Raw genomic sequence first — 115,343 nt, 5'->3', positions numbered from 1 at the left:
ATCTAAATTACCCGTTGGTTCATCTGCAAGCAAAAATGAAGGAGAGCCTGCAAGTGCTCTGGCGATCGCAACTCGCTGTTGCTGACCACCAGAGAGTTGTGATGGAAAATGAGATTGGCGTTTGGCAAGTCCAACTTGCTCTAGCGCTTGTTCAACTCGCTCTTTACGCTGTGCAGCAGATAATTTTCTGTAGCGTAGTGGCATCTCCACATTATCGTAAATATTTAGTTCTGGGATCAGGTTAAAACTCTGAAATACAAATCCTATTTTCTCATTTCTAAGACGTGATTTATCTTTATCACCCAATGTCGATACCTCGACACCATCAAGCCAATACTGGCCTTCACTGGCCTGCTCGAGTAAACCTGTAATGTTAAGAAAAGTTGTTTTACCAGAGCCTGAAGGCCCTACGACAGCGACAAACTCACCTTGTTTTACCTCTAAATCAAACGGACAGAGCGCGCTCGTTTTAATTTCATCTGTGCGATAAGTCTTCGCTAACTTACTCATCCTTAACATACTTCCCCCTATTTATTGTACGATTCTTACACTTCCTGCTTCTTTAAATATACTCAGGTCAGAAATTACTACTTTGTCGCCCATTGCTAGACCAGAAATAACTTCCACTTGACCTAAACTCTTTGAACCCAATTTAATCGATTTTTTAACGGCTGTGCCATCTTCAACAACGTAGACAAACCGGCCCCCTCCAGACTCTGTAAATTGACCTCGAGGTAGAAAGTAAACGTCGCTTTTTTCTTCTAAAACAACACGGCTAGTTAGTCTTTGGTTTTGTCTCAACCCTTTTATATTCTTATCTTTAAAGCGAATTTTCCCTTCTACTTGACCGCTGACTATTTCAGGTGATATTGCAGTGAGTTCACCTCTATATTTATTGCCATTAAGCATTAAGTCTGCCCCCATACCCAGCGCTAAATCATCCGCATAGTTTTCAGGGATCTTCACCTCAACTTCATATTGAGACAAATCAACAACACTCAATAAAGGTTGGTTTTTAGTAACCGTATTTTTTTGTTCAACAGTTAAATTACCAACAATTCCTGCAACAGGTGAGACTATAGAAAGAGATGAAACCTGTCTCTGTAATTCATTAACAACAACTTGCTGCGCTTCTAATTCAAGCGCACGTGTTTTAATTTCAAACTTTTGACTTTCTTTTAATAATGCAACTTCTTTCACAGCCAATCGATACTCGCGTTCAGCATTTTGAAGATCATCCTTAGCCTTTTGAAAATCAATATCACTGACAACTTGATTCTTTTGGCCTTCTTCATTTCGGCGCATTTCGCGCTTTGCTGCATTGAGTGCTACTTGCGCTTTGCCAATATAATTCTCTTGTTCCAAGTCTTGCTTTTTGACCTGTATTTTCTCTCGCTCTAGCTGCGTTTTAAGTCGCGTTAGTTCTGAACTTTCTTGTGCAAACAAGCTCGTTAATTCTGGACTGTCAATTACCGCAAGTGCCTCGCCCATCGCGACGGTATCACCAGGAGTCACTAAGTATGTCACAGTGCCTTGAGCAGGACTGTATACTGTCGGCCGTTTCGCTGCAATAACGCGCCCTTGCACCGAAATATCTCGAACAAATTGTCCTTTTTGTACCTCAGCAATACGAATTTTCTCTAAACGAACTGCGCTTGTACCACTCAGCCAAACTGAAATTTGAGGTACAATTAAACTAAGAAAAATAGCGATACCGACGATGATCGAAATGTAGAGTTTATAGTTCCTTTTTTTCTCTATCTGCGTGTCTTGTGCGCTGGTATCAGATATATACGTCATATTACTTCCTTGAGCATTATGTAACTGCTTTTCATTGATTAAAATACACAACAAGCCCCAAAATGTCACTTAAAATAAACATTTCATTAAAGATGTGGTGATATTGAGACTGTCCAAAAACCAGTAATCCTTACAACTAGTTATATTTTGGGGATAATTTATAAGTCATTACTGAAGTTTTTATATTAACATGAACGTCAACATAGTTTAATCAACATTAAATTTTTTATAGGTAAGATTAACAATGAGTAGAGAGCAGGTAACAGAAAAATGTGCAGCTTCCATGCTGCAGCAAGTGCTTAGGAATTTATTTTATTCCATTAATTCAATTCGAAGGGTGATAAGTTATCTTTAAAAGACCTAAAAACCACAAACAAAATATTAACAAAGCTTTTGAGTTAATACTGTTTCACTGTTGCTCACAGCGCGACTTATTGCTTGTGCTAAATTTTTACCTTTTGCTTTAACACAAATACTAGGTAAACCTGGTAAAAGTACCTCAATACTGCATTGAGTTAGCGTGCCATGTAATTTTGAAGGTACATCATCAATATGAACTTTCACCTTACGAATATTGGTAACGTATTTAATTAACTGCTCACTGATCATCTTGGTCACTTTAGCCTTTGCTGAACTGCCTATCGCTTTACCAGTCATTCTTAAGTTAAGTTTCATATTTTTGACCTCGCTCATAAATGTGCGCCAATTAATCGTCTTGATAAAATAAATGATTGCGCCGATAAGTTAAATCTACTAAGGTGGAATCAAAGATAAAAGCTGATTAAATCTTATTTAGACATCGAATTTTACGAAGTATGATGAATATTAACTACAACCACCTCTACTATTTCTGGCAGGTGAGTAAACTGGGCAGTATTGCAGCCGCAAGCAAGGTGCTACACCTAACACCACAGACCATTAGCGCTCAAATAACAAGCTTAGAACAAAGGTTAGGAAAACCCTTATTTGTTCGAGAAGGCAGGGGCTTGAGACTGACAGAATATGGTCAATTGACCCAACAATATGCCAATGACATGTTTAGCGTAGCGGAAGAGTGGCTGGAAACAACTCGCGGCGATCTCGATAATATCAATCGTACCCTAAAAGTTGGGATTTCAGATGCTTTGCCAAAATCTCTCGTTTCAAAGTGGTTATCTCCACTGATCAAACATGAGCGAATCACAAATTTACATTGTATTGATGGCCAACAATCTGAGTTATTGGCTCAAATGGCCACTCATAAAATTGATTTAGTTCTCGCTGATAAACCATTAGATAGCTCAACACCATTTAAAGCCTTTTGTCATGAAATAGGTAAGAGCCAATTAGGTCTGTATGGAAATTCAGCCTATTACGCCAAACTAAGTAAAAACTTCCCGAGTACCTTGAAAGATATGCCCATCATTTTACCCGCCAAAGCAAGCCCGGTAACAAATGCAATCCAATATTGGTTAGAAGACCTAGGGATCAATATGTCAGTTGCTGGACATGTAGACGACAGTGCGCTAATGAAATCTCTTGGGCAACAAGGATTTGGTATTTTCCCAGCTCCTTTATCCATTAAAGAGGAAATAGAGCGCCACTATGACGTGACTTTTATTGGTAGCATCGAAAACGTCTATCAACATTATTACGCTTTCACTCCAGATCGACTAATTAAAGACACGATTTATTCTGAATTCGTACAAAATGCGCAGCGCGAAGGTGAATAAAGCCACCTTCGTTCTCAATATGAATTAACATGATAGAGGCTGTGTGACTAACATGCACAAACCCAAAATTACCATACATTATTGCGTACTATGCCAATGGTTACTTAGGAGCGGCTGGTTAGCCCAAGAACTGTTATCAACCTTTAGCGATGATCTCAAAGAAGTGTCACTTTCACCGGCAAGTAAAGGCGTATTCCAGATTTATTATAATGACGAACTGATTTGGTGCAGATTAGTAGATGGCGGCTTTCCAGAAGCAAAAGAATTAAAGAGGCGCGTACGAGACAAGTTAGATCCCGGTCGCGATCTAGGCCATATCGATAAACACCAAAGTTAAGACAGCTTCACCACCATATATGAAGTCAAACTAGACAGCTATTACTTATATACTCAATTTAGAAGCATCAGGCACTATACTATCATCAAGATAACAAATGTAAGCCGAGCTAAATATGGAATGATGGTAAAGCAGACACTTACACATACGTCTGCTTTGCCTTTATTAGTTATCAGTGACTCTATAAACCACCACACTCTCTACAAATACGATTATCAAACGTAATAAAGATGGTATAAATGAGTCATTAACACACTCAGTGCCTATCCGACGAATTAAGAACCGTCGCAACTTTTATGTTAAATCCTGAATTTTTATTGGCGCAACTTCATATTAAATTGACCATTTTGCAAGCTACAAAATTAATTTAGATACGACAAGGTAAAGCAAGAATGACGTAATGGCGTGGCATGCCAGTGGCAGCAACATTATGTAAAACTTTGCAATAAAAAAATTCCCTTCTGCGCCGTTCGTAAATCCACTTTCTTTTTTAATGCCAGATGAAAACTCTGCATCCATATTTTTTACAACCGAATACATTTTTTTGTAAAAGGGCAATAACATAAAAAGGCACACAACTGCGCAAGAAAAAACCAAAAAATAATTCATTCACATCTCCTTATTGTGCTACTTCACAGAGCCAAATAGCACAATAATGAAGTAGTAAATATATAAAGCTGGTGTTAACTAGGGATCAACAATAAGTCATCTACCAGCATCTCTACGTATTTGTTGCAGCAATTCATCATCTCTGATCAACCGCTTCATCACAGCCTGAACTTCTGAGCTACTTGCATTGTCGTACATGGCCAAAATATCATTTGCTAACTGCTGCTTTACTTCAGGATCACTTTCACCGGCTTGATAATACTGACCCATCAGGCCTTCCGCAGCCATGGTTTTCATATATTTATTAGGCTCTTTTTCAATAATATCTTGTAAAGATTTAGCGATACGACTATCCACAACAGGTGAGTGAGCAACAACTTCAAGGGCTTGTACCTTAAGTTTATCGTCTGAGCTATTTCTACTAATTTCCAGCACCGCATCAACCGTTTCATAATCAAACATTTCATCCTGTGTTCGATTAAGAATATACATGTTCATTTGTAACTGCCCCATCGCAGAAAGGCGTTCTTGTGGTGTTAAGGTCTGATCCAGTACTTTTCCTCTCAAGTCTTGACTAACCCGAGTCGCATACTCTGGATCTGTCTTTAATTTCAAATCATAGTCTTTCGGCAAATCTTCATAAAAGCCATAAACAGGATTGTCTTCACTGCGTTTCTGTTTGTCTTTACGTTCTTTCTCTTCTAGTACTGCAAGAATCGCTTCTTCCATAACACCATTGGATACACCATTACCAAACGCTTGATTTTCAATATCTAAAAGACGCTCTTCCAAATATTCTACACGCGCTATCAACGCGCTATTTTCCATGCCTTCATAAGATTGACGTTCGTTCGGCTCAACAAGAGAGTCGTGTTTTTGCGACTGAGTATATTGCTGTTGTGATTTTGACTGTTCAGCAAGCACAGGTTGATTATTAGGTTTAATTGAGAAATGAGAATACAACGCCATCGCAAATGCAGCTGTTGCAATGCCTAATGCAATATTATTTTTTGTTTGAGACATCTTATACCTATACCTCTAATTCATGCCTTAAATAAATACGCTTCCTTGATCCAACAGTTAACGTCACACTCTAAACCAGTTAGACACTATAAACTGTTAAAAGTTGTACACTAAATTTAGCCATACATTTAGGTCAAATTGCAATCTTTGAACAACATAAAAACAGTAATGAATTATTTTATATTAATGGTATTTCAGCTCACTCAAAAAAATAAAAAATAACCTACTGATATTAAAGAAAAATAAAGAACAAAAATCAATTACCCCCTCTTCAAAGGATGTAGCAAGCATAACGTTAACGTAAAGAAACTTTATTCATTACGATTCGGTTTTTATTGAACATTCTTCAAATTTCGCTTTTAGCCACTGCAGTAAACATCTGACAGCTTCACTTTGCACCGCTTGCTTGGATGTGACAAAAAAATAAGAAAATGGCATTAGCATAGGCTCATAAGGTAATTTAACCAGTGTACCTTGCGCCAACATTTCACTGGCAATGTGGTGCCAACCCAGTGCGATACCTTGGCTATATTTAGCTGCAGTTAAAGTATGACCAAGATGGCTAAATGTTCTAATGTTTCGATTCGGTATGCCGTTAACAAAATGCTGTTCAAGCCAATCTTGCCAATTAATACAACCAGGCGCATCTTCCATTCCACCTTGATAACTTAGCAAAGGAGCACCTTCGTCCAGCGCTTCTAAATAATTTGGCGCACAAACAGGATAAACCCACTCAGATGCAAGGCGTGTACAACTAAGCCCTTGATATTGCCCATGACCAAAGTGTAAATGCGCATCGACATGGTGACAATTAAAGTCAATGAGCTGATCTTGTGCGATTAGGATTAGCTCGATATGGGGATAACATTGGTAGAACTCTCCCAATTTTGGAATTAACCAATGCTCAAGTAACGACGGGATCACAGCCAACACAACTCTCTCAATTTGAGTCGAACGACGGGCTGCAACGACCCCATACTCTAGTACGTTGAACCCTTTACTCACATGCTCATAAAGGCGCACCGCTTCTGGCGTTAAGGTCACGCCTTTTGATTTACGATGAAACAGGCTCATACCTAACTGAGATTCTAGCAACTTCATTTGATGGCTAACTGCACTGGGGGAAATGTGCAGAATGCCAGCCGCCACCGTAAAATTTTGCTCTTTAGCAACCACAGAAAAAGTATGCAGCGCGGTCAATGAGAGGTTTAAATTACCCATGATGTGAAAATACCTCAAGTCACTTTGAGTTATTATCGCTTCTATATATCAGCTGTCAATTTCATAATAATCAGCAAGTATTTTGTAATCGCACTGCACTAAGCCTAGGTGCAATTTAAATTTAGAGGATACCTATGTCTATTCACACAGCGGTTATTTCTTGGCATCGTCAACCAAATGAAGCATTTATCGACGCGAAATATAATCGAGCACATACTTGGCGTTTTGATGGTGGCATTGAAATCGCTGCATCATCTTCTCCCTCGGTTGTGCCTTTGCCATACTCAGAACCAAATAATGTGGACCCAGAAGAAGCATATGTTGCATCACTATCCAGTTGCCATATGCTATTTTTTCTTCATTTCGCAGCACAATCAGGGTTAATCATTGAGTCCTATATTGATAATGCTTCTGGGATAATGGGTAAAAATGGACACGGCAAAACAGCAATCACAGACGTGATACTCAAGCCGCAGATCACTTGGCACCACACAAGCCAAATTGATGAACACATTATCTCTGAACTGCATCATCAAGCCCATGATTCGTGCTTCATTGCAAACTCAGTAAATACACGTATTAGGGTGGAATAAACAGCCGATTACAATGCATTTACCCCTGTTATTAACATACTCTTAGAAGTGAGCTGAGGGTATCAACCAAGCTCGGTGTTAGTTGGTTTCCAATTAATGCTGAGCGTGTATTTACTATCAATCTGCACGTTTAGTTTCCATCCGAAACAATCACAAACCTGCGACAGTATTTGACTACCAAGGCCGTGTCCTGAGTGCGTCGGCTTTGCTTTAATGGTATTGTCAAACACTAGTCCATCTTCATCACACCTTAATCGCAGCGCGCCATCACCATGTTGCAATGCATTTTTCGCCACTTGTATTAACAGCAGCTCAAACAGTTTAGGCTCAATAGCCTGCTTTCCCACTTTGTACTCATTAACAAGCTCTATACTCAGACCATGTTCACGCCATTTTGTTTGCCACCTCATTAACCAAGGCAGCAAAGCATGGCGTCCAAGCTTTGCTTTATTAGGGTGACTCAATAGCAAGACTGCTTCAGCAATATCAGTCAGTGCCTGTTGCCCTCTTTCAAGCTCATCAAGCACGTCTAACGCTGCCAAAGGGATTTCATCAATTTGCTGTAACCGGCTCATACTGTGATGAATGTGAGTCAATGGTGTTCTCACTTCATGGCTCAAAAATGCTGAAAACAAACGCTCTTGTTTTTGCGCATGTTGCTGTGCAAAACGTGCCATTTTTACCATAGACTGTAGTTCGGACATTTCAATAAAACGCGCACTTGGCACTTCATCTGTCTCTAAGCTGCGCGTAACTCTATTTAGATCGCGACTCATAGCTCGCCAAATTCGCCAGACTAATAACCCTAAAGGAATTAACATAAAACTACTCAAGACGATAAAGATCGGCACTAAACTTGGTGAGTCTTGGTGAGAAAAAAAGTGAATGACAAATAATGAGCGACCCTCACCATCTTCACTTTTGAGGACATACATATCACCATTAACGGATGGTAATAAAAACGTATGTTCAAATTCAATATCGTCAATATTCAAAACAGCTTGGTATTCGAGGGGCATATCATCTAAAAAACCGATGAACTTCTCTTGTGTCATCAGAGGCAGTGTAAGCTGTCCACTGTGTGCCAATGCTAAATCTTGATAGAGATAATGCTCTGTTGTGTCATCCCAAGCAAAATGATAGACCCAAGTCGCCACTTGGATCCAAATTGCAATAAAAACCAGAAAGAATGCACCTACCCTAAGGATAAAATAACGCCCAAGGCTTTGAGGCTTATTCATCATTGCACCTCAAGACCACACCTTGACTTTTAATGGTATGAATAAGCTCTAATTCAGTGGCTTTCGATATATTACGACGCAACCGAGTGAGCAGTGATTTATACATATTATTGTTGACGTCTTGATCTGGCCATATATGAGCTAAGATCTGATCTTTGCTCACAGGCTTTGGACTATGCTTAGCAAGCAAAGATACTAGTTGCCATTGCTGAGGAGAAAGCACCAAAGCTCGCTCTCCTCGCTTTGCTATTTTCAATGAAAAATCAATAAACAAACTATCTAGTTCAAATATCGAGGCTGTTTGCGAGGCCTGCTTTTGAGCCAAGATTTTAAGCCTAATTGCCAGCTCTGGTAGCGCAAATGGTTTGGTAATGTAATCAAGTGCGCCTGCTGAAAAAGCAGCCAGCTTATCTTCGAGTGATGTCGCCGCGGTGCAAAATAACACAGGTACACCTTGACCAAGAATATGCTCAGACAGCAAATTAAGCCCACTCCCGTCTGGCAGGTCCATATCTAAAATCACCGCATCATAGTGGGTATATGTTTGCGTTTGTGCTGCAATTTCTTTTGCACTTGAGACTGAAGTGGCATAATCCACTTCAATGCCTTCAAATTGCAAAAAGTCGATTAACTGTGCAGCTAAAGATCTATCATCTTCAACCAGCAAAACAAGCATAAAACCTCTACACTGTTACCTTGTGGTTACCATGCCATTGATATTGTAGCGCCAACTAACAGGAGTCAACCATGAGAGTCACAAATATGTCTTTAATTCCTTTAATTGTAGCTGCCCTTTGTATGTCTGGCTGTAACTCAGATTCAAGCCCTACGGCTAATAATTCCGTTAAGAGCAATACGGCAGAGACAACACCTAGTCAAACTCAACAAGACAAATCAACCATGGTGTTTGTAAATGGTGACATATATACAGTGAATGAGGACAAGCCTTGGGCGCAAGCGGTTGCAATCAAAGACAATAAAATTATATTTGTCGGCACCACAGAGCAAGTGCAGCAACATATTGGTGAAAACACCCAAGTTATTGACCTTAAAGGCAAGATGATGATGCCAGGCTTTCATGATGTACACATGCATCCATTAGAGTCTGGATCTGATGCCACTCAATTTACCATTCCTGAAGCCGAGTCTACCGATACTTATATCGACCTTGTTGCAGATGCCGCATTTCAAAATCCAAATGCCCAATGGTTGATTGGCTATGGGCACTCAATTAGCACTTTGCTAGAAATGCAAGACAGTCCTATTGATGTATTAGATGAGGCAGTACCCGACCGCCCACTTATCATTATGGAGCAAACATCTCATTCAATGTGGCTCAATAGTAAAGCAATGGAATTAGCGGGGATCCACAGAAATAGCCTAGACCCCATTGGCGGTGTTATTGGCAAAGACGAGCAAGGCAACCTTGATGGGATCCTTTACGATAATGCTGGTAACCAAGTTATGGAGCTGGCTATGCGCTCCCTGACCAATACACAACAAAACGATTATTTAGGACTTATAGAATATACCATGCCTGCGCTAAACAAAGCAGGGATCACCTCAATCAGTGATGCGAGAACCTACTGGCAGCGCGGACACTTGGAAACTTGGCTGAAAATTGCCAACGAAGATAAGCTAACACTCAGAGCGCATTTAGGTCTGTGGGCTTACCCGCAAATGAACGATGCCGCACAGCTAAGTAAACTAAAATCTCTTTATCAAGCAGATCCAAATAGCTTGTTAAAAGTAAATCAAGTCAAGTTTTATGTAGATGGTATATTAGTTAACACGACCGCTGCGATGCATGAACCGTATCACCAAAATTGGCTTGAACTCGATGGTAACAATGGCCTTAACTACTTTACTCAAGCACGTCTTGAAAAATACATAAAAGCGTTGGAACCAACAGGATTCGATTTTAATATTCATGCTATTGGTGATAGAGGGATCCACGAAGCGCTTAATGCCATTGAAAATGCCTCATCGGGTAAGTCTCGTCACAGATTGACCCACTTGGAAGTGGTTGACCCAGCTGACTATGCGCGCTTTGCTAAACTCGGCGTGATAGCAGATGCCCAAGTCGCAGGCGACTTTACTGACCCAGGTCACTGGCCTGAAAATATTCCTCTTTTGGGTGTAGAACGCAGTCAAGACTTGGTTCCAATCAAAAGCTTAGTTGAAAGCAATGCAACCTTAACGCTGTCCAGTGACTGGAATGTCAGCCCATTCAACCCATTTATCGGTATCAGTAATGCGATATCAAGAACACCGCAAGCTATCACGCTCGCACAAGCACTCGAAGCCTACACAATAAATAGTGCTTATGCGATGCGACAAGATCACTTGGTTGGCAGTATAGAAGTAGGCAAACTGGCTGATTTAGTCGTGCTAGATAACAACCTATTCGAAAGCACAGTCAAAGAAATCGCAAATACGCAGGTCACGATGACATTGTTGGATGGAGAAATCGTCTACCAGCGCTAAATTGAATAAAATAGGGGCCTCACGGCCCCATCGAGCACCACTTAAGTGCAACAACTCGGAGCTATCTTTAGCTTTTAATGATTTTCTATTATCAGCACATTGTTAGTATCGTTACTTTTTTACTCATCAAATACACACTAAACACTTACTCAACATAACTGGCACGTTCCATTACATTTTTTTGTTTAAATATACTGAATAAATACTAGATTATTTTAAAAAGGACAATGCTACCATTGCGCAAATTTTAAACCTGTATAATTTAGTAAGTTACCCATACCATGTTCAAAGCATCCGTAATATCAAGAATATCAGTCGGATACACGGTAGTTCTCCTGGCAATGGTTGCCATCAGCGTTTTCTCTCTCTTTAGAATGTCTGAGATTGATAGCAACTTGAAAAAAGTGACCCAAGTCGCTCAGCCTATTGATATAAAAGTAAACTCTGTAGAAAGTAAGCTTGATCAGCTTAATTTGTCTGTCTATCAACACTACTATACAGATGATATTTCTGAACAGTTAAGATTGGAAGGTTCCATCAATGCTTATCAGAAAAAGATCCAACAACAACTCGATGCGATGGCAGAGCTGTTCACGAATTTACCTAATAACGGTGAGAAAATACAAGTTGTTGAGCAATTTGAAACCAGTAAAGCACAGGTATTTAACGCTCAACAAAAATCAATGAGCGTCGCGAGCACTGCGCTAAAAAACAAAGCCACACTCAAACAGTATCAAGCACAGATCAATCAGCTTGATGAGCAACTTGCGAAGATTACTGAACGCTACAAAAAATATAGACAAAACCAATTAGTGACCGCCTCTTTAAGTCAACTCAGATATGGTATTTCTATCGCGAAGCAGTTTTTGTTGATCAATAACTTACAAGAGCTTCAAGCCCTATCACAAGAGTACAAGTTGTGGCTATCTGATTATGTTAAAAGTGGCTACCAGCTTCAGTCTATTTCATCGAGCGCAGCACTCGAGCGAAATATTCTTACTCCACTAGGCGCTGTAGCGACAGATCTTGCTTGGATCATTGGTAAGCAAGATGGCATTAAATCTCTGCAAAGTAGTTATCTTTCTAGTAAAAATGTCCTGATCAGCAACCTAGCTCAAGTAGAGTCAGGCTTACAACAGCTGAAATCAGATATGGCTCGCATCAGTCAACTCAGTCAAGATTTTAGTGCTGCGGTAGAGTCGCAAACAACTGCATCAGTTGAATCAAGCTTCACTTGGATCTCTGTAGCAACACTCGCCACACTCATTTTCGGTATTATGACAGCGCTGTATATTACACGCAGTATCAGCCGCCCACTTAAGCAAACTGTTGCAGATATCGAGAAACTCGCAACAGGTAACCTAGGTGAGCAAATCGATGTAACGGGTAAAGATGAATTTGCGCAATTACGTCAATCACTGCAAAGTTTAAGAGTTGCCTTTGCTAATATCATTACCGATATAAAGACACAATCAGAACAGATCAATCATTCTGTAGATACCCTATCAAACAGCGCACAGCACACAACCACGATTGCAAATCAGCAAAAAGATCAAACCACACAAGTGGCCAGTGCAGTCCTTGAGATGACCGCCACATCGAGCGAAATTTCTGATACTGCAGTACAGGCAACACAGCTTATGGCACAAGCTGATACCCTTGCCACTCAGTCCCAAGGCTTAGTGCAACAAAACCAAACCCTAAGTGAGCAGCTACGCTGTGATATGACATCTGCTGCCGATGTGGTGGCCTCTTTAGATAAAGAATGTCGCCAGATCGAAGAAGTGGTTAATGTTATTGATACCATCGCTGATCAAACCAATCTATTAGCACTGAATGCCGCTATCGAAGCAGCGAGAGCCGCAGAGCATGGTCGAGGCTTTGCAGTTGTTGCAGATGAAGTGCGTACGCTGGCTATGCGAACACAAGCTTCAACAGAGCAAATTCAAACTAAAATTGATCAGTTACTTAAATCGTCAGATCTAGCCGTGCAAGCACTTAGAAGCTCAGTGCAAAATACGGAGTCCTGCACCCAGATGGCTAAGGAGATTGATGTACAAATTAAAGAGTTTGCCCAAGGCGTGAGCGATGCGCACCAACTTAATGAAGTGATTGCGGAAGCCGCAAAACAGCAACATATCGCCGCTCAGGAAATAAGCACAAGCATTGAAAACATCGATGAGCTTTCGTTACAAACGCTCGACCAAATTCAACATAACAATGCAGCTGCGAATGAGCTTGATAAAGCATCTGATGCGTTAGTGACAATGAACGAGCAGTTTAAGGTGCAATAGAGATGAACATGACGAAACTTTTATACCTAGTAATCATACTATTGCTTTGGCCAACCATTGCCAGTGCCAAGCAACAACTCGACCTTTACACTTGGCGTCAACAAGAGCAGTTGTTATGGGAAAAGATCAATAATCAAAACTTGCTTGGCGATGTCCAAGTAAATGTAAAAGTCATTGACTTTGATACATATCAGTCCCATGTACAGCTGGCAATGCAAAATCAGCGTGTTGATCTTTTTCAATGGATGCCAGGCCCTGCGGCACTGGCACCACTGATTGAGCACAACCTGATCTCTGCGCAAAGCAATGAGTTAACTTCTATTAATTCCAACGCACTTCCGGCGGCGACAGGTGCCGATGGCAATATATATGGCGTCCCATTTGCAATGCAACTAGAAGGGGTATTAGTCAATAAAAAATTACTAGAAAAGCATGGTTTAAATTCACAACCACGCTCTGTTGCTCAATTGGAAAATGTGTTTGCACAATTAAAGCGTCAAAATATTACACCACTGCAAATGGCCAGTGACCAATGGTATCTATCGCAAGTAGTTGCTGAAGTCATGGCTGCGGGATTACTGAATGCATCTCGAGCACAAGCGCTTATTGCGGGCCAAGCTTGTTTTACAGATCCTGACTATGTAAATATTTTAAGCACATTGAAAAGCTGGCATGCACAAGGTTTTATTAACCAAAACGTCTTAACGCAAGACTATCATGGCATGGGCACCAGTAAAGCGCTTGGTAACTCAGCTTTAGCATTGGATGGCGGCTGGCGCGCAGGGCCAAACTCAGTGTTTTATCAAATAGATAAAAGCTACCAAGTTGGCTTTTGGCCTATCCCTGGACAAAGTGGCAAGTTCTATGGATTTGCTGACGGTACATACCAAATCAATGCCACCAGTGAGCATGCAGCTCTTGCACAAAAGGTGCTTGATTTTACAACAACCAGAACTTTCGCTAACTTATTTGCAAATACCCTGAATGAAATCCCAGCTTATGATGGACAGGTTCAAATCAGCAGTGCAAACCTTAGAGCGCAAGCCCAGCTTTTAAATGAGCAAAGCTATGATGCGAGCTTATTTACTGCTTCATCATTAAATCAGGGATCTCCAAATTACCAGCAACTTGTTGCTGAGGCCATAAGGCAAGTGTTTTCTGGCGTATCAGCGCAACAAGCCGCACAACATATTCAGCAAGGTCTAAATAGCTGGCAGTATATTGGCACTCAAATCTGCCAAAAATAAATTTTAGTGCGGGTTAAAATAAAGATTAACCCGCACTACAAATATATAAATCCAACATTTATATTAAAAATATAATCAGAAAATCATTTAGTATCGAGGCTCTTATCTATAAAAAATAAAAATGCAAAGGAGAAAGCATGAAATTCAAGAAGAGACTCTCTTTAAAACTCATATCTACAGTCTTATTTCTTTCATCAAATAGTGTGTTTGCAACATTAGATCATCAAGTTAAAGTTAGTGACAAAGAACAAAGGTTGATCAACGATATTGCTGAATTTACTGAGCTCGTACACAGAGTTCGATATTTTTATCCAAGTAAAACAAACGAATCCACTGCCTGGGAATACTTCCTGAAAAGTAGCATTCAAACGCTTTTAAATCAGCCTGAAGAAAATAGATTAGAACATGGATTAACCTTATTGAAGTCTATTACTCCTTTAATAGAAAGAGAGGCAAATAGCTTACCCAAGCTAAATGATAACTATAAACTTCATCATTGGATAAACTTTGGTCCTCGCAATTTCAATTTTTATTTCAGATCTATTTTCGAAGCTGATCCGTTATATATTCCAGCCCCAGAAACTCAAATTTATTCAGATTCGTATAACGGTAAACCTCTTTATTGGCCTTTGTTTATTCGAACAGAAGATCTCTATCTAGGTACCGCCTATGAAGCCAATGAAGGTAAAGTGTCATTAGAAGATACAGCCACATGCATGGCTGCTATCAGTTCTATATGGGGTGAAATACAGCATTTTTGGCCTTACTTCCATCAAGTTAACGTAGACTGGCAGTCCAGTCACCTGGCTTTACTTAAAGGCTGTCTTGGCGATATTGAGCAACTTGAGCAAATAATTCAAATTGAGTTCACTAAGCTCCAAGACAATCACGTGTGGGTTGGAGTCCCCAGAGAATACCGAGAATCTAATTATTACCAGCTACCATTACGGCTTGATCACATAGAAAACAAAGCTATCGTAACGAATAAAACGCCTTATTTAACCTTACAAGCTGACATTGGTGATGAACTTTTATCAATCGATAATACTTCTGTCTCAAAGTTAGTTGAGGGATATAAAAAACGCACATTCAAAAGTGCTCATAGAGAAACGATTGAAGCAACACGAATACTGCCACTACTTTATGACGGCCCAAAACTGGTCGATCTCGAGTTTAAAAAACCTGATGGAAGCACATATACGACGTCCACGGCTTCAATACATCATGAAGTTATTGGACCGTTTGAGAGACCAAAAAAAGAGCGCTCTATCATCAATCAATTAGGCGATGGTTTAACCATTTTCAGACCACAAAACCTAACGACACAGAAGGAATTGCAAACGGTAAAACAAGTCTTGGCAGACAGCAAAGGGGTGGTGCTCGATATGCGTGGTTACCCAGCAAATCTTATGTTGACAAATCAAGCTCTGGGGATGTTTACGGATAAACAGTTAATGCTTGGTGAATTCTCATTCTTTATTCAATTTTTACCTAACAGGGAACAAGCATTTAAGGCAGAACAAGTTAGGCCGACACCGGCAACACCAAAGTTGTTTGACGTACCTGTCGTTGCGATTACTGGACGAAATAACCAAAGCGCAGCAGAGCATATGATGCAATGGGTTCAATCTATAGGAATACCTATTTTAGGTGAGGTTACTTCTGGCATTAATGGAGAGCACATTCACGCTCAAATTTTTGGCGGACACGCAAATGGGGGTTTATCTTTTCGATATACAGGCGCATTAGCGAACCAACTTGATGGAAGTAAATTCATCGGCGTTGGTATTCAACCAGATGTAAACGTTCCGATTACACAAAAATCTATTCAAAATAATATAGATATACAGCTGAATGAAGCAATTGCACTCATCAAAATGATGCTTTAAGGTTTATTAATACATTACAGACTGCCTGTACTGGCAGTCTGACAATCACTGATGCTAATTATAATCGACTTTAAAAGTTCAAAAATGTCAAAAGACTTCGCTTAAAAGTGAGAAGGTAGGCGTGTAAAGATAAAATGAAGATTCTACTCTCATAAACACATAACCTGAACACACCTCGAGAGAATAGCTAAACTTTTCCACGACGAAAGCTAGCTGATACAAGCATAGTCAAAGGCTACTAAAAATCTTGGAAAATTAGAAAAAATCATGAAAAAACAGTGACAAAAAAAAGCCTACCACAATTTTATCCTTAAAAATTCAACACCCATTATTACAATATGTGAGCCTCACTTTTTGAGTGCCTCTCAACTTTTTACGCGCACTTTCACTATTTAATGAAGCAAAGTAACAAAAGCAGTACTAAAAACCCTGCCTGAACAGCTTGCTTACCCATGATTGATAAACTGGATTATCAAAAAAATTAAAAGCACTACGTCTACCAAACCCAACATTAAATTTAACAAGCCGAACAGCATTTCGAACAAATTAAATGACTAATTTAAAATTTAAAACATAGAATAAAGTATAAGGTATCAATCAAAGAACTTGATATAGATCAAAAACCATCAAATATAATAAATTAATTTACTCTAAATTATTCTCATTTTTTTGAGTTTAACTTGCCTATTTTTAAAAAATCTATTGTAAGTAACAAAACAAAAAACATAACTGACAAAAAGACAGCACATCAAAAACCACCAATGATAATAAGTATCATTACAATAAAAAGATAAATAAAAGTAGACTTTTCATAATTTTAAATTCCAATTCAAATTAAAAGGTGGAATTTTTATTCTTTGCGGCGCATCAAGACATCTAAAAAAAGCTATTAAATTATAGTTAGAATACAAAAAGAGTATTCTAGCTTCACATTTTCGACCGAAGTTAATACCAAATAAATCAACAATATAATCTGAAAAGCCATTTTTATTTGCTTACTAAACCACTACCCCGTTAAAAAAATACACATTTGACACAAATAAGTAACATCATGTACAAGAAAATGGAGGACTGTCCTCAATGAAATAAATTAAATTTAAGAAGGAATTAAAAATGATTGTTGAAGCACCAAAAGAGAAAGTATCTATCTCTGAAAAACTTGATGCGCTAAAAAGCAGCTTTTCAGATCAAACGCTAAACATTGCTAATGTTGATCAAGCACGTGTTGATAGCATTTCTGTAGCGCCTCCTATCACAGCTTGGAACTGGTCGAAGTCATTCGAAAAGTAACCTAAGACGTGATAACTATGCTGTTAAATACGTGTATTTAGCAGCTTTTTAAGGATAAAAGCATGAATACACTTACCAACGAATTACCCAAGTGTTTAGAATTTAACAGCGATCGTTTTGCTGACGTATTCAGTCAATGTAAAATTGACCTTTTGGTAGATATTTTTAAACGAGAAATTTTATCACACAAAGAACTATCAGAATTGTTTGATAAGCTTTCTAACACTTTCTCTTCTGAAGAGTTATACCACTTTTTCAAGCTCCCAAAACTATGGAAAATCATTTTTACTAGCCGTGGTAAAGATGACTATATTGACCGTATAAAAGCACTCTTTCTCAACGAATTAAAAGTAGCTGAATTAGATAATCAGACCATATTAAATAGCGCTTTAATCGAGCAGCCACAACTAATCTGGAACTTACGCTCTGATATTGCCTATAACCCATTGACACAAACAGCATATAAGAATAGTTACCTACACAAAGAAACAGGTATTCTCATTGATTACTTTAGTGACCTTGCTCGCGGCGAGCAAAGAGATATTCCTTGGGGTGACACAGGAATATCGCAACCCCTTATTGACAGCACGACGCCAAAAGTTATCTCTGCAATAGATTATATCCAGTCCGTCTCACCAGCATGCTTTAATGTTTTAAAAGCCAGTATCTACTCCATCGTTGTTCGATTTGACACCACTAAAAATAAATTCAACTGCGCATCGACCAATATATGCAACGGACTTGTGGTGTTAATAAACCCACACCTCAACGGGGTAAGTATTGAAACTCTTGCAGATGCCATTGTGCATGAAATGACACATAACCTATTTGATATTGCAGAGCTTTATGAACCTTGTTTGCCGACCAAGTTTCACCCTCAGACGATCAAATCGCCTTGGACGGGCAGAATGCTTGACCCTAATACCTATATTCAAGCTTGTTACACCTGGTATGGATTAAGAAACTTTTGGCAAAAAGCCTATGCACACTTTAATACCGACAATGCACACAAATACCTGCAACAAGCATCAAAAGGCTTTGAGCAGGCTGAGTTTGTGCGTATCGCGAAAAACTCAGACGAAATCATAAACACAAAACTCATAACAACATTAGAGCGCTTAAAATAAATAGGAATTAAAGATGTTGAAGTTTTTAAGCAGCCCAAAGGGACTTTCTTCTATTACGGGAATTTTTTCACTGTCATTAGGCACTATTTTACTCGGAGTGATCATTGCATTCGTATTTGCGGATAATAGAATCAATAATGGCATTGCTGGCAATATTTATAAAATTGAAACCCAATTTAATTTACCTAATGGAGAGCAAGTTAATAGCTCCCAAGCCCCAGCGGCACTAATACCTGCTCTATCTGCATTCAATGAAATCGAGCGCGTCGGCATAACACATAGAGAAATAATAAACGTATTACACAATACCAATGAAATAAAAGATGCGCAGGTATATGCACTTAATGAAGCGGCATTTAATATGCTGTCACTCAGTTCAAATGGTGTCTCTGCAGTTGAAAATAATCAGGTATATTTATCAAACACATTTGCCAGCAAATTCACGAATAATCCTGCCAGTCTAATCGGACAAACTTTAAAGCTAGGTCAATTGGGTAGGTTTCAAATTACACAAGTAATTGAGTTAGATGAGAGTTTATCAATTAAACCAGACCTCATGATTGCTTTTGCCTCCACCTTTGAGCCTGTTATTCAATCACATTACGGTAATTGGTATGACACACATGTTCATCTATTCGTTGAATTAAACGATAATACATCGCTAAATCTAGATCAGGTCGTGTTAGAAAATGCCCCTCAAATACCCGGTGCCCCTTTCACACCTTCTTCATTTATCCACTTATCCAAGCGCCCTATCTCCCAATTACATTATGATTTAGCGCTGCCTGATGAGCTGGGGACTACATTTGCTAAGTCAAGCTTATATCTGATATACGGTGTGTGTGGTTTTTCATTTTTGCTCGGCTGCATCGGTTTTTTTAGTGCTGTGTCTTCTGTCCAAATCTCACACTTAGAGCGCATAAAAACCTTATTAAGTATCGGCGGCAGTTATGGCCAAATTACACTGAGCGCATTACTCGACAACAAGTTATCTCTGCTTATTGCCAGTGTATTATCGTTATCTTTTTTTTATTTTGGTATGCAATTTCTCAGCGCTGAATTTTCACTTTTAACCATACTAAGCACAACACATATGTGGATAATTTCAGTCTGTATGTTGTTGTTACTTGCCTCTATGTATATTTCAATTATCTGTCTTGTCATACATAAAATTGTGACTTCACAAGAAGATCAGACAATTTCAAGATCAGCAGGCGTGAGTACCATCTGGATGACGCAATTGACCATCGTCATGCAAACGCTCATCACTGCGATGGTCATGTTTGTCGCTGTCAGTGTGACCTACGAATTGTTTTCTGCTAAACAAGCGAACTATGGATATGATATTAGCCGCACACATTACGCAAAATTAGACGGACACAATGACCATTTGCCCACGCGTACTCGAGATAACATAAATACCAACCACGGCAGGGTGTCAGAAGTGAGTAGTTGGCGCCCTTTCGATAAATCAGCGAATTACATTTCAATATCAACAGCACAACAAAAGTTGGATGAGCAGCTCACACCTGTCCACTACTTTTTTGCTGGCCCTAGTATTGCGCAAGTGCTGGCGCTTGAAGTATTAAGCAGCAACCAAACAACCTTAGCGCTAGACAAGGTGAATAATGACGATGGCAAAACTCGTGTCATTGTCACCCAAGCCTTTTCCAAACTGTTCGACAATATTCGGATAGATCAGCTCATCAACCATCAATTTTATGCCGATTTTGGCGAAGGTTTGACTAACATTGAAATTGTACAAGTCGTGAGTAACTTCTATCTAGGTAAAGTGAAAGCTGACTTTGATCCCATCATGATAGTGCTTGATGACACGAAGGCAAATACCTTACTGGTTAAGCATGACAGTCCAGCAAGTTTAGTGTCTAAATTATCCCTAATCTCTAGTGAACAAGCCCTAGACGCAGAATTTTCAGACTTGAGTAAAATCGTGTTCTACTTGCTTTTTGTCGTTATTTTAAACATCGTCTTGATTGCGATGAACACCATTGCTAACTCACTGGTGGATGCTGAAAGACATAGCGACTCGCTGCATATTATGAAACAACTTGGCGCAGACTTAACAGCCATCTTTAGCTTTGTATTTAAAAAGAATGTCTATTTATACATAGCTTCATCACTCATTGGGATACTGCTGGGTTATATCACCCTTTATCAGCAATTGATCCCTCTAGATCAGATGCAGTTTAGCTTCTACCACTATGCATTATCGCTCTTTGTTGTCTCGACACTTATCGCCTTTATCATTGCATTGAATTTTGGCGTGATAAGTAAAAAGTACTTGTCAGAATAAGGAGTCATGAGATGGATACAGTCATAGAGCAGCCAAAATATAACAAAGCTAAAATCATCTTTGCCATTGTCGTTATTATACTGTCAATTGCATTGGGGCTTTTATACAGCAATCAATCAATCTCCAGTATACCGATTAAAGACGTTAATCGCGTTAAAATTGCCAGCGTAAATCCAAACATCACTGCTGTGGGTACCATCAAACCCAAAAAATCAATTAAGCTATCTTCAGATATTGGCGGTCGCGTTAAGTATTATCTCAACAAGAAAAATTCATTCGTAGAAAAAGGCGAGATACTCCTTGAGTTAGAAAACTACGATTACATTCTCAAGCTCACAGAAAAGATTGCGCAAATATCAGAGCAAATAAGTAACCTTAAAAATATGCGCTTAAATCTGCGTCGGGAATTAAAAACCTCAAAACTTTCATTAGAGGATGCCATTTTTCAAGTCAATGTATTGGAAAGGGAGCTCGCTCAAAAACAACAGCTGTTACGAAATAACCTAACGCAAGAGTCGGAAGTACAGGACGTACAAAGTAACCTCACCCGTTGGCAAGCAAAACAACAAGTATTGGCAAGTTATTACCAATCACAGAAAGACCATATCAAACATCAACTTGGCGAAATCAATGATACGGTAGATATACTCAACACCCTCCTGCTCAAACTGCAAGAAAGCGAACAACAGCTAGTGATAAGAGCACCTATTTCAGGCAATTTATCCGGCTTTGATATTGAGTTTGGTCAGCAGATATTACCTAAGCAAGAGTTTGGTTCTTTAGATCTCATTGATGACTTTTTAATTGAAGTAGAGCTCAGTGAGTATTATTTGAGCCGTGTTCATGACGCCATGCAAGCCGAGGGAAGTATCAAGAATCGCGATGTTGCGTTGAACATTATCAAAATTTTCCCTCTGGTAAAGCAAGGTAAATTTCGTATGCACCTTGAAGTACCCTTCCAGCAGAGCATGAACACGCAAGTCAAAGTTGGCCAATCTATTGAAATATCCCTCACAGACACAGCAGACACAAAGCTACCAAGCGTACCTTTGAATGCCACATTTAGAGAAAATAACGACACGTTTATTTATTTGTTGAAAAGTAACCAATCCAAAGCAGTTAAAACACTGTTGAAAATCAAGGAGCAGATTGGCGATAAAGTGCTCGTAGATAACCCCAACATCCTTGGCAAAGAGCTCATTATTTTGGATTGGAATAAGAATTATAAAGAGGAGCTGTACATTGAGTAACATGATCAAATTAGAAAATGTATACAAGCATTTTTACACCAAGAAGTTAAAAACGACTGCACTGAACAACGTGTCTTTACAGGTCGAAAAAGGCGAATTTTTGGCTATTACAGGCAAGTCGGGCTCTGGTAAATCAACGCTACTCAATGCGATAGGTCTTTTTTCAAGTATTGATGAGGGTCTCATAGAGCTAAACGGCACAAGCGTTACCGGCATATCCCAAAAAAAGAAGCTCACATACCGTCGTGAACACTTAGGGTATGTATTCCAGTCATTCAATTTAATTCCAGATTTAAGCGTGATCGAAAACGTGATGCTGCCCCTTAAATTTAGGGGGATAGGACTAAAAGAGCGCACAGCTGTAGCGGAGCAAGAATTAGACAAGCTGTCTCTGTCATCACGGCGCGACCACTATCCAAGCCAACTCTCAGGCGGACAGCAACAACGCGTTGCCATCGCCAGAACCATGGCATGTCAGCCCAGTATCATTTTGGCCGATGAGCCAACAGGTAACTTGGATGAAAAAACAGGACAAACAGTACTCGATATTTTACACCATGCAAATACCGCCTGCGACGCCACCATCGTCATGGTAACGCACAGCGATAAAGCGGCTAGCATGGCCAATCGGCAAGTAAAAATGGTTCAAGGTGAACTGATTAGTTAGGGAGAATGCATCATGCTCGGAGATATTTCCGTCAAAGTAATAGAAGAACCCGTTAATCCCGTCAATCAGCTAGAATTAACGGATTACCAATACTCTCGTTTAGCGTCACAATTGATAGGGGAAATCCCGGATAGTGATATGCTTGATGAGGAGGAGCTTACGCTATTTAGACGTGAGAAGGACGCCTATTTCGAAGCCAAGCCACTCAACGCAAGCAAGGTGGTGGTGGTACTAAAAGCCACACGACTGTGCAATCTCAGGTGTACTTATTGCCACTCATGGGCTGAGGGACCAAACCAAACGGTCAAATTTGAAAACCTCATTTCCATTGTAAAGCGCATCTTGGCTATTCCCAATGTCTCACGAGTCGAATTTGTATGGCATGGCGGCGAAGTCACTCTGTTGCGTCCTGCGTTTTTCAAAAAGCTGATCTGGCTTCAAGAGCAGTTTAAACGCAAAGATCACTTTATCACCAACACCATGCAATCAAATGCGGTGAATATCTCAAAAGAATGGCTCACCTTTTTACAAGGTATTGGCATGGCCGTAGGGATTAGCTTTGACGGGGTACCTGAGATCAACGATACCCGTCGGCTTGATGTCCGAGGGCGCCCGACTAGCTTGAAAGTTGCAGAAGGGATCAAACGCTTGCAGCAGTATGGGATCCCCTATGGCGCGCTGATAGTCGTTGATAGAGATGTGTACAATGTAAGTCCGCAGCGGTTGCTCAGTTACCTCGCATCGATTGAGCTCAATGACATTGAGTTTTTAAACATTGTCCCCGATAACCGCGCACAGCCCGGTGATGACATTGGCGATGCTTATATTAGCTACAAAGAGTATATCGAGTTTTTAAGTCGAGTTTATACCGTTTGGCACGCCCAATATCGCGGAATTATTCAGATCCGCATGTTCGAAAACTTTATGGATGTATTAGCAGACAGAAGCAAACAACTCTCTGCCTGTTATTGGGCTGGCAACTGCTCACAAGAGATCATTACCATAGAGCCAAACGGAGATGTGTCGCCCTGTGATAAATATGTTGGCGACATTGGTAGTATTTATGGATCATTACTGGATTCAGATTTAGCCACGCTGCTAGCCAACTCGAAACATAACCAAACCTCAGTACAAGAAGAAGTCGAGTCACACTCTCGTATGCATGAATGTAAGTGGTTTTCAATTTGTAATGGCGGGTGCCCTCATGATCGCGTCATCAATGCACGGCATGTAGAAGACTACGACGATAAATGTTGTGGCACAGGCAAATTATTAAAAGTCATTGAAGAGTCGATTTAAACATATGCTATTCAATGTAGAAGGGGCCGTTTATCAAAAACTGAAGTCGTTATGTGCCAAACGCTACTGGGCAATATCGTGTATTGTTATGCTAAACGTGCTTGTCGTTTGCAGCTCATTTGGGATTGCTTATACCGTTGAGCTGCTGTTTAAACAAGAGGTCACTGCAACCACACTAAACCAATTTGTTGCCATCATTTTGCTTCTGTTACTGACCTTTGTAGCGAGCAATGCCCTGAGACAAAAACTCGTATTTGATGTCAAAGAAATGATGAGCACCAAGTTGATGAGCTTTGCCATTGGCCGGTTAATGTATAATCAACAGCAACTCTTCGACCAAACAGCACCATCTAAATTGTATTCTAATGTCGATTACGACATCAAAGCCATTAATGTTTATGTCCACTTTGTTTTGAGTATTCTAATACAAGCATCTGCCACCTTGCTGTGTGGATTTATCTATTTGCTTGTCACCAATATATATATGACCTTAATTTCCATCGTTGCCGTGCCTGTAGTGATCTTAATGATCTTTCGTATCAGCCAAAAAGTCTCACAAGCCAATAGTCATAAACGCAACATGGTCTCTATGCTCAATGCCGCCATCATTGAATCTCTCAGTGGTATCCAATCTATCAAAGTGCACAAAATGGAAGGGTTACTCTCCAGGCAAATAGAGTCAAAAGCAAGTGACGTCTACCGCGCGACAAAAAGGCTACACTTGTTAGAGTCTATTGTCTCAGGCTTGATTATATTTGGTGGATTTTCAAGTGTTATCTTGGTGCTTTGGATAGGCGGGCATAACGTCATATCGGGGACAATGGCATCAGGTGAACTGGTCGCTTTTGTCATGGTCTTGCTTTTAATGTCATATTCATTTGCCTCGATCAGCGACATTAATACCGTTACCGCCAAAGCAAAAAGTGCAATCAAAAACTTAGAAACGTTATTGCAATGTGACTACGAATTACACGCCATCAACACAAAACCAGCCAAAGATATCAAGCATATATCACTGTATGATTTGTCGTTTAGCTATCAGAATAATAAAGACAAAGCCCTCGATGGGATCAACTACACTTTTCAGCGCAATCATATTTACTCCATTGTCGGTCGCTCTGGCTCTGGGAAAAGTACCCTGATCAAACTCATTTCCGGGCTGTATTATAACTACCAAGGCAAAATCTTTTTATCTGATGCTGAAGCAAAATCACAACAAGGCAGTCCACACAAACATGTGGCGCTGATTGAGCAAGACCCATTTTTTTTCAATGGTACAATTTGGCAAAATATTACCCTTGTCGATAACGCTAATGAGATTGATGAGCTAAAGCTTAACCGTGCTCTTGCGCTCTCACAATTTGATCGCGTTATAAAAAACAACCAGATCACAATCGACAGTAGTATCACGACCAATGCCAACAATTTATCTGGTGGCGAAAAGCAACGCCTTGCCATTGCTAGAGCACTCTACAGTGACTGTGATGTACTCATACTCGACGAAGCTACTAACTCTTTGGACAGGGCCACAGAATCAATACTGCACCAGCACCTGAGAGAAATCGCAAGGAATAAAATCGTCCTTGTCATCACACACAACTTAAACAGTATCAACCTGTCTGATCAGGTGTTAGTTATCGAAAAAGGTAAAGTTGTAGCTGCTCAGCCACCCAACCAAATCATTACCAACGAACACTTTATAAAAATCAGTGAACAGACTAAGTCATTACAAAAGGAGTGTTAATAATGGAGTCAACCCACCAAGTTGTTATCATTGGCGCAGGCCCTGCCGGCATGCAGCTCAGCTACTTTTTAAACAAAGCTGGTGTGTCTCATGTTGTGCTTGAACGCGCCGATATTCCAGGTAGCTTCTTCGCTACATACCCTGTACATCGCAAACTTATTTCAATAAATAAAGTGCATACCGGATTCGACGATAAAACCAAAAACCTGCGCTGGGATTGGAATTCATTGCTCAATGATGATGATGACTTTTCATTTAAGGACTTTGACCAAAGTTACTACCCGAGTAGTGATAAGCTGGTCGAGTATATGGCTCAATTTGCCACGCGCTATGAATTACCGATCCAATTTAATACCCATGTCGATTCAATAACAAAAGCCAATTCGCAATTTGTAATTAGCTGTCGTAGCAACAAAACTTACAACGCTAATATCTTGGTCGATGCAACCGGTATTGGTGAATTAAATGTGCCTAATATTGATGGTATCGAGCATGTGATCCCTTACACTGAAATGAGCAATGATGTATCTCAATTTAAAAATAAACGCATCTTGATCCTTGGTAAAGGAAACTCTGCTTTTGAAACGGCTGACAGCCTGATGGAAGTATCAGCCAATACGCATGTAATAAGCCCTAAAGACTTTAATTTTGCATGGGTTAGCCACTACCCTGGGCACCTGCGTTCAGTCAATCAAGGCTTTTTAGATACCTTTTTCCTCAAGCAACAAAATGCCATCCTAAACGGCACCATAGCGTCAATTAAACCGACCGATCAAGGCAAATACTTAGTTGATATGATTTTCTCAGAGGATGGAGAACGAGAGATCAACACTTACGATCATATCGTCAATTGCAGTGGCTTCAAATGCAATTTTGATCACTATAGTGCTGATTTAAAGCCTGATTTATGCTTAATGAACAAATTTCCCAAGCTCAACCATCAATGGCAAAGTACCAATATTGATAATCTGTTTTTCTGTGGCGCGAATATGCAATGTAATGATTACAAAGATTCCTCCACGCCCTTTGTACATGGTATTCGACACAATGCACAAACGCTGGCCGAAATACTAGTGAACAAGCTCCAAAATCGCACATGGCAAGCTAAGAAAATAATCACCGAAAAAACAGATTTATATGACGCCATCAGTGAGCAAATTAGACGCGCAACCACCATTTGGTTTTTATTTGGTAACGTATATGATGTCTATGCACTTGATACGAAAAATAATTTTCAGTTTTACGAAAGCATCCCCAAATTAGCCTTTGAACACGATGAGCTATTTCAAAATTTCAGTGGATATACGCTTGAATTCAGTTACAAGCTACCAAAAGATGAGAATGAAAAACCCAAGTTTTCAACACATGGCTTTTTGCATCCCATCATCATGAAATATCAAGATGGTGAATGCATTAATGAAATACACATGCTGGAAGACATTTATAGTGAATGGGAGGATTTAGATAAGCTCGATAATGGCATTAAAGAGTTTATTATATCTGGCTACTTTTCCTAATATGGAAGAGATTAAGAGGGAAGTGATTACCCACTTACCTCTTGAATTTTTTATATCTATTTCTCTATTAACATCTGTTTGGCCAGTTCGTAGGCTTTTTCAAGCTGAACATCGATGTTATCAACAATCGAATCCTGCGTTACAGGTACTAGATAATCAGGTTGAACACCCACACCTATTAATTTGCTACCATCAATTTGGTCTGAACGAGCGCCAGTATACAAATAATCGATCCCTCCATGAAATGGACCACCAAAAATCCAGTTATACATATAATCGCCATTAATTCCCATTGTGACATCACCAACAATGGGGATATTCAAGTTTTGTGCAATCATCAAAAAGTGTTCTGCTGCACTCGCATTTAAGTTTGCAGAAATCGCAACTGTTGGGACGTCGAACAGCAGCTCATTTAGTGGTAGTCCAACATGCGCGTTATAAACATAGGTATCCCCCTGATTAGGGAGTCTTTGAAGGAACTGCATATACGCACCTCCCTTAGTATCTGTATCTGAAAAGTACCCCATAAATTCGCGAGTTAAAAAGAAGTTACGTGGATATCCACGCATGTCCAGTACGATTGCTTTAGCGTTACTTAGACTTTCTTTCGCTTCATTAAACTGAGCTTCAGTTGCGATATCGTATAAATTCAGCCGGACGATCCCACCACCTAAACTTTGTACAAGTGTCCGATCCTCTGAATGCCCCTTAAGCTCCCCAATAACTTCCTTGTGTATCGTCGCAGTTGTGGTTGTAAACACGTCACCATCAGGTTTCCTAAAAACCAAGTTAACCAGATCTGGAGAACTATAATGTTGAGTTATACCAAAAGCTGCGATGACTTTATCGACATGGTTACTAGATGTAAGTGTGGATGCGGTCTGCTGAATTATCTCATTAGCCATAACGCCATCGATGGAAACGAGTTCATCACCAATCTCCACTTGCAGTGACAAGTAGTCCGTTTTGCTAGTTACGATGGCTTTACCCTCAACATATTGGACTTGTAACGGAAGCTGATAGTCTCCACTTTCCGTAAACTCTTCAGAAAAACGAACTGAAAGATGATTATCTTGAAGCTTTTTGAATTCAACATTCACAATGTTCGTAAGTTCACTTGGATTACCTAAGCACCCTTTCAACAGTGCAGAGTGACTCTCTTGCCAGTTCACTGCCACTTGCTCAAAGTAAGGCCAAAAATGGTAGATTTCAGCCCATGTATAACTTAATGCCGCCATGCATGTTGCTGGGTTTTTCATGGATGACTTTTTCATCACTCGCCAAAAAGCCTGCCCTTTTTGACTATCTTGGTTGTTTAAATATAGTGGCCAATATACTGCTTGATTATCATATACGTCGTTATAAACTATCGATTTTGGTGTGCGTATATCATTAATAAGCTCGGAAAAATTACCAGACAATATATCCCGATTATACGAGCTAAAGTTGTGCGCACCTGAAGCCGCCCACGCATGTGCAACATCATTATCTTTAACAATGGGTAATTTACTTGGCTCCGTCACTATGTAAGGCGCGATCTTTTTGAGCTGTCCAAGAGCATAAGTTAATCTGGCGTGCTCCGGCAGCGCCACCATATCATGTATGACTTCCTCAAGAAAAAACTCCCACCGAGTGCCAGAAACAGCATCACTGGGATAAAAATACCGAATACGATGCGCAAACTCGCTAAACATTAAAATATCAGGCAATGCTTGCTCAAATTGAGCTTTAGCTGCGATGTTGTTTTCAATAGATTGATCAATTACAGGGTTGGCGTACAAAGTACTGCTTGTTGCAAGTAGAATACCGGTATAAATTCTACGGTAAAGACATGAAGAGAACATAGTAACTCCTTTTTATAATGTAAGGACCTATATTCGTAACAAACAATTCAATCTGTCAACCATGTAATTACTAAATTATTATTTTAATATATTGATATTATGCATTTTTTAATATTTAAAAGTGATATCGAAAAAAGCAAAATTGACATGAATAAAGCTCCCAATAAAATAACTTTAAATAACTTTAAATAACTTTAAATAACTTATACACATAAGGATTTGCGTAAAACAACGTTAAATAGCATGGCTTTTCACCATCGTGCCAAAACAATTGGTAACTTAGACAGGAATTTTTTATCAAAAAGATAATTTGATCTTGTTTTAGCTCATAGTACAGGTATCGTATAGCAAATTTTTTAATCAAGCTTGTTTGTTGGAAGTCAAATGCGTTTATTTATGTTGTTACTTTTCTGGTTATCACTCCCAGCCTTGGCCTACCAAGTTCAACCTATGATTGTTGATCTTACTGCACATGGTAAAAAGTCGTTGGTCACTTATAGACTGCAAAACCCCAGTGAGAACACATTGCCAATTGAAATCGAAGTATATAAGCGTACCTTTGATGAAAACCAGCAAGAAGTACTTGTATCTGCAGAAGATGATTTCATCGTCCTTCCTCCACAAGTCGAGGTTGCTGCAAAAAGCTATCAAGTATTTCGCGCCAAATACCTAGGCTCTCCTGAGCTCAAAGAAACGCACTCATACCGCATCGTTTTTAAACAACTTCCTTTACCCGAGGACGATGACAAATCTGGGGTGAAAATGGTCTTTAATTTCGCCACACTGGTATTTGTCAGTCCAGAAGGGATAAATGCTCAAGCACAAAGCTCAATCCAATGTGAAAAACTTGAAGATTGTACTTTGACAATTGCCAACTCTGGGAAACGCGTTTTAGATTTGTCGACCTTTGACTATCAGTTTCATAATGGTGAAACCAATATCGAGTGGGCACAGCTTCAATCTATCACCTCAGGCCGATTTATCATGCCGGGACATAAAATGGAAGTTGACTTGCAATCTATACTTAATGAAAAGCCAAGTAAGAACGCAAAACTTATCAGCCTATTTAATCAAAAGTAATTTAGCCCATGTTTAAAATAGGCGCTTATATCCGGCCTACTCGCTTGCGAAATGTGTTAATCACACTTCTATTGTTTTGGGCTACCCGAGTTTTTTCAGCCTCATTCGAGATGGACTTTCCAGTACGGCTATATCTTGCCGAAGTGGGGCAGATTTCTGCCACCACAGACGGCTTTGAGCTAAAATCTGTCTCTGCTACCGAGTTTAAACAACAATTAAGCCCTCTACTTAGCCAAAATGTCATCATGTGGCTTACTAGCCAAGGTGAAAAAGCCATCACACCAGAAGAATTTGCGGCGCAAGGTATTGAATTAAAATTACAAGCTCAAGATCTCATCATTGATATGACACTGTCAGAAACAGCTATGGTAACTGATAGCTTATCATATGGTCGACAAACTCATTTTGAGCAACCCAAAGGCGAAGCTGATTGGGCCATGTTGAATAACCTCAATTTAAATCATGAACGTTTCAATAATCATAATGACCATAGATCACAGTTTGAGTGGCTAATGAATGCAAATATTGGTGGTGGGGATGGCTTCAACATGCGCAGTTCATTATTTTGGGAAGATGGCAGTCGCAGAGACAGCAAGGTCTACCGTGGAGAAACTGCAGTTTATTACGATCAACCAAATAAACCGCTACGCTTAACCTTAGGGGATACCAGTATAACGAGCACGGGACATTTATCTGGCGCACAACTGGCAGGATTCAGTTTCAGCAAAGCTTATTCTAAGCTGCAGCCACAACGTAGAATAACCCCAGGCAATAGCCAACAATTTGTTCTACCACGTATGGCCATATTAGAAGTCTATATTAATGACTTTTTAATCTCTCGATTGCGCCTAAATGCCGGTCGTTATGACCTCAGTGACCTTCCTCTTACTTCTGGCGAAAACAACATTCGCGTCATCGCCACTTACCCTAATGGCGAAACAGAAGAGTTTAATTTTACGACACATTATAATGCAAGATTACTAGCCAAAGGACTCAGTGACTACTCTTTTGCCATTGGTCATTTGTCGACATTTGAAGAAAGGCGTTTTGAATACGATGATGACTTGCTGGTATCAGGCACATACGAATACGGTTTAAGTGACAATTTTACCTTTGGTTTTAACGCTGCAGTGCACCCTATTGGCCATGTAATTGGCTCTTTGGCAGCTATAAACAGTCCTCTTGGTAATATTTCATTACGCTACTCGCAAAGCGAGAAAGATGGGACTTCTGGCAACATTTTCTCTGTAGAAACAGAGCACAGTGTATGGGGTCATGGTAACTTTGGCTCACCTAACTTACGCCTTGGCTACGAGATTAGTCATAACTTTACCAACACCCCTTGGCTTGAGTTTAATACTATTAATAATCGTAATCGCGCATTTGTTGATTACAGTTATTTTATCAATGAACATATGGATATTAACCTGAATGCCGCTCGCGCAGACAATGATAATAATGAGAAGACAGACATTATCACTGCCGAATTCAATGTTCGCTACGAGGATATCCGCTTTAGGCTAGGCTACAACTTTAGCGACAGTGAAGATGAACGGTTTATCTCAGATAATAAGCTTTTTCTCACCTTTACTTGGAACTATGATAGTCGCCGTTCAAACCACCGAGCACGAACCCAATATAATAGTCGTACAAAAGTCACCAGCGCCAGTTATGGCAAAACCAATTACAACTTTGTGAATGACTACGGCTATCAAGTTTTGGCTGAGCAAGGCTCAGATTTTAGACAAGAGCAAGCAGAAGCCAGCTACACAAGCTCATTTATGAGAGCTGATGTCAGTACTAGCAACTACTCCCGTTACGGCATAGGCTCCGATAGCAGTAGCAGTGTAAATCTATCCACCAGTCTCGGCATTGCCGACGGACATGTCGGTATGAGTGCAACCACGACAGCTCCCTTTGCTGTTATTACCAAACATAAAACGTTAAAAGATGCCGATGTACTCGTCAATATCGACAGAGCAGGACGAGCCCAATCAAAACCAAATAATCAAATTGGTTCACTTATTGATTTAGGTAGTGGATACAGTAAAGCACAACTCAATATTGATGTACCGAACGCGCCACTTGGCTATGACTGGGGGCCTGGGATGTATGTCAAAGTCGGAGGGGCAGCTACAGGGCACCATATTCAAATCGGTTCTGATTTATCGTATACCGTGATAGGCACATTGGTTGATCACTCAGGCACACCAATTGCAATGAAACGAGGACGTATAGTCCATGTGCACTCCAATGAAACAACGAGTTTGGATGGCGATAACATGTCTACTCAAAGCTGGGCATTCTTTACGAATAGAACAGGACGCTTTGTTGTCGAAGGCATTAGCACTGGCCATTATCGTATTGAACTAGATAAATTGAGCGGACAATTCAGTATTTCAGATGAAGCACAAAGATTTGTTAGATTAGGCACTATCTCTACACAAATTGCGCAGCCTAAAGGAGGCACACAATAATGAAAATCAAAGTCTTTTTATTAATGATTTTGAGTTTTTTGATGCTTAGTAATGAGGCGCGCGCGGACTGGTATAGCTGTTACGGCAACTTGTGGGTCACTTCTAATTCAACAGACATCATCACTGAGCACACAAATAGAGTCTCGGTTTTTTTACCGCTTAAAGTTCAAGTTTCTGAGCAACTACTAAACTGCGCAGACGAAATTTGGGTGGAAGACGTCTATTACTACTCAATGGTATTTGAAGGGCCTACCCAAGACAAGTATGCAAAATTATTTGATGCCCAATTTAAAAAAATTAAAGTCAGAAATGGTATTTGGAAATCACCATTGAATGAACGTACCACACAAATGTGGGTCCGTTTGCGCCATTACAGTTTATTCCCTGCAGGTGCCTACAACGGTGCGATTAGAGTCTCTATTGTCAAAAACAATCAAATTGTTGAAGAACAATATTTTGACATGACTTACTACTCTGAGCCGCAGGTTTCGATTTCTCTAGACAACAACAGCCAAGGCAAAGTCGCCGGCAGTCACGGCCAATATCAAATCAATCTCGGGGAGCTGAAAAGTAATATGCGCTTTTATTGGGGTATAAAAATACTCAGTAATAGCTCATACGATATCGTTTTGGACTCAGAATTCAATGGCTTGCGTCATGAAACCAACACTAATGCGCTGATTAATTACTCTGTCAGTTTTGATAACGTCAAAATGTCGTCAGCTGATCAGATTTATCGTAGCTACAACTTCAACCCAGGCGTCAAAAATAAGTGGTATGGCTTTGAGTTCATTTTGGGCAATGTCGAATTAATGCCAGCCGGTTACTATAGAGATAATTTATCATTAACCGTTTACCCAAGGTAAGCTTATGATTTAAAAGTATTTAACAAAGTTTTATGACGGAAAATACAATTCTTTCGGAATAAAATTTTATTCTTGGCACACCCTTTGCTTATAATTAGCCAGATAGGTGAGCACACCTAGAAATTAAAATTAGATATAAAAACTACTTCTGTTTTTTAAAGGGGAAAAGCCATGAAAACACTATTAAAATCACTATTCGTTGCAACTGCATTCACATCAATCTCAGCTGCTGCTGCTGTAACAAGTACAACAGGTACTGAAGCGAAATTTACTTTTGAAGGTACGATTGAGCCTATGTGTAAAACAAGTAGTGGTAGTAGCAACAGCATCACTGGTCTAAAACTTGATTCTACTCAGCAAACTCAAGAAATCGGTACTCTTGATGTTTGGTGTAATACTGGTGAAAACGCAACAACAGAATATACATCTGCAAACGGTGGTTTCTTAGTAGCAAACAATGCTCAAAGTAGTAAAATTGCATATACACTGAACATTGGTGATACATCTGGCATCGATTTACAAACAGGTACTTACAAGCATTCAAAAGCAACAGCAGCTGGTACAGGTACTTCTGGTGAGACACAAGCAACTTCGCTGAAAATCACACCACAGTCAAACGGTTTAAATGACGCAGGTACTTACTCTGATACTATTACTGTTACTGTAAGCCCGAACTAATTCAATATTGGGCGGCAAAGTTTTTATGGCTTAATCTTCACTGCCTAATATAAGATGATGGGTTAATTTTTTAAATTAGCCCATCAAGCTATAAAAATACTTGACCACACATTATTTAACTTAAATATTTTTAATATATTTAATCTATAAACCCACCCACACTTCCCTGAAAAACACATTTAAAATATAAAGCAAAGATTTTAACAAACTGAAAAACCAACCAGAATCCTAACTGAGTTAAACCTATATTAATAAAAATAAAAGTTATAATATTTAACCCTCAAGGATATAAAAGTGATAACTTAATTAAAATAAGTAATTTTAACCTGTCTATTGCTCAGCACTTCATATGCAAACGCAAATTGTAATGCCCTTTTGAACCAGTAACTTCCCTTGCTAGACAAGACTTTAACTGAATTTGACCAAACACCGAACCGCGTCTGGCGAGCCTTATCAGAGCAAAAATGCTTTTCTGAATCAGCCCAGCTTATTAACCGCTATATGGAACATAACACCCAAAAAAGTACTGCTCTACTGTGGCACCTATTTCAAATGAGCGCGATGGGTGGCAGAATCAAAAAGCGATTAAAATTGCTAAAAGCGTCGCAGCATCGGCACCTAACAGTCAGCCTTCATTTTTATGGAAGGAATATGTACTGGCAAATATTGCTTTTTTAGAGGGTGATAACAAAGCGTTATTAAAAAATAGAAACTTAATAGCAAAGCATAAAGAACACAAACCCAATGCTATGAACTTAGTAATTGTATATAAATTAATTAACAATATTAAGAAATGCTATCTAGATACATACTCAATATAAACAGAAGAAGTCAATACAGTATTAAAAAGACTATATTTTTTAAACTTGGTGCGCTTAGTTCAAACTTAAAGCGCACCTTGGTTAATAAAGCGCTAGCAAGCTATTTAGGTGAGCGCCAAATAGCTGCCAGTATTAACATCGCTGCAATCAGTGCAAAAGGCAACCCATAATCTAACCCATAAATAGCAGTACCGACGATTGGGCCTACAACAATACCTAGTCCCTGTGCAGATGAAACAGTGCCAGCAGCGGCGCCTTGCTCATGTGCTTCAACCGAATTAGCAGCAAGCGCAGAGAGTGATGGATATACCCACCCCATACCAAAGCCTGCCAAGCCATAACCTATCCATAATATGACCGATGATAAAGAAAAGTAAACGACGATAAAGCCAGCAGCAGCAATGAGCCCGCCGAACAAAATGAACCTCTGTGGTTGCCACATAAGCTTTTGCACTGCGACCTGTGCGACAATCAAAGCTATCCCTACAACCGCAAGCGCAATACCAGCAGAGCGCGCTGCAGTTGATGTATCAAGTTGAAGGCGATCAAGAATAAAAAATCCCACTATGACTTGTGCAATCGAAACACTAAACGCAGCAACAAAAGCCACAGCTACAGGCCTGCGAAGACGTTTATCAGTCAAACTAACTGATTGCATATCAGGCTTTGCATGTAACTTCACCTTGGGTAGCACTCGCCAAAGAGCTAACAGTGCAATAGCAGGTAAAATGGCAGTAAAGTATAAAGGAATGCTTAAGCTGTAAGCACCAATCAATCCGACAAAGCCAGGCCCAATAACCATTCCAGCGGCGCTTGCAGCACCTATCCCTGCCATAGCCGCTGTACGCTGTTTAGGCGGAACATGATCCGCTATCAGAGCAGCACTAGTAGCAGGTACCGCCGCATAAAAAACGCCGGCAATGCCTCGTCCAACTACCAACCCAATAAATGTAATTATCGGGGCCACTGCTGCTTGCATTGCAAAATCAATGAATAATGCAAGACTTGCGTAACTAATTACAAACCCACTAAGGCCAAATAATATAATTGGACGTCGCCCACGTTTATCACTCAATCGCCCCCAAAAACGAGCCATCAGTACCCATGCTAGACCAGCAGCAGTCATCGCCGTACCTATTTGCCACGCTTCTAGCCCAGTGACTCTTGCGACGGGTCCCGCCAATGCAGAAAAAGCCATAACTGCCATAGTACATACAAAGGTTTCAAACATCAGTGGTTTGATATTAAATGTAGGTGCTTCATCAGGCACCACATTGCTATTTGCTATATTAGCCACTTACACTCCTTGTTTAAGTTATCATAGTAATAGTTATATGCTGTATAAATACCTAGCCAAATAATGCATCACTTTTAGTAAAAAATTCGCTTAGATTAATTTACCTGCCAAAAGTCTATGGGGAATATAAAGGTAAGGATAAAAACAGAATAAAATTCACAATATCATTAACAATAGCTATTCTCAATATGCTAGCTGAACCTTTGTACCCTTATTCCCAGACCCATGTTTCAGCTAAATGGCGCTATATTGCTAAAACAGCTTAAAAACTTAAAAACCTCATCTGGCTATGAGCTCTGAAGCAAGTTAAGAGTGACAAAGGGAAAGTTCTGGTGAAGTGTCGCCACCGTAGTAAAGGGTCAAAAGCTAGTGATATTTCAAACTTATAAATTTAACCACAGCGCAACCCTCCCCACGACATTGCCGGCTAGCCCAGCAATCTATAGCTACCAAACCTCAAATCGGTTGATCTGCTTATCCTCAGCATCCAAGTACTTTTTCATTGATTCCGGAAACGGGCCTGTGCCCATGGCGTTTTTATCTTTCTGAAAATGCTCTTGCTCCATCCCACCAAACACCGTAATGGTTGGCCTAAACCAGTAGCGCTTTGGGTATTTGGTTAACACTAGGCTGCCGGTGGCCATTTCTCCGCCGCCTCTTGCGGCTTGTACCACAGGGCCTTCACATAATTCTATGTCTTCAATTGGCACATAAAATCGCCGTCTCAGAAAAGAAAATGGCATGCGTACCAACCCGGTGTGGCGATTAAATTCTATTTTGTCTATCCATGCCCCCCACTCCCAGACTTTGTGAACGGCCATGGGGCCTAATATACTTACAGGGATCAAATATGCGTACGAAAAATTCCAAAAAAAGACAACATTAACAACACTAAAAAAAAGCATATAGACACATAAGATAAACCATAAAAAACAAAACCCGCCCCAAAATGGCGCTCTTCGGATCCCAACAACTTGTCCATCGCACCAGCCAATGTGATTATCCGTACCATGGTGCTCCCGCGATGAGAACGGCTTTTTAAATGGCTTAGCTTCTTTAAATTCACAGCCATTTAGTTGTGCAGCTTTTGCAAGGCGTTGCTCATATGTCTGATTATGGAGGTGGTCTTTTGAAAGCTCATCAAAAAATACCCCCTGTTTATCATATTTCTCTCGATTGCGACTTTTTCTCTCAAGCTCATCATAAGCAGCTCGCATATAACTCGGGGCATTCGCTTTCTCTTTTTCAAATTCTCGTCTCCGTCGCTCTTTTTTAGACAAACTTTCAGAAGAAGGTGAACCAACTTTTTTCACGTTCATGACATTCCTTGCTACAAACTCAACCCTTTTAGCTCGGCTTGGCAGCAAAACCGCTACCAAACCTTCCACCGATTAATTTGCTTATCCTCTGGGTCAAAATACTTTTTCATTGACTCTGGAAACGGGCCTGTACCCATGGCATTTTTGTCTCTTTTATAATGCTCTTCTATCTCGGTGTGAACATGCCTATGGATCAACTCATCACTGTCCATAAATTTAAGAATCGCTGTCCAATGATCTTTTTCCATCCCCCCAAAAGTGGCAATGGTTGGTCGCCACCAAAACTTAGCTGGGTATTTAGTCAACACTAAACCACCCGTTCCCATTTCACCTCCTCCTCTCGCCGCTTGAATGATTGGGCCTTCACACATTTCAACATCTTCAATCGGGACATAAAATGGCCGTCGCAACAAAGTATGTGAGGTGCGCACAAGTCCGGTATGGCGGTTAAACTCAATCTTGTCTAACCAATCCAACTTTTCCCATAACTTATAAGTCAGCCATGGGCCGATAAAGAATAATGCTATACCTGCCAACATCCACCAAGCGGGCCCTGTGATTAATCCAACGATAAATAGGCCAAAACCACCCAAAAAGCCAAAAAGAGAAAGAAAAAAACAAACAAGCCAAATTCCGGGCGCTCTGCGCAAAGCCAACACTTGTCCATCACATTTACCGATATGATAATAACGTTCTGTGTGTTCTCGCGATACAAACCTTCGTTTAAAAGGTTTTGCCACTTTAAATTCACAGCCATTCAAGCGAGCTGCAAACGCCAATCGCTCCTCGTAACTTTTATGGTGTAAATGCTCCTTCGAAACATCGAAATAATAGATACCTTGATCTGTATATTTACTAATATTTTTCGCATATAACTTTATTTCTTTTGATTTTTCTAGCCGCCATTGTTCGAGCGACTCATCAGATTCTTCTTGCATATTTTTCCTTAAAATAAACGCCCTTTAATTATAATGCCATAAGACTAGTAGGCGCTGTCTGAAATGAACACATTGCTAACCCACCATGACGCTGCTGAATACTTTCTTCTTTCTTTCTCTCAAACCTTATTGGCAGCACAAACTCTTGCTTAGTGCCATGAATGATGGGCTCGCTTATCCCTCTTGGATAAATGGCATAAAGCACTTTAAATTCAATCCTCATATCTTGCTGAATCCCTAAAGCGTGCTTAATTTTTGAATAAGTCGTGGTAAACTCCCAACCAGTACGATTAGGGTAGAGTTCAATCGTATCGACCATTTGACTAATTTGGTGTCTTGATAAAATACTAAAGTTGTCGTCACCTTGCTTTTTGTACATAAATACCAATTTTGCGCCATTTTCTGGATATGAAAGAGGAACACTGAATGAAAACTTCGCTGAGCCAATCACATTAATAGAGGTAATCGATAAATTGGGGCGATAGAGTGTGTTGTATAAATCATGCAAAGCCAACTCTGGGTTTTCCTCCCACTGGGCAGCGCGGATTGTGGCATCATGACTGTCATCATTTTTAAAGCGGGTCTTGCTTTTCCCCCAGTGGCAAGCCTCAAGCCAAGCCTCTATCGGCTCTTCCGAAAATGCCCATGCGATACCTGCTCCGATTAGTAGTATAATCACGCCTGCAATCGCAAGCCCCGAAGCCAATGATACAAGTGCTGCGCTCTGAAATACCAAACTCGACTTAGCCAATATTCCTAAAAGAGATGACAAAGTCATACTCGCTGCCCCAGTCATCATTAAACCTTGAGACAAGGCTTGTGCCCCATCGCCCCGCTCATTTGCTGAAATCATGTTGTTATAAGCAACGTATGTACTGACCGCACTGGCAATAAATGTTAGTGCATTTGCCGCTAACGAACCATACACCTTAAATTTCAATTGAGATGACCACCAAAAACGTTTTGTTAAGGCACTTGGAGGAACAGGCTTACTACGTATGATTGCATAGCACTGTTTTGGTGAAGGCAGGCCTATTTTTCTTTCCACCATATTGAGGCCAATATTACTCATAATATCTGCGGTATCTAAAATCGCAGATAATTTAGCTATTTCAGGTGCATTAGGGTCATTGATGGTACTGTAGAGATTAGCCACTTCGAGGATGGCAACAACTGGTAACAGGTTTCTCAGCACCGCATCTAGTGTCGCTGGATTAATGTTCATTCGGGCCATTTTGCTCAATGCTTCATTTTCGTGACTAAAGCCTTTTAATTTCCATTCAATCTCTAAATCCCTAACCAAATTATTTTCAATCTTATCAAAATTTTCCTCAATTGCTGCTTTCAACTCTTCCACAGCAGACAAATCCATAACTACTAAAGTTTTTTTAATGCGTGTTTGCCCAGCCTCTATATCAGCTTGCTGTTTTTCCATCACTTTAAGCACTTCATCCAAAGAGCCATCCAGCTCTAGAATGTGATCTAATCGCGCTTCAATAGAAGCAAATTCGTCTATTTTTGCTTTTACTAAAGGATCTGTTTGAGGGCTCTCATAGGCACTATCAAACCCTTCTGCAGCACGCTCAAGCTTTAGCAAGCTCTCTTGGGCACGTTTGGCTTTATCTAAAAAGTTAAGCGGTACTTTGCCATCAGGTAATTTGTTAGAATAATAATCGTTAACATCAATATCTATTTCTGTCAGCAAATCGCCTGTCATCACTTTAGCTAAATGCATATAGCGAGTGTGTGGCACTTCACGTAATAAAAGGTCCCGAAAAGACCTACCTTGATAATACTCACCGCTTTGATGTAACAGCTTTAAATTTTGCTTGGTGCGGATCAGCCTAGCACGCGCCCGACTATGGTTATCATGAAGCGCTTCTAACTCTTCCATTCTGTTGGCTAAAACCTGATCCATGCTATCCGGTATTGATTTACCCTCTCCAAATAACCCAGACTGTAACTCTTGACGCACTTGTGCATTTGCAGCTTGCCTTGCACTGATCTCCTGTTGCTTCAATGCAATACTGTCGTGTAGGTTGTCTATTTCTTTTTGAATCTCTGAACGTTGCGATCTAAGCCTCTCTTCTTGTGTGTTTCTATCAGCACTGTGTGCTTTAAAATCTTTGCCAGCCCCCCCAGCAGCATAATAGCTGGTTGGTACGGAAAAACTCACAGCCAATACACCCCAAACCACATGCGAAGCACGGCGCCAAAACTCGCGCTGCTCGCCAGACATTAAGCCGTCGTCTATGTCTTGCTGAATTTGTTGCTGTAATTCAACTGAAAAAACCGTATCGAATGGGTCACTGCTTTCTCTGCGCGCGCACTCATAATCGCTCAATGCAGTGCCGGTCTTTTTCGGGTACATCAGTGCGGTCAGTTTTAAACTGTTGGCTGCGTTTTCAGTATCTAAGGGATGCGTGCCCAGCACTTTTAACATCAGCTCTTGGCCCATGTCCTCTTCGTCTATTTGCTTGGCAGCCCTAAAATCTGAGTCATGTACTAAAAAACTTTCAATTAAGGTTTTGGTGAGATCGGTGTAAGGCGCGGTGACATCGCTTATTAGCTCATACACAAAGTTGCGTCTTACATCTTCGTAATAGCCGTAGTCCTTCACCGCTTGGTAAAAGCTCATTGGCTCGTCTTCGCGGGTGATATGGTCAAAACCAAATGACTTTTGCACATTAATGGCGCGGGCAGAGGTCAGTGCCTGTTCCGTTTTTAAGTAGCGTCTAAACTCATACTTTGAAAAACCAGCGCGCACCCAACTTTTGTAGTTTTGTGCCATATCTTGCTCATGTTCAGAGACCGACATGCCAAGGTCCACTTTTTGCTGGGTGGTATTGGGAAACGCAAAAAACTGCGACTGAATGGTGGTTGCCAGCACATGTTTAGAAATGTTTTTTTGCTCTGGTGCAAAGTCTTCAAAATCATCTGGGGTAAGGGGCGCGCCTTTGATAGACTCCATCGACAATTGCTGGATGTTTTTACGCTCTGAGACGATTTCAGCGGCAAGATAACGGGCCACGCCTATTGGGTCTTTTAATACCGGGCGGTGTAGGCCATTTTTTGGCATACGCGGCAGCGGGATGTGCTGCGGCGCCTCATCATTGCTGTAACCTTGTGCATAGTTACCCAATTTATCAAGCACTTGCATACGTTGGCTACGGCGCTCGCTCGCTGCGTCATCATTGGTGCCCGGCTGAACTCTTGGGCCATAGTTTAAGCGCGGATCGTTTTCGCTCATGCCGCCAAAGGCTTCAATTTGTCGCCAGCACCACTGGGTTTCACTGAATGCAATTTCTACTCGGCATGGCTGACCATACAATTTATTGGGCACCAAAACTTGCTTAAGCTGCTCACCCGTTGCCACGCGCTCACCAACTTGACCGTGCTCATCAATGCGCCACGCCTGCGGGCCTTTTTGGTACGCGAGGTTCACATCTTTAAAATAAGAAATGTCTTCTTCTTCGTGCTCTGTGACTTCAAGCTCGCGCCATAAATGACCGTCTACATAAATGTATAAATATCCGGGTCTTAAGTTCGTTAGTTTGCGCTCAGCGGCGCCATCTGGGGTGCACTCACACAAGGGGTAAATGTACACCAACTCAACATCGGCGTTATTATTGTTTTGTGTGGTGTTGGCAAAGCCCAGCGGAATTTTATAGAAACCGGTTTTTGCCTGATCTTCGCTGTAATCTTTGATCATCAATGAGACTTGCTCTGAGTCACTGGCATAGCCTTCAAACACCAATTCGCGATAAGCGCCTTGCTCATTGACGCTAGTGGGAGCTGTACTTGTCATCCGATCCTGATCCTTTCCTGTGAATTACTGATCCCTGATACCACCAAGGTGATGTTTTTATCGCCCTCTTGCGGTGCTGGGGTGGGGCGGTTTTCAACGCTGAGTCGCTGTACAGGCATACTGCCTGACTGCATTAATGGCGAAGGCGGGGTATTTTTGTTGTTCGATATCATGATATCCCCTTGGCGCACCGCTGGCTGGTTTTCAATAAACACATTGAATGATCCCAACATAAACTCCGCTTTGCCTTCGGTCACACCGCTCATAATGCCTTTTTTGTCACCGGGTTGATCCCCTGTGCTCTCGGTAAATTCGCTATCTCTTGTCCCTGCTGGGTTACCGTTAATTTTCACTGAGCTAGCGGTGTTGGTGATGTCATCGGTTTTTGCCACATTGCAATAGGGAATGGGCACCACAGGAATGCCTATGGTGGTTAAGCAAATATCCAAACTCATCAGTTTGCCTTTGCTTTCAACATGGACTGCGGAGCGGCCATTGATCAGTACATTTTTCCCACTCGCCATGCGCACTTGTTGCTCGTTTGCCTCTGTGTCTTTAGTTATCTCACTTTGCTCACCGGCCTCCCAACCAAGTTCTTCGCTGGCAAGGCGTAATAAGGCATCGGCATCGTTCACTGGCTTGTTAACGTCCATGCCCGTTACAGGCTCGATGTGTGGCAAGATGGGCTGATTGGCTTCTTCATCCCATTCTGGGGGCGGAATAATGTAGTCAGGAATAAACTCAGTGATCAGGTCACCCAAAGTATGGTCGCTGTATTTGGGCCTATCTATTTCGTCACGAAATGCGCTTTCGCCACTGCTTTTATCAGCAAATATCGCCACCCCACTGGCTTGGCCTAGTGCGCCATTGCGCTTTGCCGCTGCGGTTAAGCCCAGTAAAACAGGGTTATTATGACGCCAAGTTTGGCTGCCGCCACTGCGCAGCTCTGCACTGGTGGCATCAATGTCATATTGTACCGTTCCGGCTTGCTTTCCTTGGCCGGCATTAATGTAACTCATCATCACTCCTTGTCAGTTGCCAAAGTTGTGGCTGCGTGTGCTCAACTATCAACCATACCTTGGGGGATGTGTACTGAATGGGTAAATCTAGATAGGCAAAGCCAAGTACCAAAGCCATTAAGGTTTGCGCGACCCCAGCATGGCCACATAACCTGCCCGGCTCTTTTAATTTAATCAAAGAGGCGGATCCGTTGCTGCCTGACTGCGTTGCCGCTTGATACAGATAACAACTGGCATCAAACCACATGTTGTGCCATGCCTTGGTGCTCGCCATATTGGAAATATAAATGTCTTTTAGGTCTGCTTTTACTTGTTTTAACTGGCTTTTTAACGAACTATTGCTGCTTTTTAAGCACATGGCTTGCTTGTTTTTACCGAGCAGTAACGCACAGGCACCTTCGCTCATGATCATGCCTTCAGTGCCATCTTGGCGCTGTAGCTTGTCTTGCCAATCACTGTCATACAAAATTTCATGGCCTGTACAGGCATCTGCCGCCACCACCACAGTGCCATCGGGCAGGGTTAAATCAATATCGTCACTTTGACTTATCAACACATCTTGTAACTCGCATTGCTGGCAAAGTGCGCTGAGGGCTTCATCACTGATTAACGGATCTGTGCCTTGCTGTGGGAGCACAAAATGAATGCGGTTAGACCATGCAATGGCACCCGTTTTTTCTCCTCTCAGCAACGCAGGGATGGCCAGTCTTGTCATCAAGTCGCCCAGCATCAATTCAATACGGGCAACGCGCGGTAAATTGGCCAAAGGTCCGAGCTTGGCGACAATGGCTTTCGCCATGCCTTCTTCTTCCTCTAGGTTACTGGTGGCGGTATAAGTCATGCCATTTTCAATAGCGCTATAAAATGCGCTTAAGGTTGTGCCCGACGTATTTATATGGCCTAAATAGCTAATGTAGCGTTCGCTGCTCATAAGCTTGACTCTGTATACGGCAGTGGTGCTTGCTCTGGCATGACTATCAAGGTATCCATTGGGTGGATCCCGTCTTGTTTCACCGTGGTGCGCCATAGCAAAGAAAACTGCTGAGTATGGGTGTCAAGAATTAAGCTGTCACACACCATATTTAACGGCGTTTGCATAGCGCCGCGCATCATCACCAACTCAGGTTTGATATAAGGCAATTCAAAAGTGACTTTTTGGCCATAAGGCTGGCCCTTGGTTAAGCCACTCAGTGCGATTGTGGTATGCGGCTTTAGGGTGCAAGGCAAGCACTGATCCGCTGGCGCATAGTTATAATAGTTGGCACATAAAGCTTCAACATATGGGTAGTCACCTGCAACCACGGCCTGAACATCTAACTCAGGTTGCAACTCCAAACGCGGTGACCAAAAATGCGGAATGGGTGCAAAGCTGGCAACTGGTGTGGTATCTCGCGGTTTTCTTAACACCTGATCTGCATATTCCACTTGCGGTAATAGCTGCCCGATCCCGTCTCGGTTTCTGAGCTTAAAGCCTCGACCTATGGGGTTTTCTCTGTCCATACTTTGTGGGTTATTCGGCGCTTGACCACCATACGCCACCGCGTAATTGAGCAACAATGGCCTCAATGGCTGTAAATCCTTTGCCACCGCACCAAATAAAGACCAGCGCCAGCGCCGCTCTCCGGTCACTCGTAAGGTTTTATTCATCAGAACGGCATTGTCACTCAGTAGGTCAACGCCCACCTCCATCACATGGGCAGCACGATCACTAGGTGGAAAACAAGTAAAACGTCCATACCATTCAAACCCTTGCTTAAACGGCACCATATCATTGGCGGCGATCAATTCACACTGCGCGCCTTCACCTTGAAAGCCATCGCCCATGGTGATCTCAGGACCATTTAGCTCTTGGGTGACCTTGCCTTGCTTGTCGTATTCAAAGTTTTGCTTTACCACCACCACATAACAAGGCTGAGAGTCTTTATCCCAGCTTGGGGCAATTTCAGCAAACCATGCTGAGTCATTTACTAACATCCGTTGTTCTCCTATCTATAAATTCCCAATGCCTTGGCGTGCAGGGTAAAAAATACAACATCGCAGCGATCTTTTGCTCATACTGCGCTGCCACCAGCTTTTGTACTAATATGCCCTTAAATTGCCTTATCAGCTGAGTATCGAGGGCCGCAAAGCTTTTTCCTTGCAGCACATAGTCGCCTTGCTCCAGCAACATTGTCTGACGGCATGTCTCTGCATGTTTCACACAGGGGATCTGCAACCCGTCTTCGACTTGCCCCTCCCCTTTTGCCAAACTGATGGCCGCCACCAACTTAAGCTCTTTATCTGTGAGTATTTGCCATACCTGATAAGCTGGCTCACTCATAGGCTGCGTATCGAGCCAATTGACTAACAGTTTGAGCGTTTTTTTATGGGCAAAGTGGCTAAGTACATGGACACTGTGCAAGGGGTAATGCTCACAAAATGCCACACAGGCATCTTGCCAATCTGGCAGCTGTGCAATACCTGCAAGGCAAAGTAGTTGCGCCTTATACTCCGCCTCATCAGTAGCACTGAAGGTTTTTAATAACTGCGCCGCAAATTCGTCATGTGCAAACAACCACATGTTGACTAACGCCGCATGAACAAACTCAAAATGCTTGCTTTGCAGAGCTTGCTGAAGCTGTAAAGCATTTAACGGTTGACCTGCAAACGCCAATCTCACTAACCAAGGCTCTGGCATTTCAATATTGGTCAGCATGGTCTGGCGCTCAGCGTCGCTAAAATCGCTCAGCCACGCTTGTGCACTCATTGCAAACAGCGTACTTGCGCCGCTTTGACGCCAAATGGGCAGATCTGTACTGGGCACCTTGGCCTCTGCCAGCCACATTGCTAAAAAAGTATCTAGCCAAGGGGCTTGCTGCGCGTTTTGTTCATGCCAAAGCAATAGCTCCTGCCAATCGGCTTTAATCATGACATTGAGCGCTTGCTCATCTAACCATTCAAACTCGCTGGGCTGTGCTTGTGCCAGAGTGTAAACATGGTTAACCAAAAAGTAGTGCAAATCATCAAACCTTTGTTGACGCACAATCCCTGACTTTTCAAGTTCGCAAAGCTGTCGCCACAACTTTTTTATCTGTTGCTTGTGAAGTGGCACCTTGGTGACTGCTGAAAACATACCTGCCCTGCTAGTTCAATCTAATTGGCCAGCCTTGCAGGCTCAGATCTTTTTTGGTTTCAGCGGATAAACTATCGCCTTCCAGTAAAATTGAGCCATCGCCATAAATCTCAATCGAGCCTTTGGGCGTTTTAATGCAAATGCTTTGGTCGGCTTTGATGCTCACTTTGCCTCGATTATCATCAAACTTGGCACATGGAAAACTGCCGCTGGTTGCCAGTTTGCCAATCACCACTGGCTCTTTAATGCTAAGTAGCACCACTTGATCGCCTTTTTGAGCACGCGACACACTTTCCAGCTGACCCACCACATCGACCTCTCGGCCGCTGTTGGCCAACATCACACTGACTATTTTGCCCACCTCATCCACCAGTAATACGCTGGCCACCAACTGACTGGCCGCAGGTAAATACGCCAAATTATGACTGTGCATTTCCCATCTCCTCTTAATTGTTCGCTAATGCATTGCCAGAAATAGAAATGTTGCGCGCGCTTAAGGTCAGGTTTGTGCCGTTAATGGTAATGTTGCCAGCTCCATCAATTTCGATGCTGCCACGCCCTTGTACCAATTGAATAGACCCTTGACCTTGTGTTGATAACGTCAGGTTATTACCACTACTTAAGGTAATTTCACCGGCGTTTGCGCTCATTTCGATGTTGCCTTCCTGGCTGTGAACATTGATCTCTTGGGCTGCTTCTATACTCAATGCTTGTGTTGCTTCGAGGTCAATATCGCCATCCGTTGCTTGAATTTTAAAGTTTAAGTCCGCGGTTAAGCGGATCCCCCGCGCACCGTGCAGTTCAAGTTCAGCATCTGTACTTTGAATCGCAATGCGATCTGCGGCTTTGACTGTTAGCTCGTCAGAGGCGGTGACATTGAGGTTGCCACCCGCTTGCATGGTCAGATCTTCTTGCGCCTGCAAGCGCATTTCTCCGCGGCTAGATTGCAACATGACCTTTTCTTGTCCATCGGTTGCATCTAACAGCAAGCTATTGTCATCACTGGCCGTGGCCACTTTAATTTTGCGTTCTCCCTCTTTGTCACTCATCACCAGCTTATTGCCAGCACGGGTAACAATTTTGTTTTCATAGGGATTATTACTGCTCACAGGGCTTGGTGCTTGGGCGTTATAAAGCGCGCCTAAGATCACCGGACGATCCAAGTCGCCATTTTCTCCACACACTAAGACCTCTGTGCCTTGGGTGAGCGGAAAGTGCATGCCATGGCCTTGACCACCATAAGTTTGTGTTAATCGGGTTGGTCTGCTTTGCTGGCCTTCGCCATCTTGGTTAAAAGGCAGTTTGACTTGATATTGACCTGTCTCATCCACCTCTTGCTCAATGGTGGCGTTGAAGGTGGCAAAGACCCGTCTTTTTGGTCTAGGCTTGGCACAGTAATCTTGCGCAATTGGTAGTAACACGGCCTGATTTTTATAAGTCAGCCCAGTGACTTTGCTGCCATATGCCACGCTGCCAGCCTGACACCCTTGATGGGACACATGAGTCACTAGGTATTCACCGGAATAACTGGGATGATCTGTGACTGTTAAGCACACCCCTGGGCGCAATGCACGGCAGTCCGTATCTGCGATCAGGGTTTCTCGCTGGCAATCTAGGCTGCGTTGATGCACTTCAGCTAAGTCATTGCCATCGCCGTCACTGGCCAAGTTGTCACCAAAATGCGCGCTTTCGCCAAAGCCGCTGATGTCTGTGTTATTGCGGCTACTGCCCTGTATCTGGGCGCCACGCTCGTAATGGCTGTCGTAATAGCGCACTTGCTCGCTGAGCATGGTGGCTTTTTTAGAAAACGCGAACACGCTTTCGCAAGTGCGCACCTGCCCGCTCGGTGAAACAAAAGGCAAGGTGATCTCTTTAAGCGGTCTAGCAAATTTGTCGCTCGACTCGCAAATGGCCAGCTTGGCAATGCCATAGTCAGTTTCTCGCCAGCCATATACATAGCCGTATCGGCGCATCAAACGTGTGATAAAGTCGTAATCACTTTCATCATATTGCACCACCATATCAAGCGTTGGGCCGCTGACTTGTAAGTCAAGCTGAGCCGATGGGAAATCACACTTTTGCAGCACGCTTTGGATGATCTGCCCGGGATTCATATCGGTAAATATCCGGTTTGAACGGTGTTGCTTAAGCTTTGCAAGACCTGATTGCAAAGTTAAGGTATACACATACCCCTGATGAGACTGACCATGGCAAATATAATTGGTTAAAAATCCGGTCACGGTGAGATCTTCAGTGCTCCACGCAATGATCAAGCTGATGTCTTTGCCGATCAATACATCCGGCTCCACCAGCTCTTCGCTCAGTACTTGAATGTCAAATATGCAATCATCACACAAGGCATCAAGGTCCGCTTGAAAGGATTGCACCTGAAACAGCGCATCACTCAGCCCCGCAATTGTCACCCCAAAGTGGCTTTCATCGGCGCCGGTCAGTTTTCCCGCATCTAGTCCAAACATGGTGCTGCTCCCTCAGTTAGGCCAGATCGGCAAATACAGCTTCAATTTGCCCGTCATCATTTAAGGTTAAAGTCAGCAGATCTGGCATATCTTCTTCGCTCAAAAAGCCTAAAATTGAGCGGGCAACACCCGGTAATATTTGCTGTTCTATGGTGGCATTAACCAAGCGAGCGCCGCTGTCAGACAGCGCACATTGCTTTGATAAATGGCTCAATACACTCTGATCAACCCGCAGTGTAATTTGATGGTTCTCACTTAAGCGCGCAGCCACTTTCTCAAGCTTTAAGGCGACAATATTCTCTAGTGCATCGCTGTCTAGCGGCTTAAATGGGATCACCTGCATACGCGCCAATAATGCAGGCGCAAAATGATTCAGTAGCTCAGGCTTAATCAAGTTATTTAGCTCAGATAGGCTTGGCATGGTCCAAGGCGTTTGCGCCTCTTCGTCGCAGTCCTCGTCAGCGGTTGGCGTTTCATCTGCTTGCTGGTTTAACAAGCCTTGCGCCTCATTGATGGCTTTGGCTAATACGTCTTCGTCGTCTTGATTTGGCGCACGGCACGCCTTAGCGATTTGCTCAGCGGCGATATTAGAGGTCATGATGATCACGGTATTTTTAAAATCGATTTCGCGGCCTTCGCCGTCGCGCATCATGCCCAGCTCAAACACCTGATAAAACATGTTTAATACATCCGGGTGGGCTTTTTCAACTTCATCAAGCAGCACCACAGAATAAGGACGCTGGCGCACCGCTTCGGTCAACACACCGCCCTCACCATAGCCCACATAACCCGGTGGTGAACCCTTAAGCTGCGACACAGTATGTGACTCTTGGTATTCGCTCATATTGATGGTGGTTAAAAACTTATCACCGCCAAATAGCACATTGGCCAAATGTCGAGCGGTTTCTGTTTTACCCACCCCAGATGGGCCACTAAATAAAAACACCCCGAGCGGGCCTGAAGATGCCGACACCCCAGCTTTGGCCACACGCAGTGACTGCGCTAGCGCACTTAGTCCTTGCTCTTGGCCTACCACCTGCGCACCTAAACTTTGCTCAAGCGCAAGGAGGTTTTGCAGCTCATCTTTGACCATATTGCCCACGGGGATCCCCGTCCAGTTAGCAATAACTTGTGCCACGGTATCTTGATCAACTTCGCAAAAGACCGCATTGCCCTCTTCGTTTAACGATTTCAATTGGCGGCGATATTCTGGCAGTTGGCTTTGCTGTGCACTGGCAATCGAGGCATGGGTGTCTAGTTGCTCAGCGCGGCGCGCTTGCATTGCAGCGAGCTCTGATTGCGCTTGGTCAAGTTCAGCGGCTAACTCTGCTCTGACCACATCGCTCTCAATGCCCAGCTCAGCCTCTTGCTCTAATCGCGCCAAACGCTCGGTTAAATAGGTGACACGCTCTTGGGCGTTTTCAATGATCACAGGAGAGGTGGCGGCGCCCATTCTCACTGCTGCCGCCGCAGTGTCGAGTACATCAATGGCTTTGTCTGGCAACTGTCTGCCTGTAATATATCGCGCCGATAAACTCACCGCCGCTTCAATGGCGCTGTCGGTAATATGAATTTGATGGTGTTGCTCGTACTTTTCTTTAATGCCACTCAACATCAGTTTGGCATTGTGCTCGCTGGGCTCGTCTACTTTTATCAGCTGAAAGCGTCTTTCAAGGGCAGCATCGCGCTCAAAATACTGTTTGTACTCGCTCCAAGTAGTGGCCGCCAGTGTACGCAGCTCGCCTCGTGCCAGTGCGGGTTTCAGTAGGTTCGCCGCATCGCCCATGCCGGCATCGCCACCAGCACCGATCAAGGTATGCGCTTCATCAATAAAGAGAATAATGGGCGTACTGGATGACTTCACATCGTCAATCACTTGCTTTAAACGGCGTTCAAACTCGCCTTTTACCCCAGCGCCCGCTTGCAGCAAGCCCATATCTAACACCATGATCCGTACACCCACCAATTCATCTGGCACCGTTTTGGCAACGATGCGCTGTGCAAGGCCTTCCACCACCGCCGTTTTGCCAACCCCTGGGTCGCCGACAAAAATCGGGTTATTCTTGCGCCTTCTACATAACACATCGATTGCCAAACGGATCTCTTCGCTGCGTCCTAGTACCGGATCAATGCCGCCACTGGCCGCTTTTGCGGTTAGGTCTTCACAAAATGAGTCCAATGCCGTTTGCTCTGCATCTTGTCCATTTTGCTGCAAAGTGCTCGCTCTACCCGTATCCACAGGTTGAAACGCCATGCGCTCAGTCGAGCCTTTGCAAATTTTATCGAGATTGTCTTTTAAAAAGTGAATATCGAGCTTATCAAGCTCTCGCGCCAACCCAAATGCAGGGCTAAATGGGACGAGATCTTTAAACGCATCAAGCAAGGCAGCCCCAGTGATCCACTCGCTGCGATGCTTCACATTGGCAGTGAGCCAAGCACGCTCTAATAATTCATATAAACGGCGGGAAAACACAGGTTTGCCCTGATTGGCAGCGTCTTGTTGATTGATAAAGCTCAGCGCTTCGTGCCACAGAGTATCTTGGTCAATTTCAAAAAAAGGCAGAATTTTAGCCACATCACCTTCGTGATGATCTTCCATCAGCTTAAGCAGTAAATGTTCTGGCAAGACTTCATAGTGCTGGCGGCTAGCGGCAAAGCCTGCCGCTGCTTCAAGCGCGCTTGCGGTATGTGCGTTTAATTTATCAATAAGTTGCTTAATGCCTGTCGCGTCCATTTTATTTCCTTGCGATTTAAAATTATTCTGACTCTTTCCTACTTCAGAGCGCGCTCTGAAGACGCCTATTTATGACTGATAATCACTGTCTAAAAAGTTTCTTTGCGCAATGTGCGCTTCTACAATGCCCATACAACTGCTGGTGCCAAGCTCACATTCCCCCAAGGGCATTGGATGCTGCTCTTTCACCTCAATTAAAATTTTGACCTGCCATGCCATTTTGCTGCCGGTATGCCAAGTCAGTAACTTATGCATTTTCTTCCCTTCGTCGCCATTTGGAAACAACGCGCGAGCCTGTGCTTCACTCAACGGGCCAATGTCAATTTGCACACGATTACCAGTGATCAATACCTGCCCGCCTAGTAAGCTGTCTTGGCCTAATGTGACGCTATTCTCAGCGCTGATTGGGGGTTTTTCTGTGACTTCTTGCCACTCCACCATGTTGTCAGCAATTTGCAAATTCGGCTGCTTTAGCCCCTGGCGCAGCACTTGTTGCAAGCCAGCGGCACTGGTTTGGTTGGCGCTGGCTAAATTGAGCTTGCTGCTTTCGCCTTGGCTATTTTCATAAATCGCCGCCACCATTTGGTCAAACTGACGCGCGCCGACGCCCGCTAAATTGATCTGTGATTTTTTCCATGCTTGGTACAATTGGCAGTACAAAATATGATTAAAAATATCTAAAAATGCCCGAGTACGTGCGCCCATTTCTTCATCGTTAGCGGCCTGCTCAAGCAAGTAATGGGGCATGGGCGCATCCACGCCATACAAGCCTAAAAATGCGGTTTCTAGCTTCAGCTTACCGCGCTGGCTGAGCAGCAATTCACAAGCACGAATATCCGATGCTGGAAAGCCTAACTCTTTGAAGGTGCTCACCAGTACACGTTGGCTTGCGCCTTGCTCTAACTCTCCCTCCATCGCCCAATGCTTTTCGATTAACGACATGGCTTTAAACAAACTAAATTGCCATGGCGCGTCCAGCAATGCGGCGATCGGGGCGGGCAGTTTGGCCCAAATTGGGTGTTTTTTTTGCTCTGTCATGGCTATATCTGATAACTCTCGCCGGAACTTATCTGCCAACACCAAGTGTGGTAGCTAGGTACGCATGTCACCTTGGTTTGCAAACACTCGTTAATGGGCGCATAAAGCTTAAAAAACTGATGCAATACATCACAAAAATGATAAGCATCTGAAAAGCACACAAACTGCTTCTCATTAATGGTCAAATGAATTTCTAGCCCTTTTACAAACACCCCTTTTTGCAGCATTGAGATTGGCCTTGAGTGAGCATCAACAATACTGGCGATCCGGCTTTGATTTTCTGAGCGCCCTGACCAATCAAACAGCGCCAAAAGTTTTTTTAATTGGATCGGATCGGCAAGTTGAGAAAAGCGCATATTCAATAGGCCAATCAACAGCCAGTGTTTTTGCTGCTTGGGGCAGTGCAGCATCTTGCTTGGGCGGATCACATTTTTCATCGTCAGCGCAAAAGGGGCATTGGCTTTGGGAACATGAATGTCGCCCTCTTTTAACAATTGCCTTGGCCACACGGCATTGTGTGCAAGGGTGCTCGCTGACAGCGTTTGCACAGCATCAATATCATCCATGGAGATCTGCACATACACCTTGGGGGCAGCGCCGCCTGTGTCTTTGGATACCAAGCTGTAAAGGTGCTTTTCGTCTTCAAATACACTGGTATAACGAGACTGAAAATCAACACTCTCTCCTGAGCTGCGGTTTTTCCCCTTGAGCTCAGTGACCTCAAAGCAAAATGCCTCTGCGGATTTTTCTTGTATTGGCGTAATAGGGTATTCGGTTTGATTATCTAAGCAGCGCATTGGCTCTGCATCACACGCAAACAAATTGACTGCGGGCACACAGTTGAGCATGATATTTTCATGGCTAACTTTATGCCCAGGTGGCAGCTTCACTTGGCTGGTGATCTCAATATCTAGGGTGTTAAGGTTGGCGTCAAACTTCAAAAGATGGAAGTTGTTTAGCTCTACAAAATAAAAGCGCTCACGACTATTAAAGTAATCAAGCAATAGTGCGTAGCCCGGATGGCACTGATCACTGTTGGGTAAGATACCAAACTCGCCATGACCAAAAGCACTGCTCACCGATGACTTAGGGAGCAGCTGGGTGAGTTTGTCGAAGTGACTGCCATAACTGACTTCAATGTGTTCACTGGCGTTGGTCATTAAATGATATAAGCTGGCACACAGTGGCGTGTCACCACACAAATAAAAACGCAAAGATTTTAACTCATAGTCACTGACCACACCTTGGCCCAAGCGCTTGAGCTTTAAACTTAACTTGGCGCCACTGTGAAACTCCTGATAATCCACCGCATACACTTCAAACGGGGCAATTGGTGTATCGGTCGATGTGGTAAAGTGGCATACCACAGGGGTGGTTTTATCCCCATGGGAGCTAATTTGCGTACCCGATTCGACCGTTGTGGCCCCTTGCATCGTCATCTTAGGGGTGAATTGAATAATGGTCGTGGACGGATAATTACTCAGCATCAGCGGACACACTTGTCGCAACACTTGCTCAGAGACTTCTGGTAATGACTCATCAAGGCGCTTTTGCGTATATGCCGTCATATAGGCAACGCCTTCTAATAAGCGCTCAACATGCGGATCGCGGTCTTTGAGCGCATCAATGTTAAGCTGCCCCGCATGCTCTGGATATTGCTGAGCGAACTCCTTACCAGCTTGTGTTAAGAGACGCATTTGCGCATCAAAATACTGTTGCATATCCATGTTTATTCGTCCTTGATCTGAGTATCTACATCGGCTTTGCCGCCTGATGCAAAACGGGTATTCAGTCGAATGATCTCACCGCTTTTTAGCTCTGCACGAATATCAAAGCGGATCACGCAATTATGTTCTTTAATCTCCACTGGGCGCACAACAATATTGGCAATACGTGGCTCGTATTTTTCTATGGTTTTTTTTACTTCGTTGGCCAACGTATGTTGTGAATAAGGCAGTCCCTCGTAAATATCTTCTACATCGGGTAAACCATAATCTTCTAAGTGCCCCAACACACCGCGCCGTGCATTGAGCAACTGCGTTAGATGTTCACACACGCTCAATGAGCGCGTCGCTGTTTTATTGGGGTTATATGCTTGTTGTTGAGACTGCGCCAACAGATCAAATAAAGCCATATTGCGTCACCATGGAGTTGTTTAAAAAGAGGCAAAGCACTGCTTTGCCTCTGATGAGTGGTCTTAACGACCCTCAGTCCAAGAATCAGAAAACTCAATGTTTCCGTCTAGGTAAGTCCAGGTGATACGCTTATAACGCATGTTCACTTTCTCAAGATGCGGATAACGCTCTTTGTCCAGATCTTTTACGTTGTGCATGGTTGGCGTAATAGATGTGATCTTTACATCTTCAAGTGTGTGGCGGAAATACTCGCGCTCAGTACCAGTGTCATCAATACGGTACCACTTAAGCTCTAATTGCTTTAGTGTTTGACCATTTGAACACGCTTTGTACAAATACGGTGTAGATGCATCCACAGCTTTTGTGATGATGAAAGGTTCGTGCTTACGAGTCCCTGTTAGCTCTCCTGTGTCATTGTCCGTTGGGATACGGAGTTCATGGTCAAAGTGTAAAATTTCAATTGACCCTTCACGCTCAGCCACAGTTACTGAACCTTTTACTTCATTCCCTTGGTCATCCTTTAACCACAAATACGCTGGAATTGCCATTTCTATATTCTCCTTTTAATATAAGTTGTTTCCTGATAATTAATGGCATCGCTCTAACACCGCCTCGGCTGTGTTAGATCCCAAAAAAAGCGCCACGCTTCATGCCAATTTGGGAACATGTCCTGGGTTGGTTGCCGCCAACCCAGGGCAATTTCTACAACTAGAGATACCTACTTCCCTGCAAATAAGTATGTCTAGATGCACACTTTGCCGAACAAGCCAATTAACAACGATGCAATCTGAAAAGCTTGATAGAAAGCGGCTATGCCGCTTTCAAATACGCTTCACTGAACTCATGTCTGGTTTTCATTTCTCACCAGGCATTTGCCCCACCAGAGCTAGACGTACATCAATGCCTTCAACTTGGAAGTGCGGCACCACATAGGTGCTGACTCGGTAATAACCTGGGTTACCAGGGATCTCCGCAACATTGACCTCAGCATCTTTCAATGGGTGTGTCGCTATCAACGACTCATCAGGGTTGTTCATCTTAGTGACTAAGGCGCCCAACCAATCATTGAGCTGCTGCTCAAGCTCATGTCTTGGCTTGCTCGAGCCGATGTTTTCGCGCTGTAATACCTTCATGTAATGAGCAATGCGCGACACCAAGTAGATATAAGGCAAACGTGAGTTAATACGAGCGTTTGCAGAGGCTTCTGGCGTTTCATAAATCTGTGGCTTTTGCGCACTGTTTGCCGAAAAGAAGCACGCAAAGTCAGAGTTTTTATAGTAACTCAGTGGGATGAAGCCCTGATTCGCAAATTCCAACTCCTTGGTTTCGGAGATCAGGACTTCTGTTGGGATCTTGGTTTCTTGACCGCGGCCCGCTTCAAATGAATGCAGTGGTAAATTCTCTACGCGTCCACCTGATTGCGGCCCGCGAATGTTCACTGACCAGCCATTTTCGTGGAAACTGCGGATCACATTGGCTGCAAAAGCAAATGTGGCATTACCCCACAAATAACGCTCATGATCTTCGCTGGTCACTTCTTCTTGGTAATTAAAGTTACGAATTGGGTTTAAATCCCCATACGGTAAGCGCAGTAAAAATCTCGGGAACGCAAGACCGATGTAACGTGAGTCTTCAGACTCTCTGAAATTTTTCCAGCGCTGGAACTCCGCACGTTCCATGTAAGAGCGTAAGTCTTGGATCTTAGACACTTCTTCCAATGAATCTTTCAAGAAAAACTTCGAGCCAACACTGGCTAAAAATGGGCAATGTGCGGCCGCAGACACGCGCGAGATCTCTTGTAAAAGGGAGACATCCGGTGCTGAGCAGTCAAATTCAAAATTCGACACCATGGTTGAAATTGGCTCGCCCCCAGGCGTGTCATACTCTGCGGTGTAGACCTGTTTGTATAACACAGACTGTGTGGTATCTGGTGACTCTTCAAAGTCATCACGCAAGGTTTCTTTATCCACATCTAACAACTCAACTTTAACGTTGGCATTATTAGGACAGCGATTAATTAAATAGCGTAAAGAGCGCCATGCCGATTCAACTTTTTGAAAGTTCTCATGGTGTAAAATCTCATCTAACTGCTCTGAGATAATGCGGTCAACTTTAGCAATGTAATCATCCAATAGCAGCTTATCGATACGGGATACTTGCTGGCCATCTGAGCTTGCCATGTCTAAAAAGACGTTGATGGCCGCGGTTAAACGCTCATTGGTATTGGTTTCAGCCAAGTTATTCGCATCTCTGAATGTATCTATGCTAATCTCACTGCCGACCGGATCAATATCCACTAAGTCACAAATGGCTTCATACGTAGAAACCGCTTCGATTTCTTCTGCGCGTGCAGCCACATTTAGGTTTTCTTGCATATTCATAGGGTGTCCTTACTCCTGCGGTTGCTTAGGCTGCTTATCTTGTTCAGAGGCAAGCGGTGCCAGCTCATCCAATTTCGCCTTGAGTTCATCGAGCTCAGGTTTGCTCTGTAAGATGCGCTCTAACTCTTTTCTCAGTGATGAGTTATCCAATAGGTTTGATTTCAAATCCCGTAACAAGTTACGCATCGACATCATTTTGTTGAGCTCAGGTACCTGTGCGGCAACCTGCTCTGGGTCAAAAGATTTAAACTCGTCAAACTTTAAGTTCACGCTGATATCGCCATCGCCTGCAATGCGGTTACGCACCTGAAATTGTGCCTTGGGCGAGATATCTTTGAGTACTTGTTCGAGGTTATTTTTGTCGATCGAAATACGTTCACGTTCAGCTAAGTCAGCGTCGTTTTGACCATTTGAATAGTCACCAACGACCAGCACTTTCATTGGCAGCTCACTTTTTTGTGTGGCGCCATCCGTGTCCAGTTCTAGCGCGATATTGATCCGCGCTCTGGGTATTTCTTTTTGAAATGTATCTGTCATGCTCTTCCCTATTGTTACTCTTTACGCTTTCCATAAAGAAAGGTCATCGTATATCGATTTACACCCAGTCGATCGCTGAGCTCACTTTGGTTACCAATAGCTGCGACTCAATGGCAGCCACTTGTAAATCAAATTCATCTCCTTGCGTTTGAGACATCTCCTCAAAGCATTGCTTGGCATAGCGCCAAACGTCCATTGCAAAATCCTCTTGCCACAAATCAAGGCGATGGGTTTGAATATCTGACAGCAATTGCTGAAAAATCGGCACTGCTAAGCTGGCTCGTTCGGCTCTCAGTAGCAGTCGCCCTTGATGAAGGCGCGCACAAGCTTTATCAAAGGCCGTGCTCATCGGTTGGGCATCTATCAGCTGCAATGCTTTTTTTAGCTCGTTATTATCTACCAGCTTTTGTGCTTCACTCATCGCCGCCTGCCACTGCTGCTGGCCAGCGTCTTGGCTTTGTCCGCCTTGAAACAGCGCGTGTTCTTGAATGCGCTCACGATTTGCCGCGCTGCAAAAGTCACTGCCGTCTTCATATTTCAGCTGCAACAATTTAGGAAATTGCTGTGCAATTGCCGCTAATTGCAGCTCCAACCAGCCTTTTAAAGTGGACTTTGATAACCCAGCCAACGCATCCAAGGTGAACTTTTGTAAGTCCAAATTAAAATGCATGGCCCCTTCCATAAACAGCGCCTCTGCTTTTGCCAGCGCTTCGGAATATTCTTCGTTTGCCAACGCGTTTTTTATTGGTGCAAACGCGGTTTCTCGCGGTGCGGGCAAGCGTGTTTTTAAATTATCGTCATGAGGCGGTAAGGCCAATGCGCCCCAGCGCACTGCGCGTGCTAAGTGCATAGCTCTTGGCCAGTTTTGCTGCGCTCTGTCATGCTTTAGCAAGGTGCGAACCTGCGCCATATAATCGCTGTCTGAGTCTATTGCTTGCGTTGTCACCTTAGGCGGTACCACAATAGGCTCTGCGGCCTTGGCAGCTACCGCCGCTGGCTCGGGGTCAGCGACAGGCGTTGGCTGCGGCTGCTCTTGCGTAACTAGTTTTGGTTCGGGTTTAGGTTCTGGCTTTGGCATCGGCTGACTGATCCTGCCTTTTTCACACCACGCCCCTAAATCTGCCAAAGGGCCAGCTTGGTCATCTAAAAATGGCACAACCTCTTTGGCATAAATTTGCAATATTTCATCGAGTGTTTGCCAATGCTCAGGGGTCGTGCCGCCAATGTTATCTGCCACACTGAGCAAACGCTGCTGTTGCTGTAAGAACCACGTATGCACCGATGCCCGCGCTCGCGGCTTTTCAGGATACAAAGCATTATCAAACTGCTTTACCAAGTCATTAAACAGCCTCAAACTGGGCAATAAACCATTGATCCCAAACTCTTGTGTGGCTGCTAAACACAAATAAGATGCCACCCGTAAATCTTTGGTTTTTTCAGCCAGTAACTTACTCGAGATGATAAATATCTCTTTAAAATCAACTTCTGACGCGCCTGATGACGAGGCTTTCACACATTTAAAGTCATCGTCGTAGCGCACATCTTCACCGCACTTATCAGGCTCAAATTCGCTCAGAAGTGCGCTGCTCCATGCTTGCCAAGACGGATAACCATGTGGTTGTGTCATTACACTTTGCTCCAGCTACGCAAGGTATCAAACACACTCATATTGGTGGCTTTTGCCAGCTCTAAAGCTTTGCTTGATAACGGCTGATTGTCATTGAGCTTGGTAAAATCCATCACCGTTGAGCCTGTTGCTAAATCAAGCCAAACCGATGCAAAAAAAGAGGCAGGCACCGGCCGGCAATACACCACCAAAGATGCTGAGCAGCTGAGCTGTCCAAAGTTATAAAAGCACCAAGGCTGCCAATGATTATCTGCCACTGTATTGGTGATCAAATGCAGCCAAAATGCGACGACCAGCTTGCTGTCATCACCCAATTGTGGCATCGGTAACTTGATCCCAAATTGGCTGCGTTTGCAGCCCTGTGCCGATAAGCCTTTAAGCGCATGCATCAACTGTTCAATAAGTGCGCCGCGCTGCTCCACAGTCGACAAGCCCAGTGCAAACCAGATGCGCTCAATGGGTTGCTTTCTTAGCGCTTCCATCGAAGTATTAAAGTCCAATTCCTGATCGCACATCTCACCCAAAGGCTGTAACTCATGTGCTGTTTTTTGCATCATTTCTAAAGAGCTCGCACTTTTGATCAGCTCATGATTTAAAATTAAAGAGCGAATAATGTTAAAGCGTTCATACAATAAAAACGCAGGATGCGTTTTAAAGTCCGCATTACTACACAAAATAAATGAGCTAAATGGATACTGCCTACCGCTTTTGTCTTGGCTTGGCTGCAATACTCCCATCATGCTGTTGTCAGCCTCACCACCAGCAATAAAAAACAGCGTTGTCAATTGGTCGTCAAAATGGCTGTCGCCTTGCAACGCACTGCGGCACACATGGGCGTAGCCCTCTTGCAGCCAATGATCCATGTTGATGACTTCACGCGAGTCTACGTGATACTTCACAAAATCGGCTTGTATCGGGCTTTTGCCCATAAAGCCAAAAGGCAAGCTCACGGGTACCTTGTTGGGTTTTTTATTGGAAAAAAAGCTGAACATACTCATCCTTTACTGCACCTGCTTTGCTGCTTGACTGGCCAGTTGCACACGGCCTGTGAACAAGGCTTCTGGCAAGGCAAAAGACGACATAAAGTACTTGCTGAAGATACCGCTATTGCGACTAGATTTTAGCGCTACTTGTACCTGAATATGTTCAGGAGCTTCGCTGCTTTCTTCTTCAGGCAATAGCAACTCCCACGTCGCCATATACTCTGTGCCTTTAACCCATTTAACACGCGCTTCGTTGAGTATTTTCAATAACGCCCATGGGCCGTCTTTTTGGATCTCGATCCGATTGCCTTTGCGATCCATGCCATAGATGGTGGCCTTTTCTGCCCCTGTTCTTGCGGGCCACGTAAATCTGCGCCACTCTTCCGGTTCGTTGCGATAGCGATAGCTTTGGTCGCTGTAACCTATATAGGTTTCACGCACACCGCGCTGCGCAACAGGCATCATTTGGAAACTGATCCCCACTTCAGAGCCCTCTCTTGGGAACAATGAACGCGTTACTTTGCGTGCCTTGGTCAATTTATCCAGTACGGGCTTGTCAAAACCAAGGCCGATGCCATTCCAAGTTTTTTCTACCCACACACCGCGTTTAAGCTTTAAAAACGGTGCCAAGTTTGCATCCATAAACTCCCAGAAAATACCGGAGTCGCGATTAAGTAGCTCAGAGATGTCCTCAACTGCGGCATCTGGCCCAGTTAAGTTAAACGGGTATTTACCTTTGAGGTTGTCCTTGTAGCTGATATACACATTGTTGTACCAACGGTCGTTCAGCTGACTTCTTGCTTCGTTCATTACGGTTTGCACACTGGCTAATAGCGGCGCTTTTAATAGTCGCTCCAGCACTTGCTTACTGTCTGGGTCAAGCGCTCTCACTTGGCTTTCTACCACCACCCATGCACTTTGCAATGCGTTCTCTTTGTCTTCACCCGTTAATAGCGAGCGTGAAAACTCCATCGCCATGAAGTCATCATCATTACTGGCTGCGATGTCTTTGATATCCGAGTGGAAGGCACTTAATGCACCTAAATATTGCTGCAGATAATCTGAGATCTGTGCCTCTTCAGAGACTGAGGTATAGCGTCTTAAATCCGCGAAACGCTGTGCCAATTCAGGTACTTTTTTGCTGCTTAAGCTTTCAAGCCCTTTACTGTTGCCAAGCAAGGTATCTGACTTCACTTTATCAATGATTTTCTCACTCACACCACTGAGCTTTTCAGGCTCTTGTAGCGGTGCATTACTCAAGTTAATGTTGGCGTCTATGGCCTTCATTAAATCCACCAGAGGCCCTTGCGTAGAAGACAATTGCCCTAATGTTAGGCTGGCTGCGTTGCTGGTATTAAATGGTCTTACTTCAACTGCATTGATGAAATCAAACCACGCCGTGGCGTACTCTTTAAAATATAAAGCCCGAATAGCGCTGGCCAGTTCATTGGCTTTGGCTTCATCAATGGCGCCTTCAGCACCTGCTTGCTCAGTCCCCATCACCCAATCACCAGAAAAAGCAATGTTTGCGCGACGCTTTATCTCGCTGTATACCTCTGATTGCCATGCCTTTTGAGTAAAGACATACGGCACAGTCAACTCACTTTTCAAAAAGGTTTTATTATTTTGGCTCATCATTTGATCGAGCGTCAGCTCAGGGTTGGAAACGGAGACTTTGTCCTTGATCTGCCCGTAAATCACATCAGGCTGCGGATCTGTGGTTAAGTTGGCTCTGGCCTGTGCAATGAGGTGCTCCTGTGACGCCCATACATCTAGCCCTGGCGCTTCAGTGTCTTGGCGTAATTGTGCGATGTAAAAATTAACCAAAGCACGCATTTTCTCTGTGGTTTGCGCCGTTTCATCCGCCTCGATATCCAACTCTAAGCGCTGCGCCACCATGCTCAAAATGGCATTGCTTACAAACGCATGATCTAAACGCGCAAACTCATCACTCATCATCAGCTGAAACTTCATCAAATTGTAATAGCTGTCTCGCAGCTGCGGTTCGACACGTTTGATCACTTGTTCTTCAGCCATTTGCAAGTCTTGCCACTGAGTGTGTGAACTGGCTAAAGCCGTTGCAATTTGCTGTGCTGCAGGTCCACCAATTAATGATTGCACGCGCTGCTGCAAGATATGTTTTATCGGTGCCTTGGTGGTGTCAGCTGAATACACACCCAATAGAAAGTACCAAGGTAACTTCTGCTCATACGCCTCGAGTGTTTGGTAGTGTTCAAACAACGCCAACACAGCATTAAACTGCTCAACCTCAGATTGATGTTCCACACTGGTGGCAATCACGTGCTTACTCAACAGCTCACCGGTATCAAGCAATTGCGTGTTATGGGTGTACGAGTTAAACAACAACCCCGACATCAAGCCAATCGCCGTGATGCTGGTACAGATTGCCAAGCCTTTGACCCATTTTTGTATCTTGCGCTTTTTGCGGTTGCCTTTAGTGAGGTCTTGCAATTTAAACATCACTTCATTGAAGACTTTATTGACAAAAAATGCGCTGGTTAAACTTTGCTGACGGTACTCAAATAACACTGAGCGGAAGGTCGCCAGTTTGGTTTTAGAGCTGCGCTCAATGGGCACCCCTTCTTGCGTGCCTGAGGTAAAATAGACGCCCGCAAACCAAGGGATCTCTTGGAATGGATTTTCTTTGAATAAGATCTCAACAAACTCGCTGACCTTATCAGATGCCGCTTTAAACTGATTAGGAAAGTCGTAAATAAGCTGTTTTCGCTGGGTATCTCGCTCACGCGTCATCTTGACTAATCGCTGCTGACACAAGCGCTGATACATACTTTCCATTTCAGCATTAAAGGTGTCGCACGCTTCATCGCTGGTTGGCGTTTGATTTTTATCCAGCAAGTAAGCGCCCCATGGCTGTAAGCGTTCTTGCTCAGATAGCTCGTTAAAAAACGGCTCAAACCCGCTAATCAAATCAGTTTTGGTAAACACGATATAAATCGGGAAAATAATCCCAAGTTGGTTGATAAGTTCGTCAATACGAGTGCGAATTTGCTTAACATGGTCTCGTACTTGTTCTGTATCTGAAGTTAAAATATCCGCAATACTGATGGCGACCATCACACCATTGATGGGTAATTTAGGACGGTTTTTCTTAAGCAATTTTAAAAACGACAACCACTGCTCTTTGTCGCTCTCTTCAGTGGTATAGCGGCCTGCCGTATCAATTAAAATCGCTTGATCTGAAAACCACCAATCACAATTGCGCGTACCGCCAAAGCCCTGAATATGCATTTGATTCGATTTAGAATAGGGGAAATGCAGTCCAGAATTGGCAAACAAAGTGCTTTTACCGGTCGCAGACGGGCCGATTATCATATACCAAGGCAGCGCGTATAACGCCGTATTACCACGATATCCAGCGCCGAGGTGAGACGCCTTTAATGCAGCCAGAGCGTCTTGCATCTTTTCTTTTATTTCTGCCACTTCCGCTTCAGAGCTGGCATTGTGATTAGCCAGTTCTGACGCCAACTTATCACCAGAGCGCTTTGCCCACAGCCAACGCACAAACAGCACCAGCATGAAGACGACAAAGATGCCGCCCATCAGCCAAAGTCGCTGATCAACGCCACCTAAGCCAATGAAGCGGCCGCCGAACCAAGCCAAGCTCAATAAGGCAAAAAGTCCTATCCATTTGGCTGTTGCCCGTGAAGAAAAGAAATTAAGTAAGAGGTGAATTAAACCACTTTTATTAACTGAACCCGCCATAGCACTACCTAATATTCCCTGTTTTTTCTAACTGCGTTAATACAGCAACCTGCTGCTCAAGCTCAATAAACTGCTCGTCTGCTTTGCCTTGCAAATATTGGTGAAAGCCTAAATACATCAACAGCAACACTGCCACGGTGATACTGAAGATCACCCAGTAAGGAAGCCTTCTGCCCAATTGCGTCACAACATGCTCAGCAGGCATGCAGGTGTCTGATAAATTCAGTGGTACTTTGCCTGATAACTCTTCCAACTGGGCGCGCACATCCAACATCAGGGCTTTAAGCTGCTCTACACCCTTAATTTTATAAACCCCTTCAAAACCCAGCTGCATACAGACGAAATACACTTCGATAACCGCACGCTTGCTGGCACCGGCTTGACGAATATGAGTCAGCTTTTCAAAAAATGCTTCCCCAGCTCTTGAATTACCAAATAACTCAAGCTGCAGAGGACGAGCCATCCAAGCCATTCTTGATTCCATTTCAGAGGCCATAATTTGCTCATCAAGATACGCTGTGAGTGCAAATTTAGCTTCTTGCATGTCACTTGCGGTGATCCCATTGGCGTAACAATCTCGCTCAAATTCATCAAAGGCATTCAGCGCTTGCTCACGCAATGCCTCGATGTCTGTTGACTGGCAACCTCCTTGCCTGACCGAATGCACAATGTCTAGCACGGGCGAAATACAGGCCAATAATTCAGTGTGTGTTGATGTCCTTGTCATAACCGTCATTCACTCCTATTTGGTCACGCTCACCAATTCAATTTGCACGCTTTGCAGGCTGTACGGCACAAAGATACGCAGTGAAAGCTCTTGTTTTATTTGCGCCCATGCCGCACTAGAGGCATTGATCTTGAAGTATTCATAGCCACCTTTGAGTGACACCTTGCTGGGAGGTCTTTGGCAATGGGTCAGCTCAGCGCCGCCTAGAGCTGATGCGATCAGCATTTCAATTTGTGACGATGCCGCCACTTTCACTTGGTCGGCAAACAACTCTATCCACTGTGTTGATTCGTGCTCAAAGAAAGCCGCTAAATAAAACTCATTATTTCTAAACTGATCGGCTTCAAAGCCAGTGACTTCAAACATCGAATCAGAGAGCTTTTCAAGAGGTAAATTAGCGGAGCGCTTGGTACTAATGCTGCCGATAAGCTGTTGTATTTGAGATTCAAAATAGCCAAAGATTTGCCCCAAATTGTCATGCTGATAAGGCGGTATATCTATCTGCTGTTCTGCTTCAAAATGCGCCAACTGAGTCAGTAATGTACTCAGGGTAATGTACATGTCTTCTGGATGGGTATACTGGGACAACAGTAAGTGGTTCAGATAAGGCATATTTGCAGACATGGCTTGTAGCAGCATAAATTGCTTTAAATCACTGGGACCAAAATCTTCTACGACGCCCATCTGTGCGCGACTTGATTGCAGCGCTTGATACTTGGCGTTTAAAATATTACCTGCGCTATTTAGCCGAGAAAATGTCGGTGCATGGACACGCACGTTAAGTAGTGAGGGCACAAAATGTGTATCAAATGCAAACTCGCCTTGCTCATTGGTTATCACCTTTGCACACTGCAACTGTTCAATAAAGCTTTGGCTGGATGAGCTTTCAATTAGCATTAGTTTGGGCTTGGCCACCATGACCTCTTTGCCTCGTGCAGGATCATGCTCATCTTGTAGTTCTACAAATTCACATTGGTAGGCACTGAGCTGGCCATTTTGCGGATAACCTTTTATGTCACTCACTGCGTGATTGGTTGCCAGTGCTAAGCTCAGCGTCACAGATTGCTGACCGTCATCGAGCTCATAAGTGAGCGCATCTGAGTCAGTAAAGGACATTTCGATTAACCGGCCACTTTTAAAAATAACACTGACAGCCAATAGTTTAACCACGCCTTTTGCTATGGCACTTTCATCGAACTGCAGGCGATAGAATCCATAAGGCACTCGTTGCGATAAACGACTGCGCGCAGCCATTTCACTTTGCAAATGCTTATCCAAGTGCTGAAAGTGCTGCTGACTCAGCATCACACCTTCAGCCCACACGGGTTTAAAAGACAGGTTATCGAATATCATGAGCTAGTCTTCCGCACCCGGTACATACAACGCATTGCTTTGGACTTCGATATCAAGCGACGTTGATAGTGGTACTGGCCAATCGTTTAGGTCGTAGTAGGTGCGCCATTTACCATCGGTGCGCTCACGAAATAGCGCAACAAAGCCAACATACTTGGCAGAGTCAGCTCTCTCAAAATTGATTTTTAGGCGTTCAGAAGGGTTAATGGTGCGCTCTTCAACCGTGATCAGAGAACTGGCCAAAATAGACCTATCTTCTTTCCAAAGTTGTTCAAACGTCGCATTTCTAAAGGCTTGTACGTCAGTGAGCTGATACACCTTCAACACCACTGGCAATGGCTCGTCAAACTTATTTAAGTTTATGTTATCGGTCGCCTGAACATCTAATTTAACCTGAGTCGTCATACATGCAGACAAGCTTAGCAGCGCCACAAAACAGACAATCAACCTCGCCATGATTTTATTCCTTGTAGTGAATTACGTAAGTTTTTTATTTTGGCGTAGGTGTTCACAACTGCGAATGATGTCCATTGAAGTGCAGCGGCATGAATGACCTTAAATAAGCAAGTTGCCAATCGTCTTTGCTTATACACCACGACTAAATACCTATCCTAGATATCAACACCAATGCTTGATTAAAATCAAAAAGCAGTAATAAAGAATCATTTATTGTTAATTTATTGATTCAAAAATTACCCACATTTGTACCCTTGCCAAAAATCGACACAGACAATACATAAAATAAATCTCCAGATCAAACCATTTAATCAAAAATAAAATATTTGATTAACAAAAATACGTACTTTATGATCAAAAACAAACATAAAGCATGAGATAAACTCATATTAAAGCGCTAAAAATAAAGTTTTAATCCGAATTTAAATTACATAAAAGTTACAATTAACTGAAACAAAAATGAAAAACTTCAACGATTAAGGATAGAGAAATGGCACAAACAAGGATGCAGATATATGGACTGAGTCATCAAGCTATTGTTACAAAATTTGAATTAACTTCATGTATTAATGAGTTTTTTTTATCAAACGCCAAAATAGAGTCCAAACTCAAAATTGATAATGATTTAGTACTAGGAAATGCTGTTACTTTTGAAACAATACATAAGGATGGTAAGAGTACATTTTTCACTGCAACCTTGAGCGATTTTTCAGCTCAGCATGTGCACTCGCAGCTGTACCAATATCAGCTCACGCTCAAACCTAAGCTCTCAAGGTTAGTCGACTCCCACCACAGCCGCATTTTTGTAAACTCCGATGTACGCTCTGTCATCCAGCAGCTACTGACTCAAGCGGGCTATCAAGCCGATCAGATTGATTGGCGGCTGTCACACCCTCTCCCTTTTGAAAAAATCAGAGTGCAGCCCCTTGAGCAAGACCACCAGTTTTTACTTCGAACCTTGCAGCAATATGGACTGTTTTACTGGTTTGAGTGCACTGGCTTAAACGAAAAAATAGTGATCAGTGACAGCAATCTCAACGCGCCCTATGTCAATCGAACTCAGTTAAAGCTACGCAGCAGCGATGGCATGGAGCGCAATAACACCAGTCAGCATGTCGGCTTTTTTGAGTTTAATCGAGAAGTTGCATGGCATTTGGAGGGCAGTCAAGTTCACCAATCCACCAGCCCACCAAGCACAGGAACGAGTGTCACAAAAAATTACTTTGAGCCCAATTTAAATGCACAAAGCACTGTCCAGTTAAGCACTGATTTTGAACTCTCCGCACGAGCTAAAAATGATGTGCTGCGCCTCACAGGTAATGTGCCAGACGCATTACCTGGGTATTCATTCTCACTGGTATGCAATGCCATTGGCCAAATCAGTGGAGATTATTTGTGCATTGAAGCAAAGCACATATTCAGTGCAGGTAGCAGCGAAGAGCCGGATAGCGCCCGTCATCATTGCAAGATTACCTGTATTCCTCGTAGCAACCCGTTTAAGCTACCCATCCAACCAAATTTACCAAAACCTATGGTATTTCGCGCGCACGTCGTCACCGAGCAAGCTGGCGATGACCCGACTCAAGTGGCCCTAGATAGCAACGGGCACTATAACTATAAACCCCAATATGCAGAAGATATTTCTGTTGTGCCGCACGCAATTAAAGCACTCACACGCTATGCTTGCAGTGGCCAAGCTCAAGCCACAGGTTGGCATTTTCCGCTCTTGCCGAGCAGCCAAGTACTGATAGGTTGCATCAATAACGATCCGGACAATACCTTTATCATGGGGTTTGCCCCGGACCAGCAGCAAACAAGTTTGGTCACCAGTCAAAATGCTGAACACAATATCATGCAAACGCGCACCGATAACCAACTGCTTTTAGATGACAATGAGCGCACACCTAAGGTACTGCTCAAAACCCTCAATGGCGAGCAGCATATCGAGCTAAACAGCGATCGTAGCGCCCCTTTTATTCAAGTAGCCGCTCAACAAGGCGCAATGACGCTGATCAGTGCTGATGACTTCACCATCCAAAGTGATAACCGCATCCAAATGCAAGCACGCGCAAGTGCGCAGATCAAATCAAAAAAAGCCGTCGCTATGCGCACAGATAGAAGTACCATTGAAACGCACAGCAATAGCACTCAAAACCTTACCGGCAGTAAAATAGAAGCCAGCGCCAATACCCATAGCAGTATCAAATCAGGGAAACATATAAACTGCGTCATTGGACAAGACTGTAACCTTGAGAGTGTCGGTGGTATTGTGCTCTCAGCACCTAATGGTAGCCAAGTGATCCACGGTGATGATGGTATCACCATACGCGGCCTTGGTATGGGTACGCTCGGTCTGTATAGCCAAGGCGCTTCTATCACCCTAGATACCAGCGGTAATATCGATATTATCGCTTCAAAACTACTGACGTTAAAAGGTAAGGCCGCAACCATACTAGATGGACCGGTAGAGTATGACTTTGAATCACCGCAAAGTCCTTCTGAGTCTGAAGAACCCAGTATTTCTGATGTCGAAGATAATAGCCGCGTCAGTATTCGCGATATTTAAACCAATGCGGCACAGGGTGCCGCCATTATATTTCAGTTTGAAAAGCTGCCATATCCACCAAAAAAGAAATGGCTTGAGCTTGCGTCATTTGCTCCGGATCGAACTCTGTTTGGCCGTTTTTTCGCAGTAACTCATAAAAAGACTCAGATCCCCCCGCATAGCCCATTTGCCACTTTGCAAATGTGTGTTCAGACACTTCGTCATAGCTAATAATAGTGGCTTCTTCATGTCTCGGATCGTCTGCAATATCTAAGTAGAGCTCATTTACCGTTTCTCTGTCTCCCTCGAGTGCTTGTAAAAAAAACTGGTTTTCAAAACACAGCATGCCACACACCTCTAATTCGTCGTTATTCGAGCGCGCGGTTTGCAAAATATTGCGTAGATCCGACAAACTCATACTACGAGATGCCTGACTGTAATAGACCAATCTCACTAGCTTCATATCCATACACTCCTAGTCTTCTTCATTGAACATGCCATTACACAGAAAGTGTAATCATTGGCTATAGTTATCAAAATTACAAGGCAAGAACCGCAACGATTATGGAAAGACAACAGCAGAGCGTTTTACACGTTGGGCCGAATTCTGACGCCCTTGATGCGCTATTAACTCAACGTAATTATCAACTCGAAGTCACCGATAATCTCAGAGCATGTAAAAAGCTCATCCGCAAAAAAAAGCCCGGATTAATTATTTTTAATGTTGAAGACAAGGACTCTGAGGCGCTGACCGAGCAAGTATTGGAATATGTACGAATTGGCTGCCAAGACAAAGACTTAATCTTCATCGTTGCACATCCTCCAGCACGTATGCCAGACGCATTAAGCTGGATTGAAAACTACGATATTTCGAGCTTTATTAGCTTATCTCCCGATAAAACTGAATTTAACTTAAGCGTGATTGAGCGCAATCTCAAAGCTTGGCAACGCTTAGAGCAAATCAATGCCCAACACAAAGCTGAGAGCGATCTGTTGATGAGTGTGGCGCATTTACATCGTAATAATAACGATATCAACGAGGTTATGCTGACCTTTATGCGTTCATTGGCCAATATAGCCTGTGCCACAACCCATTGCAGAATAAAAATAAACAACCAAAACGAAGGCGCATTAAGCCATGTTTGGCCTGAACAACCAACGCTGGAACAGGTGTTGTCCGGAGTTTTCGCTCTACCAGCCTTACCCGCTTATTTAGCGCGCTCTTTAACTGAGAAAAAGCCCCAAATAGATTTATTGCCAAACGACGATGCATTTCAACCGCTCAATCAATTACTTGGAACAAAGCTCAGCAGTTACTTAATATTTCCCATTGTTGTATACGATAAAGTCCTTGAAATGATGGTTTTTTTTATTGATGAACAGGCCATGGAATCTGTCTCCATGCGGCAAATTGATGTGGTAAGCAAAGCCGCAGAGCAGCTCACTATTTTACTGGAAAGAAAAGAGTCGGAAAGACGTCTGAAAAAACAGTGTACCCGCTTAAAAGAAGCGCTTCTTGAGCTAAAAGAAACCCAAAACCAACTTGCACACAGCGAGAAAATGGCCACCGTTGGCCAATTTGCCGCGGGCATTGCCCACGAGATAAATAACCCCTTGTCGTCGGTATTAAGTAACTTTGGTTCGATGGACAATTACCTTGATAGCATCCTCAATCTACAAAATTTACATGATCAGTTTTTAAGTGCCGTGGAGGGCGGAAATCAGCATGTCGGCGCAAAACTAAAAAGCCAAATCACAGATTATCGAGGCCAATCAGACATCGACTTTATTTATGATGATATTCGCGAGATCGTTGCTCAATCGCAAATGGGCTTAAGCCGAGTCAGTGACATCATTAAAGATTTGCAGTCATTCACCGTTGTGCAAAATCAGCATCACTGTCAGCTCGACATCCCAGCTATTTTGAATCAAAGCTTGTCATTGCTTGAGAGTCATAATAAGTACGATATTGTGGTTGAGATCAACTTAACACACACCTGCCAACCCGTTTCTAACTCTGGATTTGTACAACAGATTTTAACTAACTTACTAAAAAATGCGTTTCAGGCAGTAGAACAGAGTCAACCTGAATCCCCCTATGTAGCAGTCTGTACACAAGAAGCTGATGGCAAGCTACTCATTACAGTAAAAGATAATGGGTCCGGCATACCGCAGGATATTCAAGATAAAGTGTTCGATCCCTTCTTTACCACAAAAGAGGTTGGACAAGGCAGTGGGCTTGGCTTGTCTGTGAGTTACAATTTGAGCAAGCGTTTAGGTGGCTCCTTATCTCTCGCTTCTACTCCAAACGCACATACCGTGTTTGTTTTAGCGCTACCTATAAACTAAAAAGCGCCTGTTAGGCGCTTATTTACTTATCCGCCCTTTGGTGGGTCTTGCGGGCGATCCTTTGGAATAACAACGGCACCACCACCTCGGCCACCGAACACATTAACAAGAGCACATTTTGATATAACATTTTGTTTTTGCATAACTTACTCCTTTAAAAGACAACGGAACCATTTCCGTTACATTCAAGCTAACACCTAAAAAAGGTACAATAAAGTCATAAAATGTAAGGATTTTTTATACTTGTGAAAAAATGCTACATTTCATCTATGCAAAGTTACTCACAAGGTAACGAAACACTCACCACAACCCCTCGATCTGTACAATTACGAAACGCTAATTTGCCTTGATGTGCTTCAACAATTTCCCGACATAATGCCAGACCAAGCCCTGTTCCAGCATGTTTGGTCGAATAGAATGGCAGCAATGCATTTTCCAATACTTCTGCAGCCATTCCTGAACCAAAATCTCGCACTGCAATGGTCACACTTTGCTGCTTTTGCTCAGTAAAGCTAACCTGCACTAATGGTGCACCTATCAGCTCACTCTGCGCTTCATGAGCATTTTTCAAAATATTAATAAGCACCTGCTCTAGTTGATGCTCATCTGCAACTACCTGCTTTAAGGGAAGCGCCGTAGTGAGTTCAAATGGATATAATGCGTTTAATTGTTCAACTAAAGCCTGCCAGTTAACAGGCTTTTTATTCGGCATTTTTAGTTTTGATAACTCGCCATAGCCTTTAATAAATTCATTAAGGTGCCCAATACGTCGAGAAATAGAACTAAACACTCTATCCAATCTTGGCTCAGATAAGTTTTGAGCCAATAATTGACCGGAATGACACATGGAACTGATCGGCGCAATAGAGTTATTTAACTCATGGCTAAGTACTCGGATCACTTTTTTCCACGTTTGTACCTCTTGACGCCCAAGTTCATGGGTAATACTTTTTAACAAATAGAGCGTATGGCTTGCTTGATGAATACGAACACTGGATTTAGCCAAGTGCCAAGCTTGCTCATCACCGTGTTGATCTTTAAGGGTAAAAATACTCTCTCCGCTATTTTGCAAGGCTTGCGCAAAGTCATCATCTAACGTTTCACTGATATCATGCCAACTGTGGCCTAACAAAGAATTCCCTTCTTTAAACATGAGTTCGGCGGCGCGATTGGCAAAAATAATTTTATGATCAGGGCTGACTAGAAACGTGATAACTGGAGAGGTGTTGAGCACTTTATCAAGCAACATCTCACGTTGATAAAGGTGCTGACGCTCTTTTCTTAGTTTCTCAGTGCATTGATTGAATAAATTAAACACACGATCATAAGTTGGGTCATTTTTGGGCGCGATGCTAACGGAAAAGTCACCATCAATCAGGCTCAAAAGTCCCTGTTCAATACTGCGTTGAATATTGGCCTGAGTTTGGTTATAAACATGGTACAAATATCCGATAACAGTAAACAGTACCATACCTAAAATAAGAAATATCCAAGGGTATAACGGCCCATAGAGTGCAGCGGCTATGGTAAATACCAGTTGACCAATAAAAAGCAAAGCAATCACTTTACTCATCATGCTTTTCCAATTTGAACTTTTCAATACGACGATACAATGTTTGACGACTGAGGCCTAACTCTTGTGCCGCATGCGCAATTGTCCAGTTATGCTTCTCGAGTACCTGCTGCATGTGCTCTTTTTCACTCAATGCTGTTGTTTGCTCATGTCCTTGAAAAGCACTGACGTCCACTTGATTTTTATCTGCAAAAATTAATGCTCGTCGACAGCTATTTTCCAGCTCTCGAACGTTACCAGGCCATGTTTGCTGCATTAAAAAGTGCTCTGCTTCTTTGGTAAGCGTATGCGCCACACCAATGAAGTGTTGAGCCAATGGAACAATGTCTGCTTTGCGTTTATTGAGCGGTAAAATTTGCAGTTCCATTCCGTTGAGGCGATAGAATAAATCTTCTCTAAACGCGCCGCTTTTAATGTCGAGCAATAAATTGGCGTTAGTCGCACTTATCACTCGTACATCTACCTTTTGCGTCACATTAGAGCCCAATCGCTCAAATTCACCGGTCTGCAACACACGCAATAGTTTCATTTGGCCTGCAAGTGGTAAGTTGCCAATCTCATCTAAAAATAATGTGCCGCCATCGGCTGCTTCGAAACGCCCTGCCCTTGCTTGATTTGCGCCGGTAAACGCGCCTTTTTCTGCACCAAATAATTCGGCCTCCATCAGTTCCTGTGGGATAGCGCCCATATTCACTTTAATAAAAGGCGCATTCGCACGCTGCGATTTTTGGTGAACAAAGTCAGCTAACTTTTCCTTACCTGAGCCATTCGGGCCGGTGATCAACACGTTGATATCCGCAGCGGCCACCTTAGTCGAGGTAAAGATAAGCTCACTCATTTCACGACTTTGATAAATCAATTTGCACTCAGGGATAGGCGCAGCTCGTACTGAGATATTTTCTTCGATAGCTTGTAATAATTTCTTATCATCCCAAGGTTTAGGGAGATAGTCTGCGGCACCTGATTTGACTAACGTTATCGCCGTTTCTAATTGGCTCCAAGCGGTGATGATAATGATGGGTAAAGTGGGGTTTAGCTCTTTTAATGTACCAAATAACTGCTTTCCCTCATCTCCTGATGTGGTCCCTTCGCTGAAGTTCATGTCTTGAATGACCAAATCCACTTTTTGTCGAGAGACGGTCAAAATGGCATCTTTAACGTTAGTGACTGTCAATACAGTGTAATTGTGAATACTCAGCAATAAATCTAACGCATCTAAAATATCAGGGTTGTCATCGACAACAAGAATTGTGTTCATAACCATTTAAATACCATGTAGTGACCGTTTTAACAGGTCACTACATGTCTTTCCTTCATTTTTATAACGTGCGGGTTGCAACCACTGGCGCTATTTTTGTTGTTTTCCATGCAGGCAACCAAGTTGCCGCAGTACCAGATATAAACACGATAATAACACAAGACAAATAACTGATAACATCTGGTTTTGGTATCACAATGACTTCTGCCAATAACATATTCACTGCAATCACACTTGCGACCCCAAGTAGTGCGGCAATACCACTGACCAGCCAATTTTCGCTCAACACATAGATTAATACATCCTTTTTCCGTGCGCCCAATGCGCGTCTAATACCAATTAAACGCTTTTGCTTAGACACATGAAAGTGTGCATGGGCAAAGCAACTGATCATGGTCACCAATAACATCATCCCGGTCAGCAAACTAAATAAGGTTGCCAAACTGCTCGACTCTTTAAAATAATCACTGTGATGTTCTTCCATGGTCAGGATCTCTCGGATCTCTCGTTCAGGGTGTACTTGCTTAATGGCCTCAGTGATCGCCGTTTTAGTCTTTTGTATATCACCTGAGGTGACTTTCACCATATACATTAAACGCATTTGAGAGCGAGCCATATTTCTATACATGAATATGCCATGATGTGGGTATTTACTCGAAGGCCTAATTGCAATATCCGACACCACGCCGATCACTCGCCCTTCAGAGGTATGCTTGCCAACCGCGCTTTCTCCCGGATACAGTGCTTCAGCTAAGCTACGAGTTAAAATGATATTGGCTTCAAATTCATGATTCTCTAAATAGCCATGTGTTGCATTATCATCAAGCGTAAAATCACGCCCAAGTTGCATTTGTGCGCCGAGTAACTCAAAAAACTGCTCGCCTACATAGTACATTGGCACACCTGTAAACTGCCTTTCTACTGGGGCATCTTCGGGTTGATTTACATCTTCAATAGAATGGAAGTTACCGCCTTTCATCAGCGGCAACTGGTTGGTAAAACTCACCGTTTCAACCACATCAAGTTTATTCAAAGCCGCCATATCTTCATCTATCACAGACAAGAAGAAATTGGCATCTAAAAAGGCTTCTGAGGTTGGACGGACCTGAAATACCAATACATTTTCCATATCAAAACCCACATCTCGGGCTAACTTTTCATTGGCCTCAATACTTAACAATAAGCTGTTACAAGCCAGCCCTATGGTTAAAACAAGTTGGAAAATAAGCAAGCCTGTTGCAAATTTACGCAGCAACATAGATTTAAATAATGCTTTTAGATTCATCGTGCTACTCCTTACTTCAAGATGCTAGCTAGCGGCGTACGTGCGCCCTGCACAAGCGGATAAATGGTACTTAACAGGCAGGAAGTCAGTGCCACCCCCACACCAATCACTATCATGTGTAGCGGCAATTCTGCTACCGGGGCTAAGTCTTCAAATAACTGACGGTACAAAGCCAATAAACTCATGGCCAACACCAAAGATACCAAAGCACAGGTGATCCCTAAAATCACACTCTCTATCACGCCTTGATAGAACACTTGCTTGCGACTGGCGCCAACCGCTCGACGCAAGTTCGCTTCAAATTGCCCAGCCTGATAGCGAGATAACATCAAGCTGTTGGCATTAAAAATACACACCAGCAGAAAAATACCCGTGGCAAAAGTAAACGCTAAAAGGTCTTTATTGACTACTTCGTTCTCATCTAACCAAGCATTAACATCATAAAGTCGGTTATCCACTTCATGGCGGTGATTGCCTTTCTCTTTTTGCTGCTGCGCATAGCTATCGATAAAGGTTTGAAAAGCTAGTTGCTGCTGTTCGTCTATCAGCTCAACAAAGGTCTGAATGTAATACGCATTGATCTGCCTTGTTTCACTCAGTACTGAGTAGCTATCTGTCGACAACGCTCTTGCATAGATGGCCCAGTTATTGTCTATAGCCACTTCAATAGGCACAAACAAATCATCCGTCTCATCAAATGCTTTTCCTTCAGAGGCATGATAAAAGAGCGGTCTCATATGCCAAGGTTTCAACACCCCGACAATGTTATAAATTTTACCTTGCAGCTCTACTTGTTTGCCGACACTATTCTCGCCACCAAATAAGGTCATGTTGAGCTTATGGCCAATCACAACCTCTGTACCATGCTCATTTTCCCACGCTTTACCATGGGCAAATTCGGCGCCCATCATGTCAAAAAATGAGGCGGTGGTCGCTCGCGTACTACTTGAGTAACGTGTCAAATCATCAGAGTCTGCACGGCGACTATAGACATGAGTTGCATAGTGCATGGTTGCATTTTCTGCGACACCAGCATCCAGTATTGCTTTTGCATCGCTGTATCTGAGCGTGTGCATGCTACCAAAGTTATTCGTTGACCCTGCGTAAGTATTCATATTCACAATGAATATTTGATCACTTTTACCGGGTATAGGGTCTTGTGACATCAAAGACAGCATAGACAAATTAGCCAACAAGGTGCCGATCCCAATCGACAGAGTTAAAATAATCAGGGAAAAAAACAGCGGTGTGCGTTTAAAGTTGCGCACGCATAGCTGCACATAATAAGAAAACATATCCATGTTTACCTCCTAAGCCACTGGCTGGTTCTGACTTATGATTGGTGCCTGCTCAACTGGCGCATAAATGCTGTAATCCGTGATTTGACCATCAATGATTTGTATATTGCGGTTTACTTCTCTGGCTTGATCAGGGTCGTGGGTTACCATGATGATGGTACTGCCTTCTTTATTAATGGTTTTTAGCAAGTCCATGATTTGCCTTGCCATTAGTGAATCAAGGTTACCAGTCGGTTCATCAGCCAATAAAACCTTAGGCTCACCTGCCAGTGCTCTTGCAATGGCAACTCGCTGTTGTTGCCCCCCAGACAGCTGACTGGGTAAATAACTATGACGACTTGATAATCCGACCAGCTCAAGCGCATGCTCAATGCGATTACGTCTTTGCTTAGCACTTAAGCCACGATAACGCAGTGGCATATCCACGTTATCGTAAATACTGTAGTCTGGGATCAAGTTATAGTTTTGAAAAATAAATCCGATTTTCTCGTTTCTCAAACGCGATAAGTCATCATCTGACAGCCCTTTAACAGAAGTGCCATCCAAGACATATTCCCCCTCGTTAAACTCATCTAGTAATCCCGCCACATTCAAAAATGTCGACTTACCAGAGCCTGATGGGCCAGTCACCGCGACGAACTCTCCGGCATCTACTTGTAGATTAAAGTCACGTAACGCATGCGTTTGAATCGTTTCACTGCGATACACTCTGCTGATATTGTTCATTGAAAGCATAATTAAGTCCTTAATTATTGTTGTTTATTTTGAAATCTTAAAAGTTTGGCTTTGGCTAAATGCGTCGTAATCAGAAATGATGATTTCTTCACCTTCTTGAACGCCGCTGATCAATTCGACATAGTCGACGCTAGACACCCCTATTTTAATGTCACGTAACTGAGCCATTTGATCTTGAATGACGAAGGCTTGCTTGCCTCCAAAGCTTGATAAAAACGGGCCGCGCTTGACTTGCAGTACCTGCGCTTTTTTCTCAAATTCAATACGTCCATTTACGCGCTGATTCTGACGTAGCTTTAAATCACTATTGGCATTAATTTTTACACGCACTGCAACTTGATTTTGTTGGATCTCTGGAGATACTGAGCTCACCGCCCCCTGATAAAACTGCCCGCCAAGAGATATCTCAACATTTAACCCAATGCCTAAATCGTCAGCATAAAATTCTGGTACTTGTAGTTCTGCTTCATATTCAGATAAATCGACGATGGTCATCAGTGCTTGAGCGTCCGCCACCTGCTCTTTTTGCTGCACTAACCAGCTTCCTACGACCCCGGTCACAGGCGCACGAACTTCCAGAGCTCGTTGTCTGCGCTTCAATTCGTCTAGGATTTGCGTTTGACGCTGAACCGATAGTTCTCGCGTTTGCGCCTCAAAATCTAAGCGCTTTTTAGCCATAGAGACACGCTTTTGCGCATGCTTGTGCATCAGTTGTGCCTCAAGGAGCGTATCTTTACTGCGGGCAAAGTCCAACTCACTGATCACTTGCTTGTCATAAGATTCTTTGGAGCGAAGCTGTTCGCGCTGCGCTGCATTTAAACGCACAGTCGCCTCATCTAAACTGCGTTCCAATTCAAGTTGTGCTTCATCGTCTGCTAATAAGCCTCTATTGGACTCCAACTGTAACTGAGTCAGCAACGAACTTTGCTGATCAATTTGGGCATCGAGTTCTGGGCTGTGGATTGTTGCAAGCAGCGCATCTTGCTCCACTCTATCACCGGGTTTAACCAACAAGGTCGCTTGACCCGGCTCTGGGCTGTAGACTTGTGGCGCGTTGGCTGCCACTAAACGTCCAGAGACAGACACATCTCTCACTAGATCTTTTTTAATTACTTTGGCTGTAATCAACTGCGCGTAAGATACCGTTTTTATGCCTGAGTACCACTGGCTAATCGCAGGGATAGACACTACGGTGATCAGCGTCATCAATACCGCTGAAACAACGAATTTAAGTTTACTTGAACGCGTGCTTGGCGCGATGACTTCATCCTGGGACTGAGTTCCTTTAATCATTTTATACCACCTGTTGATTTCGATACTTAGATATAAGCGAGGACAGTGCCAACATTGAAATAAAAATAAACAATTGATTTTTAATGATTTTTATTTTTTATGTTTTTATCGAGTGTCCGAATGGACACATCTGTTGTCCAGATGTGTCACTGTGACACGATTGTGGACACTTTGTACTTAGACCAAAGATCAAGACAGGTTTTCGCTAGATGCTTCTACTATTTCCGACACTCTCAGCGAATGAGATATAAAACACAAAGCTAGAGAAAAAGTGACAACTACGAATGTTCAAGTGGTAATAGTCATAAATCACCTAAGAGTTTGTAATAAGCGCTCAACTTTAATTTAGTAAGCTTCTTTAATCACTGCTTCATGATACAAACCTGATTAAAATCTCGAAACAAAGAGGTATCGCGATAACTTCTGATGAGTTGAAGCATTACCCTAAAATAAAATGAAATATTTTCATTTCAAAACCAATTATTAACAATTTGACAGCAAATGAGTTTTAAAATATAAAAGATTTTCTAAATTTAATTTTACAAGCAGGGAGGGAGTTGGTTTGAAAAAAGAGGATACGCCATATTTTTCTATAGTAATACCAACATATAATAGAGAGAAAATGTTAAAAAATGCTATTCACAGCGTTTTAGTACAAGATTTTAAAAGTTACGAAATCATTGTTGTAAATGATGCTTCCAGTCATCAATACGATCGGAGTTACTTTGATAGCATTGAAGGTCTACATTATATAGAAAATCACCAAAATAAAGGTCAGGCAGAATCTCGTAATATTGCAGCGCGTGTTGCAAAAGGGCGTTATTTACTATTTTTAGATGATGACGACTGTTTTACTGACGGTTTTTTAAGAAAAACTTACCAATACCATGCGAACAAAAACTTCAATATCGATGTTTCTTGGTCTCAAGGCATCAATGTCTCTATAGAAAATGGGAAGGAAAAATTTGAACCAATCGTGTGGCCAGAAGAGTGTCAAAGTGATAAGTATGCACCTGTTAGATTCTTGAGATCGGGACTAGGATTCGGGGTCTGTATCAGGAAAGATATTTTTGAAAAAGTAGGCGGGATCGATACGAAATACAAATTTCTTGAGGACACAGAGCTGTTTATTAGGCTTATGTATTACAACTATATTCCTCATGAAATTAAAAATGCTGAAGTGTATATCCACAAGCACAATGAGACACAGCTAACAAAAGAGGTTAAAAACTTCAAATATAGAATCGCAGAGTGCAAAAGCCTACTTAATTTGTATCGTGATTATTATGCTGTCAACTTTCATTCTAAAGCAGATCTACATTGGTATATGAGAGAAATGGAGCTCGAAATAATGAAATCTCAACCGGACTTGGTATCTTAAAATGACAATAACTAGACCTTACTTCTCTATCATTATAACCAAATCAAATAATACAGAAGGCACTCAAAGGCTTTTAAACAGCATAAAGGATCAAAATTTTACCGGCTTTGAAATTATCATTGCCGATTCTGAACCTCAGCTGCAGTCAAACAACGAACATAAATTTCCACCTGAGCTCAGCGTCCAATTTAACCCTGCAGGGGCTGCCACATCTGAAACTAGAGCACGAAATTTGAGCGCATCACTCGCAGTTGGAAAATATCTCCTATTTTTGGATAGTAATAACGAACTACCACCAGGCTTCTTAGAACACGCTTATTTTATTTTAAAACAAGACAAAGAGGATAAGGCCTTACTCTGGCATCCCATTTCTTATGTTGATGAAAGCGTGACACCGAAGCAAGTATACAAAAAGCACTGGGAAGCTACGGTAGATTTTGATCAAGCCATCTGCATCCGATTATTTCAAATTAATATGCACTGGGGAATATTTATGCCTACATTGGCTTTTATTGAAACAGGGGGATTAAGTGAAACTATAAAAGAACATAAAAATATCGACTTATTCTCAAAGCTTATTAGCTACGGATGTATTCCATCAGAAAATAAAAGTAACTCAGTTTATTACTACCTTGATAAGAGATCACGAGCAAGATCAGAAAAAATAAGCATCAGCAATCAGATAAAAGAGATTAATTATATTTTAGAAAGCTACAGTGAATTTTTTAACAAAGACTTTATGGCTAAAAGCATGCTTCACTGGAAGCTAGAAAGGTTAATTTTAAAAGAAAACTCAAATATTGCAAAGGACGCCAGTGCTGCTCTCTCCTTATCTTAATTAATCTATGTATAAAAATAGAAAACCCATGTGCACGCTGAGCGATTCATCACGTGCACAAATAAATAATAATATCTATATCTTAATAAGGCGAAAAAACGGTAATATTCAATCTACACTAAGAGGGTAAGGGCTTCTTATCCATTCCAAAACCTGATCAAACCTTACTATTCTCACTTCTTTCTTCGTCTGTAAGTATTCTACGAACTCTTCTAGTATTTCTCGCCTAATTGACGCCGGCATATCTAAATCCGTCTTATTGTCGTGAAAAATTCCACTATGCATACCTATCAGCATAGGAGTTCGATTACCAGCTAATCTCAAATTCAAGGTATGCTTAAGTGTTGCCAATATTTCGTTCTTGTTAAACTTTAATATATAAAACAGGTTGTAATCAAAGCCAGTTATCTTTCCATTATCGACATTAAAGTAGTCACACCTTGATGCGGCTAACTCTCTCAATGAATAATCTAAGCCATACTTTTTAACTTCGTTATCATCGGGGACGATAAATGGATATACAGGAAGTGCCCACAAGCCCGGGTAGTAGCCCAATGGCTCTGACTCCCCCCATTGCGACAAAACTTTATTTACTGGGCTTTCATGGTCCAGAGAATATGGCCAATAATGGTCACCTCCGACTTGATCTTTCTGTCTTCCTTCTTGTATGCCTGTATCATAGAGGATGCCTACCTTAGACATGGCTTTGAATAGGTTATCATTATAATGTAAGCAAGGAGGTCTAAAGCCTTTAATATCCTGTGGGGTTAAACCAATACCTGTCAACTCATTAAAAGTTTTAGTATCCGACTCTATATATGGTCTACACAACATATCATTGCATTTTTCAATTTGCCATAACCACTCATCTTCGCTGCGAGTTTCTCCACCTAATGCATGGTTAAAGGTATGATTTCCTATTTCATGGCCCTGTTGAAAAGCTTCAAACCATGATTTTTTTATCCATTCAGCATTATCACCAAATTCCTCAGTGATATATGCTCCAACGTTGAAAAAAGTTACACGCACAGGCTCGCCATCAAATGTCATCGGGTTACCTGTTCCTGACGGATTAACCTTGTCTTTAAAAAACTCTAAAAGCCAAGCCATTCCTCCGCCTCCCTGAGCCATTTGTGAGTAACCTGGGCTTTCATTGTCATCAAAACCAAAAGAAACAAACATAGGGGTCTCTTTTAACTTAAGGCCTAATGGTGGGAGCTTTGATGGAGCCAAAGACTTTAGGGGAAATTTACATCTTAATGTGTCTGACATGTGAGCATTTCTAGTTAAAAGTGACTACCAAAGACGATTTAGATTCAAAATTCATAAAACGCCTCCCATGTTAATAATTCAGAACCCTTTCTGCTAAAAAATAGGTTTATACCGATAAATTTACTAGGTTTAAGCATCAGCTTAATCACCAAAATTTAATAACAGAAAGTAATTTTTTAGCAAGTTAATTAATAATGCGCTTGAATTTATATAACTGCACACCTAACCAAAACAATAATGAATAAAATTACGAAAATATAAATCCGACACAATAAAAATTAAAGTTTAACATACGCGTCACTTTAAGTTAAGTTTAATTAAAAATAATGACACCAAAATGTTAAGGAGAAATATGTCAAAACTAATACCAAAAGATGCACATGCTATGATTATTGGGGCAATGAAATGTGGAACTAGCTCTTTGTTTAACTATTTATCAAGTCATCCAGAAATTTGCCCCTCAATTACAAAAGAACCTGAATTCTTTTCCGATATGCAAAGTCATGGAGTAAATGTTACTAGTTATAGTGAACTTTTTAATTTTGATGAAGCAAAACATAAATACACTCTAGATGGCTCTACTGGATATACAAAATATCCGATAGAGAAGGACGTTCCAAAGAAGATCTTTGAATATGGAATATCGCCAAAAATTATCTATATTATTAGAAACCCTTTCGAACGCATCCAAAGTCACTATAGTCATATGCAAAGGTGGTCAAAATGGAAGCCGGATATTTTAGATAAGCAACTCATTGATACTTGTAATTATTTCTTGCAGTTGGAGCAATTCAAGAAGTACTTTTCTACTTCCGACATCCTAATTCTAGATTTTGATGAATTAAAGGCTGATCCCGATAGTGTATTAAAAAAAGTATATGACTTTTTAGACCTATCACATGATTACTTCCCAAATAACTACGAAATAAAAAACCAAACTCGCCCTCTTTCAAAAGCGGACTTTATTATCAATAAGCTAGAGTCTGATAAAGAACTTTTATGGATACCAAAAACACTAAAACATGCTTTAACTCAAACATTGCAAAAGCTACTCCCAAAAAAAGCAAGAAAACTCACTGAAACAGAAATGAAATTTCTCCACAATGAACTGAAAGACAGTATGCTTAAGCTAAATGATGTGTACGGGTTTGATGTCAGGAAATGGGGGTTCAATGACTAAGAATTAGTGCCCCAACTAGCTCCTATACTAAAGATCGAAGTAGAGGTTGGAAAGCTCTACCAAAACCTAAACGCCAATCTCTGCATGATTTGACTATACGCTGATTGAATAGCAACTATAAGAAACTATCAATAGATACTTTATTAATTAATGAAATATCATTAAAAATCTAGGCTTTAATAATGATAGTCACAGACTATAAATGTTAATCACTGCTAGACCCAACCAACTTTATTGCCTAACTGAGAGCTTGAGAATCGTTGAATATCAATGAGTTCATTTATTGTAGAGAAAAATACTGGTAAAGTTAAAAAAATGAAAATATAAATTAGAGATAACACCGTTAAACGCATACGTTTTGTAATAGTATTTATTACTTTTGAAAACGGGCTCTTGCATAAATTAGTTTTTGATACTGCGTTTAAAAATATCATGATGCTCTGAATCATCGGCTTTTGCTTATCTCAAAATAAAAATATAAAAGGAAATATGTGTAATGAGACATCCAGTAGCAAAATTAGATTACGGCGCACCTTTATCCGGTTCTTCAGAGCATGAACCATGGGTGATTGATGGCATAAGTGACTCGCCTAACTATATATACAACTTTGCGATAGACACCCGAGATGTTCTTGTCACAGACTTAAGGAAAGCTTCAAAAAATATCACTTTAGAACAAAATGGCTTCGAATTAACGACTATTTCATCAAAAGTTGATCAGAATGATCTATTCAGCAAACACGATCATGCTGTTCTTGCCTATCAACAGGAAATAAAAAGCTTACTATATAAGCAACTAAATTTTGACGACATAATATTTTTTGATACAACTGTAAGGTGTGAACATACTTCACATGAAAGCCAGTCAGGGGTTTTAAAATCTCACCCCAGGGTACATGCTGACCAGAACCCCAACAGCGCCTATCAACGGGCAAAGCCTTATTTAGCATTGGACAAAAGATTTGGAAGGTTTCAGATAATTAATTTTTGGAGACCTTTATTTAAGGCGGTTAGAAATCATCATATCGCACTTTGTGATTATCAAACAATTGATCCGCATGCAGACCTTGTTGATACCCAGTTGGTTTTTCCACCTTGGTTAAAAGATAAAGAAAACTACTCGCTCAAATTTAATAAAAATCATAAGTGGTATTATTGGAGTGCATTAACTCCTAACGAAGCACTTGTATTTAAGTGCTTTGATAGCAGCTCTAAAGTGTTACAAAATAAGATAGCGCCCTTCAAGTCTCGGGTGCTAAGTGACATATCAGGAGTTTGTCCTCACACTTCATTCTTTGATGAAGATGGACCAAAGGTGGGTATGTTAAGGTCCTCAATTGAAGTCCGCGCTATGGTATTTTATGAAGAATAATCACAATCTTGGTCCTATCATCCCGTTGAACCATAATATCAATAAACCCCGCTAGTCATAGCGGGGTTTATTACATCTAATTAAAAGTAAACTTTGATGGCAGTGGCGTGGCGGGTAGCATGAAGCCTACCTGATGTAACCCTAGCTCTTGACTCATCCAATCGACCATATGCCAACTACCAATCCAGTATCAGACCATCAGGGTAGTTTGAAAAAATCATTGTGTCACAAGATAAAGTTGCTCCAATAACTATGTGTAATTATCACAGCCCCTCATACCAAAAACACAAGAAAGCTAGTCAATTCCTAGCCGTATTCTATCTATTTGCCACCTTAATGAGCTTTGACATTGAAAGTCTTTCTCAAAAAATTGTTGATACTTATCTAATATTAACTGGCATTCAAACATTTTTCTTTCCCTAAGGCTGTCATTTTTTGTGAGTCTCACATTCGTATGATCATGTACGTTGATGTTTGCATCTGATATTTCCATCGGCCGATATCCTTTAGCCAATAAGCGAGCAAAAAACTCAGTATCCTCAACAACTTTAAACTCTCCATCTAAGCCATTTAAGTCATTAAACACGTCTTTTCGAACAGTAACCCCAAAACCAAGCCCAATAGTCAAAGCCTTCTCATTAATTTGATTATCTCCGATAAAATAGTCAGGCCACTCATGCACCCGTCGTATGATACGATCGCCCTCATCGCGCACAAACGTGACTTTAGACCAGGAGAAATCCACTTCAAAATTCTTTTGCTTATAAGCATTAAGTGTTTTAGCAAGGAAATCAGAATCTAGCTCATCATCGTCATCTAAAAATACGATATAAGCGCCGTTTGCATTACGAGCACCTACATTTCTAGACGCAGCTTGCCCAACATTCACATCATTTTTTATGTAGGTAACATGGCTATATTGCTTATAGTCACTCATGTCATAGCGCTTACTAGACCCATCATCTACGACAATCACCTCAAAGTTTTTGTAACTTTGAGCAATAGCGCTATCGAGGGCTCTATAGAGCATATCCTGTCGGTTGTATGTCGGTATAACGATAGAAAACAGAGGCTTGCTTTTTTCTACATCACTTATTTTCTCCTTTAAGTGAAGATGATCTATTCTTCGTGAAACAACACTTTTCTCGTGAACATTGTTTGAAAAATAATTTTCATGCTTTTCCAATATATCTTTTAGCTCAGTGATACCAATCCCAATATCATGAGTGAAAGCGCTTTGCTCGGGGTTTTCTTCGTAATTATAAATAACACGAGTATTGCTAACTTCTACCGGCTTAAAACCGCTAGATAACATTCTAATTGCTACCTCAACCTCAGGATACAAGTTATATCTTGGGTCAAAATTACCAATAGATTTAAGGGCATCTCTTCGATATGTCAGCCCAAAATATTTTCCAATCGACAGGGACTTTAGTGAAAAGTAATCCCCCTCCCCCCACAAACCAGACCATATGTGTGCTTTTGGTTCCGGCTGTTTTAGTCCCATTTCATGATAAACAAACCCACTCCACGAAAAATCTGGGCGATTCTCGTTATGGTGATAAGCATCATATAATGAAGCGATAAAGCCATCTTCGATTATGCAATTACCATGTAAAATAGTGACATAGTCCCCAGCAGCTAGCTCAACCCCCGCATTGACGACTTGAGCAAAGTTAATTTCTTTCTCAGATGCAAAGTATTTAATATTTTTATCTAATGCATAATCATATTTTGACCCATTGGAGATTACGATGATCTCATAACTTGGGAATTCTTGCTTTCTTATACTGTGTATCGCTCGGCTAATCAGTTCAGGACAACTAAATGCGTTTATGATAATCGAAAGAAATATATTATCACTCATACTACTTTCACCTTAAAAGTTAAAACTTCAGTTTGGGTTAATTCGGGCACGATAGCGCCCATAAAAATTAAAATTTACAATGCTACGCCTTCGGTCGTAATAGCTTTGTTTTTCAGTTGTTCCAGAATGTCAATTTCAACTAATTTCGCCTTCCCATCTTCGATCAAGTATATTTTATCTGCCATTTTGATAGTATCTGGGCGGTGTGCAATCACAACCGTTGTGATCCCTAAGCTTCTAACTGAGGTGTTAATAAATTCCTCATTCAACACATCTAACTGACTAGTTGCCTCATCTAAAAACAAAATTTTAGGGTTTTTATATAATGCTCTTGCCAGTAATATCCTTTGTTTTTGCCCACCAGATAAAGTAGAGCCCATATCACCTACCAATGTTTGATAACCAAGTGGCATTTTGACAATTTCTTCATGCACAGAAGCTATTTTGGCGCATTCAATTATCTTATCTGTGTCTGCATCACTATCAAAAAAAGCAATATTTTCGGCCACAGTCCCTGACAGTAAGGCATCATCTTGCATGACCGCACCAATCGTATCTCTATATTCCATAGTGCCAATTTGATTAAGTTGTACGCCGCCAAATTTCACCTCCCCAGCATTAGGTTCAGCAAGCCCCAACATCAAATTTAATAGTGTTGTTTTCCCACAGCCCGAAGGGCCTATTATGGCGATACTCTCACCAGGATTAGCGGTAATACTGCAATCTTGTAAAATAGCCTTATTGTTCTGGTTATAACTAAATGACACATTGTTCACCTCTAATTTCGGCTCCAATTCACTTACCTGCACCAAGGCCGGATAAATTTTTTCTCGCTCAGTAAGCACAATTCCAGATAACCGTTCAACTTGAACACCTATTATTTTAAATTCAAGTACCTTGTCTACGACCCCGATTGACCGTGCTATAAATTGATCTTTATAAACAATAAAAGCCACCATCATGCCAATAGACCAAGTGTTATCCATTACAAAAAGTGCACCTAACCATAAAACTGCTACTGTCTCTATACCGAATAAGATCCAATAACTACTTTCAGTAAGGATCCTAATACGCTGCGTTTTTAGATTCGCATTTCTTTCCGCGACTAATCGATTAAGCCATAAAGACTTTCTCTGCTCTAATCCATTAAATAGGCTAATCGTTTTCACACTTCTTAATGTTTCAAGTAAAACCGAATGTTGCTGTGCAGAGTAAATTACATTTTCTTCTGTAGATTTTTTTTCAGCTCGATACCAAAGCATTCTCAATAAGAAATATAAAATGACGGATGCCACCACAATGAGAGCAAGCAATGGGTTATAAAAAAACATCATTGCTAATACCCCAATAGACATCACGCCATCAAGACCAACCTCGATTGACCTTGTTGTCGCCATCCCTTGAATTGGGTGAATTGATTCAAATCTAGAAACAATATCCCCGAGGTGATGCTTGCTAAACCAAGCTGGGGGTAAATGCACCATATGCGAAAACACGTTGGCGAACCACTGTATATTCAATGACGCGCTCATCACCATTACAGCCCACGCCCTCAATGTGTTGATAATCACTCGAATTATCTGCAGCAAAATCATTGCTATCCCAAGCGTTGTTAATAAGTTTAAATCGTGGGTAACAATCACATGGTCATAAGTTATCTGGGTGATTATCGGTAGCATGAGTGCGGAAATTTCCAACATAAACGCCAACACAAGCACTGTAAATAAAGATGATCTAAGTCCAGTGGTCGTGCCAAGCATCTTGCTCCAGGAAAATTTTCTATTTTCACGAACGGGGTTTGCGTCATCAAAGCTTACATTCGGCGTTAATTCAATTACAGCACTTTCAAACTCATCTAAGAAATCTTCTGTCGATATTTTCTTAATTTCTCCTTGAGGATCATAAATCGTTGCATGTCTTTTATTGATATCTTTTAGAACAACAAACTGGCTTCCAGAACGATGTAAAATACAAGGAGTAGATACTTTATGGAAATCAGAGGATGATACATTGACGACCCTTGAATTAAATCCCAACGTATTTGCGACTCGATTTACTTGATCAACACACATCCCCTGACTGTTAACATCACAATCTCGCTTTAGCTTATTGTAGTTACCATCTTTTTTGTAAAATTGAAGAATCATCGATAAACAAGCAATACCGCTACTAGCACTGTCAGTTTGGATCACTAAATCCAACTTGTTGAAAAATCCAAAATTCAGCTTCTCAGCAACATTTAACATTCGTTAAACTCCATTAATACTGTAAAGAGGTTCAAATACCCACTCATATAGTTTTCTGGTATCCAATAAAATATCCGCTTCGATCATCATCCCAGCCTTTAAAGGCACATTTTTTCCATATGCTTTTACCGTCTGGGCAGGCAGCTCAACTATCATCTTATAATTCGAATTAGCTACTTTATTGGCGAGCGAATCGGGTACCTCTTTTGGTTCAATCGCCATCTTAGATATATTTGATATCCGGCCACTATGTTGGCCAAACTTCTGATAAGGAAAAGCGTTATAACGAAACATCACATCTCGCTGTTCGTTTATAAAACCAATTGAATCAGTAGGCACATACACTTCAGCCTGCAATTGATTTTTGACTGGTAAGAGACTGAAAAGAGCAACATCACCACGGGCTATCTGCCCTTTAGAGAAAGCAATATTTACAATAACACCATCCTCTGGCGCATATACCCTAAACTCATTTTCACTACTGTGGTTAATTAACGTATATAGTAACTGACCAGATTTAACTGAAGAGTCCTCTTCAACAAAAATATCCTTAACTATCGATATATTTGGTGGATAGACTTTTATAACATCTTGCTCTGTTACTAACACACCATATACTCTTTGCTTGCTTGTATATTCAAAGTTAAAAAACGCAAAACAAATAGCTGACATTATCAAGGAAACTATCGCCGTATATAAACGAACCCCAACCGGCATTGTTATTAATATTTCACTACCTTTCATAGTTCACACCCATAATCACAACACGAAAAAACGCCACTTTTTAAAACTAAAAGCTTAATTTTTCCCATCAAAAACATTAAAAAGCATAAAAAAAGCACAAAAAAACCCACACAGCATATAAGCCATGTAAAAAGTAAAATCGATTAATTAGGTTGACTTACAATGAAACCAACCTATTTAGAGAGTATTAAAGATAGCTACAAGTTCTTTAGTGTCTTTGCCAAATTCGTATTTGCAACTCTTACCGTATTAAAACTAATTGACGCGAAGCAAAGAGTAATCGAAGCAATAAACACAATTAAGAACATGACTGGGCTAAGTTCAATACGGTATGAAAACTCGCTCAACCAGTTATAGGAGAAGTAATATGCAAATGGCATCGCGATCGCATTGGCAATTAACATTGGCTTGCTAAAGTCCATACAAAATAATTTTGTAATATCTAGCGCTTGTGCACCTGCTAATTTTCGCATGCAGATCTCTTTATTCCGTAAGCGAATGGAAAACGCTGACAAGGTATACGAACCAATTACTGAAATAGTAATGGTAATAAACACCAATACTCCCATTAATTGACCATTCTTTTCCCATCGTCCATATGATTTCTCTAAGTCTGAATCTAAAAAGCTGCGAACGATTGGGTATTCCGGATTTATTTTAGACCATACATTATCAATATGTTTCAGCGCGCTCATTGTACTGCCCGTCTTTGTTCTCACTGAAATAAAACGAGCTCTATCAGGTTTCAAAAGGAATATATATGGTTCAATCTTGCCGTGCCCAGCTAGCATATGAAAGTCACTCACAACCCCAGCTACCTTCAACGAGAATGGCCAATCAGGGTCATCTGTACGGATTATCTTTCCAATTGACTGTTCTGCTGAATGCAAACCAAGTTTTTTGACTGCGCTTTCATTTAAAATAATATTGAAAGTGGACTCTGAAGCGTCTTCCATATCACTTTCCTCAAATACCAGCTCGTCACTGCCAAACTCTTCGGAAAAGTATCTACCTGCTCGTAAGTTCACATTATAAGCATCAAAAAAATCATAACCTATCATTAGGTGGTTAATACTTAATGCATTTTCTTTAGAGCTTCCCAGCGGGAAAAAGCCTTTAATTGTGCTACGAATATCTTTACCTGGCACTTCTGTAGACTCTGCAACATACAAAATATCAGGGTTGCTCTCTAGCTCTGTAATTAAAGAATTATTTTTGCCACGGATGTCCGTCCAATCCAAGTTGTGTACGACAACAATATTTTCTTTATCAAACCCTAGATCCATATTTTTCATGAACTGTAACTGCTTGAAAATAACAATAGAAAATACTGACAGCCCTATAGCAACAGCAAATTGAATAATCAGAAGCAGCTTTCTTACGTTTACTGAACCAGTTCCAAACTTTGAACTGCTACGAAATACATCAACAGGTTTAAATGAAGACAGGATAAAGGCAGGATATGCACCGGCACATACACCAGTAAACAGTGAAATTAGTATCAACTGTAAAAGCAAACCAATATCGGTAAGGTAATTAAAAGATAAGCTTTTATCGGTTATCGCATTAAATACAGCGATCAGCATTTCAACACTAAACAACGCCACTAATAATGCTGCCAAGCTCAACAGAATACTCTCAGAAAGAATTAAAAAAGCAATTTGCATACGAGAAGCGCCTAATGCTTTTCTAACACCCAACTCTTTATTTCTTTCAACTCCCTTGGCGGTACTTAAATTTACTGTGTTAATACAAACCATAAGTAAGATTAGCAGTACAGTTATACTTAATATTGCCAAATTACCTTGTCCACCGACAGCTGATTCATTCACATGAATATCGGAAACAGGTAGCAGTGTAAACTCTAGATCTAAGTGCGGTGGAACATGTTGTTTTGCAAACGAACGTAACGAGCTTTCAATAGATTGAATATTTTCGTCTTGTTGAAGTTTCACATAAGTAGATGCAAATGGGACTTTCCAATTATCATTAACATACTTTCCATACATACGCTTTCTAGACTCAATGTTTGCAATGAGCCCCAACTCAAGGTGCGTATTTTCTGTTGGATCTTCAATCACGCCACCAACAGTAAATTGATGTTTCACATCAAATTGTATCGTTTTGCCAAGTGCGCTCTCATCACCAAAGTATTTTCTGGCTGTCGATTCTGTCAAAACAACAGAATAGCTTTTTTCAAACGCTTTTTCCCTGCTGCCTTCAAGGAAACGCATATCAAACACATTAAAAAACGTATGATCCGAAAATCTAATTTCCTCATAAAATCTTCGGTTTTGATAAGTAACTAAAAACCGCATCAACACATAGCGTGAAACATATTCTGCTTGAGGAACAACTGTTGATAGCTTTGGTGCAACACTAACATAGGTATCTTTAAACTCAGCAGCTCCCGAACCATCAGGCATATGTCTTATGGTGCCTAGCCGGTATATTCTCTCCCCATCACTCCAATGCTTATCAAAGCTCAATTCATCTTGAACATACAAAGAAACTAATATCGCACTTGTCAAGCCAACAGATAGAACAAGAATATTGATGAGAGAGTACGCAGGGCTTTTCAATAAGCACCTTATGGAAAATAGTATATATTGTGCAAACATCTCTCTACCACGCTACATGATTTGCTTTGTTGTTTGCTTCAGACATACTGCCTTCTCGCAGTTTTCCGTCCAAAAGTGAAAGTACTCTATTTGCCGCTCTGGCATGCTCTTCTGAATGCGTCACCATAACAAGTGTTGTGCCTTCTCGGTTCAATTCAAGTAACATGTTCATTACCTCTTCACCAATTTGGCTATCTAGATTACCTGTTGGTTCGTCTGCTAATATCAGCTTTGGCTTACCGACTAAAGCTCTTGCAATTGCAACACGTTGTTGCTGTCCTCCCGATAACTGACCTGGGTAGTGCTTAGCCCGATGCGCAATATCCATTTTGCATAAGATGCTTTCAACAGCATCTTTGCGTTCTTTTGAGGATAACCCCTGATATAAAAGAGACAGCTCTACGTTTTCACTGACGGTCAACTCGTCAATTAAATTAAATTCCTGAAATACAAACCCTATATATTTCTTCCTGATTTGAGAAAGCTTCTTTTCCCCGTAACCAGAGACATCCTCTCCAAAGAAAAAATATTGCCCTGATGTCGGGTTATCCAGTAATCCAAGAATATTCAGAAGCGTTGACTTACCACTCCCTGAAGGTCCCATTATAGATACAAACTCACCCTCTTTGATTTCCATATCCATTTTGTCTAAGGCCAAAGTCATAATATCAGCCGTTTGATAAGACTTACTTATTGCATCAAGTTTCAACATATTTTGCGCACCTACTGAAGATTAAATTCCTGTTTTATAGCGAAATTTCTTTTTAAAGTTATATTCGCCGTCTTTTACTTAACTTGGATTAAGTCCTTTTCTAAAAAATTAGAATAGGTTGATGTTATGATCCTTTCGCCAATTCCCAGCCCCTCTAACACTTCCACATGATTTAGGTTTCTTCTTCCCAGGCTAACTTTACGCTTTACCGCTTTGGTCCCACTGTCATCTAAAACAAATACCCATTCACCGCCGGTGTCTAAATAAAATGCCCCGTTATCAATGAGATGTCCCTTTTTTGATGCCCCCAGATTTAAGGACAGCACCAAGTTTTGTCCTCGACGAATATCACTTGGTGCTGAGTCTACAAAGTCTAAATCGACCAAAAATACGCCATTTCGTACTTCTGGATATACCTTACTCACTTTTAATTCGTACTCTGTACCAGTATCTAAATCGGCATAAAATGCTGACATTCCTTTTTCGACTCTAGCAATGTAAAAAGAATCAACGCGCGCAGCTATTCTGAATCCATCCACTAGATCTACCTGCCCCAACCTATCTCCCTTTGCTTTAGACTCACCCACATCCAAGTCAAGTGAAGAGAGCAACCCCGTAAATGGCGCTTTCACGGTCAAATCTCCTAGACTCTCGCGAATTATTTTTAAATGCTCATTCAGTCGAACTTCGCTTTCTTTCAATTGGCGAATTTTTGTTTCTCTAATACTCATTTCTTGTTCTTGAGATTTACCGAGAATCTCTCTATAACGCACGCTATGCTCATATTCATCTATAATCGATTCCAGCTCTTCTTCAGCAATGTGTTTATTTTCACGCAGTTCTTTTTTTAACTTTAACTGACGGGTTAGACGCTTAACCTGATAGTCAACATCATTAATCTTCGTTTTTAATTCGAGTTCATTTCTATCTAACGATAAACGCGTATTTGCATTAATATCTAGTTGCTCACTGATGCGAGCTTCTTGAGAAAAAATATCAAGTTCAAAAGCGGTATTTTGGAATTTAAGTAGCGGCTGACCGACAGTGACAAGCTCGCCTTCATTTACAAATATCTCGCTTACAGTACCGCCCTGCACCGCATCGATATATACAACCTTCTGTGGTTCGACAATACCATTAATAGGTATCACATCCTTAAATACACCTTCGCTTACTGTAGAGAAAGACAGCCGCTCAGCACTAACACTATAACTATTTCCACTGGCTAGGTTAGATGTTAAATAAAACGCCACACAAGCGATTAAAATAAAAATAATAGATTTATATAAATAAGATTTTATATTGCTTTTCTTTTCAATCTTAAAGTCCATTATGACACCCTTAAAAATAACCCACACATCCAGAGGAATTAAAAAACAATTACAATAATTACAATTAAAAACCCAAGCCATTACCAAAGTTAAAAGATAACAACTTAAAACTTCATGATAATGGCTTAAGACTATGAGAATATAAATACAATATAATTATTTAAAAAGTTCTCATTCATGAAAATTATAATCTTCGAAATACGCCTTTTTCTAATTGCTGGCAGGTATTAGAAAAGATCATATCCATTGCCAACGTATCATCGAAAGCAGCAAGGTATTCTTCCAGTAAATCAGGGCTATAACGGTGCCAACTTTGGATCATATCTTCAATAATGAAATAGTCACCCTTTACCAATAACCCCTCAACAGCCCACTTCATTACGTTAAAAGTATTTCTGTGCGCATCGTCAATAAACAATACAGGGTGCTCGACCTTCTCTAATAAGGGTTGCAATGTTTCAAGTTTTGTACAGTCCACTTCATGAAGCGTAATATTCTCCATCTCAGAGTCAGGTATCTGGCATCTGCTCAAATCTTTATCTGCGCCTATCACTTGACAATCTAGCCCCATCAGCTTTGTGAGATCACGAAACCACATTAGTGAACCGCCACTAAATACGCCCAATTCAATGATCGTTTTTGGCTTCATTTCATGAAGAAGATTATGATATGCCGACTGTGTATCAGGATCTTTAAGCAGCCTGACACCTCGCCATTGAACAACAGGAAAGTCACAATAACCTAAGCTTTCAGGTGCTTCAGCCCATTTACTTAATGGCCATTCTCGTGGTCTATCTTTTAATACAGGAGGAACATAAACAGGGTTATCACCTAACCCCCGGTAATCATTTAGCTCTTTAAAATCTTGGTCTAATTTATTATTCATAATACTTCCTTATCTTTTTTATATTTTTAAAATTATTTAATAATCAAAAACCGAAACCCACACCTTTAATATCTCAACTAGCCTTTAAATATGACAAAGACTGATTAACTAACATAAATCGCTCGTTGCTTTTACTATTAGTACTAACAAATGTCACATACATAGCTTCAGAAGCACCTGCTATCTCTTCTGGCATAGCCAAATACAAATTAAACTGCCGCGTATAATGGAGATTATATTTTCTATCTTTAAAGTACATGTGTAGACGGGAGTTCTCTGAGAAAATATCAACTTCCTCCCCATGACCATTATATTTACCTAGAAATTTATCACTGTCTTTTGTACTACATGTCGGTGTGACATAGTTCTGCACATGAAATAAATTTTCATTTAAGAGAGTCTTAGAAATAAACCTTGATATCGCTGAGTTATATACCGTGTCTGTACCATCAAATAATATAACAAAAGAAATGCCATATTCAGGTAAGACAGCAAGTGTTAAAGAAGAAACATCTGTCATACCTTCACATATACATACATTTTTATAATGGCGATTAATACCAAAACCAGGTCGCTGTCCTTCAACAGTACACCACTTGTTACTATCGCCTAAAATTAGAGATGCCGACTCTGGAGATAGGATTACATTCCCATTGGAACCATTTCTACACTCGATCAGTGCATATCCTAAGCGATTGAGTTCTGAAGCTCTCATGAATAGATCTTGACCGGTGGTAAAACTGAGGCCCTCCTGACATTCATTAACCTCTAATGCATCTTCGACTAGGCAAGTGCCAACATCATTATTTTTTTTACCTCTATCGCGCGGTACAAAAATTGAAATACACAAAGGCGACAAAATATACTGAGATAAACACTCAACCCAACTTTGACCTCGCAACAGTTCAACTAATCGAACGGCTAAAACAAATCCGGGCTCTCCATAAGAGAACATCACCCCAGGCGCAAACAGGTGTTGATGATTCTTAAGGTTTTTTATATATGCAGAAGGATTATCAAAAAAACAGCTTTCATTATGTGCAGGCTCAATCCCAGTTGAATAATTTAAAAGATTAACGACCCTAATTTGGTCTCTATAATCTTTATTGCTCAACTCTAGGTCATCAAAAATATCTATTAGACGATCATTAAGCGAAACTTTACCTTCATCGATAAGCTGCATTACCAAAATAGAAACAAAGAGCTTACCTGCACAAGATAAAGGATATAAAATGTCTGCACCATTTTTTGAAAAAGATACGCTATCGCGGTCAGCGTAAAAATTATAATTTTCAGTTGCTGTAGCTATACTAATTGAAGTTTTAAAACCTTTTTGCTTATTCAGGTTTTTAATAAACTCCGACAGCTGTGATGTAAAGCTTTCCGAAACCACAATATCTCCAATTCCCTAGTATTGATAATACGCTTCAGAGCTGTAATAAAAACCAAGCTCTAAAATATAATTCACATGAATGTTTTAAAAAATATTTAAATACCTTACTTACTCATCAATCACCATGTGCAAGGCTTCTATCACTCAATGAGCTAATAGCCTCAGCAACAGAGACAATGAGTTTTTCACTTGACAATACTTGGCTATGATTCACATCTAGAACGATATTATCTTTGGGTAACACTCCCAAAATTCGCTCTACTTCTTCAATACTTTGCGAACACTTATTCTTGTCCCACCAACAAGTTGGACGCATATGGATCGCCTTTAACTCGTGATTCTCAAGTGCCAAAATTGAATCAACATATGCTTGACAAAATGCGGTCGAAAACGCGCGACTAAACATGTACGCAGGCGGGTTTTCAATCCAGTCGGTAACGTTCTTTCCCAAATCTTCGTTGTCTATAAACGAGCTAACAATATCTCGTATCGAAGTTCTATCTTGCTTAGCAATATTCTGTGCTAACACATCAGCATCTAAGCCTGGGAAATTACTAACAATATGATCATGAATACTATCTTTTAGCTGATCTTCAGTAAGTGGCTCATAGCGAGGCTGAATATAACTATCAATGAGACCCAAAAAGCTAACTTTCTCACCCAGACTATTTAAAATACGCTCCATCTCTATCGCGACTATGCCACCGAAGCTCCAACCTAAAAGCCGGTATGGTCCCGTAGGTTGAATTTTCCGTATTTCTTGGACGTAAAGTTCGGCCATATCAATTACTGAATGATTGGTCCAATTCGAATCAACAAACAAACAAGATTGAATACCATAAACTTTACATTGAGGGGCTAAACGGCTTGCAACCTTCATGTACTTATACACAGTGCCTGCTATTGCATGAACACAAAAGACAGGCGGTGCGCTGGATTCACTGTCATTAATTGAGACAATTAATGGCTTTTTTTGTTGTCCGTAAAGGCGCATAATTTCGCTTTTATGGGCCATTATAAACTCTTCAATTTCTCGACGTTGGTTACTATCGCACACAACAGATAACCGACCTTCAGAGTCAACATTCACACCAACCTTATTACTGATTAAATATCCCAATACATCAGTGGGTTTATTAGAATCTAAAGCATCCTGTTCAGTTCTTTTTTTCATTTGCTAAAATGCTCCAATACAGCCGCTGGCAATTTCAAAGGGGTACTTACGATTAAACTGACTCTAGCTGTCGCTGCATATCTTTAGCCTTAGGTTTATCAGGCTCGTTATGACTGCTAAGCTCTAAATAATTTTCCCCAACCCACTGACCAAATGTCGCCTGTTCAGATTTAATGCATACATCAAGACCAAGCTTGCGCGCTTCAGGAACAGAAAAAGAAAAGTTTGAGTTAGGTCGCAAAAAGAACACCATAGATGTTCTCTCACTTCCTACAGCAAGATCTGTGGGAGGAGAAGCAACATGGTGTATCGGTGCAAGGATCTTGCCTTTACTGACTATTTTCGCCACTGCACCACATAAGATTAATATTGTATTAGGGACTGCTGGTACTTTAATCAGTTCGCCATCTACCTCAACATGCAGACTGACAAATCCATTTGGACACCCGAATTGCTGGATTAATGTCACAATAGAAAGATCATAGTGAGGAGCCATTCTCATCGGCACCTTTTCAGCGATGCGATCTTCTGGCACATCAGGAAAGTAGCGCAAACGTAATAAAGGGTTACAATCCATGAACTCTTCAAACTTTTCTTCATTATCTGTAAAAACGCCAGCAGCAGACATCACCGCCCCTACAGTGTCTCTAGCAATATCATAAATATCGTTGTAATAGTCAGACCAAATAGACTTAAAATTATCATTTGGGAATACATTGTCTGATAAACCCATCGAATAGCACATAGAATAATCAGAGTAATTTCCGTTATTAGTGATCGTCGCTGTGCTCTCAGCTTCTAATTCAGAAAATCCTCGTCTTTGTGATTTATCGAGATTGGAGCAGAGCGCCTTTTCTTGTGCAGAACCATTTTGAAAAAAGTCCAAGCCCACATTCGTTGCAGTTCGATGGCGTGTGTCATCAAACCCATAATCTGACAGGTAAAATAGCCCTTTTTTGGAAACGCATTCTAACAGCGCTTTTTTCTGTAGCCCTTTTTTCAGATCCTGTAAGGAAAAAACTGGAATTGACTGAGTTGACATAATAAACAAGCCCTTTAATAAGTTAATAGATGTAGTAAGCTCATATCCGTGTTATGACGCATTAAACTGTCTCTTCAACGGATAGCATTTCTACATAATTGCCACCCATCCAATCAGCAAAAGTCGCTGTTTCGCTCTCAATACTGACATCCAAACCACACTTTTTTGCATCAGGGACCGAGAATCTAAAGTTTGCATTCGGACGTAAAAACATCACCGCTGAAGACCTATCACTTCCCTCAATGCGATCTGTCGGCGGTGCCGCTACGTGGTGAATTGGCGCGTGAATTCGACCACGAGTTACCAAGCTGGCAACAGCCCCGCACAAAATCACAACCGTGCCTGGCTTTTCTGGCAAAGCAATTGTCTTATCACCAATTTTTGCCTGTAAGCTGACAAACCCATTTGGACATGAAAACTGCTGTATCAAGGTAATAACTGATAAATCGTAATGAGGAGCCATTCTCGAAGGCATGTTTTCCGCTGAACGTTGCTTTGGTACTTCCGGAAAGTACCGGACTCTTAGTAAAGGCTCACATGTTAAGAACTCGTCTATGTCGTCTATACCATTCAATGACTCCTCAACAGAAATCAATACAGATTTCGCGATATCACGTGATGCGCTGTATAATTTGTCAAAATATCCACTCCACACAGTTTCAAATTCGTCAGATGGAAATAAGTTGTTTGATGTCCCCATCGAGTAGCAAAATGCATAATCAGAATAATGACCTACACCCGTAGAACTGGCTGTACTTTCCGTTCCTAAGCCGGAAAATCCACGTCGATTACTTCCTTGTTCTAAACTCACTGCCGCTTGCTCTTCTTGGCGAGATTTTTCAAAGAAATCAATTGCCATATCAGTGACATTGCGGTGCAAAGAATCCCTACAACCGTAATCAGAAACATAAAACAGCCCAATTTGCGTAACGCACTCTGCAAGCTCTTTCTGTCTAGAACCATCTTTTAATTCTTCCAAACTAAAAGTGGGGATATTTGGCATTATCATACAACTTAATCTCCCTGTATCTTTAAAGCGTTGTTTATTTATACATAAACCTTTAAAGCATATTATCAATTATAAATATAAAACCATTAACCAAAAAAATTAATAAAAATAAATATATTTAGTTAAGTTAACATCAAAGATAAAACTTATCCTTTTCTTCCCCATTATCTTTTTGCTCATCAAAGTTACCACGAAGGCGATTAACTTTAATCACGCTATCAATTTTATTTGAAAGGGAAGATACACTTTGGTTTTCTATAATATCTTCAACGTCGATATCAACTTGAAAGTTATCATTTATATTAATAACCAAAAATGTTACTTGAATAGAATTTAAACCGAGATCAAAAATACTATCTAAACTACTAAAATTTTCAGAGTTAAGAATTTCAGCCAATTTTTTAGAAACAAAACTTTCTATTTCTTTTTTAGTAAAATCATTGTTATTTGGTAATTTATTCATTGAGCTTACATTCCATTTTTACTTTAAAGCTGTACATACTGGCGCCTATACAATAACGAGCATCCAATATCTACTATTCATTCGTTTAGAAGACCATTTTTGTACTCACGCGCTACTTTTAGTGAAGTAAGTAATGCATATGGCGATATTTTCATACTTATTGAAAAATCTCTAAGGGACTTACGATGTTCATTTTTTCCACCAAAAATAGTCACCCAAGAATAGAGTGGTATATCGCAGCCCGAAGGTATTTGTACTTGCGAAAAGTCCATCCCAATCGCACTATTTTTTAGTGGTAATTGGGTTTGATCATACATAAAGTAATCATCTCCCCCATTTGGAAACAAACCACTGCCATAACCAATTGATACTGTTCCCAAAGTTTCACCTTTACGGACTTTATTGTGCTGTGTATAAGAAAAAGTGGTATCTTCTTTAATTTTTACTTTATGAACTAATCTAGATTCTAGATTTAGTGCAGGTATTAGATTTAACGCTGAAGCTCTTATCTCATCACTCATATTTGCAGAAAAGCAATTTTCACCAAATAGCATTAAGCCTGGACGTATCCAATTTGAATCGACATTTCCAACTTTAGATATAATCCCATGACTTGCATATAAACTTGTTTCAAGTTGCTCACCATAAACTTTTTTTGCAACTGATATAGCACTTTTATAATTTTCAACTTGAGTTAACGTAAAATCAAAATCATTATGTGAATCAGAAAGCTGAGAATATATACACTCAACTATTACATTATCCATTTCACTTGATAGTTGAACAAAGTTAGAAAACTCATCTAAATCACTATACCCGGATCTATTTAAACCACAGTTATAATATAACCACACCTTCACTTTCTTTTTTTTCTTAGATGCAGCTTTATCGTATTCCTTCAATAACTCAATTGATGCAATGCCTGCTATCAAGTCTTCGTCCAATGCAGCGTCTATGTTCTCAGGAACACAACCATCCAAGACAACAATTGGTAAAGTCACGCCACTCTTTCTAAGACAAAGCGCTTCGTAAATATTCTCTACACCAAATGCATCTACGCCATGCTTCTGAAGATCATGGGCAATTTGCTCAGCACCAACTCCATAGGCATTACATTTAATCACAGGCATCACTTTTGAATGCGGATGTAGTTCTCGCGCAAAGTCTACGTTTCGTCTTATTGCAGATAAGTCGACTGTCAGCTTAGTGCGGTTTGCTTTGAGTACATCAATGTCACTGCCCATTGACGCCCCACTTACCGGCCTGTTAACTTTATTACTCATTTCACTACCAACCTTTTACCTAAATAGGCTAAGAATAATCAGCCTATTCCTGACATACACCGCAAAATACCAAACGAAGTACATTGCCATAGCTTTGAACTAGCCTATGCTTCTCTGTTAAACACCTTTGGAATATGACATTGAGCGTATATTCCATTGACATTAGCTAATTAAACTTTTGAAACCCCAGTGAATAGAATTGACTTATCACTCTAATATTTTTGAATAGAATTTATTTTCCACTTGATGTTCAACCATATACTCCTTGTGAAGTTCACATGATGATGCAATGTCTTCAGAGTTTAAAATAAGCTCAATTGATGCTTTTATGGTCTCACTTGATAGGGCGTTGGGTGCAATCCAATCACCTACTGTTAATCCTTTCACAATGCGACCATTATGTGGTCTGTCGTATCCCTTACCAATTATTAGCTGAGGAGTACCACTGGCTATTGACTCACGAACAGTGCCAATACCACCATGATGTATAAGCAAATCAATTTGAGGTATAAGCTCGTGAAATGGACAGTAATCCACAACCAAAACATCTTTATCTTCTGAAATATTATCTGGGACGTATTCTCTAAAAGGCGTTATGACCAATAACTTTCGACCAGTATTTCGACAAGCTTCAATAGCATCACAAAAGTAGTTATCTCTAAATGGTCGACTAGTGCCATGGCTTATCGCCACTACTTTTTTCTCACTATCTATAAATTTTGTCACCTCAGGTTGTAATGCATTCTGATCGACATGACCAACAGAGGGAAAACCCACATTTTCCATTTCTTGTACTTCATTACTCTTTCCACAAGAAAACCACTGTGGCCAGAAAGCAAAAACATCATTAAAACCTCTTACCCATTGCTCCCAGTCTTGAACAGGTAATAAACCAACATTTTCTCGAACTTGATTAACCTGCAAAGAGGCGTTTTTACATACAGACTCGAAAAACTGAATGCTATGCACAAATGAAGGAGCGAGCACGCACAAATGCAACGGGATATTGTATTTCTCTTTTGCCATCATTGAGGTCATATAATCATTGCTATGTGCCAATATAATGGTGTTCTCTGGTGACTCGATTTTGCTTTCGATAAGAGCAAGTTCTTTTTCAGTTGTTGCCGGTATGATGTCCTTATACAACTTTAACAACGCAGGTAATTTACGTTTCGATTCAGGCACGTTGTTCAAGTAGTCAAACCAAGCCTCATCATCCAATGCAACAAACTCGAAACCTTCTTGCTCAGCATTATCACGATAACGGAAATTAGACATAAAAATAATGTCGCAACCAAGCGTTTTAAGCTTTCTACCTATATGTAGAAATGGATAAATGTCTCCCATTGTTCCTCTGGTAAACAATATTACTGACTTACTCATTTTCTTATTTAACCTTTCCGTTAGTAGTGGTCACAAACATTTAAATGCCATTATTACCGTTGCTGTGATTGAACAAAATAAACACTAGGATTCTAATGTAGAGCTTTTTTCATCGGTGCCTTGCACCATATTGCACTCGCTTAAATCTGCTAAATACTGTTTAACAAGATCAGAAAACCAGTTAATTGAAAGGCATTCACTACTGAATAACTCTTCAATATCAATTTGAATCCCAAACTCTTTATTGATCTCGGAAAATACCTGCACTGCCGATACAGAGTCTCCGCCTGCATCAAATAAATCTTCATCTTGCCCAAACGAAGCGCACCCAAGAATGTCACACCAGATTTCGTTTATTTTTTTTGGGATCGGATCCAGATTTTCTATAACATCTGCACAGTTTTCATTTGTCTGCTCCGAAGAACCTTTAGAAATCCCCTCCATCAGATCAGCTAGATTTGATGGGTCCATAACTGGTTGTTTCATTTTTATCCCTTTATCAACTTTATATCGTATTAAAATTATTAAAATCTAAGAAAAACAGTGACTAAAACAGGCTATGTCTCAGCACATCCCCCTCATTAAAACGATTAAATTCAATCGACTTCAAAAAATTCTCTGCAGGTTTATTTCTCGCGGTAGGCTTAAACAAAACATCAATCTTGCCGAGTCCTTTTTCCTCTGCTCTATTACACAGCCAGTCCCACATTTTCTTCTCGACATTTTTTCCCAGAGCCCTGCAACTCAATAAAAAGTTTTCAACCACAATAGAATCACACTCGATTCGATAAAATATGCAGCCAACCTCTCCATACTCACCAAACCTATCTTTAACCGAGACAAGCATGCACTTAGAAGTACTGCTTCCAATGCGTTGACTCGCCTGCGCCCTATCAAACTGAATACCACTGAAGTTAAATTGATTAGTACGCACACTTAACTGACATGCACGTGCAATAGATTCATCGCTGATTTCGTATATATTGAGTTCTAAGTTTAAATGCGCTAAAAACTCTTCATGGCTAGTAAACTTGGATTGCTCGGCTTTACGTAACTTATCTTTTTGATAAAACCGAGTTCGGCTTGCATCAGCTTTGCTCACTGCAGGAACATCCAAAGCCCACTGGTGTTGTAAAAACAACATAATGTCGTTGGAATTATCAGGGAGTTGTAAACAAGTAACCTCAGGACATGCGCTCTGAACCTCACATATCTCAGTTGGGTTATCATCGATAAAAATAAAACTATCTAGTCCAAGGTTAAGCTCATTTGCTAGGCGAATTATATTGCTAGATTTTAGATCCCAATTGATCCCATGAGAGACAATATGAGACTTCTGCAATGGCATTTTCCCTTGATGGTAATCGAATGCAGCCCAGACATCCTGTTCAGTATTTTTGCTGCATAAGCACAACAAAATACCTTTGTCATGCAACTTCACAACAAAGTCTTGCAACCCAATGTAGTCATGATTTAAAACAAGATTCTCGACTCCATCTTCTCCAACAACTCCTCCCCACAGCGTATTGTCACAATCCAGCACCAAGACCTTCTTGGGTTTAATCTTCCTTGAAACAATGAGCCGTGAAGCGATTGTACCCAATGCGGTATAGCACTCTCTCGAATAAGGCATCAAGGTAGTTGCATATTCATATTCATTAAAATACTGACATGACGGATATAGAGAAAAAAGAGTTTCCTGAGGTTCAAAATGTACATTATCTAGCTGCTTTAGCTTAGTTTTTAACTCATTTCTTAGATCAGAGGTATTGATGTTTAAGGCATCCGAAGATGGTGCTTCAATCAGCAGTATTGGGACAGAGCCATTCAGTGATGCATACTCAAGTGCATCAAAGAGTTCATTTGAAAACGACTCTACTACCGACAAGCTTAGGTCAATCGATTGACTACCTGCATAACAATTTTCATATCTAAAAAAAATGACAGAGGAAAAATTGGAGGTGTCATAAAACTCACTTTTTTTATCGTATAACTTTGAAATAAAGCTGTAAGCTTCAGAAAAGTGTATTGAGCTTTTCACTTGATAACTATCTAACCAATAGTTCATTACGTTATTTACAGGCTTAATAGTAAAATTAGAAGCCAAAAACAGATTATTTAATTCAACGTTTTCCATATTCTACCTAACCTAAAACACCATAAATCTTAAAAAACATTTAAATCACTAATAAAGTTAATCAACATCAAAGCCATAAACACTAAACTTTATGAATATGGTAAAAAACTCTTTTGAAAAAACGTTTTTATAAAAATAAAACCTACGCCTATTTCCTACACAAACCTTGGAAAGAGATTAAATTATTAATATATAAAGGAAAAATTAGCTAAGGCTCTATCTCTCCATTTCTAAAAATCTCGAAAAATCATCAACATGTGCAAAACAAGTTTTCATCGGATAAGGAAGCAATTTATTACGCTTAAACCTATCTGAAACTTTCTTATTTAAAGTTAAATTTGAGGATATAAACTGTCCCCAAAATCCTAAATTCCCTTTTATATCATGACTATCTAATGAACCATTAGCCTGCCATTGAGGTGGAAAAACACGGAGCCAAGGCTTAAAATTATTTAGCCATGTTGTTCCCTCTATGTATTTAAAATTATTATTTTTAGCATCATTAACCATCACTTCCAGTGCCGACATCATGCACTCTTTATTACCTAGAATAGATTTAGGGTAATGATGATTTTCAAAATGAAACTCTAACTTATTTCCCTCAACTCCTAAATTATACTTAAATGGATTCATTAACTTATATTTAGGATCTGTACACATCCATTCTAATCCTTCCATATCCTTATCTACCCTAGGCTCTAAATATGGCTTGATTAACTTAAGGGAAAAAGCTTCAAAATCATCAAAATTAACACTATTGCTTATATAACTTTCAAGTTCAGACAATATTTCATCCCACAAACAAGGATCTGATGATTTGGTGTCGCTATACAGGTTATTTAAATTGAGACTTGTATAAGCCAACAGCATTGTCCTGGTATTAACAAAGTTAGCAAAGCTGTCACCTGAAAATACATTACGAAAATGAAAAATAAACCAAATTTTAAGTTTCACCATATCCAATAGGTAATCGTAATGTTCTTTTCTAGAAATCATCTATAAACGCCTAAAAACAAAAAACTTAACAAAAAATACACCACAAAGTCATTTTAAAACCACAATCAAACACAAGTGAGAAACACTTACTAAACACTTAATTCACACAGATAATACGTGATTAAACACAATAATCAACACTGAGTTATTATAAAATTTACTTTTCTGTGCATATTACAACCATATGTAACTTTAAATACTGCCCAATACATTGACTATCAGCTTAAATTTAAGTCAAAACCATAGCTAAGGTGTACATCTCACAATAAATTAAAGAGTATTGTTTAATAAAATTCATACAAACCAAATCAATAATCGTAATAGTCAGACTCACGAAATTAAAAAACAGCACTAAATCATAGAATTTTAATTTTGCTATCAAGTCATCCAAAAAGATAAAAACAGTGAAGTATTTAGATAATTTAAAACAAGTGAGACAGGGTGAAAAACACCATCAAACAAGAAGAACCAAGCAAACTTAAAGGATTAAAAAACATCTAAAAAACAGAAACCTAAAAATTTTAACCATATACATTTTTACGTAACTTTAGAAACTTTAAAATGGTTCAAATTTAAAAATAATAGAGCATAATTTATCACGCTATAACGAATGGGAATTTTTCAAGTTCAAATGAGCATGAAAGCTAATTCAACTATTACTGAAAAATAAAAAACAAATTAAAATCAAACATTAAGACCAAATTAAATTTAAAATATTCAATAATAAAAATAAAAAAAGAATAAGTTACCTTACAGATTAATTAGATGAATATATTTCATACATGTAAGTACTAGACTGCTTCAAAAATACTATTTTATTTAAATTGGGTAATCTTCTTAAAGCTCATAAATGCAGTGCCCCAGCTAGGTACTTAGGCATTTTTCACACATACAAGCATTGGGAAAATCAATTTATTAAACTTTAAAAAAAATAATAATTGAGGGAAATCACGTTCTATTTATAACAAAACTGAAGTTGCCACCAAGTTGTATTTAATAAAACTTTGTGCATTAATAGTTAACACTTTTAACTTTAACAGTCACAAAAATGCAAATTATTAACAGCTTGAAATTGAGTGAATCTCTTCATCAAGATATTGCATATCGTATGTCTGAAATATCCAAATATGAAGAATCAATTTTAGAAAGAGATACAGATTTTTTTTTAGAAAAGATTCGCTCAGGATTTTGTATTGTTGCCTTAGATAAAAGTTCAGACATAAGTGTAAATGAAAGGTTAATAGGGTTTCTATGTCTAAATAGATTAGAAAACACTGTAGCAGAGTTATCAGCAGGCTGGATATATAAGTCATATCGTTCACAAGGATTATACTCTAAATTGAAATCTAAGATAATCGACTTAGCCGACTCTGAAGGAGTAAAGATAATTGGCACCACCAAACCAAAAAGTGGTGGTACATCAGCATTAATAAGCAGTGCAAAAAATGGAATTTTTCCAGTCTCTTTTGATTACCTCAAGATAAACCACCCTCAAGCTTTTAAAAGCTGTTGTGTTTGCAGTAAAGATAGAAACCACGAAAAATGTGACATTAGGGATATAAAGTGCATTTTAAGTATTAACGAAAACATATATGAAGAAAGCGAAGAATTTCTTAGGTCCGGTTATGAAGGTGACTCAATAAACAACCAAACCAAAGATATTATATTAAATATATTAGAGAGAAATAAAAATGAAATTTGCAAAAGTATCTAGGATAGATGTATCTCCATTATTTGGTAATGATATATCTAAAAAAATTGAGGTTGCCAAGCTAATTGATCAAGCATCCAAGGAAAGCGGTTTTTTTTTAGCAGAAAACCACGGATTAGATGTTCAAGGGCTTGCTGAAGTAACAACTCAATTTCATCAAAAAATTACCCCTGAAGAGAAGTGGAATTTGGCAATTGAGGCCTACAACCCGCAAAATAAGAAACAAAAACGAAATGGCTATTATATGCCAATCGAGGGGAAAAAAGCGGTTCAATCATTCTGTATTCTTAACCCTTCTTTTACTGCTGATCACCCTCATATACAAGCCGGCACACCCATGCATGAGGTAAATGTATGGCCTGATGAGAACAAATACACAGGATTTCGTAATTTTCAAGAGAATTACTTCCGTGAAGTTTTGGATTTTTCAAAAGTATTACTTCGCGGTTATGCCCTAGCGCTAGGCAAGGACGAGGACTTTTTTGAGCCGTATGTTAGTCAAAAAGGAAGCCTCTCTGCTGTGTCATTGATCCGCTATCCATTTCTTGAAAATTATCCCCCGGTGAAAGAGGCTAAAGACGGCACCAAGCTAAGTTTCGAAAGTCACTATGACGTATCGATGATAACTGTACTGTATCAGTCTAAAGTCCAAAACCTTCAGGTTTTAACCGACGAGGGGTATTTGGATATACCAGCTACAGATGACTGTTTTTTAGTTAACGTGGGTACATATATGGCTCATATTACTAATAATTATTACCCATCACCTTTACACCGTGTTAAGTGGGTTAACGAAGAGAGATTATCTCTTCCATTCTTTCTCAATCTAGATCATGAAAGTGTCATCGAGCCCTTTATTCCTCACTCAAATGACGCCTCAAAAAATGAAGCAATTACTTACGGTAGTTATCTTCAAAAAGGATTAAGTGACCTCATTGTTTCCAATGGTCAAACCTAACCACATGTACATATAGAAAACCTACACAAGTAGGTTTTCTTTTCGTTTTTTTGAAGTTTATTCTTATATGGAAGATAGTTTATGAGCTTGTATTTTAATTCACCTGAGAAGGTCAATTTAGCGCCTACTTGGAATCTGGATGGACTGATCCCTGATAATCAACGAGATCGTATTTCAAAAGAGAAATCTTATAGAGTCGAAGCGCCTGCAAGTATCACACGTACTTTTGAGTCAAATATCATTGAAAACTTATCCCTTTATCAGGATGAAAACCAAGTTTCTCAAAATGCCATAGCGCGTTTACTATGGCATAAGGTATTGGGTGTATTTGGGTTTACACGTCAAACAGTCACATTAGTAAACATCGAAATTAACGAAAAAACCTATTGGGCAAGAGACTTTTTTGATCATGATAAGATGGTCAATACTGAGTTTTCAGATATTATCTCTGAATTACACAAAACCAAACCGTTAACCGCGATTGCAGAGTTACCTTACACAAGTGTTTTGACTGTTAACTCAGCGGCTGTTGATGATTTCAAATTATATGCACCACTATGGGCAGATGTGTACACTGATGACAATGGCCACTTAACTTGGACAATACACTTTGATGCAGCATTATTCGATCATTCTCGCATTGCTGCCATGCTAGAGTTGTTGAGTGTAATTGCCGATCAGTTTTCAGCTAATCCAAATATAACTGAATCCCAGCTTGAATTAATAAGCCCTTGTGCAAAACAAGAGTTACTCGCTTGGAATAATACCGATGGCGATTATCCATCTCATAAACGCTTGCACCATCTCATCGAAGAAGCAACCGAACGTACCCCGCAAAAAACAGCCGTCGTTTACAAAGAGCGGAGTATTAATTATCAACAGTTAAATGGAAAATCGAATCAGATTGCTCGCTTCTTGCTAGAACAACAAAATTGTAGCGACCCGCGCCAACTAGTCGCATTAATAATGGATAAAGACGAACTGTTGATAATGGTAATACTTGGTATTTGGAAATCAGGTGCTGCATATGTTCCTATTGATCCTGGGTTTCCTGATGAACGGATCCGCTTTATTCTCGCAGACTCTGGCGTTAGGACAATCTTAACCAGTAAACCTTATGTCCATCGCATTACTGCGCTAAGTGAGAAAAGCGCGAAAGTTGTCGATATAGATGACATGTTTGACTGCTTAACAAATACAAACCACAGCCAAGAAAACTTTGACTTAGGGCTAGCAAGCACGGATCCAGCATATATGACCTATACATCAGGTACCACTGGTGTTCCTAAAGGCGTCATTAAGAATAACCGTAGCGTTATCAACAGTATTACCTATTTGACTGAAGCTTATGAAATTGGTCAAAAACACAGTGAAGCAATCGCTCTTTTTTCACCTTATGGCTTTGAGCCTTTTGTTCGCCAATTACTCATTGCGCTCATAAATAATCAAAAGCTTGTCATCTTTGATGAAAAAGATAAACTCGATGTAGTTCGCTTCCCTAAACTGCTCGAACAGCATGGTATTACCTACTTAAACGGCACATCTTCAGTTTTGCAGCAGTATGATTATTCTCATTGTCCTGCACTAAGCCGCATCCTCTTAGTCGGAGAAGAGCTAACACCAAGCCGCTACAAGCGCATGAGAAACGTATTCACAAAAACCCTTATCAATGAATACGCCTTCACAGAAGCTGCGTTTGTTACCGCTATCAAGTTTTTCGAACAAGACTCTGTAAGAGACAATCGAAGCATCGGCCGACAAATAAGAAATGTTAAATGCTATGTCCTAAATGAGCACCTCAAGCAAGTACCTCCAGGCACACTTGGTGAGCTGTTTATTGGAGGTGCAGGCGTAGCTAACGGGTATTTTAATAGACCGGAGCTAACCGCTGAACGATTCATAAAGAACCCTCACCGTAGTGAGCACGAAATAGAGCAGGGACTTAATGAAAACCTTTATCGTACCGGCGACCTCGCACGCATAGGCCCCCATGGAGAGTTAGAATTTTTTGGCCGCAATGACTTTCAAATTAAACTTAACGGTGTTCGTATTGAGCCCGGTGAAATAGAGTCAATAACACTCAAATACCCGGGAGTTAAAGCATGTGTAGTCGCTGTTAAATCCTCAAAAAATAGAGATAATGACGAAGGAAAATATCTCGTTGGGTACTATGAAGCCGATCCGGAGCAAGTATCAGAAGAGCAGCTTATAAATCACCTTGAATTACAATTACCTCGCTTTATGGTACCTGCACGAATGGTGCATATCGATAGCATTCCAGTAAATACTAATGGCAAGACAGATCTGAAAGCACTGCCAGACATAGATGCCCTTTCAGTTAGCCATGAACCAACGGCCGCACGCAATGATATAGATCAGAAGTTAAAAGCCATTTGGGCTGATACCTTAGGTATACCTGAAGTCAAAGTTGGTATTTCAGACAACTTTTTCCACCTTGGTGGCAGCAGTATCACCGCGATAATATTGAGTGCTCATATCCGTAAACAATTCAATGTTAACCTATCCATTGAAGACGTATTTCAATCACGTACGATAGAACAACTGTCAGATAAGATAACTTCTTACCAAGCCACTGGAACCACCGATACTCGAGAAGTCGCAAACACTGGCACCTTCGCTGGTAAAGAAGGATCTTATCTCGCAAATAGCCTTCAACAGGGCTTCATGTATCAATATTTGAAAAAGCGAGAACAGGGCAATAATGATGATTATGTGATGCAATCACTCTTCACTTATCATGCAAAAATTTCTGTCGAGAAGTTCAAATTGGCTTGGGAACTAGTCCAAGATCGCTATGGCGTACTTCGCACTCGATTTGAATGGAAAGAACAGCCTTTACAAACCATAAAAAAACAGCAAAAGCTAGAATGGCAATTACTCGACTATAGTACACACGAGAATATTGACCTTGCAATCAAAGAGCTGCAGGCTGTTGATTCTAAAAATGGCTATAAACTTGATGTCGATAACCCGTTTAGAGTCTACCTTATTAAACAGTCAGAGAGTTGTTTTAGCTGTTTGTTTAGCTGCCACCATATTATCCTAGACGGTTGGTCTTTAGCTAATTTATTCAATGCTTTTCACAATACGTACCTCTCTTTAGTTGACGATGAATCAGTGCTATCTGATCAAGATACAACTTACGAGCAAGCACTCTCTTTTTGGCAAGAAAATCGAAATGAACACGCTGAGTATTGGCACAAACAAATAGAAAATATTACCGAGCGTGGTGATTACAATGGCTTAGTTAAACAAGAAAAGCGATATAAAGTTTCCTTAACAGAATACGACAATGTGCAGAGCCAAAAAGCAGGCAACTTAGTTTTAAACAAACAAAAAGCAGAAAAGATCCGCACCATTTGTTCTCGCAATGGCATCACCCTACACTCCATGTTGCAATTTGTTTGGCATAAAGTACTGCATACAGTGGGCAATGCTGAGCAGACCGTTGTCGGCACAATTGTGTCTGGCCGTAATTTGCCAATCGATAACATCGAACACGCTGTGGGCTTATTTATAAACACACTTCCCCTTATCGTAGATCACACAACTACTCAAAGAAAATCAGCGCTTGAGGCCATAGGCGATATTCAATCTCAAGTAAATGCAATGAACTCTTTTGCCAACGTCGAATTGGGAAAAGTGTTTAAAGGCGACAACAAGAAAGGGTTATTCGATACCCTATTCGTCTTAGAAAACTATCCAGACTTTGGTGCCGAGTCTTTGCAAAAACATGGCATAGACTTTGAAGCAAACTATGAATTAGAAAAAGTTGACTACCCATTAGCGACAATCGTCAAAGAGACTCAAGATAATTCGATTATATGGACCCTTTGGTATGCTGCTGAATTATTCGAAGAAAACACCATTGATATGCTACTTGGGCTAATTGACTTGATCTTTGATCAGCTCATCAACGACATTACAACACCGGTCGGCAAGTTTACTTTAGTTGATAACAAACAATCTCAATTACTGGACGAAATAAATCAAACTAAAACTGACTTCTTAGTAGATGAAACGCTACACGGCAGGTTTGAGACTATGGTACAACAGCATCCAGAACGGATCGCACTAGTCTACGAACAAACTAAACTGACTTACAAACAATTAAACACACTATCCAATCAGATTGCGCACAAGCTGCGGTCCATGATGGATATAATACCAGATAAATATGTTGCTTTAGTGCTAGACAAAAATGAGCACATGTTTTCTAGTATCTTTGGTGTGTGGAAATCAGGAGGTGCATATGTACCTATTGATCCTGCTTTTCCAAAAGATCGGATCCAGTTTATTCTTGGTGATATCAATGCAAAATTACTCATCACCAATCAACGTCACTTCCAGGCAATGAAAAATCTGGTCGACAAAGACACAGACATCTTAGTCATTGATGAAGTTTGCCTCGATGATATGCCCCACACAAACCCTTCACCAATTAGTTCTGCGACGGATTTGGCGTATACCATGTACACTTCTGGTACAACCGGAAATCCTAAAGGAGTTATGATTGAGCATAGAGGCGTGTTGAATCTACAAATGTCTTTGGCTGATCGCTTTAACTTGCATGCTGATCATCAAGAAGCCTTCTTATCTTTCTCTAACTATATCTTCGATCACTTTGTTGAACAGATGACTGACGCACTTTTAAATGGTCAAAAGTTAGTTGTACTCAATGACGATATGCGCACTGATAAAGCGCGTTTGTATAACTACATTAATGAAAATGAAGTGACTTACTTGTCTGGTACACCTTCGGTGCTATCAATGTATGAATTCGACTCTTTGCCGTCATTAACTCGCATTGACGCAATCGGAGAAGACTTTACTGAAACGTTATTTAATAAGATCCGCTCTACATTTAAAGGCTTGATTATTAATGGGTATGGTCCTACAGAAGTTTCCATCACAACTCACAAACGACCATACTTACTGGAACAACCTAGACAAGATAAAAGTATTGGCTTCCCAATCGGAAATTGTACCGCCTATATCCTCAACGAAAACTTAGAAAGATTACCACAGGGCTGTGTCGGTGAATTGTATCTTGGAGGTGTTGGTGTTGCACGAGGTTATATCAATCGCGAAGCGCTTTCAGCCGAACGTTTCGTAGCTAACCCATATATACAAGACTGTGCGCACCAACCAACGCACAATGAACGTATTTATAAAACAGGGGACTTAGCACGTTGGTTACCAAATGGAGAAGTGGAATATTTAGGTCGAACTGACACCCAAGTAAAGATTCGAGGTTTACGTATTGAATTGGCAGAAATTGAAGCTGCGTTAACCCAGTGTCCAGGGGTCAAACAAGCCGTAGTTATTGCTCGAAACCGTCAACTATCTAATTGCAGCACACCACATAAATACTTAGTCGGATTCTATCTGTCCGAACAAAACCTATCCGCTCAAGCGGTAACTGAGTTTCTTCGCACTAAACTCCCTGAATTTATGGTCCCTAACCAAGTAAAGCGTATTGAGTATGTTCCAGTTACTCCCAGCGGTAAACTCGATGTAAAACGTCTACCTGAAACTGCATTTTTGACCCATGGAGAAACCTATGTTGCGCCTTCAAACGCCATTGAACACAACCTCTGTAATATTTGGTCAGAAGTACTAGGACTCTCTGCAGATAAAATTGGTGTACATGACAGTTTCTTTGCTCTTGGTGGTGACAGTATTTTGGCCACTCAATTGGCTTATACCATATCAGAAAGGCTAGGTAAGAACTTAAATGTCGCCAATGTGTTTAATGCCAATACTATCGCAATGCAGTACAAATGGCTTTCGCAATCATCTGAAAATGATCAAGAGATTATTACTAAGTTGCCTAATGCATACAATCCAGTGTCACTGGCACAAGAGCGCTTGT

At 41.0% G+C, this 115,343-nt stretch carries 86 protein-coding genes (2 of these 86 running past the window's edge); 29 read left to right on the top strand and 57 right to left on the bottom strand.

What is annotated here, in order from left to right; translation table 11 throughout:
* The 3 genes from QNM16_RS13885 to QNM16_RS13875 all read right to left on the bottom strand — a co-directional run.
* Positions 1 to 519 carry the 5' portion of an ABC transporter ATP-binding protein gene (locus tag QNM16_RS13885; RefSeq protein ID WP_284021042.1) on the bottom strand. 171 nt of this gene lie to the left of the window's left edge, so the window shows 519 of its 690 coding nt (coding positions 1-519); its start codon is at positions 517 to 519; the stop codon falls past the left edge of the window.
* A 12-nt stretch (positions 520 to 531) separates the two neighbouring features.
* Positions 532 to 1,800: an efflux RND transporter periplasmic adaptor subunit gene (locus QNM16_RS13880; protein ID WP_284021041.1), complete on the bottom strand. Its 1,269-nt coding sequence runs from the start codon at positions 1,798 to 1,800 to the stop codon at positions 532 to 534.
* Positions 1,801 to 2,181: 381 nt separating this feature from the next.
* Positions 2,182 to 2,475, bottom strand: coding sequence for a hypothetical protein (locus QNM16_RS13875; protein ID WP_284021040.1), 294 nt, complete (start codon positions 2,473 to 2,475; stop codon positions 2,182 to 2,184).
* Positions 2,476 to 2,618: 143 nt separating this feature from the next.
* Here QNM16_RS13875 and nhaR point away from each other — a divergent pair, with 143 nt between their 5' ends.
* Together nhaR and QNM16_RS13865 are read left to right on the top strand one after the other, a co-directional pair.
* Positions 2,619 to 3,512 carry a transcriptional activator NhaR gene (gene nhaR, locus QNM16_RS13870; RefSeq protein WP_284021232.1) on the top strand — a complete coding sequence of 298 codons (894 nt, stop codon included), beginning with the start codon at positions 2,619 to 2,621 and terminating at the stop codon, positions 3,510 to 3,512.
* A 52-nt stretch (positions 3,513 to 3,564) separates the two neighbouring features.
* Complete coding sequence (locus tag QNM16_RS13865) at positions 3,565 to 3,849, top strand: Rdx family protein (RefSeq protein ID WP_284021231.1); 285 nt, start codon at positions 3,565 to 3,567, stop codon at positions 3,847 to 3,849.
* 354 nt (positions 3,850 to 4,203) lie between these two features.
* Here QNM16_RS13865 and QNM16_RS13860 read toward each other — a convergent pair whose 3' ends face one another.
* From QNM16_RS13860 to QNM16_RS13850, 3 genes are all read right to left on the bottom strand, one after another.
* The gene (locus tag QNM16_RS13860; RefSeq protein WP_284021039.1) at positions 4,204 to 4,458 is read right to left on the bottom strand and encodes a hypothetical protein; all 255 of its coding nucleotides are present in this window, start codon (positions 4,456 to 4,458) and stop codon (positions 4,204 to 4,206) included.
* A gap of 96 nt (positions 4,459 to 4,554) precedes the next feature.
* A complete protein-coding gene (locus QNM16_RS13855; protein ID WP_284021038.1) occupies positions 4,555 to 5,481 on the bottom strand; it encodes a hypothetical protein in 927 nt (308 codons plus the stop codon).
* 318 nt (positions 5,482 to 5,799) lie between these two features.
* The gene (locus QNM16_RS13850; protein WP_284021037.1) at positions 5,800 to 6,702 is read right to left on the bottom strand and encodes a LysR substrate-binding domain-containing protein; all 903 of its coding nucleotides are present in this window, start codon (positions 6,700 to 6,702) and stop codon (positions 5,800 to 5,802) included.
* Positions 6,703 to 6,836: 134 nt separating this feature from the next.
* Here QNM16_RS13850 and QNM16_RS13845 point away from each other — a divergent pair, with 134 nt between their 5' ends.
* Positions 6,837 to 7,295, top strand: coding sequence for an OsmC family protein (locus QNM16_RS13845; RefSeq protein ID WP_284021036.1), 459 nt, complete (start codon positions 6,837 to 6,839; stop codon positions 7,293 to 7,295).
* Between the two features lie 62 nt (positions 7,296 to 7,357).
* Here the strand turns inward: QNM16_RS13845 and QNM16_RS13840 are convergent, their stop codons facing one another.
* Together QNM16_RS13840 and QNM16_RS13835 are read right to left on the bottom strand one after the other, a co-directional pair.
* Entirely contained in the window at positions 7,358 to 8,539 is a 1,182-nt protein-coding gene (locus tag QNM16_RS13840; protein WP_284021035.1) for a sensor histidine kinase, read from the bottom strand.
* Positions 8,529 to 9,212 (bottom strand): response regulator transcription factor, encoded by a 684-nt coding sequence (locus QNM16_RS13835; RefSeq protein ID WP_284021034.1) that lies wholly within the window; start codon positions 9,210 to 9,212, stop codon positions 8,529 to 8,531. The genes QNM16_RS13840 and QNM16_RS13835 overlap by 11 nt, the downstream gene beginning before the upstream one ends.
* A gap of 71 nt (positions 9,213 to 9,283) precedes the next feature.
* Here QNM16_RS13835 and QNM16_RS13830 point away from each other — a divergent pair, with 71 nt between their 5' ends.
* The 12 genes from QNM16_RS13830 to QNM16_RS13775 all read left to right on the top strand — a co-directional run bounded on the left by QNM16_RS13830 (position 9,284) and on the right by QNM16_RS13775 (position 27,661).
* Positions 9,284 to 11,023 carry an amidohydrolase gene (locus tag QNM16_RS13830; protein WP_284021033.1) on the top strand — a complete coding sequence of 580 codons (1,740 nt, stop codon included), beginning with the start codon at positions 9,284 to 9,286 and terminating at the stop codon, positions 11,021 to 11,023.
* Positions 11,024 to 11,304: 281 nt separating this feature from the next.
* Positions 11,305 to 13,317: a HAMP domain-containing methyl-accepting chemotaxis protein gene (locus tag QNM16_RS13825; RefSeq protein ID WP_284021032.1), complete on the top strand. Its 2,013-nt coding sequence runs from the start codon at positions 11,305 to 11,307 to the stop codon at positions 13,315 to 13,317.
* 8 nt (positions 13,318 to 13,325) lie between these two features.
* Entirely contained in the window at positions 13,326 to 14,564 is a 1,239-nt protein-coding gene (locus QNM16_RS13820; RefSeq protein ID WP_284021031.1) for an extracellular solute-binding protein, read from the top strand.
* Between the two features lie 137 nt (positions 14,565 to 14,701).
* A complete protein-coding gene (locus tag QNM16_RS13815) occupies positions 14,702 to 16,453 on the top strand; it encodes a S41 family peptidase (RefSeq protein ID WP_284021030.1) in 1,752 nt (583 codons plus the stop codon).
* Positions 16,454 to 17,566: 1,113 nt separating this feature from the next.
* Complete coding sequence (gene darA, locus QNM16_RS13810) at positions 17,567 to 17,743, top strand: darobactin family peptide antibiotic (RefSeq protein WP_237136156.1); 177 nt, start codon at positions 17,567 to 17,569, stop codon at positions 17,741 to 17,743.
* Positions 17,744 to 17,805: 62 nt separating this feature from the next.
* Positions 17,806 to 18,870: a hypothetical protein gene (locus QNM16_RS13805; RefSeq protein WP_284021029.1), complete on the top strand. Its 1,065-nt coding sequence runs from the start codon at positions 17,806 to 17,808 to the stop codon at positions 18,868 to 18,870.
* A gap of 13 nt (positions 18,871 to 18,883) precedes the next feature.
* Positions 18,884 to 21,184 (top strand): darobactin export ABC transporter permease subunit, encoded by a 2,301-nt coding sequence (darB, locus tag QNM16_RS13800; protein WP_284021028.1) that lies wholly within the window; start codon positions 18,884 to 18,886, stop codon positions 21,182 to 21,184.
* An 11-nt stretch (positions 21,185 to 21,195) separates the two neighbouring features.
* Entirely contained in the window at positions 21,196 to 22,434 is a 1,239-nt protein-coding gene (locus QNM16_RS13795) for an RND transporter (RefSeq protein ID WP_284021027.1), read from the top strand.
* 1 nt (position 22,435) lies between these two features.
* Entirely contained in the window at positions 22,436 to 23,101 is a 666-nt protein-coding gene (locus tag QNM16_RS13790; protein ID WP_284021230.1) for an ABC transporter ATP-binding protein, read from the top strand.
* Positions 23,102 to 23,113: 12 nt separating this feature from the next.
* The gene (darE, locus tag QNM16_RS13785) at positions 23,114 to 24,400 is read left to right on the top strand and encodes a darobactin maturation radical SAM/SPASM protein DarE (protein WP_284021026.1); all 1,287 of its coding nucleotides are present in this window, start codon (positions 23,114 to 23,116) and stop codon (positions 24,398 to 24,400) included.
* Positions 24,401 to 24,404: 4 nt separating this feature from the next.
* Positions 24,405 to 26,144, top strand: coding sequence for an ABC transporter ATP-binding protein (locus QNM16_RS13780; protein WP_284021025.1), 1,740 nt, complete (start codon positions 24,405 to 24,407; stop codon positions 26,142 to 26,144).
* Between the two features lie 2 nt (positions 26,145 to 26,146).
* Positions 26,147 to 27,661 (top strand): NAD(P)-binding domain-containing protein, encoded by a 1,515-nt coding sequence (locus QNM16_RS13775; protein WP_284021024.1) that lies wholly within the window; start codon positions 26,147 to 26,149, stop codon positions 27,659 to 27,661.
* Between the two features lie 56 nt (positions 27,662 to 27,717).
* On the opposite strand, the gene QNM16_RS13770 is transcribed toward QNM16_RS13775, so the two are convergent.
* The gene (locus QNM16_RS13770) at positions 27,718 to 29,505 is read right to left on the bottom strand and encodes a S41 family peptidase (RefSeq protein ID WP_284021023.1); all 1,788 of its coding nucleotides are present in this window, start codon (positions 29,503 to 29,505) and stop codon (positions 27,718 to 27,720) included.
* Between the two features lie 384 nt (positions 29,506 to 29,889).
* Here QNM16_RS13770 and QNM16_RS13765 point away from each other — a divergent pair, with 384 nt between their 5' ends.
* The 5 genes from QNM16_RS13765 (at position 29,890) to QNM16_RS13745 (ending at position 35,427) form a co-directional block, all read left to right on the top strand.
* Positions 29,890 to 30,585, top strand: coding sequence for a fimbrial biogenesis chaperone (locus tag QNM16_RS13765; RefSeq protein WP_284021022.1), 696 nt, complete (start codon positions 29,890 to 29,892; stop codon positions 30,583 to 30,585).
* A gap of 8 nt (positions 30,586 to 30,593) precedes the next feature.
* Complete coding sequence (locus QNM16_RS13760) at positions 30,594 to 33,062, top strand: fimbria/pilus outer membrane usher protein (RefSeq protein WP_284021021.1); 2,469 nt, start codon at positions 30,594 to 30,596, stop codon at positions 33,060 to 33,062.
* Positions 33,062 to 33,928, top strand: a complete 867-nt coding sequence (locus tag QNM16_RS13755) for a hypothetical protein (RefSeq protein ID WP_284021020.1) — start codon at positions 33,062 to 33,064, stop codon at positions 33,926 to 33,928. Before QNM16_RS13760 ends, QNM16_RS13755 begins: the two co-directional genes overlap by 1 nt.
* Positions 33,929 to 34,099: 171 nt before the next feature.
* Positions 34,100 to 34,606: a hypothetical protein gene (locus QNM16_RS13750; RefSeq protein WP_284021019.1), complete on the top strand. Its 507-nt coding sequence runs from the start codon at positions 34,100 to 34,102 to the stop codon at positions 34,604 to 34,606.
* A 536-nt stretch (positions 34,607 to 35,142) separates the two neighbouring features.
* Positions 35,143 to 35,427: a hypothetical protein gene (locus QNM16_RS13745; RefSeq protein ID WP_284021018.1), complete on the top strand. Its 285-nt coding sequence runs from the start codon at positions 35,143 to 35,145 to the stop codon at positions 35,425 to 35,427.
* Positions 35,428 to 35,527: 100 nt separating this feature from the next.
* Here QNM16_RS13745 and QNM16_RS13740 read toward each other — a convergent pair whose 3' ends face one another.
* The 23 genes from QNM16_RS13740 to tssJ all read right to left on the bottom strand — a co-directional run bounded on the left by QNM16_RS13740 (position 35,528) and on the right by tssJ (position 67,112).
* Positions 35,528 to 36,724, bottom strand: coding sequence for an MFS transporter (locus QNM16_RS13740; RefSeq protein WP_284021017.1), 1,197 nt, complete (start codon positions 36,722 to 36,724; stop codon positions 35,528 to 35,530).
* 446 nt (positions 36,725 to 37,170) lie between these two features.
* The gene (locus QNM16_RS13735; protein WP_284021016.1) at positions 37,171 to 38,043 is read right to left on the bottom strand and encodes a hypothetical protein; all 873 of its coding nucleotides are present in this window, start codon (positions 38,041 to 38,043) and stop codon (positions 37,171 to 37,173) included.
* A 53-nt stretch (positions 38,044 to 38,096) separates the two neighbouring features.
* Positions 38,097 to 38,981: a hypothetical protein gene (locus QNM16_RS13730; RefSeq protein ID WP_284021015.1), complete on the bottom strand. Its 885-nt coding sequence runs from the start codon at positions 38,979 to 38,981 to the stop codon at positions 38,097 to 38,099.
* A 28-nt stretch (positions 38,982 to 39,009) separates the two neighbouring features.
* Positions 39,010 to 42,789: a toxin VasX gene (locus QNM16_RS13725; RefSeq protein WP_284021014.1), complete on the bottom strand. Its 3,780-nt coding sequence runs from the start codon at positions 42,787 to 42,789 to the stop codon at positions 39,010 to 39,012.
* On the bottom strand, positions 42,786 to 43,811 hold the full coding sequence (locus tag QNM16_RS13720) for a DUF4150 domain-containing protein (RefSeq protein ID WP_417709899.1): 1,026 nt from the start codon (positions 43,809 to 43,811) through the stop codon (positions 42,786 to 42,788). The genes QNM16_RS13725 and QNM16_RS13720 overlap by 4 nt, the downstream gene beginning before the upstream one ends.
* The gene (locus QNM16_RS13715) at positions 43,795 to 44,739 is read right to left on the bottom strand and encodes a hypothetical protein (RefSeq protein ID WP_284021013.1); all 945 of its coding nucleotides are present in this window, start codon (positions 44,737 to 44,739) and stop codon (positions 43,795 to 43,797) included. Before QNM16_RS13715 ends, QNM16_RS13720 begins: the two co-directional genes overlap by 17 nt.
* Positions 44,736 to 45,782: a DUF2169 domain-containing protein gene (locus tag QNM16_RS13710; RefSeq protein ID WP_284021012.1), complete on the bottom strand. Its 1,047-nt coding sequence runs from the start codon at positions 45,780 to 45,782 to the stop codon at positions 44,736 to 44,738. The genes QNM16_RS13715 and QNM16_RS13710 overlap by 4 nt, the downstream gene beginning before the upstream one ends.
* Positions 45,769 to 46,920: a hypothetical protein gene (locus QNM16_RS13705; RefSeq protein WP_284021011.1), complete on the bottom strand. Its 1,152-nt coding sequence runs from the start codon at positions 46,918 to 46,920 to the stop codon at positions 45,769 to 45,771. Before QNM16_RS13705 ends, QNM16_RS13710 begins: the two co-directional genes overlap by 14 nt.
* 10 nt (positions 46,921 to 46,930) lie before the next feature.
* The gene (locus QNM16_RS13700; protein WP_063364373.1) at positions 46,931 to 47,353 is read right to left on the bottom strand and encodes a hypothetical protein; all 423 of its coding nucleotides are present in this window, start codon (positions 47,351 to 47,353) and stop codon (positions 46,931 to 46,933) included.
* Positions 47,354 to 47,366: 13 nt separating this feature from the next.
* Positions 47,367 to 49,397, bottom strand: coding sequence for a type VI secretion system Vgr family protein (locus QNM16_RS13695; RefSeq protein ID WP_284021010.1), 2,031 nt, complete (start codon positions 49,395 to 49,397; stop codon positions 47,367 to 47,369).
* A gap of 16 nt (positions 49,398 to 49,413) precedes the next feature.
* On the bottom strand, positions 49,414 to 52,131 hold the full coding sequence (gene tssH / locus QNM16_RS13690) for a type VI secretion system ATPase TssH (RefSeq protein ID WP_284021009.1): 2,718 nt from the start codon (positions 52,129 to 52,131) through the stop codon (positions 49,414 to 49,416).
* Between the two features lie 69 nt (positions 52,132 to 52,200).
* Positions 52,201 to 53,169 (bottom strand): type VI secretion system baseplate subunit TssG, encoded by a 969-nt coding sequence (tssG, locus tag QNM16_RS13685; RefSeq protein ID WP_284021008.1) that lies wholly within the window; start codon positions 53,167 to 53,169, stop codon positions 52,201 to 52,203.
* Between the two features lie 2 nt (positions 53,170 to 53,171).
* On the bottom strand, positions 53,172 to 54,896 hold the full coding sequence (gene tssF / locus QNM16_RS13680; protein ID WP_284021007.1) for a type VI secretion system baseplate subunit TssF: 1,725 nt from the start codon (positions 54,894 to 54,896) through the stop codon (positions 53,172 to 53,174).
* A 2-nt stretch (positions 54,897 to 54,898) separates the two neighbouring features.
* Positions 54,899 to 55,303: a type VI secretion system baseplate subunit TssE gene (gene tssE, locus QNM16_RS13675; protein ID WP_039610626.1), complete on the bottom strand. Its 405-nt coding sequence runs from the start codon at positions 55,301 to 55,303 to the stop codon at positions 54,899 to 54,901.
* A gap of 63 nt (positions 55,304 to 55,366) precedes the next feature.
* The gene (locus QNM16_RS13670; protein WP_039610625.1) at positions 55,367 to 55,852 is read right to left on the bottom strand and encodes an Hcp family type VI secretion system effector; all 486 of its coding nucleotides are present in this window, start codon (positions 55,850 to 55,852) and stop codon (positions 55,367 to 55,369) included.
* Between the two features lie 306 nt (positions 55,853 to 56,158).
* Positions 56,159 to 57,685, bottom strand: coding sequence for a type VI secretion system contractile sheath large subunit (tssC, locus tag QNM16_RS13665; RefSeq protein ID WP_039610624.1), 1,527 nt, complete (start codon positions 57,683 to 57,685; stop codon positions 56,159 to 56,161).
* A 9-nt stretch (positions 57,686 to 57,694) separates the two neighbouring features.
* Positions 57,695 to 58,222 carry a type VI secretion system contractile sheath small subunit gene (gene tssB, locus QNM16_RS13660; protein ID WP_039610623.1) on the bottom strand — a complete coding sequence of 176 codons (528 nt, stop codon included), beginning with the start codon at positions 58,220 to 58,222 and terminating at the stop codon, positions 57,695 to 57,697.
* 58 nt (positions 58,223 to 58,280) lie between these two features.
* The gene (locus QNM16_RS13655) at positions 58,281 to 59,849 is read right to left on the bottom strand and encodes a TssA family type VI secretion system protein (RefSeq protein WP_284021006.1); all 1,569 of its coding nucleotides are present in this window, start codon (positions 59,847 to 59,849) and stop codon (positions 58,281 to 58,283) included.
* Entirely contained in the window at positions 59,849 to 60,841 is a 993-nt protein-coding gene (tagF, locus tag QNM16_RS13650) for a type VI secretion system-associated protein TagF (RefSeq protein ID WP_284021005.1), read from the bottom strand. The genes QNM16_RS13655 and tagF overlap by 1 nt, the downstream gene beginning before the upstream one ends.
* 9 nt (positions 60,842 to 60,850) lie before the next feature.
* The gene (gene tssM / locus QNM16_RS13645) at positions 60,851 to 64,576 is read right to left on the bottom strand and encodes a type VI secretion system membrane subunit TssM (RefSeq protein WP_284021004.1); all 3,726 of its coding nucleotides are present in this window, start codon (positions 64,574 to 64,576) and stop codon (positions 60,851 to 60,853) included.
* A 4-nt stretch (positions 64,577 to 64,580) separates the two neighbouring features.
* Positions 64,581 to 65,303 (bottom strand): type IVB secretion system protein IcmH/DotU, encoded by a 723-nt coding sequence (icmH, locus tag QNM16_RS13640; protein ID WP_063364458.1) that lies wholly within the window; start codon positions 65,301 to 65,303, stop codon positions 64,581 to 64,583.
* 15 nt (positions 65,304 to 65,318) lie between these two features.
* Positions 65,319 to 66,656: a type VI secretion system baseplate subunit TssK gene (gene tssK / locus QNM16_RS13635; RefSeq protein WP_284021003.1), complete on the bottom strand. Its 1,338-nt coding sequence runs from the start codon at positions 66,654 to 66,656 to the stop codon at positions 65,319 to 65,321.
* A 3-nt stretch (positions 66,657 to 66,659) separates the two neighbouring features.
* Positions 66,660 to 67,112, bottom strand: a complete 453-nt coding sequence (gene tssJ / locus QNM16_RS13630; RefSeq protein ID WP_063364381.1) for a type VI secretion system lipoprotein TssJ — start codon at positions 67,110 to 67,112, stop codon at positions 66,660 to 66,662.
* A gap of 490 nt (positions 67,113 to 67,602) precedes the next feature.
* On the opposite strand from tssJ, the gene QNM16_RS13625 reads away from it, so the two are divergent.
* Positions 67,603 to 69,678: a contractile injection system protein, VgrG/Pvc8 family gene (locus QNM16_RS13625; RefSeq protein ID WP_284021002.1), complete on the top strand. Its 2,076-nt coding sequence runs from the start codon at positions 67,603 to 67,605 to the stop codon at positions 69,676 to 69,678.
* 25 nt (positions 69,679 to 69,703) lie between these two features.
* Here QNM16_RS13625 and QNM16_RS13620 read toward each other — a convergent pair whose 3' ends face one another.
* Entirely contained in the window at positions 69,704 to 70,120 is a 417-nt protein-coding gene (locus tag QNM16_RS13620; RefSeq protein WP_046357754.1) for a BLUF domain-containing protein, read from the bottom strand.
* Between the two features lie 101 nt (positions 70,121 to 70,221).
* Here QNM16_RS13620 and QNM16_RS13615 point away from each other — a divergent pair, with 101 nt between their 5' ends.
* Positions 70,222 to 72,006: a sensor histidine kinase gene (locus QNM16_RS13615; RefSeq protein ID WP_284021001.1), complete on the top strand. Its 1,785-nt coding sequence runs from the start codon at positions 70,222 to 70,224 to the stop codon at positions 72,004 to 72,006.
* A gap of 277 nt (positions 72,007 to 72,283) precedes the next feature.
* Here QNM16_RS13615 and QNM16_RS13610 read toward each other — a convergent pair whose 3' ends face one another.
* The 6 genes from QNM16_RS13610 to QNM16_RS13585 form a co-directional block, all read right to left on the bottom strand.
* Positions 72,284 to 73,582 carry a sensor histidine kinase gene (locus QNM16_RS13610; RefSeq protein ID WP_284021000.1) on the bottom strand — a complete coding sequence of 433 codons (1,299 nt, stop codon included), beginning with the start codon at positions 73,580 to 73,582 and terminating at the stop codon, positions 72,284 to 72,286.
* On the bottom strand, positions 73,572 to 74,837 hold the full coding sequence (locus tag QNM16_RS13605) for a sigma-54-dependent transcriptional regulator (RefSeq protein WP_284021229.1): 1,266 nt from the start codon (positions 74,835 to 74,837) through the stop codon (positions 73,572 to 73,574). Before QNM16_RS13605 ends, QNM16_RS13610 begins: the two co-directional genes overlap by 11 nt.
* A gap of 61 nt (positions 74,838 to 74,898) precedes the next feature.
* The gene (locus QNM16_RS13600; RefSeq protein WP_284020999.1) at positions 74,899 to 76,122 is read right to left on the bottom strand and encodes an FtsX-like permease family protein; all 1,224 of its coding nucleotides are present in this window, start codon (positions 76,120 to 76,122) and stop codon (positions 74,899 to 74,901) included.
* An 11-nt stretch (positions 76,123 to 76,133) separates the two neighbouring features.
* A complete protein-coding gene (locus QNM16_RS13595; protein ID WP_284020998.1) occupies positions 76,134 to 77,423 on the bottom strand; it encodes an ABC transporter permease in 1,290 nt (429 codons plus the stop codon).
* A 9-nt stretch (positions 77,424 to 77,432) separates the two neighbouring features.
* Complete coding sequence (locus QNM16_RS13590; protein ID WP_284020997.1) at positions 77,433 to 78,155, bottom strand: ABC transporter ATP-binding protein; 723 nt, start codon at positions 78,153 to 78,155, stop codon at positions 77,433 to 77,435.
* 24 nt (positions 78,156 to 78,179) lie between these two features.
* Positions 78,180 to 79,448, bottom strand: a complete 1,269-nt coding sequence (locus QNM16_RS13585; RefSeq protein WP_284020996.1) for an efflux RND transporter periplasmic adaptor subunit — start codon at positions 79,446 to 79,448, stop codon at positions 78,180 to 78,182.
* A gap of 562 nt (positions 79,449 to 80,010) precedes the next feature.
* On the opposite strand from QNM16_RS13585, the gene QNM16_RS13580 reads away from it, so the two are divergent.
* Positions 80,011 to 80,829 carry a glycosyltransferase family 2 protein gene (locus QNM16_RS13580; protein ID WP_284020995.1) on the top strand — a complete coding sequence of 273 codons (819 nt, stop codon included), beginning with the start codon at positions 80,011 to 80,013 and terminating at the stop codon, positions 80,827 to 80,829.
* A 1-nt stretch (position 80,830) separates the two neighbouring features.
* Complete coding sequence (locus QNM16_RS13575) at positions 80,831 to 81,667, top strand: glycosyltransferase family A protein (RefSeq protein ID WP_284020994.1); 837 nt, start codon at positions 80,831 to 80,833, stop codon at positions 81,665 to 81,667.
* A gap of 108 nt (positions 81,668 to 81,775) precedes the next feature.
* Here the strand turns inward: QNM16_RS13575 and QNM16_RS13570 are convergent, their stop codons facing one another.
* Positions 81,776 to 82,939, bottom strand: a complete 1,164-nt coding sequence (locus tag QNM16_RS13570; RefSeq protein WP_284020993.1) for a polysaccharide deacetylase family protein — start codon at positions 82,937 to 82,939, stop codon at positions 81,776 to 81,778.
* Positions 82,940 to 83,291: 352 nt separating this feature from the next.
* On the opposite strand from QNM16_RS13570, the gene QNM16_RS13565 reads away from it, so the two are divergent.
* Both QNM16_RS13565 and QNM16_RS13560 read left to right on the top strand, forming a co-directional pair.
* On the top strand, positions 83,292 to 84,119 hold the full coding sequence (locus tag QNM16_RS13565) for a sulfotransferase family protein (protein ID WP_284020992.1): 828 nt from the start codon (positions 83,292 to 83,294) through the stop codon (positions 84,117 to 84,119).
* A 496-nt stretch (positions 84,120 to 84,615) separates the two neighbouring features.
* Positions 84,616 to 85,491, top strand: a complete 876-nt coding sequence (locus tag QNM16_RS13560; protein WP_284020991.1) for a CmcJ/NvfI family oxidoreductase — start codon at positions 84,616 to 84,618, stop codon at positions 85,489 to 85,491.
* Positions 85,492 to 85,786: 295 nt separating this feature from the next.
* Here the strand turns inward: QNM16_RS13560 and QNM16_RS13555 are convergent, their stop codons facing one another.
* The 17 genes from QNM16_RS13555 to QNM16_RS13475 all read right to left on the bottom strand — a co-directional run bounded on the left by QNM16_RS13555 (position 85,787) and on the right by QNM16_RS13475 (position 106,778).
* On the bottom strand, positions 85,787 to 87,358 hold the full coding sequence (locus QNM16_RS13555; RefSeq protein WP_284020990.1) for a glycosyltransferase: 1,572 nt from the start codon (positions 87,356 to 87,358) through the stop codon (positions 85,787 to 85,789).
* Positions 87,359 to 87,432: 74 nt separating this feature from the next.
* Complete coding sequence (locus QNM16_RS13550) at positions 87,433 to 89,604, bottom strand: peptidase domain-containing ABC transporter (protein WP_284020989.1); 2,172 nt, start codon at positions 89,602 to 89,604, stop codon at positions 87,433 to 87,435.
* Positions 89,605 to 89,607: 3 nt separating this feature from the next.
* Positions 89,608 to 90,348: an HlyD family efflux transporter periplasmic adaptor subunit gene (locus tag QNM16_RS13545; protein WP_284020988.1), complete on the bottom strand. Its 741-nt coding sequence runs from the start codon at positions 90,346 to 90,348 to the stop codon at positions 89,608 to 89,610.
* 197 nt (positions 90,349 to 90,545) lie between these two features.
* On the bottom strand, positions 90,546 to 92,930 hold the full coding sequence (locus QNM16_RS13540; protein WP_284020987.1) for an ABC transporter permease: 2,385 nt from the start codon (positions 92,928 to 92,930) through the stop codon (positions 90,546 to 90,548).
* Positions 92,931 to 92,973: 43 nt separating this feature from the next.
* Complete coding sequence (locus tag QNM16_RS13535) at positions 92,974 to 93,681, bottom strand: ABC transporter ATP-binding protein (RefSeq protein ID WP_284020986.1); 708 nt, start codon at positions 93,679 to 93,681, stop codon at positions 92,974 to 92,976.
* Positions 93,682 to 93,755: 74 nt separating this feature from the next.
* The gene (locus QNM16_RS13530; protein WP_284020985.1) at positions 93,756 to 95,012 is read right to left on the bottom strand and encodes an efflux RND transporter periplasmic adaptor subunit; all 1,257 of its coding nucleotides are present in this window, start codon (positions 95,010 to 95,012) and stop codon (positions 93,756 to 93,758) included.
* A 184-nt stretch (positions 95,013 to 95,196) separates the two neighbouring features.
* Complete coding sequence (locus QNM16_RS13525) at positions 95,197 to 95,898, bottom strand: CmcI family methyltransferase (RefSeq protein ID WP_284020984.1); 702 nt, start codon at positions 95,896 to 95,898, stop codon at positions 95,197 to 95,199.
* Between the two features lie 73 nt (positions 95,899 to 95,971).
* Positions 95,972 to 97,291, bottom strand: a complete 1,320-nt coding sequence (locus QNM16_RS13520; protein ID WP_284020983.1) for a serine hydrolase domain-containing protein — start codon at positions 97,289 to 97,291, stop codon at positions 95,972 to 95,974.
* 115 nt (positions 97,292 to 97,406) lie between these two features.
* Positions 97,407 to 98,465: a thioesterase domain-containing protein gene (locus QNM16_RS13515; RefSeq protein WP_284020982.1), complete on the bottom strand. Its 1,059-nt coding sequence runs from the start codon at positions 98,463 to 98,465 to the stop codon at positions 97,407 to 97,409.
* 52 nt (positions 98,466 to 98,517) lie between these two features.
* Positions 98,518 to 99,507, bottom strand: coding sequence for a 2OG-Fe(II) oxygenase family protein (locus QNM16_RS13510; protein WP_284020981.1), 990 nt, complete (start codon positions 99,505 to 99,507; stop codon positions 98,518 to 98,520).
* Positions 99,508 to 99,568: 61 nt separating this feature from the next.
* Positions 99,569 to 100,516: a 2OG-Fe(II) oxygenase family protein gene (locus QNM16_RS13505; protein WP_284020980.1), complete on the bottom strand. Its 948-nt coding sequence runs from the start codon at positions 100,514 to 100,516 to the stop codon at positions 99,569 to 99,571.
* A 133-nt stretch (positions 100,517 to 100,649) separates the two neighbouring features.
* Positions 100,650 to 100,979 (bottom strand): acyl carrier protein, encoded by a 330-nt coding sequence (locus tag QNM16_RS13500; RefSeq protein ID WP_284020979.1) that lies wholly within the window; start codon positions 100,977 to 100,979, stop codon positions 100,650 to 100,652.
* 77 nt (positions 100,980 to 101,056) lie between these two features.
* Positions 101,057 to 102,262, bottom strand: coding sequence for an alanine racemase (gene alr / locus QNM16_RS13495; protein ID WP_284020978.1), 1,206 nt, complete (start codon positions 102,260 to 102,262; stop codon positions 101,057 to 101,059).
* A gap of 207 nt (positions 102,263 to 102,469) precedes the next feature.
* A complete protein-coding gene (locus tag QNM16_RS13490) occupies positions 102,470 to 103,645 on the bottom strand; it encodes a glycosyltransferase (RefSeq protein ID WP_284020977.1) in 1,176 nt (391 codons plus the stop codon).
* 84 nt (positions 103,646 to 103,729) lie between these two features.
* Positions 103,730 to 104,131: an acyl carrier protein gene (locus tag QNM16_RS13485; RefSeq protein ID WP_284020976.1), complete on the bottom strand. Its 402-nt coding sequence runs from the start codon at positions 104,129 to 104,131 to the stop codon at positions 103,730 to 103,732.
* Between the two features lie 61 nt (positions 104,132 to 104,192).
* Positions 104,193 to 105,782 carry an HAD-IIIC family phosphatase gene (locus QNM16_RS13480; protein ID WP_284020975.1) on the bottom strand — a complete coding sequence of 530 codons (1,590 nt, stop codon included), beginning with the start codon at positions 105,780 to 105,782 and terminating at the stop codon, positions 104,193 to 104,195.
* Positions 105,783 to 105,998: 216 nt separating this feature from the next.
* Positions 105,999 to 106,778, bottom strand: a complete 780-nt coding sequence (locus QNM16_RS13475; protein ID WP_284020974.1) for a hypothetical protein — start codon at positions 106,776 to 106,778, stop codon at positions 105,999 to 106,001.
* A gap of 1,048 nt (positions 106,779 to 107,826) precedes the next feature.
* Here QNM16_RS13475 and QNM16_RS13470 point away from each other — a divergent pair.
* From QNM16_RS13470 to QNM16_RS26460, 3 genes are all read left to right on the top strand, one after another.
* The gene (locus tag QNM16_RS13470; RefSeq protein ID WP_284020973.1) at positions 107,827 to 108,492 is read left to right on the top strand and encodes a GNAT family N-acetyltransferase; all 666 of its coding nucleotides are present in this window, start codon (positions 107,827 to 107,829) and stop codon (positions 108,490 to 108,492) included.
* Positions 108,470 to 109,447, top strand: a complete 978-nt coding sequence (locus QNM16_RS13465; protein ID WP_284020972.1) for a 2OG-Fe(II) oxygenase family protein — start codon at positions 108,470 to 108,472, stop codon at positions 109,445 to 109,447. The genes QNM16_RS13470 and QNM16_RS13465 overlap by 23 nt, the downstream gene beginning before the upstream one ends.
* An 81-nt stretch (positions 109,448 to 109,528) precedes the next feature.
* Positions 109,529 to 115,343: the 5' portion of a non-ribosomal peptide synthetase gene (locus QNM16_RS26460; RefSeq protein WP_284020971.1), read on the top strand. It continues 5,183 nt past the right edge of the window; 5,815 of the gene's 10,998 nt are visible here — the first part of the coding sequence; its start codon is at positions 109,529 to 109,531; the stop codon falls past the right edge of the window.

The organism is Pseudoalteromonas umbrosa, assembly GCF_030125375.1.
Classification (GTDB): Bacteria; Pseudomonadota; Gammaproteobacteria; order Enterobacterales; family Alteromonadaceae; genus Pseudoalteromonas; species Pseudoalteromonas umbrosa.
This window is presented reverse-complemented; position numbering and strand designations above follow the sequence as displayed.

Coding starts and splice junctions, on each gene's coding strand:
- QNM16_RS13880 (WP_284021041.1), bottom strand. CDS start 1,800: ATGACGTATATATCTGATACCAGCGCACAAGACACGCAGATAGAGAAA.
- QNM16_RS13875 (WP_284021040.1), bottom strand. CDS start 2,475: ATGAAACTTAACTTAAGAATGACTGGTAAAGCGATAGGCAGTTCAGCA.
- nhaR (WP_284021232.1), top strand. CDS start 2,619: ATGAATATTAACTACAACCACCTCTACTATTTCTGGCAGGTGAGTAAA.
- QNM16_RS13865 (WP_284021231.1), top strand. CDS start 3,565: ATGCACAAACCCAAAATTACCATACATTATTGCGTACTATGCCAATGG.
- QNM16_RS13860 (WP_284021039.1), bottom strand. CDS start 4,458: ATGAATTATTTTTTGGTTTTTTCTTGCGCAGTTGTGTGCCTTTTTATG.
- QNM16_RS13855 (WP_284021038.1), bottom strand. CDS start 5,481: ATGTCTCAAACAAAAAATAATATTGCATTAGGCATTGCAACAGCTGCA.
- QNM16_RS13850 (WP_284021037.1), bottom strand. CDS start 6,702: ATGGGTAATTTAAACCTCTCATTGACCGCGCTGCATACTTTTTCTGTG.
- QNM16_RS13845 (WP_284021036.1), top strand. CDS start 6,837: ATGTCTATTCACACAGCGGTTATTTCTTGGCATCGTCAACCAAATGAA.
- QNM16_RS13840 (WP_284021035.1), bottom strand. CDS start 8,539: ATGATGAATAAGCCTCAAAGCCTTGGGCGTTATTTTATCCTTAGGGTA.
- QNM16_RS13835 (WP_284021034.1), bottom strand. CDS start 9,212: ATGCTTGTTTTGCTGGTTGAAGATGATAGATCTTTAGCTGCACAGTTA.
- QNM16_RS13830 (WP_284021033.1), top strand. CDS start 9,284: ATGAGAGTCACAAATATGTCTTTAATTCCTTTAATTGTAGCTGCCCTT.
- QNM16_RS13825 (WP_284021032.1), top strand. CDS start 11,305: ATGTTCAAAGCATCCGTAATATCAAGAATATCAGTCGGATACACGGTA.
- QNM16_RS13820 (WP_284021031.1), top strand. CDS start 13,326: ATGACGAAACTTTTATACCTAGTAATCATACTATTGCTTTGGCCAACC.
- QNM16_RS13815 (WP_284021030.1), top strand. CDS start 14,702: ATGAAATTCAAGAAGAGACTCTCTTTAAAACTCATATCTACAGTCTTA.
- darA (WP_237136156.1), top strand. CDS start 17,567: ATGATTGTTGAAGCACCAAAAGAGAAAGTATCTATCTCTGAAAAACTT.
- QNM16_RS13805 (WP_284021029.1), top strand. CDS start 17,806: ATGAATACACTTACCAACGAATTACCCAAGTGTTTAGAATTTAACAGC.
- darB (WP_284021028.1), top strand. CDS start 18,884: ATGTTGAAGTTTTTAAGCAGCCCAAAGGGACTTTCTTCTATTACGGGA.
- QNM16_RS13795 (WP_284021027.1), top strand. CDS start 21,196: ATGGATACAGTCATAGAGCAGCCAAAATATAACAAAGCTAAAATCATC.
- QNM16_RS13790 (WP_284021230.1), top strand. CDS start 22,436: ATGATCAAATTAGAAAATGTATACAAGCATTTTTACACCAAGAAGTTA.
- darE (WP_284021026.1), top strand. CDS start 23,114: ATGCTCGGAGATATTTCCGTCAAAGTAATAGAAGAACCCGTTAATCCC.
- QNM16_RS13780 (WP_284021025.1), top strand. CDS start 24,405: ATGCTATTCAATGTAGAAGGGGCCGTTTATCAAAAACTGAAGTCGTTA.
- QNM16_RS13775 (WP_284021024.1), top strand. CDS start 26,147: ATGGAGTCAACCCACCAAGTTGTTATCATTGGCGCAGGCCCTGCCGGC.
- QNM16_RS13770 (WP_284021023.1), bottom strand. CDS start 29,505: ATGTTCTCTTCATGTCTTTACCGTAGAATTTATACCGGTATTCTACTT.
- QNM16_RS13765 (WP_284021022.1), top strand. CDS start 29,890: ATGCGTTTATTTATGTTGTTACTTTTCTGGTTATCACTCCCAGCCTTG.
- QNM16_RS13760 (WP_284021021.1), top strand. CDS start 30,594: ATGTTTAAAATAGGCGCTTATATCCGGCCTACTCGCTTGCGAAATGTG.
- QNM16_RS13755 (WP_284021020.1), top strand. CDS start 33,062: ATGAAAATCAAAGTCTTTTTATTAATGATTTTGAGTTTTTTGATGCTT.
- QNM16_RS13750 (WP_284021019.1), top strand. CDS start 34,100: ATGAAAACACTATTAAAATCACTATTCGTTGCAACTGCATTCACATCA.
- QNM16_RS13735 (WP_284021016.1), bottom strand. CDS start 38,043: ATGAACGTGAAAAAAGTTGGTTCACCTTCTTCTGAAAGTTTGTCTAAA.
- QNM16_RS13730 (WP_284021015.1), bottom strand. CDS start 38,981: ATGCAAGAAGAATCTGATGAGTCGCTCGAACAATGGCGGCTAGAAAAA.
- QNM16_RS13725 (WP_284021014.1), bottom strand. CDS start 42,789: ATGACAAGTACAGCTCCCACTAGCGTCAATGAGCAAGGCGCTTATCGC.
- QNM16_RS13720 (WP_417709899.1), bottom strand. CDS start 43,811: ATGATGAGTTACATTAATGCCGGCCAAGGAAAGCAAGCCGGAACGGTA.
- QNM16_RS13715 (WP_284021013.1), bottom strand. CDS start 44,739: ATGAGCAGCGAACGCTACATTAGCTATTTAGGCCATATAAATACGTCG.
- QNM16_RS13710 (WP_284021012.1), bottom strand. CDS start 45,782: ATGTTAGTAAATGACTCAGCATGGTTTGCTGAAATTGCCCCAAGCTGG.
- QNM16_RS13705 (WP_284021011.1), bottom strand. CDS start 46,920: ATGTTTTCAGCAGTCACCAAGGTGCCACTTCACAAGCAACAGATAAAA.
- QNM16_RS13700 (WP_063364373.1), bottom strand. CDS start 47,353: ATGCACAGTCATAATTTGGCGTATTTACCTGCGGCCAGTCAGTTGGTG.
- QNM16_RS13695 (WP_284021010.1), bottom strand. CDS start 49,397: ATGTTTGGACTAGATGCGGGAAAACTGACCGGCGCCGATGAAAGCCAC.
- tssH (WP_284021009.1), bottom strand. CDS start 52,131: ATGGACGCGACAGGCATTAAGCAACTTATTGATAAATTAAACGCACAT.
- tssG (WP_284021008.1), bottom strand. CDS start 53,169: ATGACAGAGCAAAAAAAACACCCAATTTGGGCCAAACTGCCCGCCCCG.
- tssF (WP_284021007.1), bottom strand. CDS start 54,896: ATGGATATGCAACAGTATTTTGATGCGCAAATGCGTCTCTTAACACAA.
- tssE (WP_039610626.1), bottom strand. CDS start 55,303: ATGGCTTTATTTGATCTGTTGGCGCAGTCTCAACAACAAGCATATAAC.
- QNM16_RS13670 (WP_039610625.1), bottom strand. CDS start 55,852: ATGGCAATTCCAGCGTATTTGTGGTTAAAGGATGACCAAGGGAATGAA.
- tssC (WP_039610624.1), bottom strand. CDS start 57,685: ATGAATATGCAAGAAAACCTAAATGTGGCTGCACGCGCAGAAGAAATC.
- tssB (WP_039610623.1), bottom strand. CDS start 58,222: ATGACAGATACATTTCAAAAAGAAATACCCAGAGCGCGGATCAATATC.
- QNM16_RS13655 (WP_284021006.1), bottom strand. CDS start 59,849: ATGACACAACCACATGGTTATCCGTCTTGGCAAGCATGGAGCAGCGCA.
- tagF (WP_284021005.1), bottom strand. CDS start 60,841: ATGTTCAGCTTTTTTTCCAATAAAAAACCCAACAAGGTACCCGTGAGC.
- tssM (WP_284021004.1), bottom strand. CDS start 64,576: ATGGCGGGTTCAGTTAATAAAAGTGGTTTAATTCACCTCTTACTTAAT.
- icmH (WP_063364458.1), bottom strand. CDS start 65,303: ATGACAAGGACATCAACACACACTGAATTATTGGCCTGTATTTCGCCC.
- tssK (WP_284021003.1), bottom strand. CDS start 66,656: ATGATATTCGATAACCTGTCTTTTAAACCCGTGTGGGCTGAAGGTGTG.
- tssJ (WP_063364381.1), bottom strand. CDS start 67,112: ATGGCGAGGTTGATTGTCTGTTTTGTGGCGCTGCTAAGCTTGTCTGCA.
- QNM16_RS13625 (WP_284021002.1), top strand. CDS start 67,603: ATGGCACAAACAAGGATGCAGATATATGGACTGAGTCATCAAGCTATT.
- QNM16_RS13620 (WP_046357754.1), bottom strand. CDS start 70,120: ATGAAGCTAGTGAGATTGGTCTATTACAGTCAGGCATCTCGTAGTATG.
- QNM16_RS13615 (WP_284021001.1), top strand. CDS start 70,222: ATGGAAAGACAACAGCAGAGCGTTTTACACGTTGGGCCGAATTCTGAC.
- QNM16_RS13610 (WP_284021000.1), bottom strand. CDS start 73,582: ATGATGAGTAAAGTGATTGCTTTGCTTTTTATTGGTCAACTGGTATTT.
- QNM16_RS13605 (WP_284021229.1), bottom strand. CDS start 74,837: ATGAACACAATTCTTGTTGTCGATGACAACCCTGATATTTTAGATGCG.
- QNM16_RS13600 (WP_284020999.1), bottom strand. CDS start 76,122: ATGAATCTAAAAGCATTATTTAAATCTATGTTGCTGCGTAAATTTGCA.
- QNM16_RS13595 (WP_284020998.1), bottom strand. CDS start 77,423: ATGGATATGTTTTCTTATTATGTGCAGCTATGCGTGCGCAACTTTAAA.
- QNM16_RS13590 (WP_284020997.1), bottom strand. CDS start 78,155: ATGCTTTCAATGAACAATATCAGCAGAGTGTATCGCAGTGAAACGATT.
- QNM16_RS13585 (WP_284020996.1), bottom strand. CDS start 79,448: ATGATTAAAGGAACTCAGTCCCAGGATGAAGTCATCGCGCCAAGCACG.
- QNM16_RS13575 (WP_284020994.1), top strand. CDS start 80,831: ATGACAATAACTAGACCTTACTTCTCTATCATTATAACCAAATCAAAT.
- QNM16_RS13570 (WP_284020993.1), bottom strand. CDS start 82,939: ATGTCAGACACATTAAGATGTAAATTTCCCCTAAAGTCTTTGGCTCCA.
- QNM16_RS13565 (WP_284020992.1), top strand. CDS start 83,292: ATGTCAAAACTAATACCAAAAGATGCACATGCTATGATTATTGGGGCA.
- QNM16_RS13560 (WP_284020991.1), top strand. CDS start 84,616: ATGAGACATCCAGTAGCAAAATTAGATTACGGCGCACCTTTATCCGGT.
- QNM16_RS13555 (WP_284020990.1), bottom strand. CDS start 87,358: ATGAGTGATAATATATTTCTTTCGATTATCATAAACGCATTTAGTTGT.
- QNM16_RS13550 (WP_284020989.1), bottom strand. CDS start 89,604: ATGTTAAATGTTGCTGAGAAGCTGAATTTTGGATTTTTCAACAAGTTG.
- QNM16_RS13545 (WP_284020988.1), bottom strand. CDS start 90,348: ATGAAAGGTAGTGAAATATTAATAACAATGCCGGTTGGGGTTCGTTTA.
- QNM16_RS13535 (WP_284020986.1), bottom strand. CDS start 93,681: ATGTTGAAACTTGATGCAATAAGTAAGTCTTATCAAACGGCTGATATT.
- QNM16_RS13530 (WP_284020985.1), bottom strand. CDS start 95,012: ATGGACTTTAAGATTGAAAAGAAAAGCAATATAAAATCTTATTTATAT.
- QNM16_RS13525 (WP_284020984.1), bottom strand. CDS start 95,898: ATGAATAATAAATTAGACCAAGATTTTAAAGAGCTAAATGATTACCGG.
- QNM16_RS13515 (WP_284020982.1), bottom strand. CDS start 98,465: ATGAAAAAAAGAACTGAACAGGATGCTTTAGATTCTAATAAACCCACT.
- QNM16_RS13510 (WP_284020981.1), bottom strand. CDS start 99,507: ATGTCAACTCAGTCAATTCCAGTTTTTTCCTTACAGGATCTGAAAAAA.
- QNM16_RS13505 (WP_284020980.1), bottom strand. CDS start 100,516: ATGATAATGCCAAATATCCCCACTTTTAGTTTGGAAGAATTAAAAGAT.
- QNM16_RS13500 (WP_284020979.1), bottom strand. CDS start 100,979: ATGAATAAATTACCAAATAACAATGATTTTACTAAAAAAGAAATAGAA.
- alr (WP_284020978.1), bottom strand. CDS start 102,262: ATGAGTAATAAAGTTAACAGGCCGGTAAGTGGGGCGTCAATGGGCAGT.
- QNM16_RS13490 (WP_284020977.1), bottom strand. CDS start 103,645: ATGAGTAAGTCAGTAATATTGTTTACCAGAGGAACAATGGGAGACATT.
- QNM16_RS13485 (WP_284020976.1), bottom strand. CDS start 104,131: ATGAAACAACCAGTTATGGACCCATCAAATCTAGCTGATCTGATGGAG.
- QNM16_RS13480 (WP_284020975.1), bottom strand. CDS start 105,782: ATGGAAAACGTTGAATTAAATAATCTGTTTTTGGCTTCTAATTTTACT.
- QNM16_RS13475 (WP_284020974.1), bottom strand. CDS start 106,778: ATGATTTCTAGAAAAGAACATTACGATTACCTATTGGATATGGTGAAA.
- QNM16_RS13470 (WP_284020973.1), top strand. CDS start 107,827: ATGCAAATTATTAACAGCTTGAAATTGAGTGAATCTCTTCATCAAGAT.
- QNM16_RS13465 (WP_284020972.1), top strand. CDS start 108,470: ATGAAATTTGCAAAAGTATCTAGGATAGATGTATCTCCATTATTTGGT.